Raw genomic sequence first — 87,999 nt, 5'->3', positions numbered from 1 at the left:
GTGCGTCAGCGCCAACTACCGGCTGCGGCCCCAGGCCCAGCACCCGGACCACCTGATCGACCTCAAGAAGATCATCGCCTGGGTACGCGAGCACGGCCACGAGTACGGCGCCGACCCGTCCACGCTGTTCGTCGCGGGCAGTTCGGCGGGCGGGCACATGGCAGCGCTGGCCGCGCTCACCCCCAACGACCCCGCCTTCCAGCCGGGCTTCGAGCACGCCGACACCTCCGTGACCGGCGCCGTCTACCTGAACGGCTGGTACGGCGCCTACTTCGGGCAGGGGCCCGAGTCCTCGCCGCCGGCCCACATCACCGCCGACGCGCCGCCGTTCCTCGTGGCCCACGGCGATCTGGACCCGCTGGTGCCCGTGGGCGAGGCCAGGCACTTCGCCGACCAGCTCCGTCGTACGTCGGCCTCCCCCGTCGTCTACGCCGAGCTGCGCGGCGGCAACCACGCCTTCGACCTGTACCATTCGGTCCGCTTCGAGGCGCTCGTCGACGCCATCGAGGCCTTCACCGCCCGAGTGAGATCGCAGCAGCGCACACCGCAGCCTTAGCCCCGTCCCCATGCCACTGGGCGGCCATCGCCTCATCTTCGCCTGCCGATCACGATCCCGGGCAGCCGTGGCGGCCCGGCGTGCGCCGTTTCAGGACCCGCCGCCTCCACCGTCACCCGCGCCGCCGCCTCCGCCGTCCCAGCCGCCGCCCCCTCCGTCCCAGGTGCCGCTTCCGCTGTCGTCCGGGGTCCAGCCGACGGAGCCGCAACCGGCGGTCGAGGTGTTGTGGTCGGCCGGGTAGAGGTGACCGTCCGGGATCGAACGCTTGCCGAGCTCGGCGGACAGGTGCGGGTCGCCGAGGTGGCTCAGTCCGTACAGTGCGAGCGGCACGGCCACCGCGTCGGTCCCGGCCTCGTACGGGTGTGCCCGGCGTGCCTTCTCCAACTGGTGGCGGCCCGCGCGGCCGAGCCGGACCGGCCGATTCCTGACGTACAGGGACTGGATCTTCCTGGCCACCAACCAGCTGCCGCCGAACCCGAACAGGGCAGCCACGCTCAGCGGCGGCGACTGCGCGACGATCATGTAGACCACGTCGGCCCCGGCGGCGACGACCGCGACCGTGGGGATCAGCTTCAGGACGTCGCGGCAGACGCGGAAGCCGGGCACGCTCCGGGAGTCGACGAGCAGGCCCAGGTCGGCGAGCCGCCCCCTGATCCCGGCGACCTCCGCACTCTCCGCCAGACGACGCTTGACCTGGACGACCGGCGGGCTCCTGCGCTCGGCGAGGATCGCGACCAGCCGCTCCTCCACGGGGTATCCCGCCGTCACGGCCGTGGAGACGCGGTGGAGCTTCCCGCCTCGGGAGACGCGGACCTCCCCTTCCCTGGCCAGCAGCCCGATCGCGGTGTCCGCCACCCGTACGGGACCGCCCGCGAGATAGGCGAGCTCGTAGTGGCCGAGGTCGACGTCGCGCAGCCCGCCGAGCCTCAGGCGGGCGCGGACGTGCGCCACCTCGGCGGCGAGGACCGTGCCGACGGTGACCGCCCCGAGGAGCACCGCCAGCCATGCGAGGATCACGTCCACGCCCACCTCCCGTGTCGTTGATCAACGTGTGAGGCGGACACGAAGGTTCCGAGAAGCGCCACATCCGGCCCTCCCCGTACGAATGACCGCCCGCGGTGACCTCGGACGCCGCCGGTACCAGCACTGGCGGATCATGTCGCGATCCTTAGCCTCGTTGCACGAGGTGTGCTCAACGGCTCAGTGATGCCATTCCGCTCGACGCCTTTACAACGTAGATCACATCCGCGGTCCATCCTGTCGTGGCTCGCCCGTGTCGTCAGCGAAGAGGTCGTGGACGGCCGGCACCGCCGTTACTACGAGCTGACCGGCCAGGGCGCCGAGCTCCTGACCGAGGAGACCGCCCGCCTGGCCCGCCTCGCCGCCACCGCGCAACGCCGCCTCGGCGCACGACTCCAGCCCGGGACGTGATCACGGATGCCTATGAACGCCACTGCCGGCTCCTCGCGCGGGCCTACCCGCTCCGATATCGGCAGACGCGGGGCGAGGCATTGATCGGCACTCTGCTGGACCTGGCGAAGCCGGAGCAGACCAGGCCGACCCTGCGCGACTCGCTCGACGTCGTACGTGGCGGTATCGCCCTGCGCCTGCGGGAGCGCCCGCCACTGGGGCACTGGGCGCTGTATCGCCTGTTCCACAAGCGCCTTCCCTACACCTACCGCTGGTGGGCACGCGACGACCTGCTCGGTCCGCGCTACCTGGCACGGCAGTGCACGGCATGGCTACTCGCGACATCACCCCTGTGGGCCTTCATCGGGCTCATGCCCATCGAACTGGTCCACTGGGTGATCCTCTCGACACTCATCCGCATGCTCGGCTTCCTCCCGCAGCGATCCCTGCGCCTTCACCAGCTGAGGAGACACGAATTCAACCTGGACCTGCAGGGCAACTCGCCAGAGGTGGCCGACGTCGACGGCACGTGCATGCGGCCAATTGCTGAACAGGCTGGTCGACACCGAGCGACGCCGTGTTGTGTCTGTGCGCGTGCGGAACCGACTGTTCCGCCATTCCTCAGGACCAGGCTCACCGACAGCAAGATCTGCACAGCTCGCAGGGAAAGCAGTTGTCTTGCACGTGCATTTCCATGAACGATCCGGGTGTGACCGTCTTGTTGCTGACAGTCGGCCTGCCAGGGGCCGGCAAGACCACAAGAGCTCGGCAGCTGGCCAAGGAGCACAATGCGCTTCGGTTGACGCCTGACGAGTGGATGATTCCGTTGTTCGGTGAGCCGGAGGCGGACGGGAAGCGCGATGTCCTGGAAGGACGGCTGCTCTGGCTCGCGCTGGAGGCGTTGAGGCTCGGAACCAACGTGGTCCTGGATTTCGGATGCTGGTCTCGTGACGAGAGGTCCGCCATCCGCTGGTTGGCGAAGTCTGTCGGCGCGTCCTGCGACCTGGTGTACGTGCCGGTCGACCATGAGACCCAACGCGCTCGGATCGCTCATCGCCAGTCGACCGATCCGGACCAGACCTTCCTGATGAGCGAGACAGACCTGTTGCGCTGGAGGACGATGTTCGAGGAGCCGGACGCTGCGGAACTCGACGGGCAGGAGATCGGCAGCCCGCCCCCTGATTGGCCGGGCTGGACCGAGTGGGCCGCCGATCGGTGGCCGTCCTTCACGTAGCTGCCCTCTGGTACGGCCCTGCCCGAGAGCGTGGTCGACCGGCTACTCGCCGCGCGGCGGCTGATCTCGACGGTACGCGCCGAGACGTCCGACTCGACGGACACCTCCCGGTGACCACCCGGAGACTCGGGGCTCGCCTGTCGACGCGCCCCGCTTCCGGCTGATTGCTCATCACTCTCACGAGTGACGAGACCGCGCGAAGCACCGGCCACGATGGAGCGGATGTCGCGAACCGATCTTCACGAGGAGACCGCCTATGGGGAACGGCGCAGCGGGCTCGAAGACCGGTGAGACGGGCGGATGTGCGGAGGGGGTCCGGTTCCGGGTTCTCGGTCCGTTCGAGGTTCTCGGCGCCCGCGGTCCCGTCACTCCCGGGGGGCCGCGGCAGCGTGCCCTCCTCGCCCGGCTGGTGGCCGCGGCCGGGACGGTCGTCTCCACCGACACGCTGATCGAGGACCTGTACCGGGGCAGGCCGCCGGCGACCGCGGTGGGCTCCGTCCACGTCTACGTGTCGAACCTGCGCCGGGTGCTGGAGCCGTCACGCGCGCCGCGCTCGGCGCCCCGGCTGCTGATGGCACGCAGGCCCGGCTATCTGCTCGCCACCACGGACGTCGACGCGCTGCGCTTCGGCCGGCTGGTCGTGGAGGCCGAGCTGCGCCCGCCCGCGGAGGCGCTGCCGCTGCTGGAGGAGGCGTTGTCGCGGCGGTCAGCGGCGAGCCCGGCATCGGCAAGACCCGGTTGTTGCAGGCGTTCCGCGACGACTGCGTGGATCTGGGACATCTGGTGCTGTGGGGCCGCTGCCACGAGGGGGAAGGGGGCCGCCGCTGTGGCCGTGGCTTCAGGTGCTGCGCGCGCTGGCCGCGACCGTGCCGCCCGCCGAACGTCAGGCGCTGAGCGGGCTGCTGGACGACGGCTGGCCCACCGGCTCGCCCCCGCCGGCGTCACCCCATCGCCACCAGGCCGTCGCCCGGTGGCTCGTGGAGGCCGCGCGGGCCCGTCCGCTGGTGATCGTCCTGGACGACCTGCACTGGGCGGACTCCGCCACGCTCGAACTGCTCAGGGACGTCGCCATGCTGTCGAGGCGTACGCCGCCCAGGAGTCCTGCCAGGAGTGCGGCCGGACCACCGGCTGTGTCGTCAAGACGCGGGCCGGCGGAGTTCGATTCCCATGGCCGGCACGCCGGTTGCCGCTTTCCCGGGGCCTGTGGTCGCGGCCGGGGTCAGCGCGTGCCGAACCAGTGGGAGAGTGCTTCTCGTAGCGCAGGTGTGGCTGTTTCGGCGGGTTCGTCGATGGGCGCGGCCCAGGCGATGTGGGCGTCCGGGCGGATCAGCAGGGCGTCGGCCGGTCGCCGGCCGGTCTTGGCGGTGTGGACGTCGACGCGCTGCCCCCAGGCGCGGGCGGCCTCGCGAAGATCGGAGCGGTCGGCGAGGTCGAGGAGGATGGGCCGGGCGGGGTGCAGGAGGTCGGCGACGCAGGTGACACCCTGGTCGGTGTGCAGGGTGAGGTCGGGGGCGAACGTGCCGGTCAGCGGATGGTGGCCGGTGCCGGGCATGGCGTGGCGGAGGTCGGTTCCGGCGACCAGGGCTCCCATGCGGCGCAGCGGCTGCTCGTCGGTGAGGAGCTCCTGGAAGACCTCACGGAGTGCTTCTGCGGCCGGGTCGTGCCCGCGGCGCAGCGCCACCTGGGCGCGGGTGTGCAGCATGGTGCGGGTCCCGGCGTGGTGGCGTTCGTCGTGGTAGGTGTCCAGCAGGCCGGACGGTGCCCAGCCGTGCAGGTCGGCGGCCAGCTTCCAGGCCAGGTTGACCGCGTCCAGCATGCCCGCGTTGAGCGCCACGCCGGTGGCCGGGAACAGGTGCGCCGCATCCCCCGCCAGCAGGATGCGCCCAGCCCGGTAGCGCTCGGCCTGGCGGGCCTTGAAGGTGAAGCGCGACAGCCGCGTCGATCCGGCCAGGGGCAGGTCCGCTCCGAGCACGCGGCGGATGCTGTCCTGCAGTTCGGTCAAGGTCATCGGGACGTCGTCGTCGTACTCGGTGCTCTCGTCCTCGATGGTGTAGAGGGAGACGCTCGTGGCGCCGGGCGAGGAGCCGAGGCCGAAGAGGCCGTGGTCGGTGCGGGTGAAACCGGCGCGGATCGTACCGAAGCGTGGGACGTCGAGATCGCCGTTGCCGAGCACGGTGACCGTGCCGGGCAGGGTGACCTGGGCCAGCCGGTTGACCTCGGGGTAGACGGTGCCGGGGAAGCCGATGCCGGCCCAGTCGCGGACGCGGCTGCGCGCGCCGTCGCAGCCCACCAGGTAGCGGGTGCTCACCTGGTACGGTCCGTCCGGGCCCCGCGCGTCCACCCTCACCCCGGCGTCGTCCTGGTTCACCCCGGTCACCTCGTGCCCGCGGCGTACGTCCACACCGAGCTCGCCGGCGCGTTCGTCGAGCAGCCGCTCCAGGTGCTGCTGCGGCAGCGGCAGCGCGTGCAGCGGCGGATCCGCCAGCCGGGTGAAGTCCAGATGCACCCCGCCGAACGGGAATCGGGGTGCCGGGACAGGGCCGGGGCAGGCGGCCTGGAAGCGTTCCAGCAGGCCCCGGTAGCGCAGCAGCTCCAGGATCTGGCCGCCGATACCGCCGGCCTTGGGGGTGTCGCGGCGGTTCGGGTGCCGCTCCAGCACCAGCGGCCGCACCCCGGCCAAGCTCAGTTCGATCGCCAGCATGAGGCCGGTCGGTCCGGCGCCCACAATGATCACGTCGGCGTTCTTCATCAGTCACTTTCCTTGGGATCTGTCGTTGTGCGCAATACGCGAATGTCGTGCCCGCGCCGCCTGAGCGGTGCATTGGGCGCGGCCTGCCCACATGGGAACGTGATGTGCCGCATGTCGGTCTCAGAGGTCGGCGACGGTGGAGATCGGGGTGTTGAGGATGCCGTCGAACGCCTCCAGGACGGGCGTGTGCACGTAGGCGCTCTGGATCCGGATGCGGTCAGGGCCGATCGCCGCCTGCGCCTGGCGGAGGTCGACGATGCTGAGCCCGAGCCCGGCCTCGGCGAAGGCGGCCTCGATGCTGCCCGGCTCGGGCGGCTGCAGCGCGGTGTTGTCGATGGCGAAGCCGAAGCGCGCGTTCTCGTCGGGGCGCATGTCGGCGGTGTGTCCGGCGGGGCTGGTCAGGGCGAGGGCGACGTAGTCATCGCCCAGCCGGTTGTGCAGGTGCTGCCCCATGGGCAGCCCGGTGAGCCGGCCGTTGAAGGAGACCGGCGTCTTCTGGATGTGGGCGTTGTGGGCGGCCAGGACGATGCGGGCCTCGGGGCCGGAGCGTTCCAGGTGCCACTGGACCGACCCGGCCATGTAGACGTCCCTGGCCGAGGTGTCGGCGGTCAGGCCGGTGCCGGCGTACAGGCCGGCCATGGCACGGAAGCCGTAGTCGGCGCTGCACGCGGCCTCCAGGCGGCGCAGGGCGAGGTCATAGCTGGGCCGGTCGGAACGGGAGAGGTACAACAGCTCCACGGCGCGAAAGCGCATGAGCAGTCGCATCAGGATCGCGCTGAGAGCGTCCTGCTCGGCGGCGGCCAGGCGGGTCCAGGCCGGCGCGGCCGAGGCCGCGGAGGAGCCGGCGAACGACCCGGCGATCCGTAGCGCCTCCTGAATCATCGGGAAGGTCTCGGGATCGACCTGGTGCAGGTAGTCGGCGACCGGGGCCAGGGCGGGAAGCAGGGACCCGCCGGCCGCTGGGATGTCGATCCCGGCGAAGCGCACCGGCTCGGCGGCTGAGGCGTTGTGCCGGCGCATCCAGCGCAGCGGCTCGTCGACCCCCACGGGGATCGCCGTGGCGAGCTGGGTCGCCAGCTCGTCGTCCGTGCCTTCGCCCTGGGCCCAGGCGTCCAGGGTGACGCCCTCGCTGAAGCCGTACTCGAAGGCCAGGACGGTGAAGCCGCAGCGTTCGGCCAGGAATCGCAGGATGCGCCGGCGCATGAGCGAGAACTCGGTGATGAAGTGGGAATTCTCACCGACCGCGACGACGCGCGCGTCGCCGACGAGGTCGCGCAGCGGCTCCAGGTCGTCGAGCGGCGCCTCGGGGTCGAGGTGGGTGAGCGGGACGGCGTGGCCGCGCAGCCAGTCGGCGAACGGGGCACGGCGGGACGAGGCGGGCATGTGGACAGCTCGATTCTGATCGTGGAAAGGTGAAGGAACGACGGACGGAGGTGCGTGACGCCGTAGGCGTCGCCACTGCGACGGCGGACGAGCCTGGCCGGGTTGCCGCCGACGATGCCGTAGTCGGGAACGTCGCCCACGACCATGGCGCCGGAGGCGACGATCGCTCCGTGGCCGATGCGGACGCCGGGCTGATCGGGCATGGGACGCGGCACGGTCGAGTCAGGGGGACAGGCGTCACGCGATCGTCTTCTCATGAGGTGTCGACGGTGAGGACATCGGGCCAGACGACCCAACCCTTCTTATCGGTACGGAACGTTCCGTACGGATAGGATGATGTCCAAGGCGGACGCTCGCTGTCAAGTACGGAACGTTCCGTACCGATAAGGCGTGGGCGGCAGTGGCCAGCTAGGGCAGCCCCGAGACATGCCCGACCTCCTTCAGCGCCACCGTCATCCGCACCGCGTACGGCGGCGAACGCGTCCGGCCGCGGCGCCACGCCGTGCTCGGCAGCCGTCGTCACGATGACCTTCACGGCCCGTTCTCCGGTCTCGGACCCGGGGCGTCGCGGGTGCAGAGTCGTGCCCGACCGGCCGCCAGTGCGGTGACCACGAACGTCGACCGTGCCGACCGGCATCTCGACCAACCCCTATCATCGCCGAATGATCGAGCTTCAGGAGGGCGGGGAGATCGCCTGCCCGGCCGCGCGCGTGTGGGCGGTCGTCGCCGACTACGGCCAGGACCCACGCTGGCGCAAGGGCGTCGAGACGATGGCGCCGCACCCCGAAGGCATCGTCCGGGTGGGCATGACCACCGCCGAGGTGATGCGGTTCGCGGGCCGGACCTACCGCAACGGCGGCGAGGTCATCCGGGTGGAGCCGGGGCGCTCGTTCGCCTGGCGCACTACTTCGGGGATCGACGCCGAGGGCGGCAGGCTCGTCGAGCCGCTCGGTGAGGACCGGTGCCGCTTCACCTTCCACGTGCGCGTCACCCCACGCGCGACCTCCGAGAGGCTGCTGGAGCCGGTGCTGAGGTGGTTGCTGCGCCGGTCGATCCGTGCCGATGTCCGCCGCTTGGCCGGCCTCTGCGCTTCTTGACCCCCACGTGGTCGTCCAGCATCGCGACGACCACAGGCCCCAAGGGAAGATCTCGCATCGGACCCTTGTCCGTTCTGGAGTCCGCGCCCATGCCCCCCTGCCCGTACGGAACGTTCCGTACCGATAGGGTGTCGGCATGACCGACACGCCCCACCGTCGCGGTGCCGACCGGACCGAGGCCATCATGCGGGCCACGCTGGAGCTCGGCCAGGAGATCGGCTACGCCAAACTGAGCATGGAGGCGGTCGCCATCCGGGCGGGCGCCAGCAAGCAGACCCTCTACCGCCGATGGCCGTCCAAGGCAGCCCTGCTGTTCGACTCGCTGTTGTCGGTGAACGGGCCCGCCCTGGACTACCCCGACACCGGCGACCTCGTGGCCGACTTGCGCGCCCAGATCCACTCGGCCGTTGACCTGCTGGCCGAACCACCCGTCGGCCCCCTGTTCAAGGCCCTGATCGGCGAGGCCCAGCACGATCCCCAGATCGCCACCGCACTCAACGAGCGCTTCATCGCCCCACAGGCGGACAAGACCGTCGCTCGCTTGAGGACGGCCCGCGACCAGGGTCAACTGTCGCCCTCCTTCGACCTCGACCTGGCCATGGCGATCCTGTCCGGCCCGCTGTACTTCCAGCTTCTGGTCACCCAGGAACCGCTGACTCATGAATACGTCGACCGGATCCTCGACGCCCTGTTCACCGGGATCGGCCCCACCCATACGAATTGACGTCCTTTCCCCGGGGTCAGCCCAGCCGTGCCGCCTCGGGGCGCAGCCTGCGGGCGATCAGCATGCCCGCGACGGCGAGCAGGCCGGTGAGGACGAAGACGCCCAGCAGTGCGGTGCGGGTGGAGCCGCCGTGGTTCTGGGCAAAGGCGATGGCCGCGCCGCCGAGCCCGGCGATCACGCCGGTCGCCAGGGTCTGGGCGAGCTGCAGCGCGCCGCTGGCCTCGCCCTGCCGCTCCGGCGGGGCCTGCTCCAGGGTGGCGGTGGTGGAGGCGTTGAAGCCGATGCCCATGCCGAGGCCGCCGACGGCCCATCCGACCAGGGCGATCCAGGAGGGGAGTGCACTGGTCAGGATCGTGAGCGCGATCAGGGCGACGCCCGCCAGCAGGACGGCGAAGCCCAGCACGGTGGAGGCCGTGCGCGTGCCGTTCTTCCCGTTGTCCCGCCTGGCCTGCAGCCCTGCGCCGACAACCCACGTGATGGCTCCGGCGGACAGTCCCAGACCGGCCAGTGTGGCGCCCATGCCCCGCAGCTGCTGCAGCCCGAGGGGCAGGAAGGCTTCGCTGCCGAAATATACACCGCACAGCAGGCCACGGACGACGACCCCCGCCCCGAGGCCGGCCCGGGCGCTGAGGGTGCCTTCCGGGGTGACCCGGCGCAGCGCGGGCACGGCGACGGCGACACCGGCCACGGCCAGCACGATCATCAGGACGGGGTTCTTCAGCAGCAGTGCCTGGAGCAGTACGCCGGTGCCCACGGTGAGCAGGATCGCGCCGGCCAGCGGACGCTTCCACCACGGAGCGGCCGGGGCAGGGGCGGTGGCGGCTGCTTCTGCGCGGTGCAGGCGGCGCAGGCCGGGCAGAGTGAGAAGAGCGGCCACCCCGGCGATCGGCAGCATGAGCAGGAAGACCGACCGCCACGTGAGGTGGTCGGCCAGGATGCCTGTGACGGCGGGGCCGACGAGGGAAGGGATCGTCCAGGCCGAGGACAGCAGGGCGTACATCCGGGCCCGCAGGCGCTCGGGGTAGGCGAGTCCGATCATGGTGTAGGCCATGGACATGACCGCTCCTACGCCCAGGCCCTGTCCGAAGCGGCCCACCAGGAACAGCAGCCAGGAGGGGGCGGCGCCGGCCACCACGCAGCCCACTGCGAAGACGAGCATGCCCAGGGCCATCGGACGCCAGGGGCCCCGGCGGTCGGCGGCGCGCCCGGCGAGCACGGTGCCGATGATGTTGGCGAGCATCAGTGCCGACAGGCCCCACCCGTAGGCGCCCAGGCCGTCGAGGTCCTCCGCGATGCCGGGCAGCACGGTCGCCACCCCGAGGGACTCGAACGCGACCATGCCGACCGACAGCAGGACGCCGAGGGTGAGCGCGCGGTATGCGCCCGAGAAGACGCCCTCCTCACCGGCTCTTTTCTCTGCGGAGGGAGAAAGTGGGGCTTGTTCAGGGGCGTGCGCAGGGTCGCTGTCCGTCGCGTCGGCGGGGGTGTGGGACATGGAGTGGACTCCTCAGGATTTCGTTTCGTTCCGTATCGGAATGTAACTTCCATGTTACCTATACTTGCCGCATGGGCAACACCAGGAGCGACGGAGGAAAAGCCGGGGCCCGCCAAGCCTCCGGCAGGCCGCGGGACACCCGGATCGACGAGGCCGTGCCCGAAGCGGTGATGGAGATCCTCAACGAGGTCGGTTACGGCAACCTCACGCTGGAGGCGGTGGCCGCCCGCGCCGGTACGAGCAAACCCGCGCTGCGTCGCCGCTGGCGCTCCCGCCAGCACCTGGTCGTGTCGGCTCTGGCCCAGACCATCGGCACCACGCCGACCCCCGACACCGGCTGCACCCACTGCGACCTCATCGCCGGTATCGGCACCCTCAGCGAGGCCTTCACCAGCACCGTGGGCCGAAGAGCGCTGCCCGGGCTCGTCGCGGACCTCGCCGACGACCCCCGGCTGGAGAAGGAGTTCATGGACACCTTCTTCCATCCGCGCCGCGCCACCACTGCCGAAGCGCTGCGTCGCGGCATCGACCGGGGTGACGTCCGACCCGACGCGGACATCGATCTTCTGCTGGACATGCTCGCGTCGACCACGTACTACCGCGTGCTCTTCGGGCACCTGCCCATCACGCCAGAACTTGCCGAAGACGTCGTATCGGTGGTCATGGCGGGCGTCGCCACCAAGCGGTGGCGTGACGAGCACGGCCCCTCATGCGACGTGTCAGGGTGACGTCGGGGAGGAAGCGGCCGTGCTCCAGCCGCCGGTGTGCGCGGTGCCCGAGCCGTAGGCGCGATCATGGTGTCTCTTCTATGGAGAGTTGTGGCGGCGTCATGGGCGTGGAACCGGTGGACTGGGTCGAGATCCCGGCCGGAACGTTGCGGCGGGGCACGCCCGCCGAAGATGTGGAGGAGGTCGCGCGCCGCTACGCCGACACCGGGGTGCCGGTGGAGTGGTACCGGAAGGAGGCCCCGCGCGCCGAGATCCACGTCCCGGGCTTCCGGGTCGCCCCATCCTTGTGACCGTCGAGCCATGGACGCTCTTCGCGCGGGCCACCGGCAGGCCGGTGCCGCAGGCGCCGGCGGACCACCCGGTCATCGGTGTCACCTGGCAGGAGGCGACGGACTGTTGCCGGTGGCTGGAGGAGCGGCTCGGCGGCGTCGAGGTGCCCCTGCCGACCGAGGACGAATGGGAGCGCCGCCCGGGGCGACGACGACCGTGAGTTCCTCTGGGGTGAGGAGTACCGTACCGGGCCGGCCAATCTCGTGGACCTGGGCATCGGCACGACCACGCCGGTCGGCTCGTTCCCGAGGGGGCCGGTCCGTTCGGCGTCCTGGACATGGCGGGCAACGCCGACGAATGGACCTCCACCGTCTACGCCCCCTACCCGGGCGCTCCCCTTGAGGTGCCGAGGGCTGGGCCTTCGACCCGCACATCACTCGGGGCGGCGCGCAGGTACCAGTCGACCGGTCCCCTGCAGACCACGGCGGAGAGCGTGGAGATCCGCCCGCTGTACGGCAGCAGCGTCGCATGGCCTGCTCGGCACCCCCAGACGGGTGCGTGGCCGGTGTGGGGAGGCATCGGCGAGGAGTGGTGCCAGAAGGGGCGAGCGGGGATGGCCGGGCGTTCGGGGCGCTCGACGTCAGGAGGGGCGGGCCACGTACGCCTGCTTGGCGTCGCCGGAGAAGCCGCAGGCGCGGTAGAAGGCGTGGGTCGCAGGGCTGCGGGAGCCGGTCATCAGCATCGCCTTGTAGCAGCCCGCGTCCCATGCGGCCCGCAGGGTGCCGGCCAGGATCTACCGGAAGACCTCGGCGCCGGACCCGTCCTTGAGAGCCGGGTCATCCGGCTGCAGTTGCCGGTAGAGGCGGACGATGTGCGCCAAATCGTCGAGCCGGGCCTCGCGGAACATGTGTGGAGCATGGCAACGCGCCGAGCCCGTCCCCTTGACGCGGGTCAGCGGACGACGGCGCGGACGAGGAGGCGCTGCAGGGCGCCCTGCTCCTCGGAGGAGAGCGGAGCCAGCGGGGAGTCACTGGACAGCAGCTCCAGCAGGCGCTCGCGCAGTTCGGTGCCCGCCGGCGTCAGGACGAGATGCTTGGCGCGACGGTTGCCCGGGTGGGGATGGCGTTCGAGGTAGCCCTGTTCCTCAAGACGGTCGGCGACGAAGGTGGCGTTGGAGGGCTCGCAGCTCATCCGTTCGGCGAGCTCGCGCAAGGTCATCGGGCCGGTCAGCTCGCGCATCGCGACGCCTTGCGAGGCGGTCAGGCCCAGGGTGGCCGCGCGGGTCCGGACGTGCGCCTCGATCTGTTTGGCCAGGCCGTTGATCAGGCCACAGAGCTCACGGTCGGCCTGAACCTGGGTCTCGTGCTCGTCGGTCACGTCCCCAGTCTACTGCAACTCGAATGATTGCAATTCGAATGGTTCTAGCTGTAACGTTCGGCAGGCGCCACCGTCCCGGCGGCGCCTCCTTCGAGCACGAGGCAGGCATCATGGCCACGACGACCGCTTTCGACCGCACGCGCCTGAGCCGCGCGCCCCGCGTCCGCTCCGTCCAACTGGGTGACCTGACGATCACCCATGTCCCCGACGGACTGGTACGGCTCAAGCCGCGCGGCTGGCTGCCCGCCGCCACCGACGCCGACTGGGCCGCCCATCGCGACCACCTCGACGACGACGGCAACCTGGTCGCCGGGATCGGCGGCCTGCTGGTCGAGCGAGGCGACCGGGCGCTGCTCATCGACACCGGGTTCGGCCCCGAATCCCATCCGGACGACCCGGCCAACCCGCTGCTCGGCAAGCTGTACGGCGGCCAACTGCTGGACAACCTGCGGCGACTGGGCCGTACGCCGGAGCAGATCGAGGCCGTCGCCATCACCCACCTGCACTCCGACCACCTCGGCTGGGCCTGGAGCACCGCCCCCGGCGAGGACGCACCGCCCTTCGCCCACGCCGCGCATCTCGTCGCCGCGCCCGAGTGGGAGGGGCGCGACCTCGCCGGCGAGCCGCGGCTCGCCGTCATGGAACCCCGCGTCCGCACGATCGAGGACGGCGAGAACATCTTCCCCGGCGTCCACGCCTCGTTCGCGCCCGGCCACACGATCGGGCACACCACCTACACCATCACGGGCGGCGACCGGCGGCTCATCGTGTTCGGCGACGCCCTGCACGCGCCGGTCCAGGTCACCCACCCCGAATGGTCCTGCGGGATCGACCACGACCCCGCCGAGTCCGCCGGGCACCGCCGCCGCCTGGTCGATGAACTGAGCCGTCCGGACACGATCGGCTACGGCGGCCACTTCGCGGACGTGACCTTCGGGCGCGCCGAACCCCGCCCCGACGGCCGGTTCGTCTGGACCCCGGTCGCCTGACCACCTGCCGCAGCCCCGCACCTTCGGCCGTGGCAACGCCACTGCGTCCCGCTTTACCGCAGTCGGTCGCGGCGGCGGGTCAGGGACGCGGTCTCGGCGGTGTTGCCCGCCAGTTCGATCGCCTTGTCGTAGGCCGCGCGCGCGTCACGGTCGCGGCCCAGGCGCCGCAGCAGGTCGGCGCGGGTGGCGTGGTAGGCGTGGTAACCGGCCAACCTCTCCCCGAGACGGTCGACGGCCGCCAGCGCCACGTCCGGGCCGTCGAGTTCGGCGACCGCGACGGCCCGGTTGAGCGCGATGACCGGCGAGGGGTCGAGGCGGACCAGCTGGTCGTAGAGGGCCAGGACCTGCGACCAGTCGGTGTCGCGCATGTCGCGGGCGGAGGTGTGCACGGCGTTGATCGCCGCGAGGATCTGGTAGCGCCCCGGAGCCACCCCGGCGGCGGCAGCGGCGAGGCGTTCGCGTACCAGCCGGTGCCCCTCGGCGATCAGCCCGGCGTCCCAGACGCCACGGTTCTGCTCGTCGAGCGCGACCAGTTCGCCGCCGGACGAGACCCGGGCGGGACGGCGGGCCTCGGTGAGCAGCATCAGCGCCAGCAGCCCGGCCACCTCGCCGTCGCCCGGCAGGAGGGCACGGATCAGGCGCGTGAGCCGGATCGCCTCGGCGGTCAGCTCGTGCCGGACGGGATCGCTGCCGGCGCCGGTGGCCAGGTAGCCCTCGTTGAAGACGAGGAACAGCACGGCCAGCACGCCCGAGACCCGCGCCGGGAGATCCTCGACGGACGGCACCCGATACGGGATGCGCGCGGCCTTGATCTTGGCCTTCGCTCGGGTGATCCGCTGCCCCATGGCGCTCTCGGCCACCAGGAAGGCGCGGGCGATCTCGGGCATGGTCAGGCCGGCGACCATGCGCAGCGTGAGCGCCACCCGCGTCTCCATCGCCAGCGCCGGGTGACAGCAGGTGAAGATCAGCCGGAGCCGGTCGTCGTCGATCGCGCCCGTAGGCTCGGGCGGAGCGTCGTCAAACACCATTCGAGCCTCTTTCTGCTTGTCGTCGCGCTTGTTCTCGCGCCGGACGCGGTCGATGGCCTTGTGGGTGGCGGTGGTGGTCAGCCAGGCGCCCGGATTGGGCGGTACGCCGTCGTCCGGCCAGCGCTGGACGGCGGTCGCGAACGCCTCGGCGGCCGCCTCCTCGGCGACGTCGAGGTCACCGAAGCGCCTGGCCAGGGAGGCGACCACCCGAGCCCACTCCTCGTGGTGGGCCCGGACGATCGCCTCGCGGACGTCGATGCCGTTCACAGGAACGGTCGCACCTCGACCTTCCGGTTGCAGGCCTTCGACCCGGCGGCGGCCAGCTTGAGCGCCACGTCGAGGTCGGCCGCCTCGATGATCCAGAAGCCGGCGAGGTACTCCTTGGACTCCAGAAAGGGCCCATCGGTGACCATCGCCTCGCCACCGCGGTTGTCGATGACGGTGGCCGTGTCGGGTGAGGCCAGGCCGCCGGCGAAGACCCAGTGGCCCTCGGTCCGGAGCCGGTCGTTGAAGACGTCGATCGCCGCGTCCTCCTCCGGGGTGGCCAAGGTGCTCTTGTCGTGAATCACGGACATCAGGTACTGCATCTGAGGATCCTCTCCTGTCGTGTGCCGGTCGGGGACTTCACGGGGTCGGGTACTGCGTGCGCCCGGCCGGCCGGAACACCTGGATCGTCACGCCGTTGCCGTCGACCCGCGACTCGACCAGGTCGAGCGCGAGATCCGGGCCGGCGTCCGGGAACAGGCGAGCGCCCTGGCCGAGGATCACCGGGACGACGATCAGAGTCAACTCGTCGACCAGATCGTTCGCCAGCAGCCACCGGACCAGGGTGCCGCTGCCGTGCACCTGCAGCTCACCTCCCGGCTAGGTCTGGTTGATGTACGCCTTGGTCTCGTCGTCACCCTTCCCGAGGGCCCATCCGCCGCGGTCGAACCCGTTCCTGCGGTCCTCCTCCGACGCGCCGCCGTTGCCCTGCATCACTCCGTCGATGGTGACCTGAGTCATGGTCGTCAGCTTCATGACCGCGATTCCTCCGCCGTGGCGCCGCCCCTCGCGGGCGGCCTCACCCCTGATACGAACGCCACCGCCCCGATCCGACACCGCCCCACCGATCTCTTCGAAGATTTTTCCGGGACGCCGGCCGTCAGCGATCCCGCGTCAGAAGCCGCGGGACCGGTTCGACTGACTCCTCCGCCGGGAGCCGTGCTCATCAGCAGCGCCCCGAGCGGGAACGGCTGGTCGGCAGCGGCGCGCAACAACAACCTCAATGCGGGGACGCTGCACGTCTACGCGTTGTGCATTCCGGTGACCGCCTGACGCGGCGGACCCTCCGGGGACCGCGGCCGAGTCGAAGGCGCATGTCGTTCTCCGGAGGATCGAAGAGGGTCCGGCGCCGCCTGGCGGGCGGGACCGGCCGAGGATCCGCACACGCGGCCGGCCGCGCCCCTGGCATCGCCGTGCTGGTCGCCTGGGACCTGTTCGGCGACCTGCCGCTGGGTGTGGCCGGACACGAGGGCTCCACCGTCATCGTCGGCCTCAACGGGCTACGCCTGCTCAGCAACGCCGCCTGGCGGCGCGCGGCCAAGCCGACCGTTGCTTCCTGGTGAAGCGGTCGACGTCGAGGCGAACGCCTGTCAGCGCCTCGACGGTCGCCGGCGCGGTCGCCCAGTCGGGGTAGGGCGTAGCGGGTGTCACCCCCGCGTCATCATCGGCCTTCATCCGCGCTCCCAGCGCCCGCAAGGCCCCCGGCTCCAGCACCGTGCCGGGGCTCGCGACCCGGAAGTCGGCCCCGACGTCGGCGACCTTGAGGGGCTCTCCAAGCACTCGGTTCCTGAGGACGAGCCCGCGTCGGGCGGTCGACGTTGTACCGGGCGCCGGCGCAGCCTCCCCTACGAAGCCACCACCGCCACCGACGACCGGCTCGTCATTCCTTGCCCCTGGGATACATGGTGGAGACGCTGCTGTCGGGGTCGTAGGAGTCGGAGAGTTCGATCGTCGACGGTTCCAGGTCGTGGACCGCGTGTTTGCATTCGATCTGGAAGGCGATCTCGGTGGGGGTGCTACCGACCTCCCTGAGGTAGAGGTCCAGTCGCTGGTTCAACTGATCTGTTTCATCTATGTCGTACAAGGTGACGAGGCCCCCTGCGACGAGGGCGTCGAGCGAGTCCGTGACGGGCGTGAATCCGGAAAGTATCTCGCACTCGATCATCGCCAGATCCGTGGACGGCTGCGACGAGTTGAGGAGGCGGGCAGTGATGTGCAGGGTCACTCTTTCCCCCTTCTCGGCCGTGTCATCCCCCTTGGGCAAATGCCAGGGCTTGCCGTCCTGGTCAAGACATTTGGCCTGGACGCTGAACCCCTGAATCGTCTGAGTCATTGAAGCCTCGTCACTTCCTGTGGTTGTTGACATTCCCGAAGGCCGCCGCGTTCGGGCCCCGGCGTCAATCGGCGATCGACAGTCTCGGATCGACCAGGCGCTCGTTGCGCGGATGGTGAACGTGGAAGTCCGGCATCGGCACCGCGGGCGTCTGGCCGAACACGCCGGCCATGTACTCGACCAGTCCTCTGCATCTCTCGGGGTCGAACACTTCCTGGTCGGTCTCCTCGACGGTGCCCCCGATGACGACGTGGTCATGGCGCGGGAACAGGTATCCGTTCTGCCCGTACAGGTATTCCAGGTTCATCTGCGGCCGCAACATCGCGAGCTGTCCTCTGTACGAGATCATGTCGTTGTCGTTCCACAAGTCCTTCGCGCCGAGCCCGGTGCAGTTGACGACGACCTTCTGCGTCAGGGACGTGAGCACGTCCGTGCTGTTGATGAATCTCCGGCTCACGAACGTGACGCCGCGCGCCCTCAGGTCACGTTCCAGCCGGGGAATGAAGATCGGCGGTTCGACGAGCAACGTCCTGTACCTGTATCCGGAGGTGTTGTGCCCTTCGAACGGCAGGCGCGGGAGATATTCGCGCGGCGGCAGCAGTCCCGGCACGAGGTCGTGCACCACGTCGATGCCGGAAGTGGGGCCGACGCTGTAGTTGTCGACCTCGGAGACGCCGAAGCCCTTGCCGATGCCGGCCTTGAACATGGTGTAGGCGGTCCTGAGGATGGACTGGAACTCCTGCACCTTGGCGAAGTCCTTGGAATACTCCAGGATCGACGCCGCCCATTGGCCGCCGGCCTTGTACGACGTGGTCTCGACCGGCGTGCGGTCGGAATAGATCGTGACGTTCAGTCCGAGGTCGAGCAGCAGGGTCGCGGCGGTCATTCCCATGACGCCTGCGCCGATCACCGCGATCTCCCTTTCGACGATCCCGGTCTCGGCCTGGCGTTTGAGGACCATGTCCCGCACCTTGGCGGCGCAGCCCCAGCTCAGCGTGATGCCTCCACCGCCGTGGCCGTAGTTGTGAATGACGAACTTGTCGCCCAGCACCTCTTTGTCGAGCCGATAGGACTTCTTGCGGTACGGCCTCAGACCCGCGACGCACGCACCCGGTTGATGAGGATCGAAGGTGAAGTCCGGAGTGGGCAGATGGGAAAGGGTGCTCACTCCACGCTCGTCCAGCAGCATGTCCGGCTCCGGTGATCAGACGCTTGGCCATCGGTACGCATACCCGCGCGGCAGTCCGGAGCTTCCCCCGATCCCAACGCTTGACCGGCCTCTGGACGACTGTTTCCCCAGGCGGCGACGACGTCCGGCCGTGCCGCACATGGACGCCTTGACCTGTGAAAACACCCGTCCTGAGTAAGGTCAAGCCACGTTCGCCCGGCCGGCTGCGCGGGTAGGCGTCCCAAGCGGCCGGACGATCCGCGCCTGTCCCTTCCGACCGATCTGCCGTACGGCGGGCATGCCCAGGAGCGTCATCGTGCCCTTCACCGTTGCCGACTACATCCTTGAGCGGCTGAGCCAGCAACAGGTCGACACCCTGTTCGGTGTGCCCGCCGCCTACGGCGCCCCGCTGTTCGACGCGGTGGGCTCCCACCACATCACGCCGGTCGTGACCGCCACCGACCTCGAAGCGGGCTACGCGGCCGACGGTTACGCGCGTACGAAGGGCCTCGGCGCCGCCGCGGTGGCCAACGGCGTCGGCATGCTCAGCATGATCAACGCCATCGCCGGCGCGTTCGTCGAGCGCAGCCCGGTCGTCGTCGTGAACGGCGGCCCGAGCGCCACGAACCTGGCCAACCTGAAGAACTTGGACGTCCTGTTCTCGCACTCGACCGGCCAGCCCGACGGAGACCTCAACGCCTACCGGCTGGTCACCGCAAGCGCCGCCCGCGCCGGGCAGGCCGCCGACGTGCCCGCCCTGGTCGACACCGCGATCTCGACGGCGGTCAGGAAGAAGCGGCCGGTCTACATCGAGATCGATCGGACCATCTGGACGGCGGCCTGTTCGCCCCCTTCCGGGGCGTTGCCCGTCACCAATCCGGCGGCGGGCACCGAGCAGCAGCTCGCCGCCACGATCGTGGGGCTCGTTCGCGCCGCCACGAAACCCGTGCTCCTGCTGGGCACCGAGGTCCAGCGTTACGGACTGGCCGACAAGGTCGCCGCCCTGATCACCAAGCTCGGTGTCCGCTGGTCGGCCCAGGTGCTGGCCAAGTCGGTGCTGTCCGAGCAGGACGCCGGCTGGGTCGGAGTCTTCGCCCCGCCGAACTGCCAGCCCCCCGAGGTCCGGAACGCGGACCTGATCGTGATGCTCGGCTGCGTCTTCCCCAGCAGCTACGCCACGTTCATCCGCGACAACACCGGCCACATCATCACCGCCTACGACGGCAAGGTGAAGATCAAGAACGGGAGCAAGCAGAACGCCGACATCACCGCCCTGGTGACCGCCCTCGTGGCGGAGGCGGCGAAGGAGGCGCCGGTCCCCGTCCCCGCGGCCGTCGATCCGTCCCCGCCCGTCGCCACCGGCCCGCTGACCTACGCCCAGGTGTTCGACCGCGTCGGTGCCGCCCTGGACGCCTCATGGCTGGCGATGCCCGACACCTTCCTCGGCGGCGCCTCGGCGGCGAGCCTGCCGGTCAAGGGCCGCGACGGGTTCCTGACCAGCGCCGTGTGGGCCTCCATCGGCCATTCCGTGGCCGCCGCCGTCGGCGCGTCCTTCGGGTCGAGCAGGCGTCCCCTGATCATCTGCGGTGACGGGGGCTTCCACATGACCGCCCAGGCACTGTCCACGTTCGTACGCTACGACCGCAACCCCGTCGTGGTGATCATCGACAACGGCATCTACGGCCTGGAGCAGTACCTCATCGACTCGGACTTCTTCACCGACCCGAACGTGACGCCGAAGCCCTACGTCCTGCTCAACCCATGGGACTTCGTCACGTTCGCCAAGTCCCTCGGCGTTCAGGCCACGTACTCCGTGGACACCGCGGCAGAGCTCGACCAGGCCCTCGCCGCGGTGAAGACGTCGTCCGGCGCTCCGGCGCTGATCGTCGCGAAGGTCAACTCACGCGGCCTGCCCGCAGTGCTGCCCTGAAGCACCGCTCCCCACACGATTGTCGGGGCCGCCTGTCACACTCACCGTGATCGCGGAGGAGGAGAGCGATGCGCAGGATCATGCCCGCGGACTACGCGTGGGAGAACGACTGGTATGAGATCTACACCGTCACCTTCGTCCACGGCCTGGACGAGCGCGAGACGCTCCGGCGGTTCGGCGTCGCCGACGCCAACATCCATGTCGTGGACGATGACGAGGTCGGCGAGCGCACGGCGGTGAACGAGGGCTGCTGCGACATGGTGCTGGTGACCCGGGCCGGCGACTGGATCATGGCCTTCGAGTACGACGGCTGGGCGGGAACCCGTCCGGCGACACTGCGCGAGCTGACCCGCGACGGAGGTGAGGCCGTCTCCGTCATGCGCCACGACTACGCGGCATCGCACGACTTCCAGCACGCCGCGGACGGACGGATTCGGACCGCCTTCCGCCCGCAGGCACCCCAGGAGCGCTGGGGCAGCCACCCCGACGCGCTGAACGAGGACCTGCGCGAGCTGGGCCTGGAACCCGCACCGGCTGACGAGTTCCAGTACCTGTCCGGCTCCGTTCCCGCGGCCCTCGCCCTGGCAAGTCGTATCACCGGAGTGTTGTTCACCCCCGCGTTACTGGACGGGTCACTCCTGGGCGGCGTCATCACCGACCCACCGCCGAACGACCCTCCGCGAGGCGACCCCCTCGCCCGGCACGCTCTGCGGGCCTGCAACCGGAAGCTCGCCGAGGCCATCGACCTTGCCTCTCCCGACCTCCAGCGGCGGGCCGCGGTCGCCGAGGCCCGCCGCCAGTGCGAGCTGGCCGGCGTGGCCGACCAGCCGGTGCTCGCCGCCGCGCTGGCTGCGGCCGAGCGGGGCGAAACGGCGCCGATCGGGCGCGACTCCCCGCTCGCCGAGTTCATCCGCGGTTACGAGTCGGAGCTGACCGGCCACCCGATCGACGAGGCCACCGGCGAGTGGATGACCGGCCCATCCGCGTTACCGCACGCCTCGACGGCCGAGCGGCGCAACATCTTCTCCTTCGACAACAAGACCGGCATGCCGGCCTGCCCGAGGTGCCGGTGGCATCACCGTCCGGGCGAAGCGGAGCGGGAGGCGATCCGGCCGCGCTGGCAGGCGGCGATGTCGGTACGCCATACCCTCTCCCCCGACGCCAGGGGGGCCGCGTACGGCACCCACTTCCCCTTGGTCTACGGCGGTCAGCTCCTGGCCGACCGCGACCACGCGACAGCCGTCGCCACGACGCTACGGGCCGCCTCGACGTAGCGCCGACCAGAGGACGTGTGGCAGACGTCGTAGCCCGAGGTTGTCACGTTACGTGAGCTGACGCCGCTCGGCGACGTCCCGGCCGGTCGTGGTGGCGGGGGACGCCAGCCGCGACGTGGACGCTCTGGGTGTCCAGTACGACCACGGTTCGTCCCTGGTAGCGGATCGCGTCGACGATCTCCCGCAGCGCACAGTCACAAATAGCTCACGTAGGCACTCTCAGGGACTCGAGGGCGGCCAGGACGAGGTCGAGGCCGAAGGTGAACTCCTCCGCCGGGTCGTAGCCGGCAGCGGCGAGCACCGCGGCGGACTCGTTGAGGTAGGGGAACTCGTCAGGAGGAAGCTGGGGCAGGTAGACGTCCTCGGCCATGTCCGCGAACTCATCGGCGGTGTCGAACGGCAGGCTGGCTTCCTGCAGGGCGAAACCGTAGACATAGCTGTCGAGCAACCAGTTGGCGTGCGTCGCCATCAAGACCGGGAAGCCGGCCTTCCGCAGGCAGGCGGTGACCGCTTCGCGGTGGCGGAGGTTCGCGGGCCCCGGCGATGTCCGCGACTCCATCAGGCCGATCGCCCATGGGTGGCGGGCGAGAACCTGTCGGGTGGATAGCGCCCGACAGCGCATCGCGGACTGCCAGTCGGTCTCTTCGGGCGGGAGCTCGATCTCCTCGAACACGACGTCGATCATGGCGTCCAGCAACTCTTCCTTGTTCGCCACGTAGTAGTAGAGCGACATCGCGCCCGCGCCGAGCGCGCCGGCCAGCCGGCGCATGCTCAGCCCGTCGACCCCCTCGCGGTCGGCGAGCCGGACCGCCTCGACCACCACCCGTTGCCTGCTCAGCGCCGCGTCTGACGCCACCGGGCGTTGTTCCCTGGCAGACACGGGTCTCCTCTCGCTCGCTCGAACGGCTTGACAATCGTCCAGCGCACGGTCATGGTACAGCGTACTATTTGTAGTACAGCGTACGACGTACGGTGTACGAACCAGCCAGGGTCGTCGCTCGGACGTGAGGGGGCTTCTGTGGGATTCGATCGGCGATCGAGCGCCGGAGCATGCCTGGCGCCGGAGGCGAGTCCGGCCGGGGCGACGACGATGCGGGCCGCCGACCAGCACCGTTACGGCCTGCCCTCAGCGATCGAGTCGTCCGAGGTCCGGGCTACCACTGCCCGGTCGAGGCGATGTGCTCGTCCAGGTGGGCGCGGCCTCGGTACATCCCCGCCGCCAGTCCGGCGGAGGGACCGCTCCTCTCGGAAGAAGAACCGATGACCATCCGAACGAAAGCCCCGACCCTGCTCGACAACCGGCCGGTCCCCGTGCACGCCAAGCTCGCCGCCGCATGGACCAGCTTCATGTTCCTCTACATCTACGTCGACTACTTCCACCTCCACAAGCCCGGCGTCATCGACGACCTCCGTGCCGGCGTCATCTTCGAGTTCGACACCAGCCCGACGTTGTTGACCATGATGCTCGCGTCCGTGGCGATCCCGGCCCTGATGGTGATGCTCTCCATGACGCTGCCCGCCCGGGTGAACCGCGCCACGAACCTCGTCGTCGCATCGCTCTACATCCCCTACTCGGTGTTCAACGCGGTTGGGGAGTCCTGGGACTGGGCCCCCTTCTACGGCCTCTCCATCGGAATCGAGGTGCTGCTCCTGGCCTTCATCCTGCGCTCCGCCTGGACCTGGCCTCGAACCACCGCCGTCCCATCCGGTCCCGCGACGAGCGACCTTCGACAGTAGGCGTCCGTCAGAGGCCATCGATCAGGCGTCGTAGTGCCGCGTGAGCGGGTGGGCCCCACGTGGCCTTGCCGCCCCGGCGGCCGCGGACGCCGGCTTCGCCGATGAGGAGGCCGCCGAGGGCGCGGATCACGGCCCAGCCGCGGGCGCGGCGCAGGGCGGGGACGAGCTCAGGCGACCAGGCGCAACCAGGCCGCCGCGAGTGCGGCGTGACCGGCCGGCGTCGGGTGCACGCCGTCCGCGGCCCAGTACTCCGGTCCGGTCGTGGCGGCGAGCCCGGCGAACATGCCGTCCGCGGTGAGCAGGTGCGCGCCGTACTCGCGGGCGAGCTCGCGCACCGCCTGGATCTTCGGGTCCAGGTCGGCGCGCCACGCCTTCCTCCCCTCTTCGCCGACCTGTGTGTCGACGACCTGGACGAGGCCGCGGATCGGCAGGAGGAAGGGCTCGATGAGGATCAGGCCGACGCCGGCCTCGGCGAGGGGCGCGAGCAGGCGGTCGTAGCCTGCCGCGTAGTCCTCGGCGGGGATCACGTGGCCGTCCGGGTCGTAGGTGTGCCAGCCCATGTCGTTGGCGCCGATGAGGATCGACACCACGTCAGGGCGCGCGTCGAGCACGTCGGCCTGCCAGCGGGCTTCAAGGTCCATCACCTTGTCACCCCCGATCCCGGTGTTCAGCCAGGTAACGGGCCGGTCCGGGTGCCGGAGCCCCCACTCCCCCGCGATGCGCAGCGGGTAGCCGAAGCCGAGGCCCTCTTCGCTCTCCAGCCGTCCGCAGTCGGTGATGGAATCGCCGGTGAACATCACGGTGCTTCCCGGACGGAGGGTGATCGTCATGTGGTGCTCCTGGAAGTCGGTAGAGAAGGAGAACGCGAGATTCAGGCGGCTCATGACCTGCCGAACCAGCGGCTCGCGGCCCGCTCGAACCCTTCGGGGTCAAGGTCGCGACCGCCTGCCCAGGCGACCATGCCGTCGGGCCGGACGAGCACGGCCCCCGATCCGAGGTCGTCCGTCGCCGGCCCGGCCGCGTACCGGATCCGGCTCTCCCACCGCTTCGCCGAGTCGCGCAGGCGTCGGTCGATGCTGAAGTCGAGTGCGACGCCTCGCCCGTCCCGCGTCAGGTCGCCGAGGCGGGTGCCGTCCTCAAGACGGAAGTCCGGGGCGTTGCGGCCGGTCAGCGGGTGATCGCCGCCGAGGTCGTGGCGGATCGACGCTCCCGTCATCCTCTCGAACACGTAGGTCGTTCCGTCACGGGTGCCGATCAGGTCGCGCACCACCCGTTGGATCGCCTGGGCGTGCGCGTCCGGCCGCATGACCGCCGTCTGGGCGCGCGTCCAGTCGAGGGCCCGGGCGCCGATCGGGTGGCGCTCGCCGGTGTAGGTGTCGATCAGCCCGTCCGGCGCGTGCCCGTGGACGGTCGCCGCGAGCTTCCATCCCAGGTTCATGGCGTCGCCGATGCCGAGGTTGAGCCCGTGCGCTCCGAGGGGGAGTGGATGTGCGCGGCGTCGCCCGCGAGCAGCACACGTCCCTGCCGGTAGGTCGTCGTCTGCATCGCCCGGTCGGTGAAGCTGGAGGCGAGACGGACGTCGCTCAGCGTCACGTCGGTGCCGGACACCCGGCGCAGGACCGCCTGGAGATGGTCGCGGGTCGGCCGCCGGGAGCGGTCGAACGCGCCGCCGTCGAACTCCAGCATGCCGACGTACCCCTGCGCGGGCGTCCGGAGGTACATGCCTGTCGGCGTCAGGTTGAACCCGGGGCGCAGTTTCTCGGGGTCGGCGACGTCGGCGAGCACGACGTAGCCGGTGAACTGCGGCTCGATGCCGGCGAACTCGAAGCCCGCGAGCCCGCGCACCGTGCTGCGTCCACCGTCGCAGCCGACGACCCAGCGGGCCGCGTACTCGTGCTCGCCGGCTCGCACGACCACGCTCTCGTCGTCCTGCGCGACGGCTGAGACCGCGACGCCGCGCCTGATCTCCACGCCGAGCATGGACGCCCGCTCGGACAACACCGTCTCGACCGCTTCGAGGCTGGTCATCACGCCCTCCGTCGCCGGGCCGGGAAGCCGGAACGGCAGGGCGGCGACGTCGACGTTGGCCGGATCGAGCATCATGCCGGCGAAGTGGCCCGCACCACGAGGGCGTGCCGGTTCCTCCGCACCGGGACCTCCGCCGACGCCCGACGCCTTGAGCAGGGGGTCCAGCATCCCCCGGCGGTAGAACGCCTCGACCGACGCGGCGGACAGGCCCCGCATCCCGAGCGGGTCCGCCTTCCACGGGGAACCGGGCTCCGGCTCCCGCTCCAGCACCAGGACGGAGCAGCCCGCCAGGCCAAGCTCGCAGGCGAGGAGAAGACCGACCGGGCCGGCGCCCACGATCACTACGTCATGCATCAGAACTCCCTTCCGAAGTTGTCTTCCGAGGCATGCGCAGCCTGACGCGGGCCGCTCACACGGCACGCACACGGCGCTCACACGGCGGGATTTGAGGACCCGAGGGTGCGCACGCGAAGATTGGGAGATGGACGGGGATGCGCCGCTTCGCGTCACGCTGCTCGGCGCCTTTCAGGCGTCTCGCGGCGACGCCGTCCTGCCCGTTCCGGGTGCCCGGTTGCAGGGCCTGCTCGTACGGCTGGCGCTCGCCGGCGGACGCGCCGTCGAGCAGGGTGTCCTGGTCGACGCGATCTGGGCCGAGGACCTGCCCGCCGGTCCCGCCCACGCCCTCCAGGCCCTGGTCTCGCGGCTGCGCCGGGCCCTCGGCTCGGCCGGCGACGTCGCGCAGGTCGCCGGCGGCTACCGGCTCGCCATGGACCCGGCCGACGTGGACGCGCTGCGCTTCGAGCAGCTCGCCGCCGCCGGCCGTGACCGCCGGCGCGCCGGCGACGCGAATGCCGCGGCGGCCCTGCTGGCCGAGGCGGTGGCGCTGTGGGGCGGCCGTCCCGGCGTCGAGCCCGCTGCCGTCGCCGCGGTGGCGTCCGCCGCCGCGACCCGGCTGGCCCACGCCTCGGTCGAAGCCGTCGCCGACCTCGCCGACGCCGAGCTGGCCCTGGGCCGGGCCGACGCTGCCGCCGCCCGCCTGACCGCCCTGCTCGCCGAGCACCCGGTCCACGAGCGGGCGGCCGCGCTGCTCATGGACGCGCTCACCGCCCAGGGTCGCCAGGCCGAGGCCCTGGCCCGGTACGAGCGGGTCCGCGAAACCCTGGCCGACGTGCTCGGCGCCGACCCGGGCGCCGCGCTGCGCGAGCGTCACCTGCGTCTGCTGCGCGCCGGGCCGCCCGCCGGCACCGCGACGAGTACGGCGACGACGCCTGGATGATCGATCTCGCCTCGGTCACCGAGCCGGCCAAGGTCGGCACGGCCGTGCTCGCCGGGATCGGGCTGCGCAGCGGCGCGATGTTCGAGGCCCGGACGCGGGTCGAGGGCTCCGACCTGGACGTGCTCGTCGAGCAGCTCGGCAGCCGGGAGAGCCTGCTGCTGGTCGACAACTGCGAGCACCTGATCGACGCCGTGGCCCACCTGGTCGCGGCCCTGCTGTCACGATGCTCCGCGCTGCGCGTGCTGGCCACCAGCCGCGAACCCCTCGCGGTCGACGGCGAGGCGCTGGTGCCGCTCGGCCCGCTCGCGCTGCCCGAGCCGGACGACGGCGTCGAGCAGGCCCGGCGGGCGGCGTCGGTACGCCTGTTCACCGAGCGGGCCGCGGCCGTGCGCCCGGGTTTCGAGGTGGACGAGACGACGTTGCCCGAGGTCCGGCGGGTGGTCCGCGGCCTGGACGGGATGCCGCTGGCGCTGGAGCTGGCCGCGGCCCGGCTGCGCACGCTGTCGCTGCCCGAGCTGGCCGACGGGCTGTCCGACCGGTTCCGGCTGCTCACCACCGGCAGCCGCACCGCGCTGCCCCGGCACCGCACGCTGGGCGCGGTCATCGCCTGGAGCTGGCAGCTGCTGAGCGAGCACGAGCGCACGGTCGCCGAACGCGTCTCGATCCTGCCCGGCGGCGTCACGCCGGCCTCGGCCGCCGCGGTCTGCGCCGGAACCGCGGTGCCGGCGGCCGAGATCCCCGAGCTGCTCGCGAGTCTGGTCGACCGGTCGCTGCTGCAGCTCGCGCCCGATCCGGGCCGCTACCGCATGCTGGAGACGCTGCGCGAGTACGGCACCGACCGCCTGTCCGAGGCGGGCGACCTCGGCGCCGTACGCGACCTGGCCGCCGGCCACTTCACCGAGCTCATGGCCCGGTACGATCCGCAGCTGCGCGGCCCCGGACAACTGGCGGCCCTGCACGTCGTCGGCGCCGAGTACGACAACGCGCTGGCCGCCCTGCGCCGGCGGTGCGACACCGGCGACGCCCCCGGCGCCGTCACGCTCGCCCTGAGCCTGACCTGGTACTGGCAGATGTTCGGCCGGCACCGCGACGCGGCCTACTGGCTGGGCGAGGCACTGGCGGTGCCCCACGGGGAGCCGACGCCCGAGCGCGACTGCGCCCAGGCGATCCACCTGTCCAACCGGGTCGACACCCGGCCGGGGACGACCGCCGAAGAAGCCGCGGACGACCGGGCGCGGATACGCGAGCTGACCAACCGGCTGCTCGCCTACCCGGAGCTGCCCGGCCCATATGGCGCCTACGCGCTCACGCTCGCGTTCCTTCAGGAGGAGAAGACCGCGCTGGCGATCGTCGAGCGCCTGGCCGACGGCGACGACGTGTGGCTGTCCGGGCTGGCGCGCATGTTCCGGGCCCGGCTCGCCGAGAACGCGGGCGAGCTCGACACGACGCGCACCGACGTGGAAGCGGCCCTGGCCCGCTTCCGGCAGGTCGGCGACCGCTGGGGCCAGGCCACCGCGCTGCCGATGCGCGCCCAGCTGCGGCAGTACGACGGCGACCTCGACGGCGCGCTGGCCGACCTGCGCGAGGCCCGGTCGCTGGCCGCCGAGTTCGGTTCGCTCAGCCTCGGCGACCAGGTGATCAGCGACCTGCGCTTGATCGACCTGCACCTGCGGCGCGGCGACACCGTCCCGGCGATGGCGATGATCGAGTCGGCCCGCGAGCGGGCGCGGCGGGCGACCTCGAAGGAGTTGCCGGCGCTGTTCGACGCCTGGGAGGCCGGCTTCCGGGTGCGGCTCGGCGACCTCGACCGGGCGCGGGCCCTGCTGGACGACGCGGAACGGGATCTCGACGACGGCACCACGTTCGCCGGTGACCACGTGCGGACGCTGGTCGGCAGCGCACGGGCCTCGCTCTGCCTGGAGACGGGCGACCTGGCCGGCGCGGAGAAGGCGCTGGAGAAGGCGTACGCGGCGGCGTCGGAGACCCGGGACCTGCCGATCCTGTCGCTGGTGGCGGTGAACGCCGCCGCGTACGCCGAGGCGCGCGGACGGCACCACGAGTCGGCCGTCCTGCTCGGCGCCGCGTCCCGGCTGCGCGGCGCGCACGACCGCACCGATCGGCAGGTTCGCGAGCTCACCCGGCGAGGGCGGGCCGCGCTGGGCGAGGACGCCTTCGCCGCGGCGTACGGGAAGGGCTGGCACCTGGACGGGAAGACGGCCGCGATCGAAGCCGACCCGGCCCGCCTGGCCTGAACGGATCCCCGGCCCGAAAGGCGTACCCCTTCGAGGGGGGTCAGCCGCGAGGACGGCGGGCCAGGCGCTCGGTGTGAGCCGAGCGGGCCGCGGGGCGGTCCGCCGGGTGCGACTCCTCCTGGGCCAGGCCGTTGAGCGTGGCACGGACCACGCGCCCGGTCTGGAGCTCGACCGCGTGCGGGTCGTCGAAGTGGATCAGGCCGTCGGCCAGCAGCACGGCCAGCCCGTGCAGCGCGGCCCACACCACGAACTCCGCCCCCTCGCGGGCGGCCCCCGGCAGGCCGCCGGCGTCGGCGAGCCGGTCGAGCTCCGCGGTGAGGACGTCGTGCGGGTGGGGGGAGATGGCGGAGTCGGGGGCGGTGGCGCCGCCGCGCAGCACGAGCCGGGCGACGGCCGGGTCGTCGAGCGACCAGCTCACATAGCCGCGCCCCAGGGCGATCAGCCGCCGCTGCGGGTCGTCGGCCTGGCCGGGCGCTCGTTCGCAGTCGTGCCGCAGACGCTCCCCGAGCCAGGCGAGCGTGCGCTCGGACAGGGCGCGCACCAGCGTGTCGCGGGAGGCGAAGTGGTGGTAGGCGGCGCTGGGGCTGACGCCGACGCGGGCCGAGGCCTCGCGCAGGGACCAGCCGTCGACGCCGCGCTCGCGTACGAGAGCCTCGGCGGCGTCCAGCAGCGCGCTGCGCAGGTCGCCGTGGTGGTATCGCCCTTTCGCCATCGCCCGATCTTAACACTGATCAGATCTCTGCTACGCTCGCCAGCATCTCAACACTGTTCAGATTGGAGCCGGATCATGTACCCCGCCGATGTGACGCCGAACGCGTCCCCCGACCTGAGCGACCTTCCCGACGTCCGGACCAGCCCGCCGCCGATCGTGCGCGGCGAGCCCGTCGAGGTGTCCGACGGCGTGTACGTCATCCCCGACAACCGCGTCGAGCTCGTCCCGAACATCGGCATCGTCGTGGGCGAGCACTCCGCGCTGGTCATCGACACCGGCATGGGCCGCCGCAACGGCGCCCACGTCCTGGAGCAGGCCCGGCGCCTGGCGGGCGACCGGCGCCTGTACCTGACCGTCACGCACTTCCACCCCGAGCACGGGTTCGGGGCGCAGGCGTTCAAGGGGGCCGCGACGATCGTCTACAACGCCTCCCAGCGCGCGGAGCTGCACCGCAAGGGCGCCGCCTACGTCGAGATGTTCAAGGGTCTGAGCGCCGCCGCGGCGGCCGAGCTCGAAGGCGTGGAACTCGTCGATCCCGACCTGGTCTACGAAGGTCAGGCCGAGATCGACCTGGGTGGGCGCACGGCGACGCTGCTGGCGGTCGGGCCGGCGCACACGGGCTCCGACCAGGTCGTCGTCATCGACGACCGGGTGTTGTTCGGCGGCGACCTGATGGAGACCCGCGTCTTCCCGATCGCGCCGTACTTCCCGCCGTACGACGTGGACGTGGACGGCCCCGGATGGATCGGCGTGCTCGACGATCTGATCGCCCGCGACCCCGAGGTCGTCGTGCCCGGCCATGGGGAGGTGGCCGGCGTCTCCCTGATCCGCGACGTCCGCGACTACCTCGACTACGTGTACGCGGAGGCCGCACGCCTGCACGCGGCCGGACTCTCCGCCGACGAGACGGCCGCGAAGATCGACGAACAGGCCCGCGCCCGCTGGACCACCTGGGAACGCCCCGAGTGGATCACCCTGGCCGCCCGCGCCTTCTACGCGGGTATACACACGGCCTGAACGGCCGCGGCATCATTCGACCTGGCGGCTTCTCCGTCGGCACGCGGTCAGGAGGGATACGGGACATGCGGAAAGAGCGACGCCGGATCCACGAGTTGTCCATCGCGCGGGAGCAAGGTGAGCAGGACGCGCGGGTCATGTGGTTGTTGCCGTTCCAGCAGCGCACGCCGTACGAGGAGCCGCTCTTCGCGTGCTCCACGTCGCAGAGAGCGGTGGACCCGCACGCCCCCGTCGCCCTTTACGAGAGCCAGGAAGTCCATCTGACGGAACGGGACCCCTCGAACGCTTCCGAGCACATCTCCATCTTCGACACGCGGTGGCAGGTGCCGTCCACGTTCGTGTGGCACTGCCGCCCGTCGCCGGAATGGTTCCCGCCGATTTTCGAGACGCGACAGTCGACATTGTGCGACCTGTACGTCGCCTCCGCCGAGAAGGTGGAACTCGGGTGGAACGCGGACCTGCTCCTGCGCGTGCCGGTGCGTCCCGGATCGGACGGCCCCGAACCGGCGCCCACCCTCCTCACACCGGAGTCGTCCCACCATCGACCGTTGCCGGTCGAGCGGTCGGGCGTCACCCATCTGGCGGCCGACCAGGGCGATCTCGACCGGTGGCAGGAGGCCGCCGTCGCATACCTCACCGAACTCAACGAGGTGGTCAGGCAGGTCAGCCACGCATGGTGCGACTATGGCCATCGCATCGCACTGTCGTCCCGGCGGACGCGGAGACGCTTCGAGCGATGGCGGTCGACACTGATGGACGGGCATGACCGTTTGGCACGCGCCTCCGACCGGTACCGGCCGGTGCACGACGAGGTGCGCGCCCAGATCGAGGAGACGTCGAGAACGCATCTGCGGATGGGCGCGCAGTTCTCCCGGCTGTTCAGGTGGCAGCAGCGGGAAGCGTGGTATCTGACGCCCTCCGGACCGGAGGAGTTCCGCATCGCACGAACGGACGAGGCGGGTCCCGCCCCGACCGGCCGACCGGTGAGCCTTCAGCACGTCATCGAAGCGGCGAAGGAGAAACGCCGCGACCTGCACCGGGTGGACTGGCATCCGGACTCGGTCCACGCCGCCGACGGGGAGCTGGCGGCCATCACCGCGCGGCTGCCGCCTTCCGGCACGACCCCACGGGGGCTGCCGATGGCCCCTGCGCCTTCTCCGTCGCTTTTCGCCCTGGTCGAGGACTGGTTCAGGCTTGAGGTGAAGGACCTGAGCGACCCCGCCGAACTCGAACGGGACCGCGCGCGACACGCCGAATGGGAGGAGGAGCGGGCCAGGTCGGCCCCGCAGCGTTCCTCCTCGACGTCCTCGGGCGGCAGCTACCCGACTTACCCGGGCGGCGGCGACTTCGGCGGGTTCGGGGGATTCACCGTTCATACCTGACGTCGCGTCGTCGCACGCGGCATGCGACGAGCTCGCCGCGCAGTCCGGCGCCGCCGGCGGGGCGGGGCTACTGCACGGTGAGGACCAGTTTCCCCCTGGTGTGGCCGGTCTCGCCGAGTGCGTGGGCCTTCGCCGCGTCCGCCAGTTCGAAGGTGCCGGCGATCTCCGCGCGCAACCGGCCGTCGGCCACGAGCCGGGCGATGGCCAGCATCCCGGCGTGGTCGTCCTGCACCAGCATGACCTCCGCCCGCACGCCGAGGCGGGCCGCTTCCCGGGCGAGCGCCCGGGTGCCGTCGTCGAGGCGCAGGGAGACCAGGAGACCGCCAGCGCGCAGGCTGCGCAGAGAGCCCATGGCGTGATCGCTGCCCTGGGCGTCCAGGACGACGTCGGCGTCGCGGACGGCCTCGGCGAGGTCCGTGGTGCGGTAGTCGTGGACCTCGTCGGCGCCCACGACGCGCAGGAAGTCGTGGTTGGGGGCGCCGGCGGTGCCGATCACGTACGCCCCGCGGGCCTTGGCGATCTGCACGGCGAGGTGGCCGACCCCGCCGGCGGCCGCGTGGATCAGCACCCGCCACCCGGCCTCGACGCGCGCGGTGTCCACGAGGGCCTGCCAGGCGGTGAGGGCGGCCAGCGGCAAGGCGCCGGCCTGCACGTGGTCGACGGCCGCGGGCTTGGGCGCGAAGGCGCGCGCGGGGCCGGTGACGTATTCGGCGTGCGAACCGGCTCCGTGCGGGTACGGCAGCATGCCGAACACCTCGTCACCCGGCTTGAAGAGGGTGACCCCGAGCCCGGTGGCCTCGACCACCCCGGAGACGTCCCAGCCGAGGACGAACGGCGGCTCGCCGAGCATGAGGCCGGGGACGGCGCGGTGTTTCCAGTCGGTCGGGTTGACGCCGGCGGCGCGTACCCGCACCGCACCGGGGCGTTCGCGCTCGCGGCGGCGGGGCTGCTCGACGGCCGCCGGGTCACGACGCACTGGAACCAGGCGGCCCGGTTCAGCGCGTTGTTCCCCCAGGTGACCCTCGACGCGGAGGTGCTCTTCGTCGACGACGGCGACATCCTCACCTCGGCCGGCGCCGTGTCCGGTGTGGACGTCTGCCTGCACCTCATACGCAAGGACCACGGCAGCCGGCTGGCCAACCACGTCGCGCGCCGATGCGTCGTGCCGCCGTGGCGGGACGGCGGCCAGGCGCAGTACATCGAACAGCCCGTGCCCGAGCCGTCCGCGGCGGGGACCTCCGCGACGCGGGAATGGGCGCTCGAACGGCTGGCCGAGCCGCTGACGCTGACCGACCTCGCCGCACACGCCCGGATGAGCCTGCGCACGTTCGCCCGCCGCTTCCAGGACGAGGCCGGGATCAGTCCGGGGCGGTGGCTGACCCAGCAGCGGGTCGGCCGGGCCCGGGAGCTCCTGGAGTCCAGCGACCTGCCCGTCGAACTGGTCGCCCACCAGGTGGGCTTCGCCACCGCCGCGTCTTTGCGTCAGCATCTGCACGCCGCGATCGGGGTCTCGCCGCAGGCGTACCGCCACACCTTCCAGGCCGCCGCCGCGCCGGCTCAGGTGACGTCGCGCCGGAGCGTGACGAGCCCGGCGACCAGCACGACGACCGCCACGTAGCCGGCGAACAACAATCCCCCGCCCCAGGCGGGCAGCAGGGCCGCGGTGTCCGGTCGCAGGCCGCCGAGTGCCCTGGCCGCCCCCGTCGGAAGCCAGGGATAGACGCCGGGAGCCAGCCAGGTCAGGAGGTAGTCGCCGTACATGAAGATCAGGGCCGCCAGGACGACGGCGGCGAGCTGGTTCCTGATCAGCACGGCCAGCGCGACCCCGAACACCGCGTACCCGGCCGTGGCGAGCACCCCGCCCGCGAGGGACGGCAGCACGTCGGGGCCCGTCACCGGCAGTCCCCTGACGGCCAGCAGCGCCGCGCCCGCCGCGAGCGTGGTCAGCGCCGACACCATGGCCACCGCCAGGCCGACCAGGCCGTAGGCCAGCAGCTTCGCCGTCACCACGGCCCCTCTGCGTGGTGTGACGAGGAAGGACCAGCCGATGGTCTGATACCGGAACTCGCCGGACATGCCCAGCACGCCCAGGATCAGGGTGAAGACGTAGGCCTGCTGGGCCATGCCGTAGACGTTCCCCGGCGGCGGGGCCGGTGACGACATGGCGACGAGGGCCGTCCACGACACGCAGAACGCGGGGGCGATCGCGGCGAGGACCCAGGTGGCACGGTTCGCGCGGGCCCTCGACAGCTCCGCGCGGACGAGCCGCGCCGTCCGGCCGCCGGCCGGCGGGCCGAGGGGGGTCATCCGGTCACCTCCAGGTAGAGCTCCTCCAGGCCGGCCCCGGTCCTGAGCGGACCGCTCCACCGCAGGCGGCCGGCCGCGACGATCATCACGTGGTCGGCGATCTGCTCGACCTCGGCCAGCACGTGGCTGGAGAGCAGCACGCTGTTGCCGTCCATGGCGTACGCCCGCAGGAACCCGCGCAACCACCGGATGCCGGCCGGGTCGAGTCCGTTGGCCGGCTCGTCCAGGACGAGCAGCCCGGGTTCGCCGAGCAGCGCGGTGGCCAGGGCGAGCCGCTGCCGCATGCCCAGTGAGAACCCGCGCACCCTTCTGGGCCCGGCCTGCGCGAGGTCGACGAGTTCGAGCACCTGCCCGACCCGCGCCTCGTCGAGCCCGGCCGCGACGGCGACGGCCCTCAGGTGCGCCTGCGCGGTGAGGCCGGGATGGAAGCCGGTGGCCTCCAGCACCGCGCCGACCTGCCGGAGCGGCTGGTCGAGGTCGCGGTACGGCCGGCCGCCGACGGTCGCGCGGCCCGAGTCGGGGGTGACCAGGCCCAGGATCATGCGCAGTGTGGTCGTCTTGCCCGCCCCGTTGGGCCCGAGGAAGGCGGTGACGGCGCCGGGGGGAGTCTCGAAGGACAGGTCGTCGACGGCGGCGACCTTCCCGTACGACTTGCTGACGTGCTCGACGCGAATGACTGTCATGGCCGCCAGCCTCCGGCAACGGCCCCGGCGGACGCATGGGAGCACGGGTGGAACCCGACTCCACCCGTGGGCCGATGACCGCGGCCACGCGGGCGGCTAGCGTGAACTCGTGGTCCTCCCCCGCCGCCCGGTGATCCGCCTTCTCATCGCGCTGCTTCTGGTCTACCTCGCCTACGGCCCGGTCTTCCTGGTGCTCACCCGCCCGACCGCGGCCGCGGCCCTGCTCGTCCTGCCGCTGGCGGCGGCCCCTCTGGCCGCGTGCGTGTGGGCGCTGGCCGGGCGGTCCACGCGGCGCAACGCCTGGCTGTTGCTGACCACCGTGGCCGGCGGCCTGGTCATGCACCTGGTCGAGCCGTACAGCGGGGTCGGCTTCTGCTTCGTGACGGCCTTCGCCGCGCCCTTCCGGACCAGACCACGCGTCGCGATGGCGTTGACCACACTGATCATCGTCGGCATGCCGGGCGTGTCGTACCGTACCGGGCTCGACATGAACACGGCCTGGGGGATGACGGCGGGCCTGGCCTACTCCGCGGTGTTCGCGTTCCTGCTCGCCCACCAGTCCGCCACCAGGCGGCAGGCCGCCGCGCTCGACCGGGTCGAGCGCGCCGTCGGGCTGGCCCGGGCGAGCCTGGAGGAGACCCGCAGGGCGCTGGACATGCTGCGCGGCGAGGACCTGCCGTTGCGGGAGCGCCTCGAACGGCTGGCGGCGGAGTTCCAGGCCGCCACGGGGAGGGAGTGCGTCCTGTCGATCGAGGAGGGCGCCCAGGCCTTGGGCGCGGAGGCGCGGCTGGCCGTCGCCCGCACCGCCCAGGAGGCGCTGACCAACGTGCGCAAGCACGCGCCGGGGGCGTCGGTCGTGGTGACGCTGCGCCGGGTGGACCGGTCGAGCGAGCTGGAGGTGCGCGACCACGGCGGACAGCCGGGCCCGCCCGCGCCGGGCGGCGGCCACGGCCTGGTCGGCATGCGCGAACGGGCCGCGCTCATCGGCGGCACGCTCACCACCCACGCCCGGGAGGACGGGTTCACCGTGCTGCTGCGGGTGCCGTCATGAGCGTTCGGGTGCTGGTGGTCGACGACCAGACGGTGGTGCGCGAGGGGCTGGTGCTGCTGCTTGAGCTCGTGCCCCGGGTCCAGGTCGTCGGCACGGCCGGCGACGGCCTGCAGGCGGTGCGCATGGCGGCCGAACTGCTGCCCGACGTGGTGCTGATGGATCTACGGATGCCGCTGCTCGACGGCGTCGAGGCGACCCGCCGCATCCGTGCCGCGCGGCCCGCCACCGAGGTCGTGGTGTTGTCGACGTACTGCGACGACGAGCTGGTGTTCGCCGCCCTGAGCGCCGGCGCCCGGGGCTATCTCACCAAGGACACCGACGCCGAGTCCCTGGCCCAGGCCGTGTGCGGGGTGGCAGGGGGGCGGACGCCGTTCTCGCCGCGGGTACAGTGCGGGCCGGGCCCCGGCCCCATCGTTGCCGCCGCCGATCGGCGTGGGGGCGGCTCCCGTCCCCTCCCCGACGGGCTGACCCAGCGGGAGGGCGGGGTGCTGGAGCTGATCGCGGCAGGCTGCTCCAACGCCGAGATCGCGGCCCGCCTGTTCATCTCCGAGGCCACCGTGAAGAGCCACATCAACAACTTGTTCGCCAAGATCGGCGTACGCGACCGGGCCCAGGCGGTCACCTACGCCTTCAGGAACGGCCTGGCGCCCCGCGAGTGAGCTGCGCCGGCGTTTCGGATGTGTCGTTATCGAGTTTTCGCTCATCGCGTCACTTAACCGGCGTCGAGGGGCATAGTAATTTGCTCGAATGCCTCAATCACGTGGTAGGCGACGGCCGGTCATCGTACGATGGCTGGCCGTCCTCGTCATCGCCGCCGGCATCCCGGCGGGAACGGGCTCATCAACCGCGTACGCGTCGGTCACGCAACCGCCGCCGAACGCCGTCATCGTCTGGGACCGCAACGCCCAGACCGCCATCTGGGACGTCGCCGGCCAGCAACCGCAGGTCCAGGCCCGCAGCTTCGCCATGGTCCACGGAGCCGTCTACGACGCGGTGAACGCGATCGCCGGCACCCCTTACCAGCCGTACCTGACCGCTCCCCGGGCCGACGGCGGGGAGTCGGCGGAGGCCGCCGTCGCCACCGCCGCCTTCCGCGTGCTGAACAAGCTCTTCCCGGCCCAGCAGGCACGACTGACGACCCAGTACGACGAATACCTGGCCACGATTGCCGACGGCCGCGCGAAACGACGCGGCATCGCCGTGGGCGACCAGGCGGCGGCCGCGATGATCGCCGCCAGGGAGAACGACGGGGCGTTCGGCGACCAGACCTGGCCCACCGGCACCGAGCCCGGCCGGTGGCGGCCGACGCCGCCCACGAACGCCTCGGACGGGGCCTGGGTCGGCGAACTCAAGCCGTTCCTCATCCCCAGCGCGTCCATGTTCCGCACGTCGGGCCCGCCCGCGCTCACCAGCGCCCGCTACGCCAGGGACTTCAACGAGCTCAAGCGGATCGGCGCGGCCGGCAGCACGGTCAGGACGCAGGACCAGACGGAGGCCGCGATCTACTGGCACGACCGGCGCCTGGCCGAATGGGAGATCAAACGCCAGCTCGCCACGACGCGGCGGCTGAACACCCTTCAGGCGGCCCGGATGTTCGCGATGGTCGACCTGTCCGAGGCCGACGCCACGACCGCCTGTTACAACGAGAAGGCGGCGTGGGCCTTCTGGCGGCCGATCACCGCGATCCGCCTGGCCGACACCGACGGCAACCCCGCCACCGTGGCCGACCCGGACTGGACGCCGCTGCTCGTCACCCCGCCGCACCCCGACTACACCTCCGGGCACACCTGCTTCACGGCGGCCAGCATGTCGGCGCTGACCGCCTTCTTCGGCAGGGACGACATCCCCTTCAGCGGCCACAGCGCCGATTCGGGCACGACCAGGAACTTCCGCGGCTTCTCCCACGCCCTGGCCGAGGTCGTCGAGGCCCGCATCTGGGGCGGCATCCACACCCGTACGGCGGACGTGCAGGGCGCCAGGATCGGCGCCCAGGTCACCGCCTACATGGTCAGGCACTACTTCCGGCCGAAACGGTGAGACCGGGCAAGCGACCCGATTTGCACTGAGACAGCCGCCCGGGTCATCGACCTCCCGCACGACGGTCGGTCACCGGGCGGCGGTCACAGAACGGCGGTGTCGAGCGGGATCGGGCGGAACATCTGCGGCTCGTCCTCGGGGGTCAACGCCGTCGGACCGAAGATCCAGTCGACGAACGAGTAGTCGAGGACGTCGCGGTCCCGCAGCAGGGCGTTGCGCTGCAGCCTGGCAAGGCCGTCGAGGTGCCACAAGGCGCCCCACGCCCGCGCGGTGGTCACCACGCGGCGGCAGTGCTCGGGCCGTACCGCCTGGTAGGCGGCGAGCGTCCGGTCCCAGTCCACGTCCGGGCCGCCCTCGGCGCGCTGGGCGGCGACGTGCTCGCCGAGCACCCAGCCGTCCTCGATCGCCATGATCGCGCCCTGTGCCATGTACTGCAGGGGCGGGTGCGCGGCGTCACCGAGCAGCGCGATGCGGCCGGTGACCCAGGTCATGATCGGGTCGCGGTCGAACATCCGCCACCAGCGGTCGCGCCACATCAGCGGCAACCCCTTCTGGACCTGGTCGCAGGTGCCCGCGAACGCCGCGTCCAGCTCGTCGGGGGTTCCCCAGTCGTCCTCGCCGGCCAGCGCCTTGGGCGACTCGAACACCGCGACCTGGTTGAACGTCCGCGCGCCCCGCAGGGGGTACTGCACGAAGTGGCAGCGCGGGCCGATGTACACCACGACGTCCTTGTCGTGGACGTCGTTGCCGGCCACCTGCTCGTACGGCACGGCGCAGCGGTAGGCGACGTACCCGGAGCTCACCGGCTCGTCCTGAACCAGCAGTTCGCGGGCGACCGAGTGCAGCCCGTCGGCGGCGATCACCACGTCCGCCTCGTCCGCGCGGCCGTCGGCGAAGCGCACGCGGGCGCCGCCGTCGAGGTTGCCGTACCACGTGCAGCGGGCGTCGGTGAGCAGCTCGACGCCCGCGCGTTCGCAGGCGCGCAGCAGGATGCCGTGCAGGTCGCTGCGGTGCATCACCAGGTACGGGTAGCCGTAGCGGCGTTCGACGTCGCGGAGGTCGAGCCGGGTCAGCTCGCCGGCGTCCACGGCGTCCTTCATGACCATGGTCTCGGGCAGCACGCCGAGGGCGGCCGCCTCCTCCAGCAGCCCGAAACGGTCCAGGATGCGGGTGCAGTTCGGGGCGAGCTGGAGTCCCGCGCCGACCTCGCCGAACGCGGAGGCCGCCTCGTACACCCTGACCCGCAGCCCCTGGCGGACCAGGGCGAGCGCGGCGGACAGGCCGCCGATGCCGCCCCCGACGACGATCACGTCGGCGCGGGTGGAGGGGAAGCTGTCCATGGGGTCCTCTTTCGTCACAGCCATGGAGGCAGGGTCGGTGGGGGGCCGCCGTCGGCGGCGGTCACGCCGCTCGCCGGGCGTCCGGCCAGGTAGGCGGTCACGTCGGCCAGCGATCCCCGGACGTCGGGCACGGCGTCGTGGCCCCGCTTGGCGCGGATGTCGTCCCGCAGCTCCCGCAGGAAGTCGCCGGGCAGGTCGGCGAAGGTGAGCCCGGTCGCGAGGTCCACCGCGTGCACCATGACCTCCCGGGCGCGCATCCACGGGGTCTCGCTCGCCGGCACGGTCCGCCCCTGGGCGGTCACCACCTCGGCCCGCCACGCCTGCTCGGGCAGTGCCGCCATCGCGGCGGCCAGGGTCGCGGCGGACTCGGTGAACCACCGGGTCAGCTCGCCGGCGCCGAGCAGGGCGCCTCGTTCGATCCCGGCGGCGCGCTCCTGCGGCGAGGCGTACATCGGGCTCTCCTCGCCGGTGCGCGCCCACCGGACCAGGTTGCCGATCGCCTCGGCGTTCGCCGCCAGGTGGGCCACGACGTGCCTGCGCGTCCAGCCCGGCAGAGCCGACGCGGCGCCGTACTCCTCCTCCGACAGGCCGGCGATCGCCGAGGCGCACAGCGCGGTCCCGGCGTCGGCCCAGGCGAGCGTGGCGGCCAGGTCGCGCGGCATCAGTCGCCCTCTCGCACGACGCGGTTCTCCAGCCTGCCCAGCGACTCGATCTCGGTCACGACGACCTCGCCGCCCTTCAGGAAGACCGGAGGCTTGCGCGCGTGGCCGACGCCGCCCGGCGTGCCGGTCGCGATCACGTCGCCCGGGTTGAGCCGGACGATCGTCGAGACGTAGCGGACCAGGGCGACCGGGTCGAAGAGCAGGTCGCCGGTGTTGTCCGACTGCATCACCTGGCCGTCGACCTCGCATCGGATGTCGAGCGCCGGACGCGGGCCGGTCTCGTCCGCGGTGACGAGGAACGGGCCGAGCGGGGTGGTGGAGTCCCAGTTCTTGCCCTGCAGCCATTCCCGGGTCCGGAACTGCCAGTCCCGGCAGGTGATGTCGTTGAGCACGGTGAACCCGGCGATCGCGGCGACCGCCTGCTCCTCGTCCGCGCGGCGCGTCTGCCGGCCGATGACGACGGCGAGCTCGGCCTCCCAGTCGAACTGCCCGGTCTCGGCCGGACGCCGGATCTCGTCCGTGGCGCCGATGAGGGTGTCGGCGAACTTGGAGAAGAGCGTCGGGTACTCGGGCAGGTCGCGGCCCATCTCCTTGATGTGGTTCTGGTAGTTCAGCCCGACGCAGACGACCTTGCTCGGCCGCGGCACGACCGGGGCGAGGTCGGCTCCGTCCAGCGCGTGCCGGGGGCCGTCGGCGGTCGCGGCGGCGTGGAGACCGCCGGGCGCGGCCAGCACCGCGCCGACGTCGGGCAGGCCCACCTCGACGAGCTGGTCTCCCTCGACGCGGACGGCGGCGGTGCGGTGGTCGTCCAGACGGACGGTGGCGAGCTTCATCGGCCGCCCTCCTCGGTGTGGCTGCGGAACAGGTTGAGTTTGGTGAAGATCGGGGCGTCGCTGAACTGGAACAGGTCGAGCGCGCCGGAGTCGGAGTCGGAGCCCGACGCCTCCGAGCGGATCGACAGCGGCTGCCAGGACGGCACGACGAAGAGGTCCCCGCGGGTGACCTGCCAGGACACGTCGCCGACGGTGACCCGGCCGGACCCGTCGAAGACCTGGTAGACCGACGAGCCGGTCTCCCGGTACGGCGCGGTCTCCACGCCCGGCACGATCCGGTGGAACTGCGCCCGGATCGTCGGGAGCACGTCGCCCGCGGTCGTCGGGTCGGTGTAGCGGACCAGGGCGTGGCCGGATTCGATCGTGCCGGGGTGTCCCTCCCGCTCCAGCGCGAGCTGGTCGGCCAGCGCGGCGTCGGTGTCGGTCCAGCGGTAGCAGAGCAGGGGCGTGCCCTCGTGCCGTCGCCGCTGCGAGACCGGCGCCAGGCCGGGGTGTCCCCACAGGCGTTGCGAGCGGGAGCGGTCGGGGGTGGCGTGCTCCTCCTCGCTGAGGGTGTCCCGGCCGAAGTCGAAGAACTGCGCCTCGACGCCGTACTGGAAGGGGATGTCGAGACCGTCGATCCAGGCCATCGGGGTGTCGGCCGCGTTGTGGTGGGCGTGCCAGTGCAGGCCGGGCTGGGGCAGGAAGTCGCCCCTGCGCATCGGCACCGGGTCGCGCTCGACCACCGTCCACACCCCCTCGCCCTCGACGACGAAGCGGAAGGCGTTCTGGGTGTGCCGGTGCTCGGGGGCGTTCTCGCCCGGCATCAGGTACTGGATCGCGGCCCACAGGGTCGGCGTCGCGTAGGGCTTGCCGCCCAGGCTCGGGTTGGCCAGCGCGATCGCCCGGCGCTCGCCGCCGCGGCCGACCGGGACCAGTTCCCCGGCGCGGCCGGCGAGGCCGAGCAGCGTGTTCCAGTCCCACCGGTGCGGCTGCGCGCTGGAGCGCGGGTGCGGCGGCATCAGGTCGCCGATCTCGGTCCACAACGGGACGAGCAGCGCCTCTTCGAAGCCTCGGTAGAGGTCCTCCAGGTCGGGGCTGAGGGAGGGCTGGTCCGGCCGGTCCACAGCGGCGAGCCTGACCGGCGACCTGCCTGCGTTCACATGGGGCATGGCCCCGACTATCCGTGGAGATGACGGATCCGGAAAAGAGGATTCTGCAGGACGGAATCTTGTGCGAGGATCGGTCCCATGGCGAAGCCCATGAAGACCCCGCCCGCCTACGCGCCGAGCAGCGTCGACCATGCCCTCCAGCTCGCGCAGATCCTCCAGCTCGACGGCGTGGTGACGGTCTCGGCCGCGGCCGAGCGCCTGGGCGTGGCCCGCTCGACGGCCCACCGGCTGCTGACCGCGCTGGTGTACCGCGATTTCGCGGTGCAGAACGAAGACCGCAGCTACCGGGTGGGCCCCGTCCTGGCTCTGGCCGAGCGCGCCCGGTCCGACGTCGGCGCGCTGCGCGCGGCGGCCCTGGGGGCGATGCGGGCGCTGGTGGACCGCATCGACGAGACGGTGAACCTCAGCATCCGCACCGGCCGCAACGTGCGCTTCATCGCCTCGGTCGAGTGCGGGCAGGCGCTGCGGGTGGGCAGCCGCGAGGGGATGGTCTTCCCGGCCCACCAGGCCACCGGCGGCCTGGTGACGCTGGCGGCGCTGTCGGACGAGGAGCTGGAGCTCCTCTACGCCGCCGACGATCGCGGCGATCCGGCCGAGGAGCTGCCGGATCTTGTGCGGCTGCGGCGCGACCTGCGGTCCGTGCGGCGCAGCGGGGTCGCGCTCAACCTCGAACGCACCGAGCGGGGGGTGGTCGCCGTCGGATGCCCGGTGAAGGGCCGCGACGGCGCGACCTGGGCGGCGCTGTCGGTCTCGATGCCCAGCGTCCGCTACTCCCCCAAGCAGATCAAGCCGCTCGTCGCCGCGCTCACGGCGGCCGCGGACTCGATCACCCACGCCCTCTGAGCCCGTGCGCTTTCGGGGCGCCGGGTCACCGCAGGGTCCGCCGGGTCACCGGAGGAGGTCGCGGCGGCTGAGGGTGCTGGCGAGCGCGGCCGCCGCCGCGCGTACCGCGGTGGCGTGGCCCTCGGGCCGGAACCTGCCGGTCGGCCCGGCCACGCTGATCGCGGCCAGCGGCTCGTCGCCGCGGCCCAGCACCGGCGCGGCGACGCACAGCAGCCCGACGGCCGACTCCTCCGCCTCGAACGCGACGCCGGTCTCCGCGACGCGCCGCAACTGGCCGCGCAGGATGCTCGGCGCGACGACGGTGTGCGGGGTACGTCGTTCGAGCGGGCCGGTCAGCACGTCGCGCCGCAGGCCGGGGTCGGCGTAGGCGAGCAGCGCCTTGCCGATCGCGGTGCAGTGGAGCGGCATCCGGCCGCCGGTGCGCGAGGGGGCCCTGGCCTGGCGGTGGCCGCCGATCTTGGCCACGTAGACGACGTCGTGGCCTTCCCGCACCCCGAGGTGGACGGTCTCGTGGGTGCGTTCGTAGAGGTCCTGGAGGAACGGCATCGCCAGTTCGAGCAGGCTGCGCTCCAGCGAGGCGAGCATGCCGAGCTCGAACAGGCCGCCACTGAGCCGGTAGCCGCCGTCGGCGCGGTCGAGCAGCCGGTTGGCGACCAGGTCTCCGGCCAGCCGGTGGACGGTCGCCTTGTGCAGGCCGGTACGCCGCACCAGCTCGGCGAGCCCGACGACCCGGTCCTCGGGCCGGAAGGCGCGCAGGATCGTCACCGCCTTGCCCAGCACGGTGTCGAGATCCGCCCTTTCCGTCACCCGCACAGCGTATCGCTGAGCGAGACGATGTGCTGGTTGCGGTGCCGTCCTGCCTGCACAGTGGGGGTATGAACGAAACCATCGGAGCGGCAGCCGCCGGGCCGTCCGACATAGCCGCCGCGGCCGGGCGGCTCACGCGGGCGGCCGCGTCTGGCGTGCCGTGCGCTCCCGTGCGGGATCTGATCGGCCGTGACGACCTGGCCGCCGCGTACGCCGTGCAGGCCGCGCTCACCGCGGCCCGCCTCGCCGCCGGCGCCAGGATCACCGGCCGCAAGATCGGCCTGACGTCCGAGGCGGTGCAACGGCAGCTCGGCGTCGACCAGCCGGACTTCGGCGTCCTGTTCGAGGACATGGCCTACGCCGACGGCGCCGTGATCCCGGCCGGACGGGTCCTCCAGCCGAGGGCGGAGGCGGAGATCGCGTTCGTGCTCGGCTCCGACCTGGCCGACGGCCCCCTCGACGCCCGGCAGGTCCGCGACGCCGTCGTGTACGGCGTCGCCGCGCTGGAGATCTGCGGCAGCCGGATCGCCGGATGGGACATCTCCTTCGGCGACACGGTCGCCGACAACGCCTCCGCGGGCGCCTACGTGCTCGGGACCGAGCGCCGCACCCTGGAGGAGTTCGAGCCGGTGGACGTCGTGATGTCCATGAGCATCGGCGGCCAGGAGGTCTCCACCGGCACCGGCGCGGCCTGTCTGGGCGACCCGATCGAGGCGGTCGTGTGGCTGGCGCGCACCGCCCGCGACCTCGGCGAGCCGCTGCGCGCCGGGCAGGTCGTCCTGTCCGGCGCGCTCGGCCCCATGCGGCCGGTCACCGCCGGCGACACCGTCACCGCCACCCTGTCCGGCCTCGGCACGGTGACGGCCGGCTTCACCGAAGGAGCAGCATCATGAGCAGGACGAAGGTCGCGATCATCGGCTCGGGCAACATCGGCACCGACCTGATGATCAAGGTTCTGCGCGGGGCCCGCCATCTGGAGATGGGGGCCATGGTCGGCATCGACGCCGCCTCGGACGGCCTGGCCCGCGCCGCCCGGCTCGGCGTCCCGACGACCCACGAGGGCGTGGACGGGCTGATCGCGCTGCCGGGCTTCGAGGAGATCGAGATCGTCTTCGACGCGACCTCGGCCAAGGCGCACGAGGTGAACGCCGCCCGGCTGACCCCGTTCGGGAAGCGGCTGATCGACCTGACCCCGGCGGCGATCGGCCCCTACGTCGTCCCCGCCGTCAACCTCGACGAGCACCTCGACGCGCCGAACGTGAACATGGTCACCTGCGGCGGTCAGGCCACGATCCCGATCGTCGCCGCCGTCAACCGGATGGCGCCCGTCGAGTACGCCGAGATCGTCGCGTCCATCGCGTCGAAGTCGGCCGGTCCGGGCACCCGGGCCAACATCGACGAGTTCACCGAGACCACCTCGGCCGCCATCGAGCAGATCGGCGGGGCGCGCCGCGGCAAGGCGATCATCATCCTCAACCCCGCCGACCCGCCGCTGATCATGCGGGACACGGTCCTGTGCCTCGTCGCCGCGCCGGACCCGGCCGCGCGCGAGGAGATCGGCCGGTCGGTGGAGAAGATGGTCGCCGACGTGGCCGCCTACGTGCCCGGCTACCGGCTCAAGCAGCAGGTGCAGATCACCGAGATCCCCGCCGACCAGCCGGTCGGGACGCTCCTGGCCGCCGGGGCCGCGCGGCCCACCCACCAGGTGTCGGTCTTCCTCGAAGTCGAGGGGGCCGCGCACTACCTTCCGGCCTACGCCGGCAACCTCGACATCATGACCTCCGCCGCCCTGCGGGTCGCGGAACGCATCGCGGCAGGGAAGGCGGACCTCTGATGGGCACCCCGATCTTCGTCCAGGACGTCACGCTTCGCGACGGCATGCACGCCGTCCGCCACCGGATCGGCCTGGAGGACGTCAAGCGCATCGTCACGGCGCTCGACCGGGCAGGCGTCGACGCGATCGAGGTCGCGCACGGCGACGGCCTGGCCGGCGGCTCGCTCAACTACGGCCCCGGCTCGCACACGGACTGGGAGTGGATCGAGGCGGCGGCGTCGGTGCTGGTCAACGCCCGCCTCACCACGCTGCTGCTGCCCGGGGTGGGCACCGTCCACGAGCTGAAGCGCGCCCACGAGCTCGGCGTGCGATCCGTCCGGGTGGCCACGCACTGCACCGAGGCCGACATCTCCGCCCAGCACATCGCCGCGGCGCGCGAGATCGGCATGGACGTGTCCGGCTTCCTGATGCTCTCCCACATGGCCCCGCCGGAGGAGCTGGCCCGGCAGGCCAAACTCATGGAGTCGTACGGCGCCCACTGTGTCTACGTCACCGACTCCGGCGGCCGGCTCACCATGAACGACGTGGCCGCGCGGGTGCGGGCGTACCGCGACGTCCTCGACCCGGGGACGGAGATCGGCATCCACGCCCACGAGAACCTCTCGCTGTCGGTCGCCAACTCCGTCGTCGCGGTCGAGAACGGCGTGCGCCGGGTGGACGCCTCACTGGCCGGTCACGGCGCCGGGGCGGGGAACTGCCCGCTGGAGGCGTTCATCGCGGTCGCGGACCTGTCGGACTTCGAGCACCGGTGCGACCTGTTCCAGCTCCAGGACGCCGCCGACGACATCGTCCGCCCGTTGCAGGACCGTCCGGTGCGGGTCGACCGGGAGACCCTCACGCTGGGGTACGCCGGCGTCTACTCGTCCTTCCTCCGCCACGCCGAGTCGGCCGCCGCGCGGTACGGCGTGGACGTCCGCGACATCCTCATGGAGTGCGGTCGCCGCCGGCTGGTCGGCGGGCAGGAGGACATGATCGTCGACATCGCCCTCACGCTCGTCGCCGAGCGCGACCAGCGGTCCGCCTGACGCTCGCGCCCGGCCGCCCGGGGAGACCTCAGCGGCCGGGCAGCAGTGCCTGGCCCATCGCCACGATGGCGTCGGCGAGTTGCTCCATGAACTCCGCGATCGGCTTGCCGTCCCCGGACTGGAGGGAGACGAACGCGCCGTCGAAGCCGGCCATGCCGAAGTGGGCGAGGGCGTCCGCGACCGCGTTCGCGGCGTCCTCCCCCTCCCCGGCGAACGACGACCAGATCATGTGCCGCATGAGGTCGCGGCCCTCTTCGCGGACCTCGATCACGGTCTGCGTCGCCTCCGGCGCCTCGGCGGCCTCGTTGCTCATCACCAGCACGAGCAGCAGGCGCAGGAACTCCTCCCGGTGCACGAAGACCTCGCCGGTCCTGCGCAGGTACCAGCCCAGCCGCTCGCGGGGGGTGCCGCCGGGCGGCGGGTCGCGGTGGGCGTCGCGCATGGCGCCGAAGAAGCCCTGCGCCCCCTGGGCCATGACGGCCGACAGCAGCCCCGCCTTGGACTCGAAGTGGTGGTAGAAGGCGCTCTTGGGCAGGCCCGTCTCCTTGACGAGCGTCGAGATCGACGTGCCGGCGTAGCCGCGTACGGACATCACCCGGGCGGCCGCGTCGAGGATCTCCTGCCGGGACCGGCGGCCGCGGCTGTTTCCGGCCTGCGCCACCTGCGTGCTCTTCTCCACCTGCCGAAGTCTAGGGACCCCGGGAGGGAGGCTCGTCCATCCGCCGGTCAGGGCCGGATCAGAAGTCGTTCGGGCCACCTCTTGACACGTTGCCGCAGGTCGTTGTTAGTCTCCTCACAATTGGACCGAACGTTTGGTCCAAAAGTGCCGCATCGAGCATGTGCGGCCGAGAACGGAGTCAGCGCATGACCGACAGCTACGACGCGGACGTCGCGATCATCGGGTACGGCCCGACCGGCGTGATCGCCGCCCTCACCCTGGCCAGGTACGGCGTGTCCGCCGTCGCCCTGGAACGTGACACGGACATCTACCCCCGGGCACGGGCCGTGACCGTCAACGACTGGACGATGCGGATCTTCCAGGACCTCGGCATCGACGAGCGGATCGAGAAGAAGATCGATCCCCAGCGGGCCCTGCGCTGGGTCACCTACGACGGCCGGGAGATCATGCGGATCGAGCATCCGCCCCCGACCCTGGGCCGCAAGGCGCGCTTCTACAACATCTACCAGCCGACCATGGAGACCGAGCTGCGCGCGGCCGCGCAGGACCACGGCGACCGCATCACCGTCCACTACGGCACCGAGGTCACCGGCGTCGCCCAGGACGCCGACGGCGTCACCGTCACCTCGACCGACACCGCGACCGGCCGCACGCGCACCACCCGCGCCCGCTACGCGATCGCCGCCGACGGCGGCGGCAGCACGACCCGCGGCGAGCTGGGCTGCCGCCTGGTGGGCGACACCAACGACGTCACCTGGGTCGTCATCGACTGCCGCGTCAAGCGCTGGTGGCCCGACCGCGACTTCCTGACCTTCTGGTCCGACAAGGAGCGGCCGGTCGTCGACATCGCACTGTCCGCCGGCAACCACCGCTGGGAGATCCCCCTCAAGCCGGACGAGACCCCCGCGAACTACCCGACCAGCGCCGAGGTCTGGCCGCTGCTGAAGGCCCTGGGCGTCACCGAGGACGACGTCGAGATCCACCGGCACGCCTTCTACAAGCACCACGTCCGGATGTGCGACACCTGGCGCACGGGCCGGGTGTTCCTGGCCGGGGACGCGGCCCACCTGATGCCGCCGTGGGCCGGCGCCGGCATGCAGTCCGGCATGCGCGACGCCCACAACCTGGGCTGGAAGCTCGCTCGCGTGCTCAAGGGCGAGCTGCCCGACAGCTGGCTGGACACCTACGAGGCCGAACGGCGTCCGAACACCGCCTTCTACACCGGGCTCGCGGTCCAGCTCGGACGGGTCATCAAACAGGAGCTGTCGGAGGAGGAGCAGGCCGCGATGAACGCGGTCCCGCAGGACACGGTCACCCCGTACGAGCCGCCGCTCACCGCGCCGCCGGTGCTGGCGGGCGGATGGATCAGGGGACCGCTGGGCGACGCCAGCATCGTCGGCCGCATGGTCCCCCAGCCGGTCGCCGGTGACACCACCGGCCGGATGGCGCGGCTGGACGACCTGCTCGGCGACGGGTTCGTGCTGCTCGGCGACGACGTCGACCCCGCGACGCTGCTGACGGCGCAGGAGAAGGCCGGCTGGGACGCGCTCGGCGCGCGCTACCTCGCCGTACGGCCGAAGACCGCCTACACGCAGGGCCCGGACGAGCTGGTCGACCTCGACGAGGTCCTGCTGCCGTGGCTGCGCAGGTACGGCGTCCGCGCCGTGGCGGTCCGTCCCGACAAGTTCGTCGCCGCGGCCGACGTCAGCGGCCTGGCCGTACCCGCCTGAATCGTCCACCTGAGAAGGAGAGGAAGACATGTCCGGAGTCAAGGAACTCGGTTACGTCGTCTACGAGGTCGGCGACCTGGCCGACTGGGAGCACTTCGCCGTCGAGCTGCTGGGGATGCAGGTCGGGGAGAAGATCGACGGCGGGTTCACCCTGCGCACCGACGAGAAGGCCCACCGCTGGATCGTCACCGGCGGCCCCGCCGACGACCTGGTGGCCACCGGCTACGAGGTCTCCGACGCCGCCGCGCTCGACGCGCTGGTCGAGAAGCTGCGCGCGGCCGGCGTCGAGGTCACCGAGGGCGACGACGCCCTGGCCGCGGCCCGCAAGGTGGAGCGCGTCCTCGTCACCGCCGACCCCATGGGCAACCGGGTCGAGCTGGTCACCGGGCTGGCCGACGCCGCCACGCCGTTCGAGTCGGCGAAGCTGCTCGGCGGGTTCGTGACGGGCGCCGGCGGCGCGGGCCACCAGGTCCTCCTGGCGCACGGCGTCGCGCGCGAGACCTACCTGCACTTCTACATCGACCTGCTCGGCTTCAAGATCAGCGACATCATCGTCGAGGAGCTGGCCCCCGGCGTGGTCGCCGACCTGATCTTCCTGCACTGCAACGGCCGCCACCACACCGTGGCCTTCGGCGAGCTGCCCTCGCCGAAGAAGAGCCACCACTTCATGGTCGAGGTGACCGACATCCGCGACGTCGGCCTGGCCTACGACCGCTGCATGGACGCCGGGCAGCCGTTCGAGATGACCCTCGGGATGCACCCGAACGACCACATGTTCAGCTTCTACGTCTTCACCCCCTCGGGCTTCAGCGTCGAGTACGGCTGGGGCGGGCTGATCATCGACGACGAGACGTGGGAGGTGAAGACGCTCGACAAGCTGCACAGCTGGGGCCACCGTCCCCCGGGCGTCGTCGCCGGGCTGCTGGCCGACGCGCCCACACCGAACGGGGAGGACCACTGATGGCACTCGACGCCAAGGACATCGCGCGCACCGTCCGCACCGCCGACTGGGAGCTGCGCTACTACGAGGCCGGCTCCGGCCATCCGGTCGTGCTGCTGCACGGCAGCGGACCGGGAGCGACGGGCTGGAGCAACTTCGCCGGCAACATCGAGGCGCTGGCCGAGCACTTCCACGTGTACGCCGTCGACATGCCCGGCTGGGGCGAGTCGGACCCGGCGACCGTCGACCGGCTCGACCACGTGGAGGCGGCGATCCAGTTCCTGGACGCCCTCGGCATCGACAAGGCCGCGTTCGTCGGCAACTCGATGGGCGGGCAGACCTCGCTGCGGCTGGCCACCGAGCACCCCGATCGCATCTCGCACCTGATCACCATGGGCCCGCCGGTCGGCCGGATCCCCACGCTCTTCGGCGCCGGCGACGGCCCGTCCGAGGGCCTGAAGGTGCTGATCGAGGCCTACCGGGACGCGAGCCCGGAGAACATGCGCCGGCTCGTCGAGATCATGGTCTACGACAAGGCCCGGTTCGCCACCCCCGAACTGTGCCAGGCGCGCTCGGACGCCGCCCTCGCCCGCCCCGACCATCTGCGCAACTACGTGGACGGCCTGCCGAAGGGCGCCCCGCTGCCGAAGTGGGTCAAGCCCGACCTGCTGCCCTCGATCCAGGTGCCGACCCTGCTCATCCACGGCCGCGACGACCGCGTCGTGTCGTTCGAGACCTCGCTGTACCTGCTGGCCAACATCCCGAACAGCCGGCTGGTGCTGCTCAACCGCTGCGGGCACTGGGCGATGATCGAGCACGCCGACGAGTTCAACCGGCTGGTCGCCGACTTCATCGCCAACAACTGACCGAAGGGCCCCAGGTCCGCAGGGCCGCGGAGGACGGATCCCACCGTGCTCCGCGGCACCGGCCGCTCCGAAGCCCTCGACCGCCGCCCCCCGGGTCTCACATCGTGGATCCTTCCGCGCACGCCGTGTCGCGTGCACCCGGGTGAGGGGCCCTCCGGGCTTCGAGGGCGTCCAGGATCAGGTCGAGGCCGTAGCCGAACTCGCCGGTGTAGTCGTAGCCCGGACGCAGGGCGTGGTCGCGGATCATCTCGGCGAGGTACGGCAGCTCCTCCGCCGGCAGCCGCCGCAGGATGCCGCCGGCCACTTCCTCGACATCGTCCGGCGTCGTCACCGGCAGGCTCGCCTCCTGCAGGACGAACCCGTAGACGTAGCTGTCGACGAGCGAGACGGCGTGCGCGGCCATCGCCAGCGTGAACCCCACCTCCCGCAGGACGCCCAGGACGGCGTCGTGATGGCGCAGCGTCGCCGGTCCCGGATCGCGCCGGGAGTCCATGAGCCCGAGAGCCCAGCTGTGCTGCGACAGGACCGCGCGTGCGGAGAAGGCACGCGTACGGATCGCATCGCGCCAATCGCCGCGTTCGGCCGCGGGCAGCTCGATCGCCGCGAACACCGTGTCGACCACGCCGTCGAGGATGGCGTCCTTGTTCGGCACGTGGTGGTAGAGCGACATCGCCTCCACGCCCAGTTCCTGTGCCACCCGGCGCATCGTGATCGCCTCCACGCCGCCGCGATCCGCGACCCGGATCGCGGCTTCCAGCACGAGGCCTCTGCTGAGCGGTTGCGGTGGTGGCGGCACGACGGCTCCGGAGTGTGAGCGGGTTGACAGCCTTACGAGCGTAAGCCAACCTTACACCCGTAAGCAGCCTTACTGGCGTAAGGCTGTCTGGGTTCGCGTCCACCGGAAAGGGGATTTCGATGCCGATGCCGAGGTGGTGGGGGCAGGTGAACAAAAGGGTCTTCAACCCCCGCGCGATAGCCGGCGGGAAATGGCCCGTCCTGATTCACGTCGGTCGCACGTCCGGCGCCACGTACCGCACGCCGCTCGATGCGCATCCCGTCGAGGGCGGCTACCTGTTCGTCCTGGTGTACGGATCGCGCGCCGACTGGGTGCGGAATGTCCTGGCGGCCAGAGGCGCGCGGCTCCGGGTCGACGGGCGAGAGGTGGAACTCACCGCCCCACGCCTCGTCGGGAAGGAGGAGGCGTTCCGGGCCCTTCCCGACGAGGTGGCACGCCCACCGAAGCTGTTCCGCATCACCGAGTTCCTCCGCATGGACCTGCCCACAGGCTGACCCCGGCCGGCGTCACCACGACATCACAGGACGAACATCGTGCACACAAACAGGCGGGCAACCGCGATTGCGGGAACACTGGTCATCGTCGGCATGATCGCCGGAGCGCTGAGCATCGTTCCCGTCATCGAGGAGCCACGCCATCTCGCTCTCATTTCCGAGCACGAGAGCCAGGTCGTCGTCGGCGCGGTCGCCCAGGCCATCATGATCCCCGCCTATGTCGGGTTCGCGCTCTGCCTTTATCCGGCGTTGAGAGCGGAGAACGAAACGCTCAGTCTGGGCTTCCTGGGGTTCAGGCTGATCGCAGCGACGTTCCACTTCTTGGGCGTGATCATCCTGCCTTTGTTCCTCGTGCTGGGCCATGCGTTCACCCGGGCCGCCGCCTCGGACGCGGCCGACCTTGAGCTCCTGGACGAGTTGCTTCGGACGGCACGCGACCTGGTCAACCACGTCGCATTGATCATCTCGCTGGGCCTCGGAGATCTCCTGTTGTTCCGCATTCTGTGGCGGTCGAGATCCGTCCCTCGATGGTTGTCCGGGTGGGGATTCCTGGGAATCGCCCTGGCCATGTCGGCGAGCTTCTTGGTGCTGCTCGGCCTGACCGACGTGGTCACTCCGCTCTACCTGGCCATGAACGCGCCACTGGGCCTGCAGACCGTCGTCTTCGCCCTGTGGCTGCTGGCCGAAGGCCTCGCTGCGAGCACATCGACCACGGCCCACCGGCACGGCTGACCCGCAGGCTCGGTGGCGCCTGGCGTACGTCACGAGCCACTCCCCTGCTGACGGGCTCAATCCGACAGCAGGGGAGTCTTGCGCTTCCGGCCTGAGGCCGCCTCCCGGTCCGCGGCGTCGAACCTGGTCAGGTAGGCGTTGATGAAGTGGTCGCGGATGCCGTCGGTGCCCGGGGCCAGCAGGTCGGCGGTGGCGCCGCCGAGCCGGTCGAGCAGGCCCGCCACCGGGGGCATCTTGTCGTGCAGCTTGCCGTGGGCGTCGAAGTAGCGTTCTTCGTCGACGTGGCCGAACAGCGGGGCGGGCGGGAGCTGGGCGACGATGTCGTTGTTGTTCACGAAGCGGAAGGTGCGGCCGCGGAAGGCCTGGTCGTAGGCGGCGGCGAGCTTGGGGCAGCAGGTGCGGGGCTGGCCGTAGGTGTAGACGCCGTCGGCCAGCAGCGTGGGGTCTTCGAAGTGGGTACGGGCGGCGGCGAGCATGGCCAGCGCGCCGCCGAGGCTGTGCCCGGTGAACCAGAGGGAGTGGCCGGGGGTGTGCCATTCCTCCAGGGTCCGCAGCAGGGCGGGGTGCACGACGTCCAGGGCGCGGTAGAAGCCGGCGTGGATGTTGCCGTCGGCGGCGGTGTACGGGGTGAGCAGGGTGTCGGCGTCCGAGAGCCAGTCGCGCAGTTCCTCGGGCTGGGTGCCGCGGAAGGCGACGATGATCATGTGGTCGCCGGCGGCGACATACGCCTGGGTGTCCTCCAACGGGAACGGCGCGGCGTGCGGCACGCGGAAGCTCCTGACGCGGTCGAAGCCCCAGCTGTTGACGGTGGCCCGGACCTCGGGCTCGTCCTTGTAGGCCAGGGCGGCGGCGTGGGCCAGGCGGCGGGCCTGGGCCAGGGTGTAGCCGGTGGCTGTGTGGTCGAAGGTGATCGTGGTCATGAGTGCTCCCCCAGGCGTCCCGGACTGTCGCCACCGGGCGTACCCGCCGGTTGACCAAGAGTCGCCGTCCGGCAGGTAAGCGATCGTCTCGCCGAGGCCGTCACGCTGCGGCACCGGCGGCCCCCTCGACGGCGAGAAGTTCCGCACAGCCTCAAGTGCACTGTCGGCTGACCTCACCCCGCTCCTGCCAGGAGTCCTGCGATCCGCCGGGCCTCGGGGAGGACGTGCTGGGCGAGGGCCAGTTCGTGGGCGCGGCGCAGGCAGTCGGCGGCCTCACCGGCACGGCCCAGCGCTGTGAGGCTGTCGGCGCGCAGGCACAGTGCCTCCCGTTCCAGCACCCGATCACCGTAGAGCCGGACCTCGGCCAGAAGGCGGTTCGACAGCACGTCCGCGTGCGTGTGGCAGCGGGTTCGCAGCGTAACGCGGAGATCGCAGAGCAGGACCATCAGCGACACCCGCCGATGACCTGCGGCGAGGTCACCGGCCCGGTCCAGGAGCGGGCGCGGATCGTCGTGGTGGAAGGCCAGGCGCGCGAGGGCGACGGCCTCGATGACCTCGTCGCCCGCCGCGCGGGCCAGCTCTGCGGCTGCCGTGAGGTGGGTGATCGCGTCCTCGGTCTGCCCCAGGGCCAGCTCGGCGATGGCGAGGTTGCTGAGTGTCAGCGCCCGGAAGGCGTCGTCGTCCAGCGACGGCAGCGCCTGGGTCAGCAGGGTGACCCCTTGGGCGTGGTGCTTCTGGAACACCGCGACCGTCCCGAGCGACATGGTCATCACCGCCGCGCCACGGTCGTCGCCGTTGTCCAGGCAGGACCGCAACGCCACCTGCGAGCTCTGCACCCAGTCGAGGAGGTGGCCGTGGATCTCGTACAACCGCACGGCGGCCAGCGCCAGGCCCCAGCTGAGATTCGCCTGGCCGAGGTCGGCGGCCTGGCGGACGCCGGCCGACAAGGTGGCGCGCTCGGCGGCCATCCAGGACATCGGGTCGGCCGGCACCACCTCACCGCTGGGTTGCCACAGCGGGCTGTCGCTCTCGATGAGGCGGAACCTGCCCCGGTATTCGCGCAGGTACGCCTCCCGTGACAGCCAGAGCAGACAGGACAGGAATCGCCGCACGATCGTGTCCTGCGCGGATCCGGTTCCGGCGCGCTCACGAGCCAGCAGCCGGATCAGGTCATGGCACCGATAACGCTCCTGGCCGGCGCCGTCGAACCCGTCCGGCTGCAGGAGCTGGCGCTCTGCCAGCCGTTCCAGGAGGTCACCGGCGACGGCCACGGGCACGTCGAGAAGGGCGGCGCCCATCCAGGCGGTGAAGGTGGGCACCCGCAGCAGCCCCAGCCGTTCGAACAGGGTGCGTTCGGCGGGTGGCAAATCGTCGTACCCGGCCTCCAGCGTGGCCCGCACGTCCAGCTCACCGGCGCGCAACTCGTTCAATCGACGCTCACCGGCCAGCCGGGCGGCCAGGGTCTCGACGCCCCAGCCCGGCCTGGTCAGCAGCCTGGCTCCGGCCACCCGCAGAGCCAGCGGGAGCTGGGCGCACAGCTCGGCCAGCGGCGCCGCCTTGGACACCTCGATGCGGGCGATCCGGGACAGCAGCAGCGCCGCGTCGGCGAGAGGCATCTCCTCAAGCCGCACCGGCAGGGCGCCCACGTCGGCCACCAGGCTTTCGAACCTGCTCCGCCCGGTGACCACCGTCACGCACCCGGGCGCGCCGGGCAGCAGCGGTCTCGCCCGAGCGGAGTCCGGCGCGTTGTCGAGGATGACCAGCACCCTCCGGTGCGCGAGCATCTGACGATAGAGCGCGATCTGAGCGTGCTGCTCGACGGGGACGACCGCGGCTCCGAGGGCATGCAGGAACCGGCTCAGCACCTCGACGGGGGTGTCCTCGCCGAGATTGGCGTAGAGCTGCCCGTCGGGGAACCGGTCACGGGAGCGATGCGCCCAATGCAGGGCGAGCCCGGATTTGCCCACTCCGCCGACCCCGCTGATCACGGCGACGCCGCAGGGGCGGTCCAGGAGGCCGTCCAGGACGGCCAGCTCCGCCGTACGGCCGGTGAAGGCGTGGATGTCCGGTGGCAGGAGCCGGGGCGCGGGATCGTGGTGGAGCAGGTCCTCATGCAGGCGGCGCAGCGGGCCGGAGGGGTCGACGCCGAGTTCGTCCCGCAGGCGCCGGCGCGTCCGGTCGAACATGCGAAGGGCCTCTCCACGGCGTCCGGTGGCGGCCAGGGCCCGCAGCCGTAACTCGACGAGCGATTCGCGCAGCGGATGGGCGGACACGGCGGCGGCCAGGTCGCTCACGCATTCGGCCGGGCGCCCGAGCTCCATCAGCACACGTGCGCGTGCCTCGACGGCCAGCAGCCGGGCTTCCGCCAGCCGGGCGGCCTCCGCCCGGACGACCGCCAAATCGAGCAGCCCCTCGTAGGGCTCGCCCCGCCACAGGGCCATGGCGCTGTCCAGCAGCGGCAACGCGCGCTCGGGCGGCTCGGCTGCTGCGCGCCGTACCAGCTCCTCGAAACGGGCGACGTCCAGTTCGCCGTCCTCCACCGCCAGCAGGTGGCTGTCGCCCCTGCGGAGCAGCCGTTCTCCGACGACGCCACGCAGGCGATGCAGGTGCCAGCGGAAGGTGCTCGGCGACGGCGGCGCGAGCGGCCACGCCGCGTCCGTCAGGGCGTCGCCCGTAACCGCCTCGTTGGCGTGACACAGCAACGACGCCAATAAGATCATCTGCTTGCCCGACGCCATCGGACGGCCCTGAACCGTCACTGGGCCAAGCACCCCGAAGTCCATTCCACGAAGTATGTCGGAAACAGCTGATGCGTGATCAAGAAGAGAGCCGGAACGGCCCCGGCACGTCCCGGCTCTCGCGGGTCGAGCTCTCAGCCCATCATGGACGCGTCGGCGCACTGACCGCGCGTCACCCACAGGTGGGACGAGATCGTGTTCTTCACCAGGGCGGGCGTGAGGTGGTCCGCCCGGTAGTAGACCAGCCCCGACAGGTCGGGGACCCAGTCACCCCTGTCGAGGCAGCGGTAGCCGTACACGTAGTCATAGTTGATCTTGTCGTAGAACGCGACCACGGTGAGTCCGCTGGAATCGGTGGCGCCGTCGTTGAGGACGGACACGGCCCTGTTGGCGGCATTGACGAAGCCCCCGCCGGCCGCGTCCCAGTTGGAATCGTTGCCCCCCGCGTAGCCGAGCATGGTCCCGCCGCAGTTGGGCTGGGTGAAGGCGAAGACGTTGCCGTTGCTCCACCCGTCCCGGACGCTGGAGCAGCCGGCGAGCTGCGACGTGCTCGCCTCCGAGGCCCAGGCGGGGCCGGTCGTCGACAGAGCGGCGGTAAGGGTCACGGCGGCCGCCGCCAGACGCGTCAAGCGCATCGGTTTTCTCCTTGTGTTGTGCCTACCGCGGCCCAGCGCCGCGGAGTCTTAGTGGTGATCACCGCTCGGCGCGGGTGATCTTCCTGGCGCGTGCGAGCGCCTCACCGCGCATGCGGTCGTAGAGGTCCAGCTCAGCGGCGTACCGTGCGCCGATCTTGGGCCGGTACTCCCGGCCGAGGGCGCGCATGGTGGCCCGCAGATCAGTACGGCGCGCGCAGGTCGCCTCGTCGACCGCGAGCTCGACCTCGGTCGCGTGGGCACGCTCGGCCGTCATACCGACGCTCAGCCCGGGAGCGGCCAGGTGCGCGGCGGGCGGTGTGGCGTAGTCGTGCCCGCGCTCGCGCATGCACGCCGACCAGGCCTTCACCCCCGCCGTGTACCGCGCGTCCTTCACCAGTCGCCCCATCACCAGCGGCGTGATGTTCATGGCCAGCCGGTCGACGCGGAACCAGGTGGCCCGGTCCCCGTAGAGCCGCGCGATGCTGGAGGCGGAGCATCCGCCGAGCGAGTTGTTGATCGTGCGGCCGTCGGGCAGCTTCACGCTGAGCACTTCGTTCCCCGCTCCGCCGTTCAGAGCCTCCCGGTAGGCGATGCGGCGGGCGGCGGGCAAGCCGTTGACGTAGGCGACGTTCCGGCTGCGCTTCCGCGCCGCGACGGCGGCGTTCCGCGCCCGCGTGCCGTACCCGTTGCGCCGCGCCCACTCCACGTCGTCGAGCACGAACCCGACCGGGAGCAGCCCGTCCTGGTCGGCCGGCCGTTCCACCCAGTACTCGAACCCCGCGTCCCGCATGCAGTCGCGGACGAGCAGGGACTCGGCCCAGCTCAGCGTCACCTCGTCCGCGGGGGTGATCGGCGCCGTCGGGGCCCCCGGCTTGGCGACCGGCCGCGCGTCCGCCCCTTCCCCGCACCCGGCCAGGCCGGCGATCACCGCCACCGCGACGGCGGCACGCCACGACATTGTCCGGGCCGAGCCCCGCCGGCGTGCGGCGACCTTCGCTGCGGGCATGCCGTCACCTCCTGATCGTCTTGGGGACAGACGCTAAGGAGGGGGTGTTGGGCGGGCGTTGGGGGCGCGTTGGGAGCGGGTGTCGCGCCGGCTCCGCCTGCCTACGCCGGGCCGCCGGCCCTCACCGCGGTCCGGTGAAGACCGGCAGTGGCGACGACGTGTCCGGCCGGCCACGACCCAGGGTTCTGCCGAAGTGTCCGGAGCTGACAGAAGTCCTCGGGATGGACCTCTTGACGTACCGTCAGCGCCCAGCCGTCCGCTTGCCCTGAGGCGACCAGCGCGCGACCTCCGCGTGCCGGGGTGTCAGGCCGTCGTCCCGGCGTCGACGGTGATGGACGTGCCGGTGATGGTACGGCCGGCGGGGCCCGCCAGATGGAGGACGGTGGCGGCGACGTCGTCCGGGGTGCCGTAGCGGCCGAGGGCGGTGTAGGCGCGTTCGGCGTCGGCGTCGGGGCCGTCGGCGGGGTTCATCTCGGTGTCGGTGGAGCCGGGGTGGACGAGGTTGGCCGTGATGTCGCGGGGGCCGAGATCACGGGCGAGGCCCTTGGTGAGGCCGATCAGTGCGGACTTGCTCATCGAGTACAGGGTCCAGCCGGGGTAGGGGACGCGTTCGGCCAGGCTGCTGCCGATGTTCACGATCCGTCCGCCGGCCCGCATGTGACGGGCGGCCGCCTGGAGCGCCTCGGCGTCGGCGGCGTCGGCGGCCATGGCCAGGCCGCGGCGGCCGAGCGCCTCGATCTCCTGGACCACGCCCTCCGCCCGGCTCGCCGCCGTCGCATAGGTGATCGCCACATCGGCGCCCGCCGCGGCCAGGCTGCGCGCGATGGCCGCGCCGATGCCCCTGCTGCCTCCGGTGACGAGTGCGCTCTTGCCGTTGAGCATCTGTCCTCCACTATCCGGAACCGATTCCGGTTGAGAGTATCCGGAACGCGTTCCGCTTTCCAGCCCGATAAGGTGAACACGTGCCACAGGAGCGGGCCGATGCCGCCAGGAACCGAGCGAAGATCCTTGCCGCGGCCGCGGAGATCGTCGCCACCGAGGGCATGAAGGGGCTGGCCATGGCCGACGTCGCGGCCGCCTCGGGCGTCGGGATCGGCACGCTGTACCGGCGGTTCGGCGACAGGTCGGGGCTGGCGTACGCGCTCATCGACGAGAAGGAGCGCGAGTTCCAGCAGGCGTTCCTGACCGGCCCTCCCCCTCTGGGGCCCGGGGCGCCGGAGATCGAGCGGGTCCGCGCCTTCCTGCACGCGCTGACCGATCGCACCTTCGCCCAGCTCGACCTGCTGCTGATGGCCGAGACCGCCGGGGAGTTCGCGCGTTTCGGCGGCGCCTACGAGGCGTACCACCAGCACCTGGTCGTGCTGATCGCACGGATCAAGCCGGAGGCCGACGCGGGGTTCCTCGCCGACGCCCTGCTCGCGCCGATCGCGGCCAACCTGATCACCCACCGGGGGCGTGCGGCGTCCGTCGTGAAGGCGGGTCTTGACGCCCTGCTCACGGGCCTTGTGTGAGCGGGGCCCGACGACGGACGCGGGTCAGGCGCGTTCCTTCGAGGTGTTCGGCAGAGCGAGCACGGCCACCGCTCCGGCGATGACGACCGCGGCGCAGACCCGGAACGCCGGCGCGGCGACGAACGTGCGCCTGCGTCCGTAGAGGCCGGCCGGCCGGCAGCAGGAACCCGGCGAAGGTGAGGAGGTGGCCGTTGACCAACCGTTGCAGCCCCTCGGCCCCGAGGCGGAGGTCGGACTCCATGGCGGGCGGTCGGACGCCGCTCACGGGCGGTGGTGCGCCATGATCCGAGATCTCGTTGACGGTCCGGCGGACCGTGACTTCGTGAGGTGCGGCCGTCAGTGGGCGCGGAGGCGGCGAGGAATGTCCGCCGAGTCGCGCCCGGCGGCGAACCGGGCCCGCCTTCGAGGGCGTCACACGACGGCGACGGCGTCGACCTCCACGAGGAACCCGGGGCCCAGGCCGGCCACGACGTGGACGGTGATGGCGGGCGGCGGGTCGGCCCGGTTCCACACCTCCTGGAAGGCGGCCACCCCCTCGTCGAAGGTGTGACCGTCGAGCACGGCGATGCGCCAGTGCACGATGTTCGCCAGGCTAGCGCCCTCGCTCTCCAGGATCGTCACCAGGTTGCGGAAGATCTGCCTGGCCTGGTCGCCGACCGTGGGCCCGACGACCTTGCCGTCGGCGCCGACGCCGTTCTGCCCGCCGATGTAGATGGTCTTGGCGGGCTGTTCGACCACGACGGCCTGGCTGAAGGCCGGGCTGCGATGGAGCCCCCCGGGGTTGATGTGCCGTACGCCCATGTGCGCTCTCCTCGAATCTTGAAACCGGTTATAGGGGTTTCGTTGCGACACCAGTTATAGTGGTGTCATGCGACTGAACGCAACCGGGCGGATCCTGCACGACCCCAAGGGCGGGTCGTTCCGGTTCGACGCCGGCGCCGTCTGCCTCGACTTCGCCCACACGGGCGGCGAGGGCCGATACGCGATCTTCGAGAGCCTCCACGAGCCCGCCGACCTGGCCGAATGGCTGGCCCAGCCGCCACTGGCGGTGGTCATGACGGCCACCGTGACCGCCGGCGAGCTGACGGCGGCCAAGATCCTGCGCCAGGCGATCTGGGACGCGGCCCACGCCCGGGCGGCCGGTCGCCCGCTTCCCAAGGAGGCGGTCGCCACCATCAACCGGGCCGCGAGCGCGGCGCCACCGGTCCCCGAACTGGCCGACGACGGCATCACCGCCGGATGGGCGCCGCCGGTGCGGGCCACCCAGGCGCTGTCGGCCCTGGCTCGGGAGACGATCGAGCTGCTGTCCGGGCCGTTCGCCGGACGCATCCGCGAGTGCGCCGGCGACAACTGCCCGCTGGTGTTCGTCGACACGTCCCGGCCCGGCGCCCGCCGCTGGTGCGCGATGGAACGCTGCGGAAACCGTCACAAGCTGCGCGCCCTGCGCGCCCGCCAGGCCCTGGAGCCGTGACCCGGCCTCGGCCTCGCCGCCCGCACATCGGGCCGCGACAACGTCAGTCCCGAGCTCCTGCGCCGGCGCCGTCGACGAGCAGGTCGCGCTCGATCACCTCCATCTTCTGGTTCCCCTTGATACGGCCCGGTCGAGGCGGTCGCGGACCTCGCGCAGCACCGGGACCAGCTCCGGCGGTTCCAGCACCTCGAAGTCGAACCCCTTCGCCGCCACGTGCACCGCCAGCTCGTGCAGCGAGTTCGAGCCGGCCGTGAAGAGGCAGGTGCGCGCGTCCACGGGCTCCAGCCGGCCGGCGGCGGGTGACGTGCGCGGCGCCACCGCCTCCAGCGGCGCGTGGAAGAGAACGCGGGCCTGGTACGCGTACGGCGCCGAGGTGATGGCGTGCGAGACGTGGGCGGCCACGTCCTCCTCCGGCGGCAGGCGCGGCGTGAAGCGCGCCCCCGGTGGCCCGAGCGGCTCCTCGATCCGGTCGACCCGGAAGGTACGCCAGTCGTCCTTGGCCACGTCCCACGCCACCAGGTACCAGCGGCGCGGCGTGTGCACCAGCCGGTGCGGCTCGACCTCGCGTACGGTGACGCCGTCGCGCCCCCGGTGGCGCAGCCGCACCCGGCGCAGGTCGCGGCACGCGGCGGCGATCGCGGCCAGCAGGTCGGCGCCGACCTCCGGACCGGCCGCCCCGGGCAGCGCGACGGTCGCCGCGCGGAACGCCTCCACCCGGTGCCGCAACCGGGAGGGCAGGAGCTGCTGGAGCTTGGCCAGCGCCCGCACCGCCCCCTCCTCCAGGCCGGCGACGCTGCCGGTCGCGGCCGTACGCAGGCTGATCGCCACCGCCACGGCCTCCTCGTCGTCGAGCAGCAGCGGCGGCAGCGCGGCCCCCACCCCGAGCCGGTACCCGCCGGCCACCCCCGGGGTGGCGTCCACCGGATAGCCGAGTTCGCGCAGCCGTTCGACGTCGCGCCGCACGGTACGCAGGCCGACGCGCAGCCGGCCGGCGAGTTCGGCGCCGGTCCAGTCCGTGCGCGCCTGAAGGAGTGACAGCAGGCGCAGCAGCCGGGCGGAGGTCTCCAACATGGGCACCATTGTGGCCGCCATTGGTGCCCGAAGCTGACACCAATGCCCAATACCGTCACGGACATGACGAACGACATCCAGCCCTACCGCGTCGATGTCCCGCAGGCCGACCTCGACGACCTGCACGAACGGCTGCGCCGTACCCGCTGGGCCCCCGAGGTGCCCGGCACCGGCTGGGAGCGCGGCGTGCCGACCGGCTACCTGCGGGAGCTGGCCGCGTACTGGGCCGACGGCTTCGACTGGCGCGCCCAGGAGGCGGCGCTCAACGCGTACCCGCAGTTCACCACCGTCGTGGACGGCACGCAGGTGCACTTCCTGCACGTACGCTCCGCCGAGCCCGACGCCGTCCCACTCCTGCTGCTGCACGGCTGGCCCGGCTCGGTCGTCGAGTTCCTCGACCTGATCGGCCCGCTCACCGACCCGGTGGCCCACGGCGGCGAGGCCACCGACGCCTTCCACCTGGTGGTCCCGTCGCTGCCGGGCTACGGCTTCTCCGGCCCGCTGCCCGGCACCGGCTGGACGGACGGCCGCACCGCCGCGGCGATGGCGGAGCTGATGTCCAGGCTCGGCCACGACCGGTACGGCGTGCAGGGCGGCGACGTCGGCGCGTTCATCGCCCCGCTGGTGGGACGCGCCGCGCCCGACGATGTCATCGGCGTGCACGTCAACGGCCTGCTCACGTTCCCCGGCGGCGATGCGGCGGTCATGGGCTCGCTGAGCGACGCCGAGCGCGCGCGGCTGGCCGGGATGCAGGAGTGGCAGGCGAAGCTGGGCGCGTACATGCAGGTCCAGGGCACGCGCCCGCAGACGGTCGCGGCCGCGCTGCACGACTCCCCCGCCGGCCAGCTCGCCTGGATCGTGGAGAAGTTCAAGGACTGGACGGACCCGGCCGCCGAACTCCCCGAGGACGCGGTGGACCGGGACCGGATCCTCGCCGACGTGAGCATCTACTGGTTCACCGGCACCGCGGGCTCGGCGGCCCACACCTACTACGAACGCTTCAACGACTTCAGCATGTGGGCCCCGAAGGCGCGCGGGACGGTGCCGACCGCGGTCGCGCTCTCCCCCACGGACTTCTCGGTCCGCCCGCTGGCCGACCAGGCGCACAACGTGGTGCGCTGGACGGAGTTCGAGCGGGGCGGCCACTTCGCCGCGCTGGAGACCCCCGACCTGCTGATCGCCGACCTCCGGGCGTTCTTCCGGACCCTGCGCTGACCGGACGGCGGGAGCCCGCTGGAGCGACCATCCCCCGAGGGTGGAGGGTGCGCCGGTGGCGACCGTGTCCGTCCTCGGTCACGCACCGGGACGGACGACCGCCAGGTGAGGTGTCCTGCGCGCCCGGCGGAGTCCCACGGCGACGGTGACCGCGGCGGCCAGGACCGGGAGCACGGCCGCGACCGGCAGCGGCCCCGGGCCCAGGTGCCTCAGGGTCTGGCCGCCGAGCGCCGAGCCGGCGGTGATGCCGACGTTGAAGGCGATGATGAACAGCGTGGAGGCGGCCGGGACGGCGTGCGGCGCCGTCTTCAGCGCGAAGGTCTGGAGCAGGGTCGGCAGGGCCGCGTACGCCAGGCCCCACACGGCGATCGCGGCGATGGTGACCGCCCCGCCGGTGGCCGGCAGCACCGCGACGGCGCTCGCGTGCAGGGCGAGCGTGACCAGCAGGTAGCGGCCGGTTCCCCGGTCGGCCAGCAGGCCGGCGGCCCAGACTCCCAGGATTCCGGCGGCGCCGAAGACGAACAGCGCGGCCGTGGTGGCCGTGCCGCTCTGATCGGCGTCGCCGAGGTAGGGCACCAGGTAGGTGTGGAGGGTGAACTGCCCCAGCATGACCAGGGCCGTGGCCGCCGTGACGATCCGTACCGAGGGCAGCCGCAGTGCTCCCCGCAGCCCGCTGGGGGCGGGGGACGCGGACCGTCCGGGGAGCAGGGTCCTCGCGGCGACCATGAGCAGGACCGACAGGCCGCTCAGGACCGCGAAGCCGGTGCGCCATCCGGCCGCCTGGCCCAGGAGCGTGCCCAGCGGCACGCCCGCGGTCAGCGCGGCCGAGTTGCCGGCGAACACCACGGCCACCGCCCGTCCCGCCTTGTCGGGGGTGACCAGGGAGGCGGCGTACCCGGCCATGGCCGACCACAGCACCCCGTGCCCGGAGGCGGTCACCAGGCGGGCCAGCAGGGCGATGGGATAGTTCGGGGCGACGGCCAGCAGCGCGTTGCCCACGGCGAACAACCCCATGATCAACACCAGCAGCCGGCGGCGGTCCAGCCGTGCGGTCACCGTCGCGAGGGGCATGGTCACCGCGATGATGATCAGTGAGTAGCCGCCCACCAGCCAGCCGATCAGGTCCTGCGAGGCTCCGAGGCCGTGGCTCATCTGCGGCAGCAGACCCATCGGCAGCGTCTCGGTGGTGATCGTGGTCAACGCCACCGTGAACAGCACCGCCGGCCCCACCGCGGGACGCCGCCCGGTCAGCCCCACACACGGTCCAGGAAGTCGGCGATGAGCGGGGCGATGTGGGGCAGGTGGTCCTCCAGGGCGAAGTGGCCGGTGTCCAGCAGGTGGATCTCGGCGTCGGGCAGGTCGCGCAGGTAGGCGCGGGCGCCGGGCTCGGGGAAGAACGGGTCGTTGACACCCCAGGTGATGAGGGTGGGCGGGGTGTGCTTGCGCAGCCAGGCCTGCCACTGGTCGTAGCGCTCCACGTTGGAGTGGTAGTCGAACGCCAGGGACACCTGGGCCTCCTTGCGGCCCGGCAGGTCGAGGAAGTGCTGGTCGAGGGTCCAGCCCTCGGGGGCGATCAGCTCGGGGTCGGTGACGCCGGTCTCGTACTGGCCGCGTGTGCCGGGCAGGGTGAGCAGGTCGCGGATGGCGTCCTCGGCGCCGGGGGTCTCGGGGCGCAGGGCGACGAAGTCGCGGGCTCCGTCCGACAGGCCCTCGGTGTAGGCGTTGCCGTTCTGCACCACCAGGCCGGCGATCCACTCGGGGTGCCGTTCGGCGAGCCGGAAGCCGACGGGGGCGCCGAAGTCGAAGACGTACATCACGAAGCGGGTCAGGCCGAGCCGCCGGACGAAGCCCTCGGTGACGTCGGCGAGCCGGTCGAAGGAGTAGGTGAAGCCGGCCGGGGCCTCGGTGTGGCCGAATCCGGGGTAGTCGGGGGCGATCACCAGGTAGCGGGCGCCCAGCACGTCGATGAGGCGGCGGAACTGGTGCGAGGCCGACGGGAAGCCGTGCAGGAGCAGCAGCACCGGCGCGTCGGCTCGTTCGGGCAGTGACTCGCGGTAGAAGACCCGGACGCCGTCGACGTCGAGTGTGCGATGGGCGGTGCGGGCTACCAGGGGGTACGTCATCACTAATGCCTTCTGTTAGGAATGATGCGTTAGTTATAGCCGTACGTGATCTAATGCGTCAAATCCTTCGGATGCCATTAGGGGAGCAGACGGTAAGAGATATCGCACTGTAATGATTCAACTACTTTGCGTAACATTTTGTTGTCTCGCTGTCCACCGAAGGAGATCCCCTGATGCGTCTGTCCGCTCTCGCTGCCGCCGCCTTCGCGACCGGAGCCCTCCTCGCCGGCGCCGCCCCCGGTGCCTCCGCCACCCGAGCCGCCGATGCTCTGAACCTGTGGTCCGGCCTCAACCAGACCGGCCAGGTACAGCCGGTGCCGGCCCCCGAAGAAGCAGGCTGCGTGACCGTCGACGCAGCGTTCCGAGCCCGATCGGCCGGGAACCGCAGCCAGAGGATCGCCTCGCTCTACACCAACCAGGACTGCGACGGTGAGCCGGCAGAGGTCGTGTCACCAGGCCGCCGCATCAACTTCGCGCGGCCTCTCCGGATCGAGTCGGTCGCCTTCCAGTGAGTGCTCCATGACCCGCGGGCACCCGGGCTCGACTGGTGATCACCAGTGGATCACCAGGAGGCACTGGCAGATCAGGGCGGATGAACGACGCTCTGCATCCGCTCAGCCGCAGAGAAGGCCCGTCCGAGGCGTCCGTGCCGCCCGAGCCCCAGCCCGAGCGGCCGGCGATCCCCCTCGACACCTCGTTGCCCGACGTGTGCGCGCGCCGGCCCGCGTGTCTGGCGCGGCACGTCCGGTCGGAAGGCGGGATGCGCCGGCTGCTGGGCGACCTGGCCGTCCAGTGGGGGCTGGGTTCTGCGGTCGCTGGACCCGGACGAGGTCGCGCTGGTCCTGGCCTGGCTCCTCGGCCCGTTCCGGTGGCTCGAACTGGTCTTCTGGGTGGCGGTCTGGCCCTTCCGACAGGTCCTGCGGTTGTTCGCCTGGATCGGACGGGTTCTGTCCGCGTTGAGCGATCTGTAGCGGTTGCGTCCGCGGCCGCCCGGTGGTTCGGTCATCCCTGAAGGGGATCTCCGGCGAGCTCTACCCTCCTGGGTTGAGCCGGATGTCCTCCTCGCGCCAGAGGTGGCCGCCGTACCCGACCGGCAGCGTTAGCAGGGTGAAACGTGCACTCATCATCACCGCCCTGGCCCTCGCCCTGGCCGGATGCGGCTCCACCCCGCCGCAGCGCCTGACGATCCCGAAGCCGACGGGCCCGCATCCGGTGGGGACCGTCTCGGTCCACCTGGTCGACCAGTCCCGCCCGGACCCCTGGAACGGCTCCGGCAGGAAGCGGGAGCTGATGGTCAGCCTGTGGTACCCGGCCAGGGACGCACAGGCCCACCCGGTCGCCCCCTGGATGCCGAAGGCGGCGGCGGACCGGTACCTGAAGATGAACGACCTGGAGCCGGGCTCGGTGCTGCTGGACAGGACCGACGGCCACGAGGGCGCGCCCGCCGACACGAGCCTGGGCAGACTGCCGGTCGTCCTGTACTCGCCGGGCGCCAACGCCTCGCGCGCGTACGGGACCGGCGTCGCCGAGGAGCTGGCCAGCCGGGGTTACGCGGTGGTCACCGTCGATCATCCCTATGACGCGGCGGTGGTGGAGTTCCCCGGCGGCCGCGTGGAGGCGCGCCCCGAGGTGACCGACTTCGCCAAGGCGGTCGACGTGCGGGTGGCCGACGTGCGTTTCGTCCTGGACAGCCTGCCCGCCCTGGAGGACAAACTGCCCGGACGGAACGGCAGGCCGCTCTTCGACCTCGAACGGATCGGCATGTTCGGGCACTCCCTCGGCGGCGCGGCCACCTCCTCCGCCATGTACGCCGACCCGCGGATCAAGGCCGGGCTCGGCCTGGACGGCGCCGTCTTCGGCAAGGTCGCGCAGTCCGGTCTCGACCGGCCGTACATGGTGGTCGACACCGACGGCAAGGGCGGCATGGCCACCAACCCGACGTTGCGCACCTTCTGGGACGGATTGCGGGGCTGGCGGCTCAACGTGACCGTCAAGGGGGCGGCGCACAACTCCTTCGGCGACGACGTCCTGCTCATCCCCTTGTCGGCCGGGCCGCTGGGGCTGGGGAAGGAGCAGTTGGAGGAGGTCGTCGGCACGATCCCGGCCGCGCGGGCGCTGGCCTTCCAGCGCGCCTACCCGCTCGCCTTCTTCGAGCAGACCCTGCGCGGCCGTCCGCAGGCGTTGCTGCGGGGACCGTCAGCCGCCTTCCCCGAGGTCTCCTACCGCCGCTGACGGCGCCCGCCCGCCGGCCGTGACGACGCCGCCCTCGTAGGCGGCGATGACGAGTTGCGCCCGGTCGTGCGCGGCGAGCTTGGCCAGCAGGCTGCGGACATGGGTCTTGACCGTCGCCTGCCCGATGCCGAGCCGTTCGGCGATCTGCGGGTTGGTCAGCCCGCGAGCCACCAGCAGCAGCACCTCCCGCTCCCGGCCGGACAGCCGGGTCAGCCCCGCCGCCAGCCGGGCCGGGATCCCGGCGGGCTCGCGCCGGGCGAACTCCCCGATCAGCCGCGTGGTGACCGACGGGGCCAGCAGCGCCTGGCCCTCCCCCACCACGCGCAGCGCCTCCAGCAGGTCGCCCGGCCGGGTGTCCTTCAGCAGGAAGCCGCTGGCTCCGGCCCGCAACGCCCCGTAGACGTACTCGTCGAGATCGAAGGTGGTCAGCATCACCACCCGCGTCCCGGCGGTCACCGGGTCGGCGCGGATCAGCTCGGTGGCCTTGATGCCGTCGAGGCCGGGCATGCGGACGTCCATGAGCACCAGGTCGGGACGCAGGCCGCGGGCCAGCTCCACGGCCTGCTGCCCTGTTCCGGCCTCGCCGACGGTCTCCAGGTCGGGGGCGGTGTCGATCAGCCTGCGCAGCCCGGCGCGCAGCAGCGCCTGGTCGTCGGCGACCAGCACCGTCAACGTGCTCATCGCTCGCCCGCCCTGGAGCCGCCGGGCAACGGCAGCCTCGCCCGGACGGCGAAGCCGCCCGCGGGCTCGGGTCCGGCCGAGAACGTCCCGCCGTACAGGATCACCCGCTCCCGCAGCCCCGCCAGCCCGTGGCCCCCCTGACGCGGCACGCCCCCGCGGCCGTCGTCGACGACCTCGACCACCAGCCCGCCCGCCGCCCGGACGCCGACGGCCACCCGGCAGCGGCCCGGCCCGGCGTGCTTGAGCACGTTGGTCAGCGACTCCTGCACGAGACGATGGACGACGAGCGCCGCCTCGCCGTCGAGCGTGAGGCCGGGATCGACGTCGAGCTCCACCCGTACGTCGCCGTCCGGGATCGCGGCGACCAGCTCGCGCAGCGAGTCCGGCAGGTGCGGCGGGCCGCCTTGATCCCCCGAGGCGTCGCGGAGCAGGCCGAGGAGGTCGCGCAGGTCGGCCAGCGCCTTCCGGCTGGTCTCCTCGATGATCGACAGGGCCTCGCCGGCCTCCTCAGGGTGCGTGGCGGCGACGTGGTTGGCTATGCCGGCCCGCATGGAGATCAGGGCCATGCTGTGGGCGACGACGTCGTGCACGTCACGAGCCATGCGCAGCCGTTCCGCCGTGGCCGCGGCCTGCGCCGACCGCGCGACGGCCTGTGCCGCGGACGCGCGCTGCTCCCGTACGGCGAGCCCGATCGTCCACGCCAGAGCGAGCACCGGCCAGGCGAACGCGCACGCCGAGGCCGCCTCCGCCCACGAGGGCGAGCCGACCGCGGCCCCGGCGGCGGTCACCGCAAGCGCGGCCACCAGCGCCGCCACCGCCGTCCGGCGCGCTTCCAGCAGCGCCACCGCGTGCAGCGCCACCGCCAACGGCACGAACGCCTCCTCCCACCCGGCGAGCGGCGCGAGCGCCGCCGCCACCAGGACCAGCGCGCAGACCGGCACCGGCCACCGGCGCCGCAACGCCGGCGGCAGGCAGGCCAGCGCGACCACCGGCACGACCGCGTACGACGGCACCCGGGCGGACTCCGGCACCAGCACCGCCGCCGCCGAGAACCCGGCGGCCAGGGCGACGGCCGCGAACGCGTCGACGGCGACCCAGTGTCCCGGTCGCAGCCTGCGCACGATCAAGGGACGCCGTTCGGCCATGCGCCCACCCTAGAACCCGCGGCGCCACGACGTACCGGGGGGCGCGTGGCAGAAGGGCCCTACGATCGGGGTTCGTGGACGATCAGGTGAGAACCCGCGTTGCGGCGTACGCGATCGCCGTGCAGGACGATCGGCTGCTGCTGGCTCGGTTGTCGGAGGCCTCGCCCGTCTTCACGCCAGGTCTGTGGCACCTGCCCGGCGGCGGGATCGATCCCGGCGAACAGCCCGTCGAGGCACTGGCCCGCGAACTCCGGGAGGAGACGGGCCTTGAACTGATCGAGGCCCACCTTCTCGACGCGAGGACGTACCCGGCCCGGAGGAACGGCGTGAGCTGGAGCCTGACGGCCTTGTTCTACACGGTGGCCCTCAAGGGCGGGCCGCCGACGGTGGCCGAGGTCAATGGTTCCACCGAGGCGGCGGCGTGGGTTCCTCTCGCCGACGTGCGGGACGGCACAGCGCTGTCTCCGGCGGCCGCCGACGCGCTGCTGATGCTGGCCCGCGCCGGGGTGAGGTCCACGGCCACCCGCTGAGGACCGCCGGTCCGGGGAAGGCGGCTGCGGGCTTCGGACAACAACAGATGACCGACGTCCCCACGACCGCAAGGCGTTTGCATGCATGAACCACACCTGACCGCTCACCCGGACACCGCGACGCCATCGCCGCCCTTCCCGTCGCCCAGCGGGACGTGCTGCTGCTGGTGGCGCTCGCCGGGCTCAGCTACGACGAGGTGGCCCAGGCCCTGGACGTGCCCTTCGGCACGGTGTCCTCCCGGCTCAACCGGGCCCGCAAGAAGTTACGCAAGGCGCTGGGCGACACGAATCCGCTGCTTGACGAGGGAGAGGCCGGAAAAATGAACGAAATGGATCTCGTCCGTGGCGTCTACGACGCCCCGCCTTCCCCGTCCGCGGCCACCGTGGCGGCCGCCCGTGGCCGCGTGCTGGGCCAGGACGACCGTCCGCCGGTGCGCCGGCGTCCTGCCTGGCGCATGCCGCTCGGCCTGGTGGCCGCCGCCACCCAGGTGGAGCTGCAGCAGCAGGGCCGCTACTGGTACACGCACCAGCGCACCGCCTTCGCGGCGCTCGCGCGCGGCCGTACCGGCGGGTACGTCGTGGAGGAGCGCGCCGAGTTCTTCAGCTGGACGGGACGCAGCCGTGACGACGGCACGTCCTTCTACGGCCGCGACTTCCCCGCCGAACCCCAGACCAGGGCCGACGCCGACGCCTGGCGCGCGGCGGGCTCCCCGTCGAGCTGGGAGATCCGCTCGTCGGACCGCACCAGGACGATCACGTCCAAGGCCGGCCCCTGGACGGAGGACGCCCCGGACGCCCGGAGCGGCGGCGTGTTCGACATCGGCGGCCTCGGACGCTTCACCTACCAGAAGCTGCAGAACCTGCCCACCGATCCGGAGGGCCTGCGCAAGCTCCTGTGCGAGGGCTCGATCGAGCTCGCCGACGGCCGCACCGGCATGCCCAAGCAGTGCCGGGAGCCCAAGAGCGTGCTCGAACAGGTCGTCGCGCTGCTGGCGGACACGCCCGTCCCGCCCAAGGTACGAGCCGGTCTCATGCGCCTGATCACCGACTATCCCGGCGTCCAGCGCCTGGGCGCCGTCGAGGACCCGCTCGGACGCGCCGCGGTCGGCCTCGCGGCCCCGTTCGAGAGCGCCGACGGCCGCGGGACGATCCAGCACCAGGTGCTCTTCGACCCGCGCACCGGAAAGCTGCTGGGACGCCGCGACCTCCAGCTCGCACCGGGCCCGGACAGCGAGAAGTGGCAGGTCACCGGCAAGGTCCTGGACTACTTGGCGATCGTGGACTCGGGCTGGACCGACGCCGTGCCGCCCCTCCCGAGTAGCCGGGCGGCCGGAGCACCGGCACTCTGCCCCGAGCCCGGCGGCGCCGGCAGGTCACGCACGATGACGCCGAGCCCGATGGCCCGCAGCATGCCCAGGAAGGCGTCGGCGTGGAGGAGACGGGCCTGGTGGATCGGCGGCGGCATCGCCGGCGCCCCGGTGAAGGCACCGGCCTTGACTCTCATCAGCGGTGGGCGGGCCGGGGGCCCTACCGGCGAGTGAGCACGTCGAGCCGCCGATCGATCGGGCGAACGGCCGCGTCGTCGCGATCGCGTCCGGTATCGGACATCGTCCCCGGGTGGCGCGCGACGGGGCGCGGGGCACAGAAGTGATACTCCGTCCCTTCGAAGGAAAGGGAAGTCCGTGATCACATCAGCCAGACGGCTCGCCATCGTCTCGGCCTTCGCCCTGGCCGTGGCGTCCGTGCCCGCGTCGTCCGCCTATGCGATGAGCTCATGGGTCTGCGCCAGCGGCTCCCGTACCTACCTGGGGGACGTCGTCGGCTACCACATCCTGGGTTCCGGCTGCACGGGGGCAGGGTCGGGACCCGGCTCGATCACCATCCCGGGGGGCACCTACAACTGCGCGGTCATCAACCCGACACCCCAGCTGGGCATCGTCAGCGGCCTGAACTGCTGATCCCTCCTGCAAGCGCCGGCGGCATTGACCGATTCGCCGTCTCCGCTGCTCGCTGCGGACGTTGCCGCCGGTGTACTTGCACGTGAAGGTCAAGGGGCCGCTCGCGCCGACCGGTGCTGCGACGGCACTGCCGGCCCCAGAGGCGTCACCCTCTTCCGGCCATGGCGGGAAGACGCACGTCAACGGCCACCGCCTGGACGCCGCAGTATGTGCAGGCTCAGCACCTCGCGTCCGCCGGGCCGGCGATGCGTACGCGGGCCAGGTCCTCTCCGGTGAGGACGATCCGCACGATGCCCTTGCTCGTGATCGCGTTCGACGGTGGCCTTGACCTGCGTGTTCCCGCTCAGGCCGGAACGGGGTGACGATCCCGGGCCCGGCGGGATGAACTGACTCCGACCACCGGTACGGACGGGCTTCACCGCGTGGATGAGCCCCTCGTGAAAGGAACCGACATGACCAAAGTGCTCCTTCGGACCGGAGCGGCGGCACTCGCCTCCGCGACCGTCCTGTCCCTGGTCGCCGCGTCCCCGGCGGCTGCTGGCAGCGCCTGGAACGGCTGCAACTCGGGCAACGTCTGCCTCTACGGCGGCGACCCCATCCCGAGCTACTTGAAGTACCAGACCCCTGGGGTGGTCCCGGACGGGAAGACGTTCTGGGTGATCGTCAACAACGGAAACCCCTACCCGGGCGCCGACCACGTGCGCTTCCAGTGGCGCTTCCAGGGCGCTTCGACCTGGTACTCGAAGTGCCTGCACTACCGGCCCGACGGCGGCTCCGCACTCGACCTGCGCGACGGGGCGGTGGGCGGGGTGATCAGGAACATGTACTGGGGCGGCGAGTGCTAGAAACCGCCTCCAAGCGCTGATCTCCCCCTCACCTCGTACGTCATGGCGGCGACCGTGCTCGCGTGGCGGCCGAGCCTGTGCGGATGGGCGGTCAGGCGGGCCCGGCCGGGACGCGCGGACGTCCGGCCGGGTCTTCCGTCCTTCAAGGACCTGAACCGGGTGCCGGTCGTCGATCGGACCGTGCTGCGGTTCTCACGGTCGTCTGCGTGATCACCTGCATGACTGCCTTTACACCGTAGATCAAGGAAATTTCCAGATCGGGGGGAAACATTCCGATGGGTCCGGACACGTACGGGATGTCGGACCGTTCGGAGGGGAGAAGGCAGCGTGACCCACCATGACCGCAAACAGCGCTTCGAGGTGATCTACGTTGCCCACTACGCCGACATCCTTGCCTATGTCCGACGACGTACCGACTCCCCCGAGGACGCCGGCGACGCGGCGAGGCCTGTGCCCCAACGGAACGAAGGAGGACACGGCCTCCGAGTACGTGTGGGCCCCCGGAGCCTCGCTCAACCTGCTGCCCGGCGACCGCTTCACACACAACGACCTGGCCCGCTCGTTCGCCGTCGAGGCGATCCTGGCCCAGCCGCTGGACTATCTGCGCGACGTCGTACGCGACACCGCCATCGCCTTCTCCTGGACGCCCGTCCCGCACCCCGCTCGCACCACCCCGGCGTTCGGCTTCGCCGCCGGGCACTGGGAGCTGCCCGACCAGCCACTGATCGACAAGGTCGAGCGGGAGTACGACCCGGACATCCGCGGCCTGTCGTCGGTGTCCCCGTACGCGGACTTCCTCATCGCCTACCAGTACGCCGCCTACCTGCGGGGCCCGCTCCTGGGCCTGATCCTCCTGCTGGGCGCGGGCGCCGCGGTCCGGCGTCCCCGCGTGGCGCTGCTGCCGTGGGCCGCGGCGATGGGCCTGCTGGTCGGCCCGGTCGCGGTTCTGGACTTCGACCACCGGTACGTGCTGCCCGTCATCCCCGTCGCCTGCCTGGCCGCCGCCCTCGCCTTCCGCCAGGGCGCTACGGCCTCGCTCGTCCGGCTCACCACCGGTCCCAGTGCAGCACCTGCTCGCGGGGAATGCGGGGAGCGGGCCTGAAGTCGGTGCCGAGCGTGAAGGCCAGCGGGATGAACGCCGCCAGCATGACCTCCTCGTACGGCACGCCGAGCACCCCGGCCAGCTCCCGTTCGAGCGGCGCCTGCGCGGTCGTCCACACGGTGCCGAGGCCGCGCGCCCGCGCGGCCAGCATGAAGCTCCACACCGCGGGCAGGATCGACCCCCACGTGCCCGCCTGCTCGGCCACCGGCCGGCGGTCGGTGCGGCCCTCCACGCCGGGGATGACGAACGCCGGCACCCGGTGAACGTTGGCGGCCAGATGCCGCAGGCCGTCGAAGACCCGCTCGGTGGAGCCGGCGTGGTAGCTCATGCGCCACAGGTCACGCTCGCTCAACGGCTGCCCCGCGGCCACGGCCAGCGCGCGCCGGAAGATGTCGGCCACGGCGCGGCGCTGCCCGGCCTCGGTCACGACCATGAAGTGCCAGCGCTGCCGGTTACGCCCGGTGGGCGCCTGAACGGCCAGGTCCACGCACTGCTCGATCAGCTCGCGAGGAACCGGCCGGGTGAAGTCCAGGCGCTTGCGCACGGCGCGGGTGGTGCCCAGCAGTTCGTCAGGGGTGAGGTTCAGCGTCACGACGGATCTCCTTGTCAGACGGCGGGAACGGGTGCGGGACGTCGTTCGACCGGGAACGTATGCCTGCAAATCATCTGCTGTCAAACGATTGGTGGTCAGATGAATGCGGTGTAGGCTCCTGACCGGAGCGAAAAGGAGATCGATGGCCCCCACGACCAAGAACCCCGGCCGCACGCGGGCGACGTACTTCCCGCGACTGGCGGCCGAGCGGCTGGACATCGCGCTGTGCCGGGCCTCGGCCGCCGTGGCCCGCGCCGCGGACGCCCACGCCGGCGAGGAAGGGCTCGGCGTCGGCCAGCAGCTCGTGCTCCAGATGCTCGACGCCGTCGGCCCGTGCTCCCAGCAGACGCTCAGCGAAGAGCTGCGCATCGACCGCAGCGTCATGGTCAGCGTCTGCGACGACCTCGAACAGCAGGGCCTCGTACGCAGGGAGCGCAACCCCCGCGACCGCCGCTCCTACGCCGTCACCCTCACCGACCTGGGCCGACGGCGGCTGGCCCAGGCGCAGACGTCGATCCCGGCCTTCCTCGAAGACACCTTCCAACCCCTCACACCCGACGAACGCCACCAATTGAGCACGCTCCTCGGCAAACTCCTGGGAACCGGCACCTGACGGCCTTCACCCGGGTGCGGAGTTTGTCCCTGACCCCCACGGGCAGGTCGCCCTCACGGCATGAGGTGCCGTCGGTGCACCGCATCGAGAGGGAGGGGGACCCCATGCCACTCGTCAACGTGAAGGTGATCGAGGGCGTGTTCAGCGCCACGCAGAAGGCCGAGATGGTGGCGAAGCTGACCGACGCGATCGTCGCCATCGAGGGGGAGCACATGCGCCCCCTGACCGTGGTCGTCGTCGAGGAGATCAAGGACGGCGACTGGGGTGTCGGCGGGAAGCCTGTGACGGCCGCGGAGGTCAAGGCGCTGGCCTCGGGCACGCGATCAGGATGACGCCCCTCAGCCGGTAGGCGTCACCGGTTCGGTGCGTTCGCGCAAGTTCTCCGCCGCCGAGGCCCGGCCGTCATGGGGAAGATCGTGAGGCAGTGGCAGCCCTGCTGATATGCGGGAAGTTCCTGCCATACTTTGTGATCACCGGCCCGCCGGGCCCCCAGACGAAAGGGCGAGATGAACGCACGATCGGCCCGACGGCCTCCTGCCGTCGGCATGGACGGGGCCTCGGCGACGACCAGCCCGGCAGGCGCGTCCGCCCGAAGTGGAAGGTCGTCGTGACGGAGGGGGTCGACGTTCCGGACCGGCGCGGCCGTACCGGCCTGGACCAGGCGGGACGCGACCTGACCGGCAACCCCCGGGTACGCGTGCGCGACGTGCGGCTGCTGGCCTGCAACTGGTACGTGCTGCGTGCCACCACCTTCGACTACCAGCACGCCGACGGCCACTGGAGCACCCAGCAGCGGGAGACCTACGACCGCGGCAACGGCGCGACCGTCCTGCTCTACGACCCCGCCCGCCGCACCGTCCTGCTGACCCGGCAGTTCCGCTACCCCGCCTACGTCAACGGACATCCCGACGGGATGCTCCTGGAGACCGCGGCCGGCCTGCTGGACGACGAAGCGCCGGAGGCGGCGATCCGGCGCGAGGCCGCCGAGGAGACCGGCCACACCGTCGGCGAGGTCGAACGGGTCTTCTCCGTCTACATGAGCCCGGGATCGGTCACCGAACGCCTGCACTTCTACGCCGCGCCGTACAGTGCCGCGACCCGCACCGCACAGGGTGGCGGGGTCGCCGAGGAAGGCGAGGACATCGAGGTCGTCGAGCTCGACTTCGACCACGCCCTCGACCTGATCAGGGACGGGGAGATCGCCGACGCCAAGACCATCATGCTGCTGCAGTGGGCGGCCCTGAACGGCCCCTTCTCCCCCGCCGCCGCCGGACCGTGAACCCTCGCCGACCCGATGGCTCCCATTAGGGGATAGGGCGGCAGGCAGCCGGTCGACCTGTGAGACGACATCTCGTCACGGACGATTTCGAGCCGAGTTCGTTCAGACCTCCTTGTCGACGAGACGGGCAGGTGCTGTGCAGACGTGAGCCGAGGACACCGACGCCACCCTGACCCGGCTCTGAGCGTCGATCATTCGGCGGGGCAGACTGTGCCCGGTTCTGGAAGTGTCAGGTCGGTCAGGTACCTGGTGGCGTGCCGGATCGGGCACTTCTTGCCTGACAGGTACATGACGTGACCGGGTCCGTCATAGGCGATGGCCACCGATCCCGGGATCATGTTGGTGAAGCTCTTGGTCGAGGTGTGGTCGAACCACGTGGTGCCCACCCCCAGCAAGGGCGGCAGACCCCGCGTGAGCAGCGGGCGGGATGGATTGGCGACCGGCAGTGGCCAGCCTGTGCAGCCGAGCGCGTCGATGGCCGCTCCCGCGTACTCAGGTGCGATCTTCCGCGCTCTCCTGCGGAAGTCCTCAAGCTGGGCATGGCTGGTGTATCCGCGGTCGTCCCCGCAGCTCATCACCTGTGCCCCGGGCGTTGCCGAATACCGCGCGTTGAAGAGCGCCTGATCGGCGAACCCTGACCCGTCCCCGCTCCGCGCCTTGTCCACCGCGGCCGCGAAGGTCAGCCAGTTGGCGTTCTCCGGCCCTGGGTCGAGGGGGAGGGTGGATGTCAACAGCCATCCGGTGAGCTTCCCCTTGCCGTACTGGGATGAGGTGACCGAAATCGGATGGCGGTCAGCATCCCGCAGGAGCCTGCGCCACACCGCCTCGGCGTCCTGGCCGTGCAGCGCGCAGGCGGGCGTCTCCGCGCACCAGTCGGCGAACCTGGTGAACATCCGCTGCATGACCGGCAGGCTCAGCAGCCGCTGCGCGGGCCAGCCCTCGGTCTGATTGTTCACTCCATCGAGGTACATGGCCCGGATGCGCTGGGGAAACAACCGGGCATAAGCGGCGGCCGCGGACCCGCCGATGCCGCTGGCCATGAAGCTCAGCCGCTCTTCGCCCAGCGCCTTACGGATCGCCTCGGTGTCCCTGGCGATCGACAAAGCATCCAGGTGCGCGAACAGCCCCGTCGTGTCCGCCTTCTGACACTCCTCGAACGCGTCGTTCATCGCCGCGGCCAGCGCCGCGAGCTCCTTCGCGTCGCGCGGATCGTGCAGGGAAACCCCTGGCTGCGTGCATGCCTGGGGCATGTGTGCGATCCACGTACTGGTACGCGTGTTGTGGCCGACCAGATCGAACGTGCGTCGCAGCTCGGTGAGATCCGCCGCGGAACGGGTCAGGTCCTGGATCCCGTAACCGCTGGAGATGCCCAGGACGCTGCCGAGCCGGCGTGGCGGCTCCGTGGCCGGCAACCGGGCCAGCTCCAGCGTGATCTTCCGTCCCTGCGGCTTCGCCCAGTCCACGGGGACATCGATCGCAGCGCACTGCATGCCCGCGGGTACGCCCTCGCTCTCGCAGTCCTGCCATCTCAGCGGTCCGTCATTCCCGGCAGCCGACGCCGCCGGGGCCATCCCGATCAGCACCGCCGCGGCTACGGCGATGACCGGCCACCTGCTCCCACGGCGTTCGCCGCCGTGGCGCTCACCAGGGTTCCGTGCGTGTATCGTGATCATGATCCCAGCGTGCCGTCGCGGGCGGCCGACTTCTTCCTGCCTTGAGACGGTTCCAGCAGAGGCGATCCAGGACCCCGGTCCTAGTCTGCAGGGTGACCCAAGGCCACGTAGGCGGTGATCGCGGCTCGCGGGAGAGCCCGAAGCAGCTGGACGGCCTGCACCTCGGCGCGCTGGTCGTGGCGCTGGTGACCTTCGCGCAGCTTCCCGTCCTCCCGTACTTCATCTTCAAGACGTGGACCGCGCTGGGGATCGTCCTGATGGTGGCGCTGGTGCGGGGTTGGACGCGGGCCGCGGGGCCGGGAGGGCCCGACGGTGGGGCGCGACGATGCCCGCCCGGTCGGCCCGGTGGCTGCTCGTCCCGCTGGGCGCCTGGGCGCTGCAGCTCACGCAGGTGCCGGTCTGGGAACCCGTCTGGGTCGTCGCGCGGGCCGGCGTCGAGGTGGCGGCCCTGTTGCTGGTGCTGGCCGCCACCCTGGCCGCCCGGGACGGCCGCTGGGCGCCGGCGTCCGCCGTGTACCTGCTTCCCGGCCTGGTCTACGTGGCCGAGAACCTGCTGGGGACCGGCGCCCGCGGCTTCCTGTACTGGAGCGTGCTCACCGCTCTGGTCGTGGCCTCCTTGGTGGCCGCGCGCCGGGTGCACGCCAAGGCGTGACCGCTCCGGCGAGCCGGGCGCGCGGGCCGCCCCTCCAGGTTGTGTCAGTGGTGGGGCAACTGCGGATACACCATGAGGAAGAAGATGATGAGACCCACGACGGCGAGGATGATCTGCGTCCCGAGGCTCAGCTCGTCCCCACTGCTGTTGCGCCGGGCATGCCATTCCTCGCGATCGCGTCTGCGCGCGGAATCGTCGGTGGAGCGCCGGACCATCTCGCGCTGCTGGTCTATCCTTCGCGAAGTCTCCCGCTGGTGGTCGTCGAACGGCATCTGCTCACTCCTTCCTCGGCGGGTCACGCCGCCTGAAGCCGGGCTGGTTCGGAACGTCGGCAGGGCGCTAGTCACGTCCGTATATCCGGATCCGGAAGTTCCACTGTCCGGAGTTGTCCGACAGATCGGGATCGTTGACCCCGAACAGCAGCCGGACGGGCAGGGCGTCGGTCCAGAGCAGGCATCCTCCGAACGCCGTCGCCTGCATGGGAGCGCCCACCCACCCGACCGGGTTGTTGTTGAAGCGCAGGACGGGCGAGAATTCGAACAGGTCGGGGTACGGCCAGCCGGAGGCGGCGGCCAGTCTGTCGGTGCCGTTGGGACCGTGGTCGGCGAAGAAGTAGTCCATGCGCGCCCGGCTCGCGTAGTCGGGTTCGAGGCGCAGGACGTCCCCCTGCCGTAGGAAGTTGCCCGGCGTGGCCCCCGCGGGGAAGCTGCCGAAACTGCCGTTGCCGGCGACCGCCAAGGAGGTGTCGGCCCGGTCCCGAGGCCCGGTCGCCGGCAGGTTGCGGCTGCACCTGTCCATGGGACCGGTGGTCGGGGCGGACGCCTTCCAGATCAGCACGCGGAAGGTCCAGGCGCCGCGGTTGTCGCCGGGGCCGGGGTCGTTCACGCCGAAGGAGAACCTGGCCGGGGCGTTGTCCTGGAAGACCGTGCACCGGTTGAACGCGGTCGCCTGCTGCCCGTCGCTCGTCCAGCCTGCGGGGTTGTTGTTGAAGCGCAGCACGGCCGAGTACTGGGCCAGGCCGGGGTAGGGCCATCCCTGCGGCGCGACCTGCCCGTTGCCGTCGGGGCCGACGGTCCCGCCCTCCCAGCTGTCGGGGTCCACGCGTGAACTCAGGTCCGGAACGATCTGGAACACGTCACCCGGGTCGATGATGTTGCCCGGGTCGCGGCCCACGGGAACCCCGCCGCCGCCGTTGCCCCAGACGATCAGGTGGGGGATGTCGTGGTTGGCGATCTGGCCCCCGGCGCACCGGCGCATCGCGTCGGCGGGGCCGGCGTGGGCGGGGGCCGCCGTCATCACCGTCAGCGTGGTCGTGAAGAGCAGCGCGGCTCCCGCCAGGCGTGCGCCGAGACGGGTCGTTCCTCGCTTCATGCGGGCTCCTTTCGTACGGGACGCCCTCACTGTCCCGCCGGTCAGCCATGCCGATGAATACGAAGAAGTGCGTACTTCTCATTCGTTGTGCCAGATGGTAATCGTTCATGCACAATGCGTCCATGACGTCTTTGTTCAGGGGGGACGGCCGACGCATTCACGACCTGGCGATGGACATCCTCACCACGAGGGAGCCGGTCCGGGTCTGGCCCCTGCTGATGGAACGGCTGACGAAGGACCTGCCCGGAGACCTGGCCGTCCTCATCGACCTGGACTGGGCGGCGGGCACCGGGCACGCGCTGACCGGTTCGCCCGACTGGCTGCACCAGGCGCCGCTGGACGCCCTCATCCGCTCCCACATGCGCGCGCACCCGCTGCTGCGCCACTACGCCCGCACCGGGGACCGCACGCCGCTGGCCATGGACGACGTCGCCGACGGCCGCTGGTGGAACAGCGAGGCCTACCGCGCCGGCCGGGCGGCGATCGGCATCGACCGCCAGCTCGCCCTGCCGTTGGACTCGCCGCCCGGTCAGGTCCGCGGCGTCATCATGAGCCGCGAGGGCACCGGCTACAGCGAACGGGACCTCGAATACGCCGGGCTCGCGCGTTCGCTCCTCGACACGGTCGAGGCGCACGAGAGGGCCGTCTTCCGCCTGCCCGCGCTCGCCGACCCGGCCGAGTACCGGATCACCCTGCGGGAGATGGCGGTCCTGGCGCTGCTGAACGAAGGGCTGACCGCGTACGCCATCGGCCGCCGGCTCACCATCAAGGAGGCGACGGTGAACAAGCACAAGGAGAACCTCTACCGCAAGCTCGGCGCGCACGACCGGGTGAGTGCGCTGCGCAAGGCCCGCTCGCTCGACCTCCTCCCGCCGGACGCCTGAGGGGGGCACTCGCCCGTCAGCAGGAGGCGCGATCACCGTCGTGCCGTCCCACCGGGTTCCGGAGCCCGGGACGAGGGGCCGGAGAGGCTGCTTCCACGCACGTTCTCCGTCCGGGGAAGCAGCCCCGTCGGGTCAGCCGGCCGGGTGGTCCGTCGCGGGGTTCTCGTCGAGGCGCCGGCACTCCTCGAAGACGGCGAACGCCTCGGCGGCGGCCGGCAGCGAGGCGATGACGAGACGGCGGGCGTGCCGCAGGTCGATCCTTCCTCCTACTTGGTTCCCCAGCCGGGCGAATGGCAGGCCGGACCGTTCGGGCCGGTGGTGCACGGCTGGCTACCGGTCGCGTGGGCCGGCAGGGACACTGCCCCCACGAAGGCGGCGGCCAGCAGTGCGGCGGTGAGTGCGGGACGAAGACGGGTCAACATGGACTCCTGCGGTGAGGTCGCGGCGTACGCGAGGTGCGGGTCCTGCATCTGCGGCGGCCACCGAATGCCCCGATGGTCTCCGAGGCCGCACTGCCGATTGTCGACCGGTCACCAGGGGCCGGGCTCCTCCCACAGGGCGGTCATCGCGGCCAGAGGGAGGACCCGTCCCCCGCCGGACGGAGGACGGCCCTCGCTCGCACCACTCCCGGCGAGCCCCTCACCGCGACCGGAGGCGGGCCCGCCCGGCTCCGGCCGCCTCCGCGGCGGCGCCCGGCGGCGACTCCGGCGCCCCGTCGAGGAGTGACCGCACGACCGGCAGCGTGTCGCGCCGGCTGTGCTCCACGTGGGCGAAGGCCAGCGCGGCGGCCAGCTCCGCCTGACCGGACGAGATCGCCCGGTAGAGCTCGGCGTGCTCGTGGTGGAAGTTGACCTGGTCGCTCTCGGGCACGATGTAGAAGAGCCGGTTGACCCGTCCGAGGATGGGCGCCATGAGGTCCTGCAGCAGCTGGTTGTCCGACAGCGTCAGGATCGCGGCGTGGAAGCGCGAGTTGGTGGCCGACAGCAGCACGCCGTCGTTGGCGTCGACGGCCCGCTCCGCCTCGTCGAGGATCTCCCGGAGGATCTCGGCGGACGTGCCGCGCGCGCACTGCTCGGCGGCGAGCCGGGTGGCGAGCACCTCCAGCGAGCCGCGCACGTCGTAGAGCTCGTTCACGTCGCGCACCGTCAGCGAGGCGACCACCGCGCCGCGGCGGGGCACGCTGCGGATGAACCCCTCGCTCTCCAGCCGCGGGAACGCCTCGCGGATGGGGATGCGGGAGATGCCGAGCTCTTCGGCGACCGTCCGCTCGCGGATGCGCGCGCCCGGTTTGTAGGTGCCGTCGATGATCCGCTCGCGCACCCACTCGTAGGCCAGCTGGTCGAGGGAGGGCCCGAGTGTGTCGAGCGGTTCCCCCTCGGCGGCGGCCCGTCGTTCTTGCTCTGGAATGGACACCCTCAACCTCCGCGCTCAGGAGATCCATTCTAGGCGTGGCCGGGCGCGGTCCGTATAGTCCCCGGCTCACCGCGATCTCCAGTTTGGTATACAACAACGTCGTAACGGACCTCAAGAACCGTGACAAACGGGATTGCGTCTGCGACTGTGTATGCCAATAGGCGGGGCTGAGAGGATCGACGTGAGTCAGACGACCCTTCGGAACGGGCGCCTCCGAGACGGCGGCCCAGTCGACATCGAGATCGCGGACGCGGTCATCCGGGAGATCCGGCCGGCCGGATCCCGCCCTGTCACCGGGCCGTCCGAGGACCTCGGGGGGCGGCTGGTCCTCCCGCCGTTCGTCAACGGTCACGCCCACCTGGACAAGACCTTCTTCGGCGGGGACTGGCAGCCGCACGTCCCCGGCGGCGGCATCCGGGAGCGCATCGAGGACGAGAAGGCCCGCCGCGCCGCACTCGTCCACACCGCCGAGGAGCGGGCGTTCGCCCTCGCCCGCACGATGGTCGAGTTCGGCACCGGCACGTTACGCGCCCACGTCGACATCGACCCGGACGTCGGGCTCGCCGGGCTGGAGCGCATGCTGCGCCTCCGCCAGGCGTTCGCCGGCCACCTGGACGTGCAGATCGTCGCCTTCCCGCAGAGCGGGATCGTCTCGGCGCCGGGCGTGGCGGACCTGCTGGAGGAGGCCATGCGCCTGGGCGCGGACGTCGTCGGCGGGCTGGACCCCGGCTCCATCGACGGCGACCTCGACGGCCACCTCGACGCGGTCTTCGCGCTGGCGGCCCGCCACGACGCCGGCATCGACATCCACCTGCACGAGGACGGGCCCGCGGCGCTCGCCGAGTACCGGGCGATCGCCGATCGCGTCGCCGCGTACGGGATGCGGGGCTCGGTGGCGCTCAGCCACGCCTACGGGCTGGGCCGGCTGGGCGAGCGCGACTTCGGCGAGATCGCCGGCGTGCTCGCCGAACAACGAATATCGATCATGACCAACGGGCCCACCGGCCCCGTCCCGCCCGTGCTCGCACTCGTGCGGCACGGCGTCAACGTCTTCTCCGGAACCGACAACATCCGCGACAGCTGGTGGCCGTTCGGCTCCGGGGACCCTCTGGACCTGGCGCGAACCGTGGCGCACAGGAACAGCCTGCTCACCGACCCCGAGCTCGACCTCGCGCTCGGCCTCGTGACCGACCGCGCGGCGGCCGCGCTGGGCCTGCCGGACCACGGCCTGCGCGCCGGCGGCCCGGCCGACCTCGTCGTGGTCGGCGCGCGCGGCGCGGCCGAAGCCGTCGCCGACCCGCCCCCGGCCCGCGACGTGCTCCGCGCCGGCCGGTGGGTCTCGCGGCGCTCCCTCTCCACCCGATCGGACCTCCCCCGGTCCTCCGTCGAGACCTCTGCACCATCCCCCCAGCACATCTGAGAGAGGAACCCGACATGAAAGGTCGCGCAACGAAGCGAGCCATTCTCGCGGCCCTGTGCGTAACGGCTGCACCGGCGCTCGCGTCGTGCGGGCTGTCGGCGCCCACGGCGAACGGCGGCACGGCAGCAACGAAGTCGGAGACCATCGTGGCCGCCGGCCAGGCCTCGCTCGAAACCCTCGACCCCCTGCAGTCGTCGAACGCCGACAACGACATCTTCATCGACGCCTTCTACGACCGCCTGGTCGGATTCGACTCCGCGTCGAAGATGATCCCGAAGCTGGCCACCGCCTGGGAGTTCAACTCCGACGCCACGGCCGTCACCCTCACGCTCCGCGACGACGTCGTCTTCCACTCCGGCAACACGTTCACCGCCGAGGACGTGAAGTACACCCTGGACCGGGCCAAGAAGCTCGCCTCGGGCAGCGACGCCTTCATCCCCGCCTACGCCTCCGCCAAGGTCGTCGACGACACCCACGTGACGATCTCGCTGACCCGGCCGAGCGCGAGCTTCCTGTCGGGGCTCAGCTACCTCTACATCGTCGACTCCAAGCTCGTCCGGAGCAACGAGGGCGCCGACGACGGCCAGCAGTGGCTGGCCACGCACGACGCGGGGTCGGGGCCGTACACCCTGGGCGGGTACAAGGCGAACCAGGAGGTGAGCCTGTCCCGGTTCGGCAAGTACTGGGCGATGGACGACCGCCGCCCGCATAACGTCGTGCTGCGCATGATCAACGAGAGCAGCCTGCTCAGGGACGAGCTCCTCACCGGCAACGTCGATCTCGGCTGGGGCCTGGCTCCCCTGGACGTCAAGCAGCTCGACGGCAAGTCCGGGCTGGAGGGCTACTCGATGCCCTCGACGCGCGTGACCCTGGGCTGGCTGAACACGCAGGGCAAGGTCACCGGCGACCGCCGCGTGCGCGAGGCGATCCAGCTCGCCTACGACTACGAGGGGCACATCAAGACCGCGTTGCAGGGCTCCGGGGAGATCGCCAGGAGCGTCGTCCCCCGTGGCATGGACTGCGTGCACGAAGGTCCGCAGCCGACCCGGGACGTGGCCCGGGCCAAGCATCTGCTCGGTGAGGCGGGCGCGGCCGGGGCCACGGTGACGATCGCCTACGACCCGGCCGTCCCGGAGTTCAAGCTCGCCGGGACGCTGCTGGAGAACAGCCTGCGCGAGATCGGGCTCGTGGTGAAGGTCAAGACGGCGACCTTCCCCCAGTACATGCAGCTGATCTCCAGCGCGGCCACGACCCCGGACGTCGCGATCGCCTGGGACTTCGCCCCGTACCCGGATGCGGGCGCCGTCCTGGACCGTAGCTGGAACTCCAAGGGGATCGGCCAGACGAACCCCTCGCGGTACGACAACGCGCAGGTCGACCGCCTTCTTGAGGCGGCCTCCACCGCCAAGGACCCGGCCGCGGCCTGCGAGGCCGTCGTGGGCGTGCAGAAGCAGATCCTGGACGACCGCGCCGCGCTGTACATCGCCTGGCCGACGGTGAACGGCGCCAGGAACGGCAAGGTGGCGAAGATCCCGTACACACCCACGAGTCCAACGTTCGACGTCAGTCAGCTGATGCTGGCGAAGTGACCGGACGGTCGCTGATGTTCGTCTTCGTGCTCCGACGTATCGGTCTGGCGTTGCTGTCCGCCTGGGGCGTCGCGACGATCGTGTTCCTCATGACGAAGCTGATCCCGGGCGACCCCGCTCGGGTGGCCGCGGGCCGCTTCGCCTCTGGCGAGCAGGTCGAGCAGGTACGCCACGCCATGGGACTCGACCAGCCCCTGTTCGCCCAGTACGGCACCTACCTCGCCCGCGCCGCCGCCGGCGACCTGGGCACCTCCGCCTACACCCACCAGGGAGTGACCGGCGACCTGGCCGCGGCGCTCCCCAACACCGTCCAGCTCGTCCTGGCCGGAATGTTGATCACCGTGCTGGTGGCGGTCCCGCTGGGGGTCGCCGCGGCGGTCTCGCAGGGGCGGGCGGCGGACGTGGCCGCCCGGATCATCCTCGTCCTGGCCGGCGGGGTCCCGATCTTCTGGTTCGCCATCATGCTGCGCTGGACGCTCGGGTTCCTGCTCGGCTGGTTCCCGCTCTCCGGCACCAACGCCGTGGGCCTGGCGCCGCCCGACGTGACCGGGTTCACCGTGCTCGACTCGCTCCTGTTCGGCGACGTCGCCAACGTGCTGGACTCGCTCGCCCACCTCGTCCTTCCCGCCCTGGCGCTGAGCGTTCCGTTCGTCGCCACGCTGGCGCGGAACGTGCGGTCGAACATGATCACCGCTCTGGGCTCCGACTACATCGACTTCGCGGTGTCGAAGGGCGTCCCGCGCGGGCAGGTGATCGTGCGGCACGCGCTCCGCTCCGCCATGGGCTCGACGCTGACGCTCTTCGGCATGCAGTTCGGTTGGATGGTCAGTGCTTCCGTGCTGGTGGAGGCGGTGTTCTCGTTCCCGGGGGTCGGCAGCTACCTCTACAAGGCGATCGTGAACAACGACACCTTCGCCGTGCTCGGCGCGGTGCTCATCGTCGGCGTCGTGTTCATCGTCTCCTCGGCGGTCGTCGATCTGCTGCAGATGCTGCTCGACCCCCGGGTGCGGACCAACCATCTGAGAGCCGCCTGATGACCGGAATCGAACTGTCCACGGCCACGGTCGGCCGGAGCATCGGCGGCGGGTTCCGCCGGCTCCTGGGCCGGCGCGTCGCCCTCGTCGACCGCCTCGCGTTCGTCGCCGTCGCGCTGCTGCTGCTGTTCGGCGCGGTCGGCCCGCTCGTCACGCCGTTCTCGCCGTACGAGGTCGACCCGGCACGGGCGCTCCTGGCCCCCGGCGCCGGTCACCTCCTCGGGACCGACGACGCCGGCCGCGACGTGCTCTCCCGCATCCTCGCCGGCGCGGGGACGACGCTGCTGGCGGCCGTGGGCATCGTGGTGCTGTCGATGATCGTCGGCGTTCTCGTCGCGAGCGTCGCCACGCTGCTGCCGCGCTGGGCCGACGAAGCGATCATGCGCGTGTGCGACATCTTCATGTCCGTGCCCTCGCTCGTGCTCGCCCTCGGCCTGGCCGCCGCGATCGGCCCGTCGCTCACCTCGATCGTCATCGCGATGGTCGCCGCCTCCTGGCCGGGCACGGCCCGGCTGGTGCGGGGCATCCTGCGCGAGACGATGTGCGGTTCGTACGTCGAGGCCGCCCAGGTGCTCGGGGTCTCGCGGCTGCGGCTGATGCTCCGGCACGCGCTGCCCAACTCGATGGACGCGGTGTACGTCCAGGCGAGCATGGAGATCTCCGGCACCATCGTGATGATGGCGGGCCTGGCCTTCCTCGGCGTCGGCGCGCCCCCGCCGAGCCCCGACTGGGGATCGCTGGTCGCCCAGGGACAGCAGTTCATCACCAGCGCGTGGTGGGTGGCGCTGTTCCCCGGCATCGCGATCACGATCTCCGCCATCGCCTTCGGCCTCGTCGGCGACGCCGTGCGCGGCCTCGTCGACCCGTCCTCCAGGAGGGCCCGATGACCGGGCCGGCGGCCGAGCCCGTGCTCAGCATCGACAACCTCAGCGTGCGCGTGCCCGAACGGGCGCGCATCGGCGCGGGCACGGGCGACCTCACGGTCGTCGACGGGCTCACCCTGTCGATCTGCCCGGGCGAGCGCGTCGCGCTGGTCGGCGAGTCCGGCTCCGGCAAGTCGATCACCGCCCGCGCCGTCCTGCAGCTGGACCGCTCGCTCAGCTACGACGGCTCGATCCGGTGGGACGGCACCGAGCTGCTCGGCGCCGGCGAGCGCCGGATGCGGCGCATCCGCGGGAGCGAGATCTCGATGATCTTCCAGGATCCGATGACCGCGCTCAACCCCGTCCTGACGATCGGGCAGCAGGTGGCCGAGCCGCTCGTCGTGCGCGGCGTCCCGCGCCGCGAGGCGCT

Annotated in this window: 90 protein-coding genes and 6 pseudogenes (1 of these 96 cut by a window edge); 53 read left to right on the top strand and 43 right to left on the bottom strand. The window is 71.6% G+C overall.

The annotated features are described in order from the left end of the window. Positions 1-556 (top strand): alpha/beta hydrolase (locus ABZ815_RS25640; protein ID WP_357702040.1); only part of this gene is annotated, 556 nt, incomplete at its 5' end. A gap of 90 nt (positions 557-646) precedes the next feature. Here ABZ815_RS25640 and ABZ815_RS25635 read toward each other — a convergent pair. After that, positions 647-1,579 (bottom strand): TIGR04222 domain-containing membrane protein, encoded by a 933-nt coding sequence (locus ABZ815_RS25635; protein WP_357702038.1) that lies wholly within the window; start codon positions 1,577-1,579, stop codon positions 647-649. Between the two features lie 270 nt (positions 1,580-1,849). On the opposite strand from ABZ815_RS25635, the gene ABZ815_RS25630 reads away from it, so the two are divergent. From ABZ815_RS25630 to ABZ815_RS25610, 5 genes and pseudogenes are all read left to right on the top strand, one after another. Next, the gene (locus tag ABZ815_RS25630) at positions 1,850-1,987 is read left to right on the top strand and encodes a hypothetical protein (RefSeq protein ID WP_357702036.1); all 138 of its coding nucleotides are present in this window, start codon (positions 1,850-1,852) and stop codon (positions 1,985-1,987) included. Further along, on the top strand, positions 1,984-2,664 hold the full coding sequence (locus ABZ815_RS25625; protein WP_357702033.1) for a hypothetical protein: 681 nt from the start codon (positions 1,984-1,986) through the stop codon (positions 2,662-2,664). The genes ABZ815_RS25630 and ABZ815_RS25625 overlap by 4 nt, the downstream gene beginning before the upstream one ends. Beyond that, positions 2,661-3,200 (top strand): ATP-binding protein, encoded by a 540-nt coding sequence (locus tag ABZ815_RS25620; protein WP_357702030.1) that lies wholly within the window; start codon positions 2,661-2,663, stop codon positions 3,198-3,200. Before ABZ815_RS25625 ends, ABZ815_RS25620 begins: the two co-directional genes overlap by 4 nt. 256 nt (positions 3,201-3,456) lie before the next feature. Next, positions 3,457-3,786: pseudogene (locus ABZ815_RS25615) on the top strand (winged helix-turn-helix domain-containing protein); the annotation flags it as partial. Positions 3,787-3,988: 202 nt separating this feature from the next. Next, positions 3,989-4,216: pseudogene (locus ABZ815_RS25610) on the top strand (hypothetical protein); the annotation flags it as partial. Between the two features lie 203 nt (positions 4,217-4,419). Here the strand turns inward: ABZ815_RS25610 and ABZ815_RS25605 are convergent. From ABZ815_RS25605 to ABZ815_RS25595, 3 genes and pseudogenes are all read right to left on the bottom strand, one after another. Beyond that, positions 4,420-5,949, bottom strand: coding sequence for an FAD-dependent monooxygenase (locus ABZ815_RS25605; RefSeq protein ID WP_357702028.1), 1,530 nt, complete (start codon positions 5,947-5,949; stop codon positions 4,420-4,422). Between the two features lie 120 nt (positions 5,950-6,069). After that, a complete protein-coding gene (locus ABZ815_RS25600; protein ID WP_357702026.1) occupies positions 6,070-7,332 on the bottom strand; it encodes an erythromycin esterase family protein in 1,263 nt (420 codons plus the stop codon). Positions 7,333-7,409: 77 nt separating this feature from the next. Further along, positions 7,410-7,523 (bottom strand): annotated as a pseudogene (locus ABZ815_RS25595) (antibiotic acetyltransferase); the annotation flags it as partial. Positions 7,524-7,994: 471 nt separating this feature from the next. Between ABZ815_RS25595 and ABZ815_RS25590 the strand changes: the two are divergent. After that, positions 7,995-8,429 carry an SRPBCC family protein gene (locus tag ABZ815_RS25590; protein WP_357702023.1) on the top strand — a complete coding sequence of 145 codons (435 nt, stop codon included), beginning with the start codon at positions 7,995-7,997 and terminating at the stop codon, positions 8,427-8,429. A gap of 136 nt (positions 8,430-8,565) precedes the next feature. Then, entirely contained in the window at positions 8,566-9,153 is a 588-nt protein-coding gene (locus tag ABZ815_RS25585) for a TetR/AcrR family transcriptional regulator (RefSeq protein ID WP_357702021.1), read from the top strand. Between the two features lie 16 nt (positions 9,154-9,169). On the opposite strand, the gene ABZ815_RS25580 is transcribed toward ABZ815_RS25585, so the two are convergent. Further along, a complete protein-coding gene (locus ABZ815_RS25580; RefSeq protein ID WP_357702019.1) occupies positions 9,170-10,648 on the bottom strand; it encodes an MFS transporter in 1,479 nt (492 codons plus the stop codon). Positions 10,649-10,719: 71 nt separating this feature from the next. Here ABZ815_RS25580 and ABZ815_RS25575 point away from each other — a divergent pair, with 71 nt between their 5' ends. From ABZ815_RS25575 to ABZ815_RS25565, 3 genes are all read left to right on the top strand, one after another. Further along, positions 10,720-11,376, top strand: coding sequence for a TetR/AcrR family transcriptional regulator (locus ABZ815_RS25575; RefSeq protein ID WP_357702017.1), 657 nt, complete (start codon positions 10,720-10,722; stop codon positions 11,374-11,376). An 80-nt stretch (positions 11,377-11,456) separates the two neighbouring features. Then, positions 11,457-11,666, top strand: coding sequence for a hypothetical protein (locus ABZ815_RS25570; RefSeq protein ID WP_357702015.1), 210 nt, complete (start codon positions 11,457-11,459; stop codon positions 11,664-11,666). Continuing rightward, on the top strand, positions 11,663-11,866 hold the full coding sequence (locus ABZ815_RS25565) for an SUMF1/EgtB/PvdO family nonheme iron enzyme (RefSeq protein WP_357702013.1): 204 nt from the start codon (positions 11,663-11,665) through the stop codon (positions 11,864-11,866). Before ABZ815_RS25570 ends, ABZ815_RS25565 begins: the two co-directional genes overlap by 4 nt. Positions 11,867-12,597: 731 nt before the next feature. Here the strand turns inward: ABZ815_RS25565 and ABZ815_RS25560 are convergent. After that, positions 12,598-13,023: a MarR family transcriptional regulator gene (locus ABZ815_RS25560; protein ID WP_357702011.1), complete on the bottom strand. Its 426-nt coding sequence runs from the start codon at positions 13,021-13,023 to the stop codon at positions 12,598-12,600. A gap of 38 nt (positions 13,024-13,061) precedes the next feature. On the opposite strand from ABZ815_RS25560, the gene ABZ815_RS25555 reads away from it, so the two are divergent. Then, positions 13,062-14,012 carry an MBL fold metallo-hydrolase gene (locus ABZ815_RS25555; RefSeq protein WP_357702009.1) on the top strand — a complete coding sequence of 317 codons (951 nt, stop codon included), beginning with the start codon at positions 13,062-13,064 and terminating at the stop codon, positions 14,010-14,012. 53 nt (positions 14,013-14,065) lie between these two features. Here the strand turns inward: ABZ815_RS25555 and ABZ815_RS25550 are convergent, their stop codons facing one another. The 4 genes from ABZ815_RS25550 to ABZ815_RS25535 are packed head-to-tail and all read right to left on the bottom strand — an operon-like array spanning position 14,066 to position 16,060. Continuing rightward, positions 14,066-15,307, bottom strand: coding sequence for a DUF6596 domain-containing protein (locus ABZ815_RS25550; RefSeq protein ID WP_357702007.1), 1,242 nt, complete (start codon positions 15,305-15,307; stop codon positions 14,066-14,068). Then, positions 15,304-15,627: a YciI family protein gene (locus ABZ815_RS25545; RefSeq protein ID WP_357702005.1), complete on the bottom strand. Its 324-nt coding sequence runs from the start codon at positions 15,625-15,627 to the stop codon at positions 15,304-15,306. Before ABZ815_RS25545 ends, ABZ815_RS25550 begins: the two co-directional genes overlap by 4 nt. Before the next feature lie 37 nt (positions 15,628-15,664). Beyond that, positions 15,665-15,886, bottom strand: coding sequence for a dihydrofolate reductase family protein (locus tag ABZ815_RS25540; RefSeq protein ID WP_357702003.1), 222 nt, complete (start codon positions 15,884-15,886; stop codon positions 15,665-15,667). Positions 15,887-15,904: 18 nt separating this feature from the next. Then, complete coding sequence (locus tag ABZ815_RS25535) at positions 15,905-16,060, bottom strand: hypothetical protein (RefSeq protein ID WP_357702000.1); 156 nt, start codon at positions 16,058-16,060, stop codon at positions 15,905-15,907. Between the two features lie 338 nt (positions 16,061-16,398). Between ABZ815_RS25535 and ABZ815_RS25530 the strand changes: the two genes are divergently transcribed. Beyond that, positions 16,399-16,647: a hypothetical protein gene (locus ABZ815_RS25530; RefSeq protein WP_357702045.1), complete on the top strand. Its 249-nt coding sequence runs from the start codon at positions 16,399-16,401 to the stop codon at positions 16,645-16,647. A gap of 317 nt (positions 16,648-16,964) precedes the next feature. Here ABZ815_RS25530 and ABZ815_RS25525 read toward each other — a convergent pair whose 3' ends face one another. After that, positions 16,965-17,417: a hypothetical protein gene (locus ABZ815_RS25525; protein WP_357701998.1), complete on the bottom strand. Its 453-nt coding sequence runs from the start codon at positions 17,415-17,417 to the stop codon at positions 16,965-16,967. A gap of 64 nt (positions 17,418-17,481) precedes the next feature. Continuing rightward, positions 17,482-18,606, bottom strand: a complete 1,125-nt coding sequence (locus ABZ815_RS25520) for an FAD-dependent oxidoreductase (RefSeq protein ID WP_357701996.1) — start codon at positions 18,604-18,606, stop codon at positions 17,482-17,484. 295 nt (positions 18,607-18,901) lie between these two features. Here ABZ815_RS25520 and ABZ815_RS25515 point away from each other — a divergent pair, with 295 nt between their 5' ends. Together ABZ815_RS25515 and ABZ815_RS25510 are read left to right on the top strand one after the other, a co-directional pair. Further along, positions 18,902-20,515 (top strand): thiamine pyrophosphate-dependent enzyme, encoded by a 1,614-nt coding sequence (locus tag ABZ815_RS25515; protein ID WP_357701993.1) that lies wholly within the window; start codon positions 18,902-18,904, stop codon positions 20,513-20,515. Positions 20,516-20,583: 68 nt separating this feature from the next. Continuing rightward, positions 20,584-21,789, top strand: a complete 1,206-nt coding sequence (locus ABZ815_RS25510; protein WP_357701991.1) for a DUF6461 domain-containing protein — start codon at positions 20,584-20,586, stop codon at positions 21,787-21,789. A gap of 205 nt (positions 21,790-21,994) precedes the next feature. On the opposite strand, the gene ABZ815_RS25505 is transcribed toward ABZ815_RS25510, so the two are convergent. After that, positions 21,995-22,612, bottom strand: a complete 618-nt coding sequence (locus tag ABZ815_RS25505) for a TetR/AcrR family transcriptional regulator C-terminal domain-containing protein (RefSeq protein ID WP_357701988.1) — start codon at positions 22,610-22,612, stop codon at positions 21,995-21,997. 437 nt (positions 22,613-23,049) lie between these two features. Between ABZ815_RS25505 and ABZ815_RS25500 the strand changes: the two genes are divergently transcribed. After that, the gene (locus tag ABZ815_RS25500) at positions 23,050-23,526 is read left to right on the top strand and encodes a DUF6326 family protein (RefSeq protein ID WP_357701986.1); all 477 of its coding nucleotides are present in this window, start codon (positions 23,050-23,052) and stop codon (positions 23,524-23,526) included. Between the two features lie 167 nt (positions 23,527-23,693). Here the strand turns inward: ABZ815_RS25500 and ABZ815_RS25495 are convergent, their stop codons facing one another. Both ABZ815_RS25495 and ABZ815_RS25490 read right to left on the bottom strand, forming a co-directional pair. Next, the gene (locus tag ABZ815_RS25495; RefSeq protein WP_357701984.1) at positions 23,694-24,356 is read right to left on the bottom strand and encodes an SGNH/GDSL hydrolase family protein; all 663 of its coding nucleotides are present in this window, start codon (positions 24,354-24,356) and stop codon (positions 23,694-23,696) included. Positions 24,357-24,406: 50 nt separating this feature from the next. Continuing rightward, positions 24,407-25,858 (bottom strand): annotated as a pseudogene (locus tag ABZ815_RS25490) (FAD-dependent monooxygenase); the annotation flags it as partial. A 177-nt stretch (positions 25,859-26,035) separates the two neighbouring features. Between ABZ815_RS25490 and ABZ815_RS25485 the strand changes: the two are divergent. Continuing rightward, positions 26,036-26,830 (top strand): BTAD domain-containing putative transcriptional regulator, encoded by a 795-nt coding sequence (locus tag ABZ815_RS25485; protein ID WP_357701981.1) that lies wholly within the window; start codon positions 26,036-26,038, stop codon positions 26,828-26,830. After that, positions 26,827-29,082 (top strand): hypothetical protein, encoded by a 2,256-nt coding sequence (locus ABZ815_RS25480; protein WP_357701979.1) that lies wholly within the window; start codon positions 26,827-26,829, stop codon positions 29,080-29,082. Before ABZ815_RS25485 ends, ABZ815_RS25480 begins: the two co-directional genes overlap by 4 nt. A 40-nt stretch (positions 29,083-29,122) precedes the next feature. Here the strand turns inward: ABZ815_RS25480 and ABZ815_RS25475 are convergent, their stop codons facing one another. After that, positions 29,123-29,794, bottom strand: a complete 672-nt coding sequence (locus tag ABZ815_RS25475) for a TetR/AcrR family transcriptional regulator (RefSeq protein WP_357701977.1) — start codon at positions 29,792-29,794, stop codon at positions 29,123-29,125. Positions 29,795-29,869: 75 nt separating this feature from the next. Between ABZ815_RS25475 and ABZ815_RS25470 the strand changes: the two genes are divergently transcribed. Next, positions 29,870-30,811, top strand: coding sequence for an MBL fold metallo-hydrolase (locus ABZ815_RS25470; protein ID WP_357701976.1), 942 nt, complete (start codon positions 29,870-29,872; stop codon positions 30,809-30,811). Between the two features lie 65 nt (positions 30,812-30,876). After that, a complete protein-coding gene (locus tag ABZ815_RS25465) occupies positions 30,877-32,193 on the top strand; it encodes a hypothetical protein (RefSeq protein ID WP_357701974.1) in 1,317 nt (438 codons plus the stop codon). A 67-nt stretch (positions 32,194-32,260) separates the two neighbouring features. On the opposite strand, the gene ABZ815_RS25460 is transcribed toward ABZ815_RS25465, so the two are convergent. Further along, on the bottom strand, positions 32,261-33,106 hold the full coding sequence (locus tag ABZ815_RS25460; protein ID WP_357701972.1) for an NADP-dependent oxidoreductase: 846 nt from the start codon (positions 33,104-33,106) through the stop codon (positions 32,261-32,263). A gap of 3 nt (positions 33,107-33,109) precedes the next feature. On the opposite strand from ABZ815_RS25460, the pseudogene ABZ815_RS25455 reads away from it, so the two are divergent. Next, positions 33,110-33,811 (top strand): annotated as a pseudogene (locus ABZ815_RS25455) (helix-turn-helix domain-containing protein); the annotation flags it as partial. Here the strand turns inward: ABZ815_RS25455 and ABZ815_RS25450 are convergent. Continuing rightward, the gene (locus tag ABZ815_RS25450; protein ID WP_357701970.1) at positions 33,751-34,500 is read right to left on the bottom strand and encodes an ABC transporter permease; all 750 of its coding nucleotides are present in this window, start codon (positions 34,498-34,500) and stop codon (positions 33,751-33,753) included. The pseudogene ABZ815_RS25455 and the gene ABZ815_RS25450 overlap by 61 nt on opposite strands. Further along, positions 34,497-35,183, bottom strand: a complete 687-nt coding sequence (locus tag ABZ815_RS25445; RefSeq protein ID WP_357701968.1) for an ATP-binding cassette domain-containing protein — start codon at positions 35,181-35,183, stop codon at positions 34,497-34,499. Before ABZ815_RS25445 ends, ABZ815_RS25450 begins: the two co-directional genes overlap by 4 nt. Positions 35,184-35,292: 109 nt before the next feature. Here ABZ815_RS25445 and ABZ815_RS25440 point away from each other — a divergent pair, with 109 nt between their 5' ends. From ABZ815_RS25440 to ABZ815_RS25430, 3 genes are all read left to right on the top strand, one after another. Further along, positions 35,293-36,234 carry a hypothetical protein gene (locus ABZ815_RS25440; protein WP_357701966.1) on the top strand — a complete coding sequence of 314 codons (942 nt, stop codon included), beginning with the start codon at positions 35,293-35,295 and terminating at the stop codon, positions 36,232-36,234. Then, complete coding sequence (locus tag ABZ815_RS25435; protein WP_357701963.1) at positions 36,231-36,893, top strand: response regulator transcription factor; 663 nt, start codon at positions 36,231-36,233, stop codon at positions 36,891-36,893. The genes ABZ815_RS25440 and ABZ815_RS25435 overlap by 4 nt, the downstream gene beginning before the upstream one ends. Positions 36,894-36,981: 88 nt before the next feature. Continuing rightward, positions 36,982-38,271, top strand: coding sequence for a vanadium-dependent haloperoxidase (locus ABZ815_RS25430; protein ID WP_357701960.1), 1,290 nt, complete (start codon positions 36,982-36,984; stop codon positions 38,269-38,271). A gap of 83 nt (positions 38,272-38,354) precedes the next feature. On the opposite strand, the gene ABZ815_RS25425 is transcribed toward ABZ815_RS25430, so the two are convergent. Genes ABZ815_RS25425 through ABZ815_RS25410 form a run of 4 tightly spaced genes read right to left on the bottom strand, consistent with a single transcriptional unit; the run spans position 38,355 to position 42,257 of the window. After that, the gene (locus tag ABZ815_RS25425; RefSeq protein WP_357701958.1) at positions 38,355-39,635 is read right to left on the bottom strand and encodes an FAD-dependent monooxygenase; all 1,281 of its coding nucleotides are present in this window, start codon (positions 39,633-39,635) and stop codon (positions 38,355-38,357) included. Continuing rightward, a complete protein-coding gene (locus tag ABZ815_RS25420) occupies positions 39,626-40,273 on the bottom strand; it encodes a maleylpyruvate isomerase family mycothiol-dependent enzyme (protein ID WP_357701955.1) in 648 nt (215 codons plus the stop codon). Before ABZ815_RS25420 ends, ABZ815_RS25425 begins: the two co-directional genes overlap by 10 nt. Then, positions 40,273-41,106, bottom strand: coding sequence for a fumarylacetoacetate hydrolase family protein (locus tag ABZ815_RS25415; RefSeq protein WP_357701953.1), 834 nt, complete (start codon positions 41,104-41,106; stop codon positions 40,273-40,275). The genes ABZ815_RS25420 and ABZ815_RS25415 overlap by 1 nt, the downstream gene beginning before the upstream one ends. After that, positions 41,103-42,257, bottom strand: a complete 1,155-nt coding sequence (locus ABZ815_RS25410) for a cupin domain-containing protein (RefSeq protein WP_357701951.1) — start codon at positions 42,255-42,257, stop codon at positions 41,103-41,105. Before ABZ815_RS25410 ends, ABZ815_RS25415 begins: the two co-directional genes overlap by 4 nt. A 78-nt stretch (positions 42,258-42,335) precedes the next feature. Here ABZ815_RS25410 and ABZ815_RS25405 point away from each other — a divergent pair, with 78 nt between their 5' ends. Further along, complete coding sequence (locus tag ABZ815_RS25405; protein WP_357701949.1) at positions 42,336-43,100, top strand: IclR family transcriptional regulator; 765 nt, start codon at positions 42,336-42,338, stop codon at positions 43,098-43,100. A gap of 45 nt (positions 43,101-43,145) precedes the next feature. Here the strand turns inward: ABZ815_RS25405 and ABZ815_RS25400 are convergent, their stop codons facing one another. Further along, positions 43,146-43,907 carry an IclR family transcriptional regulator gene (locus ABZ815_RS25400; RefSeq protein WP_357701946.1) on the bottom strand — a complete coding sequence of 254 codons (762 nt, stop codon included), beginning with the start codon at positions 43,905-43,907 and terminating at the stop codon, positions 43,146-43,148. A gap of 68 nt (positions 43,908-43,975) precedes the next feature. Here ABZ815_RS25400 and ABZ815_RS25395 point away from each other — a divergent pair, with 68 nt between their 5' ends. Genes ABZ815_RS25395 through dmpG form a run of 3 tightly spaced genes read left to right on the top strand, consistent with a single transcriptional unit; the run spans position 43,976 to position 46,766 of the window. After that, entirely contained in the window at positions 43,976-44,800 is an 825-nt protein-coding gene (locus ABZ815_RS25395) for a fumarylacetoacetate hydrolase family protein (protein WP_357701944.1), read from the top strand. Next, positions 44,797-45,741 (top strand): acetaldehyde dehydrogenase (acetylating), encoded by a 945-nt coding sequence (locus tag ABZ815_RS25390; protein ID WP_357701942.1) that lies wholly within the window; start codon positions 44,797-44,799, stop codon positions 45,739-45,741. Before ABZ815_RS25395 ends, ABZ815_RS25390 begins: the two co-directional genes overlap by 4 nt. Next, a complete protein-coding gene (dmpG, locus tag ABZ815_RS25385) occupies positions 45,741-46,766 on the top strand; it encodes a 4-hydroxy-2-oxovalerate aldolase (RefSeq protein WP_357701939.1) in 1,026 nt (341 codons plus the stop codon). The genes ABZ815_RS25390 and dmpG overlap by 1 nt, the downstream gene beginning before the upstream one ends. A 28-nt stretch (positions 46,767-46,794) precedes the next feature. Here the strand turns inward: dmpG and ABZ815_RS25380 are convergent, their stop codons facing one another. Continuing rightward, positions 46,795-47,445: a TetR/AcrR family transcriptional regulator gene (locus tag ABZ815_RS25380; protein WP_357701937.1), complete on the bottom strand. Its 651-nt coding sequence runs from the start codon at positions 47,443-47,445 to the stop codon at positions 46,795-46,797. Positions 47,446-47,630: 185 nt separating this feature from the next. Here ABZ815_RS25380 and ABZ815_RS25375 point away from each other — a divergent pair, with 185 nt between their 5' ends. Genes ABZ815_RS25375 through ABZ815_RS25365 form a run of 3 tightly spaced genes read left to right on the top strand, consistent with a single transcriptional unit; the run spans position 47,631 to position 50,981 of the window. Next, positions 47,631-49,175, top strand: coding sequence for a bifunctional 3-(3-hydroxy-phenyl)propionate/3-hydroxycinnamic acid hydroxylase (locus ABZ815_RS25375; protein WP_357701934.1), 1,545 nt, complete (start codon positions 47,631-47,633; stop codon positions 49,173-49,175). Positions 49,176-49,203: 28 nt separating this feature from the next. Further along, positions 49,204-50,136, top strand: coding sequence for a VOC family protein (locus tag ABZ815_RS25370; protein ID WP_357701932.1), 933 nt, complete (start codon positions 49,204-49,206; stop codon positions 50,134-50,136). Then, on the top strand, positions 50,136-50,981 hold the full coding sequence (locus ABZ815_RS25365; RefSeq protein ID WP_357701930.1) for an alpha/beta hydrolase: 846 nt from the start codon (positions 50,136-50,138) through the stop codon (positions 50,979-50,981). The genes ABZ815_RS25370 and ABZ815_RS25365 overlap by 1 nt, the downstream gene beginning before the upstream one ends. Before the next feature lie 97 nt (positions 50,982-51,078). Here ABZ815_RS25365 and ABZ815_RS25360 read toward each other — a convergent pair whose 3' ends face one another. Then, positions 51,079-51,741: a TetR/AcrR family transcriptional regulator gene (locus ABZ815_RS25360; protein WP_357701928.1), complete on the bottom strand. Its 663-nt coding sequence runs from the start codon at positions 51,739-51,741 to the stop codon at positions 51,079-51,081. 182 nt (positions 51,742-51,923) lie between these two features. On the opposite strand from ABZ815_RS25360, the gene ABZ815_RS25355 reads away from it, so the two are divergent. Then, complete coding sequence (locus ABZ815_RS25355) at positions 51,924-52,271, top strand: nitroreductase family deazaflavin-dependent oxidoreductase (protein WP_357701926.1); 348 nt, start codon at positions 51,924-51,926, stop codon at positions 52,269-52,271. Between the two features lie 39 nt (positions 52,272-52,310). After that, the gene (locus ABZ815_RS25350; RefSeq protein ID WP_357701924.1) at positions 52,311-53,003 is read left to right on the top strand and encodes a DUF4386 domain-containing protein; all 693 of its coding nucleotides are present in this window, start codon (positions 52,311-52,313) and stop codon (positions 53,001-53,003) included. Positions 53,004-53,059: 56 nt separating this feature from the next. Here ABZ815_RS25350 and ABZ815_RS25345 read toward each other — a convergent pair whose 3' ends face one another. The 5 genes from ABZ815_RS25345 to ABZ815_RS25325 form a co-directional block, all read right to left on the bottom strand. Then, entirely contained in the window at positions 53,060-53,923 is an 864-nt protein-coding gene (locus ABZ815_RS25345; protein ID WP_357701922.1) for a lipase family protein, read from the bottom strand. Between the two features lie 173 nt (positions 53,924-54,096). Next, complete coding sequence (locus ABZ815_RS25340; protein WP_357701920.1) at positions 54,097-56,682, bottom strand: BTAD domain-containing putative transcriptional regulator; 2,586 nt, start codon at positions 56,680-56,682, stop codon at positions 54,097-54,099. A gap of 113 nt (positions 56,683-56,795) precedes the next feature. Next, positions 56,796-57,296, bottom strand: a complete 501-nt coding sequence (locus ABZ815_RS25335; protein WP_357701917.1) for a hypothetical protein — start codon at positions 57,294-57,296, stop codon at positions 56,796-56,798. A gap of 58 nt (positions 57,297-57,354) precedes the next feature. Beyond that, the gene (locus ABZ815_RS25330; RefSeq protein ID WP_357701915.1) at positions 57,355-58,302 is read right to left on the bottom strand and encodes a hypothetical protein; all 948 of its coding nucleotides are present in this window, start codon (positions 58,300-58,302) and stop codon (positions 57,355-57,357) included. A gap of 303 nt (positions 58,303-58,605) precedes the next feature. Beyond that, a complete protein-coding gene (locus ABZ815_RS25325) occupies positions 58,606-59,184 on the bottom strand; it encodes an SDR family oxidoreductase (protein WP_357701913.1) in 579 nt (192 codons plus the stop codon). An 80-nt stretch (positions 59,185-59,264) separates the two neighbouring features. Here ABZ815_RS25325 and ABZ815_RS25320 point away from each other — a divergent pair, with 80 nt between their 5' ends. Beyond that, the gene (locus ABZ815_RS25320; RefSeq protein WP_357701911.1) at positions 59,265-59,813 is read left to right on the top strand and encodes a TetR/AcrR family transcriptional regulator; all 549 of its coding nucleotides are present in this window, start codon (positions 59,265-59,267) and stop codon (positions 59,811-59,813) included. Between the two features lie 411 nt (positions 59,814-60,224). Here the strand turns inward: ABZ815_RS25320 and ABZ815_RS25315 are convergent, their stop codons facing one another. Next, a complete protein-coding gene (locus tag ABZ815_RS25315) occupies positions 60,225-60,614 on the bottom strand; it encodes a RidA family protein (RefSeq protein WP_357701909.1) in 390 nt (129 codons plus the stop codon). A 67-nt stretch (positions 60,615-60,681) separates the two neighbouring features. On the opposite strand from ABZ815_RS25315, the gene ABZ815_RS25310 reads away from it, so the two are divergent. Beyond that, on the top strand, positions 60,682-61,284 hold the full coding sequence (locus ABZ815_RS25310) for an ABATE domain-containing protein (protein ID WP_357701907.1): 603 nt from the start codon (positions 60,682-60,684) through the stop codon (positions 61,282-61,284). Positions 61,285-61,377: 93 nt separating this feature from the next. Here ABZ815_RS25310 and ABZ815_RS25305 read toward each other — a convergent pair whose 3' ends face one another. Further along, positions 61,378-62,355, bottom strand: a complete 978-nt coding sequence (locus ABZ815_RS25305; protein ID WP_357701905.1) for a WYL domain-containing protein — start codon at positions 62,353-62,355, stop codon at positions 61,378-61,380. Positions 62,356-62,418: 63 nt separating this feature from the next. On the opposite strand from ABZ815_RS25305, the gene ABZ815_RS25300 reads away from it, so the two are divergent. Then, positions 62,419-63,570: an epoxide hydrolase family protein gene (locus tag ABZ815_RS25300; RefSeq protein ID WP_357701903.1), complete on the top strand. Its 1,152-nt coding sequence runs from the start codon at positions 62,419-62,421 to the stop codon at positions 63,568-63,570. 78 nt (positions 63,571-63,648) lie between these two features. On the opposite strand, the gene ABZ815_RS25295 is transcribed toward ABZ815_RS25300, so the two are convergent. Together ABZ815_RS25295 and ABZ815_RS25290 are read right to left on the bottom strand one after the other, a co-directional pair. Then, complete coding sequence (locus tag ABZ815_RS25295) at positions 63,649-64,827, bottom strand: MFS transporter (RefSeq protein WP_357701900.1); 1,179 nt, start codon at positions 64,825-64,827, stop codon at positions 63,649-63,651. Beyond that, the gene (locus tag ABZ815_RS25290; RefSeq protein ID WP_357701897.1) at positions 64,818-65,693 is read right to left on the bottom strand and encodes an alpha/beta hydrolase; all 876 of its coding nucleotides are present in this window, start codon (positions 65,691-65,693) and stop codon (positions 64,818-64,820) included. The genes ABZ815_RS25295 and ABZ815_RS25290 overlap by 10 nt, the downstream gene beginning before the upstream one ends. Before the next feature lie 173 nt (positions 65,694-65,866). On the opposite strand from ABZ815_RS25290, the gene ABZ815_RS25285 reads away from it, so the two are divergent. Continuing rightward, positions 65,867-66,205: a peptidase inhibitor family I36 protein gene (locus ABZ815_RS25285; RefSeq protein WP_357701895.1), complete on the top strand. Its 339-nt coding sequence runs from the start codon at positions 65,867-65,869 to the stop codon at positions 66,203-66,205. A 595-nt stretch (positions 66,206-66,800) separates the two neighbouring features. Then, entirely contained in the window at positions 66,801-67,925 is a 1,125-nt protein-coding gene (locus tag ABZ815_RS25280) for a lipase (RefSeq protein WP_357701892.1), read from the top strand. On the opposite strand, the gene ABZ815_RS25275 is transcribed toward ABZ815_RS25280, so the two are convergent. After that, positions 67,890-68,606 carry a response regulator transcription factor gene (locus ABZ815_RS25275; RefSeq protein WP_357701890.1) on the bottom strand — a complete coding sequence of 239 codons (717 nt, stop codon included), beginning with the start codon at positions 68,604-68,606 and terminating at the stop codon, positions 67,890-67,892. The genes ABZ815_RS25280 and ABZ815_RS25275 overlap by 36 nt on opposite strands. Then, positions 68,603-69,751: a histidine kinase gene (locus tag ABZ815_RS25270; RefSeq protein WP_357701887.1), complete on the bottom strand. Its 1,149-nt coding sequence runs from the start codon at positions 69,749-69,751 to the stop codon at positions 68,603-68,605. The genes ABZ815_RS25275 and ABZ815_RS25270 overlap by 4 nt, the downstream gene beginning before the upstream one ends. 86 nt (positions 69,752-69,837) lie before the next feature. Here ABZ815_RS25270 and ABZ815_RS25265 point away from each other — a divergent pair, with 86 nt between their 5' ends. From ABZ815_RS25265 to ABZ815_RS25245, 5 genes and pseudogenes are all read left to right on the top strand, one after another. Then, positions 69,838-70,281 carry an NUDIX domain-containing protein gene (locus ABZ815_RS25265; protein ID WP_357701885.1) on the top strand — a complete coding sequence of 148 codons (444 nt, stop codon included), beginning with the start codon at positions 69,838-69,840 and terminating at the stop codon, positions 70,279-70,281. Between the two features lie 122 nt (positions 70,282-70,403). Further along, positions 70,404-70,580 (top strand): annotated as a pseudogene (locus tag ABZ815_RS25260) (sigma-70 family RNA polymerase sigma factor); the annotation flags it as partial. Positions 70,581-71,963: 1,383 nt separating this feature from the next. Then, the gene (locus ABZ815_RS25255; RefSeq protein WP_357701883.1) at positions 71,964-72,239 is read left to right on the top strand and encodes a hypothetical protein; all 276 of its coding nucleotides are present in this window, start codon (positions 71,964-71,966) and stop codon (positions 72,237-72,239) included. 452 nt (positions 72,240-72,691) lie between these two features. Beyond that, positions 72,692-73,084, top strand: coding sequence for a hypothetical protein (locus ABZ815_RS25250; protein ID WP_357701881.1), 393 nt, complete (start codon positions 72,692-72,694; stop codon positions 73,082-73,084). A gap of 397 nt (positions 73,085-73,481) precedes the next feature. Then, complete coding sequence (locus ABZ815_RS25245) at positions 73,482-74,186, top strand: hypothetical protein (protein WP_357701879.1); 705 nt, start codon at positions 73,482-73,484, stop codon at positions 74,184-74,186. Here ABZ815_RS25245 and ABZ815_RS25240 read toward each other — a convergent pair. Then, the gene (locus tag ABZ815_RS25240) at positions 74,131-74,778 is read right to left on the bottom strand and encodes a nitroreductase family protein (RefSeq protein WP_357701876.1); all 648 of its coding nucleotides are present in this window, start codon (positions 74,776-74,778) and stop codon (positions 74,131-74,133) included. The two genes, ABZ815_RS25245 and ABZ815_RS25240, sit on opposite strands and share 56 nt — an antisense overlap. Before the next feature lie 142 nt (positions 74,779-74,920). Here ABZ815_RS25240 and ABZ815_RS25235 point away from each other — a divergent pair, with 142 nt between their 5' ends. The 3 genes from ABZ815_RS25235 (at position 74,921) to ABZ815_RS25225 (ending at position 76,670) form a co-directional block, all read left to right on the top strand. After that, positions 74,921-75,391, top strand: a complete 471-nt coding sequence (locus ABZ815_RS25235; protein WP_357701874.1) for a MarR family winged helix-turn-helix transcriptional regulator — start codon at positions 74,921-74,923, stop codon at positions 75,389-75,391. A gap of 104 nt (positions 75,392-75,495) precedes the next feature. Continuing rightward, positions 75,496-75,723: a 4-oxalocrotonate tautomerase family protein gene (locus tag ABZ815_RS25230; RefSeq protein ID WP_357701873.1), complete on the top strand. Its 228-nt coding sequence runs from the start codon at positions 75,496-75,498 to the stop codon at positions 75,721-75,723. 275 nt (positions 75,724-75,998) lie between these two features. Further along, positions 75,999-76,670: an NUDIX domain-containing protein gene (locus ABZ815_RS25225; RefSeq protein WP_357701870.1), complete on the top strand. Its 672-nt coding sequence runs from the start codon at positions 75,999-76,001 to the stop codon at positions 76,668-76,670. A 191-nt stretch (positions 76,671-76,861) separates the two neighbouring features. Here the strand turns inward: ABZ815_RS25225 and ABZ815_RS25220 are convergent, their stop codons facing one another. After that, positions 76,862-78,343, bottom strand: coding sequence for an alpha/beta fold hydrolase (locus ABZ815_RS25220; RefSeq protein ID WP_357701868.1), 1,482 nt, complete (start codon positions 78,341-78,343; stop codon positions 76,862-76,864). Positions 78,344-78,668: 325 nt separating this feature from the next. Here ABZ815_RS25220 and ABZ815_RS25215 point away from each other — a divergent pair, with 325 nt between their 5' ends. Continuing rightward, complete coding sequence (locus tag ABZ815_RS25215; RefSeq protein ID WP_357701865.1) at positions 78,669-78,995, top strand: hypothetical protein; 327 nt, start codon at positions 78,669-78,671, stop codon at positions 78,993-78,995. A gap of 44 nt (positions 78,996-79,039) precedes the next feature. Here the strand turns inward: ABZ815_RS25215 and ABZ815_RS25210 are convergent, their stop codons facing one another. Then, positions 79,040-79,267: a hypothetical protein gene (locus tag ABZ815_RS25210; protein WP_357701863.1), complete on the bottom strand. Its 228-nt coding sequence runs from the start codon at positions 79,265-79,267 to the stop codon at positions 79,040-79,042. A gap of 67 nt (positions 79,268-79,334) precedes the next feature. After that, positions 79,335-80,366, bottom strand: a complete 1,032-nt coding sequence (locus ABZ815_RS25205; RefSeq protein ID WP_357701861.1) for a hypothetical protein — start codon at positions 80,364-80,366, stop codon at positions 79,335-79,337. Positions 80,367-80,488: 122 nt separating this feature from the next. Here ABZ815_RS25205 and ABZ815_RS25200 point away from each other — a divergent pair, with 122 nt between their 5' ends. Beyond that, on the top strand, positions 80,489-81,250 hold the full coding sequence (locus tag ABZ815_RS25200; protein WP_357701859.1) for a helix-turn-helix domain-containing protein: 762 nt from the start codon (positions 80,489-80,491) through the stop codon (positions 81,248-81,250). Between the two features lie 132 nt (positions 81,251-81,382). Here ABZ815_RS25200 and ABZ815_RS25195 read toward each other — a convergent pair whose 3' ends face one another. Then, the gene (locus tag ABZ815_RS25195; RefSeq protein ID WP_357701857.1) at positions 81,383-81,574 is read right to left on the bottom strand and encodes a hypothetical protein; all 192 of its coding nucleotides are present in this window, start codon (positions 81,572-81,574) and stop codon (positions 81,383-81,385) included. A gap of 315 nt (positions 81,575-81,889) precedes the next feature. After that, on the bottom strand, positions 81,890-82,663 hold the full coding sequence (locus tag ABZ815_RS25190; RefSeq protein ID WP_357701855.1) for a GntR family transcriptional regulator: 774 nt from the start codon (positions 82,661-82,663) through the stop codon (positions 81,890-81,892). Between the two features lie 181 nt (positions 82,664-82,844). Between ABZ815_RS25190 and ABZ815_RS25185 the strand changes: the two genes are divergently transcribed. The 5 genes in view from ABZ815_RS25185 to ABZ815_RS25165 are tightly spaced (at most 14 nt apart) and all read left to right on the top strand, a layout consistent with a single transcriptional unit that may run on beyond the window. Continuing rightward, positions 82,845-84,083: an amidohydrolase gene (locus ABZ815_RS25185; protein ID WP_357701853.1), complete on the top strand. Its 1,239-nt coding sequence runs from the start codon at positions 82,845-82,847 to the stop codon at positions 84,081-84,083. A gap of 14 nt (positions 84,084-84,097) precedes the next feature. Continuing rightward, positions 84,098-85,672 (top strand): ABC transporter substrate-binding protein, encoded by a 1,575-nt coding sequence (locus ABZ815_RS25180; protein ID WP_357701851.1) that lies wholly within the window; start codon positions 84,098-84,100, stop codon positions 85,670-85,672. Next, positions 85,669-86,706: an ABC transporter permease gene (locus ABZ815_RS25175; protein ID WP_357701849.1), complete on the top strand. Its 1,038-nt coding sequence runs from the start codon at positions 85,669-85,671 to the stop codon at positions 86,704-86,706. The genes ABZ815_RS25180 and ABZ815_RS25175 overlap by 4 nt, the downstream gene beginning before the upstream one ends. Next, complete coding sequence (locus ABZ815_RS25170) at positions 86,706-87,593, top strand: ABC transporter permease (protein ID WP_357701847.1); 888 nt, start codon at positions 86,706-86,708, stop codon at positions 87,591-87,593. The genes ABZ815_RS25175 and ABZ815_RS25170 overlap by 1 nt, the downstream gene beginning before the upstream one ends. Beyond that, on the top strand, positions 87,590-87,999 hold the 5' portion of the coding sequence (locus ABZ815_RS25165) for an ABC transporter ATP-binding protein (RefSeq protein WP_357701844.1). Its footprint extends 466 nt past the window's final position; the window shows 410 of its 876 coding nt (coding positions 1-410); the start codon lies at positions 87,590-87,592; the stop codon falls past the right edge of the window. Before ABZ815_RS25170 ends, ABZ815_RS25165 begins: the two co-directional genes overlap by 4 nt.

Origin of the sequence: Nonomuraea sp. NPDC047529 (assembly GCF_040642995.1) — a bacterium.
Lineage (GTDB): Bacteria > Actinomycetota > Actinomycetes > Streptosporangiales > Streptosporangiaceae > Nonomuraea.
The sequence above is the reverse complement of the archived record's forward strand: the minus strand, read 5'-3'. Positions and strand labels throughout refer to the sequence as shown.

Excerpts from the sequence above, each read along its gene's own strand:
- ABZ815_RS25620 (WP_357702030.1), top strand. The coding sequence starts at position 2,661 with ATGAACGATCCGGGTGTGACCGTCTTGTTGCTGACAGTCGGCCTGCCA.
- ABZ815_RS25605 (WP_357702028.1), bottom strand. The coding sequence starts at position 5,949 with ATGAAGAACGCCGACGTGATCATTGTGGGCGCCGGACCGACCGGCCTC.
- ABZ815_RS25600 (WP_357702026.1), bottom strand. The coding sequence starts at position 7,332 with ATGCCCGCCTCGTCCCGCCGTGCCCCGTTCGCCGACTGGCTGCGCGGC.
- ABZ815_RS25590 (WP_357702023.1), top strand. The coding sequence starts at position 7,995 with ATGATCGAGCTTCAGGAGGGCGGGGAGATCGCCTGCCCGGCCGCGCGC.
- ABZ815_RS25585 (WP_357702021.1), top strand. The coding sequence starts at position 8,566 with ATGACCGACACGCCCCACCGTCGCGGTGCCGACCGGACCGAGGCCATC.
- ABZ815_RS25580 (WP_357702019.1), bottom strand. The coding sequence starts at position 10,648 with ATGTCCCACACCCCCGCCGACGCGACGGACAGCGACCCTGCGCACGCC.
- ABZ815_RS25575 (WP_357702017.1), top strand. The coding sequence starts at position 10,720 with ATGGGCAACACCAGGAGCGACGGAGGAAAAGCCGGGGCCCGCCAAGCC.
- ABZ815_RS25570 (WP_357702015.1), top strand. The coding sequence starts at position 11,457 with ATGGAGAGTTGTGGCGGCGTCATGGGCGTGGAACCGGTGGACTGGGTC.
- ABZ815_RS25555 (WP_357702009.1), top strand. The coding sequence starts at position 13,062 with ATGGTTCTAGCTGTAACGTTCGGCAGGCGCCACCGTCCCGGCGGCGCC.
- ABZ815_RS25545 (WP_357702005.1), bottom strand. The coding sequence starts at position 15,627 with ATGCAGTACCTGATGTCCGTGATTCACGACAAGAGCACCTTGGCCACC.
- ABZ815_RS25535 (WP_357702000.1), bottom strand. The coding sequence starts at position 16,060 with ATGAAGCTGACGACCATGACTCAGGTCACCATCGACGGAGTGATGCAG.
- ABZ815_RS25530 (WP_357702045.1), top strand. The coding sequence starts at position 16,399 with ATGTCGTTCTCCGGAGGATCGAAGAGGGTCCGGCGCCGCCTGGCGGGC.
- ABZ815_RS25525 (WP_357701998.1), bottom strand. The coding sequence starts at position 17,417 with ATGACTCAGACGATTCAGGGGTTCAGCGTCCAGGCCAAATGTCTTGAC.
- ABZ815_RS25520 (WP_357701996.1), bottom strand. The coding sequence starts at position 18,606 with ATGCTGCTGGACGAGCGTGGAGTGAGCACCCTTTCCCATCTGCCCACT.
- ABZ815_RS25510 (WP_357701991.1), top strand. The coding sequence starts at position 20,584 with ATGCGCAGGATCATGCCCGCGGACTACGCGTGGGAGAACGACTGGTAT.
- ABZ815_RS25500 (WP_357701986.1), top strand. The coding sequence starts at position 23,050 with ATGACCATCCGAACGAAAGCCCCGACCCTGCTCGACAACCGGCCGGTC.
- ABZ815_RS25495 (WP_357701984.1), bottom strand. The coding sequence starts at position 24,356 with ATGACGATCACCCTCCGTCCGGGAAGCACCGTGATGTTCACCGGCGAT.
- ABZ815_RS25485 (WP_357701981.1), top strand. The coding sequence starts at position 26,036 with ATGGACGGGGATGCGCCGCTTCGCGTCACGCTGCTCGGCGCCTTTCAG.
- ABZ815_RS25480 (WP_357701979.1), top strand. The coding sequence starts at position 26,827 with ATGATCGATCTCGCCTCGGTCACCGAGCCGGCCAAGGTCGGCACGGCC.
- ABZ815_RS25475 (WP_357701977.1), bottom strand. The coding sequence starts at position 29,794 with ATGGCGAAAGGGCGATACCACCACGGCGACCTGCGCAGCGCGCTGCTG.
- ABZ815_RS25470 (WP_357701976.1), top strand. The coding sequence starts at position 29,870 with ATGTACCCCGCCGATGTGACGCCGAACGCGTCCCCCGACCTGAGCGAC.
- ABZ815_RS25465 (WP_357701974.1), top strand. The coding sequence starts at position 30,877 with ATGCGGAAAGAGCGACGCCGGATCCACGAGTTGTCCATCGCGCGGGAG.
- ABZ815_RS25450 (WP_357701970.1), bottom strand. The coding sequence starts at position 34,500 with ATGACCCCCCTCGGCCCGCCGGCCGGCGGCCGGACGGCGCGGCTCGTC.
- ABZ815_RS25445 (WP_357701968.1), bottom strand. The coding sequence starts at position 35,183 with ATGACAGTCATTCGCGTCGAGCACGTCAGCAAGTCGTACGGGAAGGTC.
- ABZ815_RS25435 (WP_357701963.1), top strand. The coding sequence starts at position 36,231 with ATGAGCGTTCGGGTGCTGGTGGTCGACGACCAGACGGTGGTGCGCGAG.
- ABZ815_RS25430 (WP_357701960.1), top strand. The coding sequence starts at position 36,982 with ATGCCTCAATCACGTGGTAGGCGACGGCCGGTCATCGTACGATGGCTG.
- ABZ815_RS25425 (WP_357701958.1), bottom strand. The coding sequence starts at position 39,635 with ATGGCTGTGACGAAAGAGGACCCCATGGACAGCTTCCCCTCCACCCGC.
- ABZ815_RS25420 (WP_357701955.1), bottom strand. The coding sequence starts at position 40,273 with ATGCCGCGCGACCTGGCCGCCACGCTCGCCTGGGCCGACGCCGGGACC.
- ABZ815_RS25415 (WP_357701953.1), bottom strand. The coding sequence starts at position 41,106 with ATGAAGCTCGCCACCGTCCGTCTGGACGACCACCGCACCGCCGCCGTC.
- ABZ815_RS25410 (WP_357701951.1), bottom strand. The coding sequence starts at position 42,257 with ATGCCCCATGTGAACGCAGGCAGGTCGCCGGTCAGGCTCGCCGCTGTG.
- ABZ815_RS25405 (WP_357701949.1), top strand. The coding sequence starts at position 42,336 with ATGGCGAAGCCCATGAAGACCCCGCCCGCCTACGCGCCGAGCAGCGTC.
- ABZ815_RS25395 (WP_357701944.1), top strand. The coding sequence starts at position 43,976 with ATGAACGAAACCATCGGAGCGGCAGCCGCCGGGCCGTCCGACATAGCC.
- ABZ815_RS25390 (WP_357701942.1), top strand. The coding sequence starts at position 44,797 with ATGAGCAGGACGAAGGTCGCGATCATCGGCTCGGGCAACATCGGCACC.
- dmpG (WP_357701939.1), top strand. The coding sequence starts at position 45,741 with ATGGGCACCCCGATCTTCGTCCAGGACGTCACGCTTCGCGACGGCATG.
- ABZ815_RS25375 (WP_357701934.1), top strand. The coding sequence starts at position 47,631 with ATGACCGACAGCTACGACGCGGACGTCGCGATCATCGGGTACGGCCCG.
- ABZ815_RS25370 (WP_357701932.1), top strand. The coding sequence starts at position 49,204 with ATGTCCGGAGTCAAGGAACTCGGTTACGTCGTCTACGAGGTCGGCGAC.
- ABZ815_RS25365 (WP_357701930.1), top strand. The coding sequence starts at position 50,136 with ATGGCACTCGACGCCAAGGACATCGCGCGCACCGTCCGCACCGCCGAC.
- ABZ815_RS25345 (WP_357701922.1), bottom strand. The coding sequence starts at position 53,923 with ATGACCACGATCACCTTCGACCACACAGCCACCGGCTACACCCTGGCC.
- ABZ815_RS25335 (WP_357701917.1), bottom strand. The coding sequence starts at position 57,296 with ATGCGCTTGACGCGTCTGGCGGCGGCCGCCGTGACCCTTACCGCCGCT.
- ABZ815_RS25330 (WP_357701915.1), bottom strand. The coding sequence starts at position 58,302 with ATGCCCGCAGCGAAGGTCGCCGCACGCCGGCGGGGCTCGGCCCGGACA.
- ABZ815_RS25325 (WP_357701913.1), bottom strand. The coding sequence starts at position 59,184 with ATGCTCAACGGCAAGAGCGCACTCGTCACCGGAGGCAGCAGGGGCATC.
- ABZ815_RS25315 (WP_357701909.1), bottom strand. The coding sequence starts at position 60,614 with ATGGGCGTACGGCACATCAACCCCGGGGGGCTCCATCGCAGCCCGGCC.
- ABZ815_RS25310 (WP_357701907.1), top strand. The coding sequence starts at position 60,682 with ATGCGACTGAACGCAACCGGGCGGATCCTGCACGACCCCAAGGGCGGG.
- ABZ815_RS25305 (WP_357701905.1), bottom strand. The coding sequence starts at position 62,355 with ATGTTGGAGACCTCCGCCCGGCTGCTGCGCCTGCTGTCACTCCTTCAG.
- ABZ815_RS25300 (WP_357701903.1), top strand. The coding sequence starts at position 62,419 with ATGACGAACGACATCCAGCCCTACCGCGTCGATGTCCCGCAGGCCGAC.
- ABZ815_RS25290 (WP_357701897.1), bottom strand. The coding sequence starts at position 65,693 with ATGACGTACCCCCTGGTAGCCCGCACCGCCCATCGCACACTCGACGTC.
- ABZ815_RS25285 (WP_357701895.1), top strand. The coding sequence starts at position 65,867 with ATGCGTCTGTCCGCTCTCGCTGCCGCCGCCTTCGCGACCGGAGCCCTC.
- ABZ815_RS25275 (WP_357701890.1), bottom strand. The coding sequence starts at position 68,606 with ATGAGCACGTTGACGGTGCTGGTCGCCGACGACCAGGCGCTGCTGCGC.
- ABZ815_RS25270 (WP_357701887.1), bottom strand. The coding sequence starts at position 69,751 with ATGGCCGAACGGCGTCCCTTGATCGTGCGCAGGCTGCGACCGGGACAC.
- ABZ815_RS25250 (WP_357701881.1), top strand. The coding sequence starts at position 72,692 with ATGACCAAAGTGCTCCTTCGGACCGGAGCGGCGGCACTCGCCTCCGCG.
- ABZ815_RS25245 (WP_357701879.1), top strand. The coding sequence starts at position 73,482 with ATGTCCGACGACGTACCGACTCCCCCGAGGACGCCGGCGACGCGGCGA.
- ABZ815_RS25235 (WP_357701874.1), top strand. The coding sequence starts at position 74,921 with ATGGCCCCCACGACCAAGAACCCCGGCCGCACGCGGGCGACGTACTTC.
- ABZ815_RS25230 (WP_357701873.1), top strand. The coding sequence starts at position 75,496 with ATGCCACTCGTCAACGTGAAGGTGATCGAGGGCGTGTTCAGCGCCACG.
- ABZ815_RS25220 (WP_357701868.1), bottom strand. The coding sequence starts at position 78,343 with ATGATCACGATACACGCACGGAACCCTGGTGAGCGCCACGGCGGCGAA.
- ABZ815_RS25215 (WP_357701865.1), top strand. The coding sequence starts at position 78,669 with ATGCCCGCCCGGTCGGCCCGGTGGCTGCTCGTCCCGCTGGGCGCCTGG.
- ABZ815_RS25210 (WP_357701863.1), bottom strand. The coding sequence starts at position 79,267 with ATGCCGTTCGACGACCACCAGCGGGAGACTTCGCGAAGGATAGACCAG.
- ABZ815_RS25205 (WP_357701861.1), bottom strand. The coding sequence starts at position 80,366 with ATGAAGCGAGGAACGACCCGTCTCGGCGCACGCCTGGCGGGAGCCGCG.
- ABZ815_RS25200 (WP_357701859.1), top strand. The coding sequence starts at position 80,489 with ATGACGTCTTTGTTCAGGGGGGACGGCCGACGCATTCACGACCTGGCG.
- ABZ815_RS25180 (WP_357701851.1), top strand. The coding sequence starts at position 84,098 with ATGAAAGGTCGCGCAACGAAGCGAGCCATTCTCGCGGCCCTGTGCGTA.
- ABZ815_RS25170 (WP_357701847.1), top strand. The coding sequence starts at position 86,706 with ATGACCGGAATCGAACTGTCCACGGCCACGGTCGGCCGGAGCATCGGC.